General features: G+C 69.0%; 89 protein-coding genes, 1 tRNA gene and 1 other RNA gene (2 of these 91 cut by a window edge). 40 read left to right on the top strand and 51 right to left on the bottom strand.

Going from position 1 to position 115,343, the window contains the following annotated elements; translation table 11 throughout:
* Positions 1-108: the 5' end (the start) of a hypothetical protein gene (locus tag FHR66_RS13495; RefSeq protein ID WP_184645986.1), read on the bottom strand. 117 nt of this gene lie to the left of the window's left edge; only the first 108 of its 225 coding nucleotides appear in the window; it begins with the start codon at positions 106-108; its stop codon lies off the left edge, out of view.
* 404 nt (positions 109-512) lie between these two features.
* Between FHR66_RS13495 and glgA the strand changes: the two genes are divergently transcribed.
* The 7 genes from glgA (at position 513) to glgX (ending at position 13,300) form a co-directional block, all read left to right on the top strand.
* Positions 513-2,141 carry a glycogen synthase GlgA gene (gene glgA / locus FHR66_RS13490; RefSeq protein WP_160969717.1) on the top strand — a complete coding sequence of 543 codons (1,629 nt, stop codon included), beginning with the start codon at positions 513-515 and terminating at the stop codon, positions 2,139-2,141.
* The gene (locus FHR66_RS13485; protein WP_160969715.1) at positions 2,138-4,384 is read left to right on the top strand and encodes a 1,4-alpha-glucan branching enzyme; all 2,247 of its coding nucleotides are present in this window, start codon (positions 2,138-2,140) and stop codon (positions 4,382-4,384) included. The genes glgA and FHR66_RS13485 overlap by 4 nt, the downstream gene beginning before the upstream one ends.
* A 2-nt stretch (positions 4,385-4,386) precedes the next feature.
* Positions 4,387-6,174 carry a malto-oligosyltrehalose trehalohydrolase gene (gene treZ / locus FHR66_RS13480; protein WP_202394925.1) on the top strand — a complete coding sequence of 596 codons (1,788 nt, stop codon included), beginning with the start codon at positions 4,387-4,389 and terminating at the stop codon, positions 6,172-6,174.
* 150 nt (positions 6,175-6,324) lie between these two features.
* Complete coding sequence (locus FHR66_RS13475) at positions 6,325-8,292, top strand: 4-alpha-glucanotransferase (protein WP_167087873.1); 1,968 nt, start codon at positions 6,325-6,327, stop codon at positions 8,290-8,292.
* Positions 8,289-10,904: a malto-oligosyltrehalose synthase gene (gene treY / locus FHR66_RS13470; RefSeq protein ID WP_160969767.1), complete on the top strand. Its 2,616-nt coding sequence runs from the start codon at positions 8,289-8,291 to the stop codon at positions 10,902-10,904. Before FHR66_RS13475 ends, treY begins: the two co-directional genes overlap by 4 nt.
* Positions 10,905-10,918: 14 nt before the next feature.
* Positions 10,919-11,125 carry a DUF2934 domain-containing protein gene (locus tag FHR66_RS13465; RefSeq protein ID WP_160969709.1) on the top strand — a complete coding sequence of 69 codons (207 nt, stop codon included), beginning with the start codon at positions 10,919-10,921 and terminating at the stop codon, positions 11,123-11,125.
* A 9-nt stretch (positions 11,126-11,134) separates the two neighbouring features.
* A complete protein-coding gene (glgX, locus tag FHR66_RS13460; protein ID WP_160969707.1) occupies positions 11,135-13,300 on the top strand; it encodes a glycogen debranching protein GlgX in 2,166 nt (721 codons plus the stop codon).
* A 221-nt stretch (positions 13,301-13,521) separates the two neighbouring features.
* Here glgX and FHR66_RS13455 read toward each other — a convergent pair whose 3' ends face one another.
* Positions 13,522-15,504 (bottom strand): PEP/pyruvate-binding domain-containing protein, encoded by a 1,983-nt coding sequence (locus FHR66_RS13455; protein WP_202394924.1) that lies wholly within the window; start codon positions 15,502-15,504, stop codon positions 13,522-13,524.
* Positions 15,505-15,779: 275 nt separating this feature from the next.
* Between FHR66_RS13455 and FHR66_RS13450 the strand changes: the two genes are divergently transcribed.
* Positions 15,780-16,763, top strand: coding sequence for an NAD(P)-dependent oxidoreductase (locus FHR66_RS13450; protein ID WP_160969705.1), 984 nt, complete (start codon positions 15,780-15,782; stop codon positions 16,761-16,763).
* Positions 16,764-16,766: 3 nt separating this feature from the next.
* Here the strand turns inward: FHR66_RS13450 and FHR66_RS13445 are convergent, their stop codons facing one another.
* From FHR66_RS13445 to FHR66_RS13410, 8 genes are all read right to left on the bottom strand, one after another.
* Positions 16,767-18,026, bottom strand: coding sequence for an MFS transporter (locus FHR66_RS13445; protein WP_160969703.1), 1,260 nt, complete (start codon positions 18,024-18,026; stop codon positions 16,767-16,769).
* Positions 18,027-18,178: 152 nt separating this feature from the next.
* Positions 18,179-18,856, bottom strand: a complete 678-nt coding sequence (locus tag FHR66_RS13440; RefSeq protein WP_160969701.1) for a hypothetical protein — start codon at positions 18,854-18,856, stop codon at positions 18,179-18,181.
* Between the two features lie 96 nt (positions 18,857-18,952).
* Positions 18,953-19,750, bottom strand: coding sequence for a hypothetical protein (locus FHR66_RS13435; RefSeq protein WP_167087870.1), 798 nt, complete (start codon positions 19,748-19,750; stop codon positions 18,953-18,955).
* Between the two features lie 286 nt (positions 19,751-20,036).
* Entirely contained in the window at positions 20,037-21,377 is a 1,341-nt protein-coding gene (locus FHR66_RS13430; RefSeq protein WP_160966092.1) for a sigma-54-dependent transcriptional regulator, read from the bottom strand.
* Complete coding sequence (locus tag FHR66_RS13425) at positions 21,362-22,798, bottom strand: sensor histidine kinase (protein ID WP_160966090.1); 1,437 nt, start codon at positions 22,796-22,798, stop codon at positions 21,362-21,364. The genes FHR66_RS13430 and FHR66_RS13425 overlap by 16 nt, the downstream gene beginning before the upstream one ends.
* Positions 22,799-22,879: 81 nt before the next feature.
* Positions 22,880-22,954, bottom strand: a non-coding RNA gene (locus FHR66_RS13420) — sX9 sRNA.
* Between the two features lie 43 nt (positions 22,955-22,997).
* Positions 22,998-24,707, bottom strand: coding sequence for a ubiquinone-dependent pyruvate dehydrogenase (gene poxB / locus FHR66_RS13415; RefSeq protein ID WP_202394610.1), 1,710 nt, complete (start codon positions 24,705-24,707; stop codon positions 22,998-23,000).
* Between the two features lie 128 nt (positions 24,708-24,835).
* Positions 24,836-25,177 (bottom strand): hypothetical protein, encoded by a 342-nt coding sequence (locus FHR66_RS13410; protein ID WP_160966086.1) that lies wholly within the window; start codon positions 25,175-25,177, stop codon positions 24,836-24,838.
* Positions 25,178-25,248: 71 nt separating this feature from the next.
* On the opposite strand from FHR66_RS13410, the gene FHR66_RS21110 reads away from it, so the two are divergent.
* The gene (locus FHR66_RS21110; protein ID WP_237475271.1) at positions 25,249-25,602 is read left to right on the top strand and encodes a hypothetical protein; all 354 of its coding nucleotides are present in this window, start codon (positions 25,249-25,251) and stop codon (positions 25,600-25,602) included.
* An 80-nt stretch (positions 25,603-25,682) separates the two neighbouring features.
* Here FHR66_RS21110 and FHR66_RS13400 read toward each other — a convergent pair whose 3' ends face one another.
* From FHR66_RS13400 to FHR66_RS13390, 3 genes are all read right to left on the bottom strand, one after another.
* Positions 25,683-26,114 (bottom strand): low affinity iron permease family protein, encoded by a 432-nt coding sequence (locus FHR66_RS13400; protein ID WP_160966084.1) that lies wholly within the window; start codon positions 26,112-26,114, stop codon positions 25,683-25,685.
* A gap of 165 nt (positions 26,115-26,279) precedes the next feature.
* A complete protein-coding gene (locus FHR66_RS13395) occupies positions 26,280-27,404 on the bottom strand; it encodes a fatty acid desaturase family protein (protein WP_160966082.1) in 1,125 nt (374 codons plus the stop codon).
* Positions 27,405-27,414: 10 nt separating this feature from the next.
* Positions 27,415-28,491 (bottom strand): ferredoxin reductase, encoded by a 1,077-nt coding sequence (locus tag FHR66_RS13390; protein WP_160966080.1) that lies wholly within the window; start codon positions 28,489-28,491, stop codon positions 27,415-27,417.
* Between the two features lie 93 nt (positions 28,492-28,584).
* Here FHR66_RS13390 and fabR point away from each other — a divergent pair, with 93 nt between their 5' ends.
* The 5 genes from fabR (at position 28,585) to FHR66_RS13365 (ending at position 32,795) form a co-directional block, all read left to right on the top strand.
* Entirely contained in the window at positions 28,585-29,229 is a 645-nt protein-coding gene (gene fabR / locus FHR66_RS13385; protein WP_160966078.1) for an HTH-type transcriptional repressor FabR, read from the top strand.
* Between the two features lie 147 nt (positions 29,230-29,376).
* The gene (locus tag FHR66_RS13380; RefSeq protein WP_160966076.1) at positions 29,377-30,243 is read left to right on the top strand and encodes an SDR family oxidoreductase; all 867 of its coding nucleotides are present in this window, start codon (positions 29,377-29,379) and stop codon (positions 30,241-30,243) included.
* 434 nt (positions 30,244-30,677) lie between these two features.
* Positions 30,678-31,190, top strand: coding sequence for a ferritin-like domain-containing protein (locus tag FHR66_RS13375; protein ID WP_160966074.1), 513 nt, complete (start codon positions 30,678-30,680; stop codon positions 31,188-31,190).
* Positions 31,191-31,263: 73 nt separating this feature from the next.
* Positions 31,264-31,770: a YciE/YciF ferroxidase family protein gene (locus FHR66_RS13370; RefSeq protein ID WP_160966072.1), complete on the top strand. Its 507-nt coding sequence runs from the start codon at positions 31,264-31,266 to the stop codon at positions 31,768-31,770.
* Between the two features lie 122 nt (positions 31,771-31,892).
* A complete protein-coding gene (locus FHR66_RS13365; protein WP_160966070.1) occupies positions 31,893-32,795 on the top strand; it encodes a manganese catalase family protein in 903 nt (300 codons plus the stop codon).
* Positions 32,796-32,905: 110 nt separating this feature from the next.
* Here FHR66_RS13365 and FHR66_RS13360 read toward each other — a convergent pair whose 3' ends face one another.
* The 3 genes from FHR66_RS13360 to FHR66_RS13350 form a co-directional block, all read right to left on the bottom strand.
* Positions 32,906-33,547: a DUF6766 family protein gene (locus tag FHR66_RS13360; RefSeq protein ID WP_160966068.1), complete on the bottom strand. Its 642-nt coding sequence runs from the start codon at positions 33,545-33,547 to the stop codon at positions 32,906-32,908.
* Positions 33,548-34,067: 520 nt separating this feature from the next.
* Positions 34,068-36,332, bottom strand: coding sequence for a methyl-accepting chemotaxis protein (locus FHR66_RS13355; RefSeq protein WP_237475277.1), 2,265 nt, complete (start codon positions 36,330-36,332; stop codon positions 34,068-34,070).
* Between the two features lie 134 nt (positions 36,333-36,466).
* The gene (locus FHR66_RS13350) at positions 36,467-37,270 is read right to left on the bottom strand and encodes a YiiX/YebB-like N1pC/P60 family cysteine hydrolase (RefSeq protein WP_160966064.1); all 804 of its coding nucleotides are present in this window, start codon (positions 37,268-37,270) and stop codon (positions 36,467-36,469) included.
* 210 nt (positions 37,271-37,480) lie between these two features.
* Between FHR66_RS13350 and FHR66_RS13345 the strand changes: the two genes are divergently transcribed.
* Positions 37,481-37,756 carry a hypothetical protein gene (locus FHR66_RS13345; protein ID WP_167087868.1) on the top strand — a complete coding sequence of 92 codons (276 nt, stop codon included), beginning with the start codon at positions 37,481-37,483 and terminating at the stop codon, positions 37,754-37,756.
* A gap of 67 nt (positions 37,757-37,823) precedes the next feature.
* On the opposite strand, the gene FHR66_RS13340 is transcribed toward FHR66_RS13345, so the two are convergent.
* Positions 37,824-38,294, bottom strand: coding sequence for a hypothetical protein (locus FHR66_RS13340; protein WP_160966060.1), 471 nt, complete (start codon positions 38,292-38,294; stop codon positions 37,824-37,826).
* A 399-nt stretch (positions 38,295-38,693) separates the two neighbouring features.
* Here FHR66_RS13340 and FHR66_RS13335 point away from each other — a divergent pair, with 399 nt between their 5' ends.
* From FHR66_RS13335 to FHR66_RS13300, 8 genes are all read left to right on the top strand, one after another.
* Complete coding sequence (locus FHR66_RS13335; RefSeq protein WP_160966058.1) at positions 38,694-39,545, top strand: IclR family transcriptional regulator; 852 nt, start codon at positions 38,694-38,696, stop codon at positions 39,543-39,545.
* Positions 39,546-39,646: 101 nt separating this feature from the next.
* On the top strand, positions 39,647-41,053 hold the full coding sequence (locus FHR66_RS13330) for an MFS transporter (RefSeq protein WP_167087866.1): 1,407 nt from the start codon (positions 39,647-39,649) through the stop codon (positions 41,051-41,053).
* A gap of 109 nt (positions 41,054-41,162) precedes the next feature.
* Positions 41,163-42,092, top strand: coding sequence for a dihydrodipicolinate synthase family protein (locus FHR66_RS13325; protein ID WP_184646043.1), 930 nt, complete (start codon positions 41,163-41,165; stop codon positions 42,090-42,092).
* A 283-nt stretch (positions 42,093-42,375) separates the two neighbouring features.
* Positions 42,376-43,674 (top strand): carbohydrate porin, encoded by a 1,299-nt coding sequence (locus FHR66_RS13320; RefSeq protein ID WP_160966052.1) that lies wholly within the window; start codon positions 42,376-42,378, stop codon positions 43,672-43,674.
* A gap of 207 nt (positions 43,675-43,881) precedes the next feature.
* Entirely contained in the window at positions 43,882-44,598 is a 717-nt protein-coding gene (locus tag FHR66_RS13315; protein WP_160966050.1) for a TetR/AcrR family transcriptional regulator, read from the top strand.
* A complete protein-coding gene (locus tag FHR66_RS13310) occupies positions 44,595-47,768 on the top strand; it encodes a bifunctional cytochrome P450/NADPH--P450 reductase (RefSeq protein ID WP_160966048.1) in 3,174 nt (1,057 codons plus the stop codon). Before FHR66_RS13315 ends, FHR66_RS13310 begins: the two co-directional genes overlap by 4 nt.
* A gap of 296 nt (positions 47,769-48,064) precedes the next feature.
* Positions 48,065-49,054: an MBL fold metallo-hydrolase gene (locus FHR66_RS13305; RefSeq protein ID WP_160966046.1), complete on the top strand. Its 990-nt coding sequence runs from the start codon at positions 48,065-48,067 to the stop codon at positions 49,052-49,054.
* A gap of 112 nt (positions 49,055-49,166) precedes the next feature.
* The gene (locus FHR66_RS13300) at positions 49,167-49,406 is read left to right on the top strand and encodes a DUF1653 domain-containing protein (protein WP_160966044.1); all 240 of its coding nucleotides are present in this window, start codon (positions 49,167-49,169) and stop codon (positions 49,404-49,406) included.
* Positions 49,407-49,436: 30 nt separating this feature from the next.
* Here FHR66_RS13300 and FHR66_RS13295 read toward each other — a convergent pair whose 3' ends face one another.
* Positions 49,437-49,592 carry a hypothetical protein gene (locus FHR66_RS13295; protein WP_019796750.1) on the bottom strand — a complete coding sequence of 52 codons (156 nt, stop codon included), beginning with the start codon at positions 49,590-49,592 and terminating at the stop codon, positions 49,437-49,439.
* Between the two features lie 424 nt (positions 49,593-50,016).
* Here FHR66_RS13295 and FHR66_RS13290 point away from each other — a divergent pair, with 424 nt between their 5' ends.
* A complete protein-coding gene (locus tag FHR66_RS13290; RefSeq protein WP_160966042.1) occupies positions 50,017-50,610 on the top strand; it encodes a TetR/AcrR family transcriptional regulator in 594 nt (197 codons plus the stop codon).
* 43 nt (positions 50,611-50,653) lie between these two features.
* Complete coding sequence (locus tag FHR66_RS13285; RefSeq protein WP_160966040.1) at positions 50,654-51,265, top strand: cytochrome b; 612 nt, start codon at positions 50,654-50,656, stop codon at positions 51,263-51,265.
* Positions 51,266-51,277: 12 nt separating this feature from the next.
* Here FHR66_RS13285 and FHR66_RS13280 read toward each other — a convergent pair whose 3' ends face one another.
* Both FHR66_RS13280 and FHR66_RS13275 read right to left on the bottom strand, forming a co-directional pair.
* The gene (locus FHR66_RS13280; RefSeq protein WP_160966038.1) at positions 51,278-52,381 is read right to left on the bottom strand and encodes an ATP-binding protein; all 1,104 of its coding nucleotides are present in this window, start codon (positions 52,379-52,381) and stop codon (positions 51,278-51,280) included.
* Positions 52,378-53,109 carry a response regulator gene (locus tag FHR66_RS13275; protein ID WP_160966036.1) on the bottom strand — a complete coding sequence of 244 codons (732 nt, stop codon included), beginning with the start codon at positions 53,107-53,109 and terminating at the stop codon, positions 52,378-52,380. The genes FHR66_RS13280 and FHR66_RS13275 overlap by 4 nt, the downstream gene beginning before the upstream one ends.
* A gap of 154 nt (positions 53,110-53,263) precedes the next feature.
* Here FHR66_RS13275 and FHR66_RS13270 point away from each other — a divergent pair, with 154 nt between their 5' ends.
* A complete protein-coding gene (locus FHR66_RS13270) occupies positions 53,264-54,397 on the top strand; it encodes an efflux RND transporter periplasmic adaptor subunit (RefSeq protein ID WP_237475270.1) in 1,134 nt (377 codons plus the stop codon).
* Between the two features lie 15 nt (positions 54,398-54,412).
* A complete protein-coding gene (locus tag FHR66_RS13265) occupies positions 54,413-57,544 on the top strand; it encodes a multidrug efflux RND transporter permease subunit (protein WP_160966032.1) in 3,132 nt (1,043 codons plus the stop codon).
* Positions 57,545-57,789: 245 nt separating this feature from the next.
* Here FHR66_RS13265 and map read toward each other — a convergent pair whose 3' ends face one another.
* Both map and FHR66_RS13255 read right to left on the bottom strand, forming a co-directional pair.
* The gene (gene map / locus FHR66_RS13260) at positions 57,790-58,566 is read right to left on the bottom strand and encodes a type I methionyl aminopeptidase (protein WP_160966030.1); all 777 of its coding nucleotides are present in this window, start codon (positions 58,564-58,566) and stop codon (positions 57,790-57,792) included.
* Complete coding sequence (locus FHR66_RS13255) at positions 58,563-58,775, bottom strand: ParD-like family protein (protein WP_010340731.1); 213 nt, start codon at positions 58,773-58,775, stop codon at positions 58,563-58,565. The genes map and FHR66_RS13255 overlap by 4 nt, the downstream gene beginning before the upstream one ends.
* Positions 58,776-59,309: 534 nt before the next feature.
* On the opposite strand from FHR66_RS13255, the gene FHR66_RS13250 reads away from it, so the two are divergent.
* Positions 59,310-60,392: a macro domain-containing protein gene (locus FHR66_RS13250; RefSeq protein ID WP_237475269.1), complete on the top strand. Its 1,083-nt coding sequence runs from the start codon at positions 59,310-59,312 to the stop codon at positions 60,390-60,392.
* 206 nt (positions 60,393-60,598) lie between these two features.
* Here FHR66_RS13250 and FHR66_RS13245 read toward each other — a convergent pair whose 3' ends face one another.
* From FHR66_RS13245 to FHR66_RS13220, 6 genes are all read right to left on the bottom strand, one after another.
* Positions 60,599-61,903: a PQQ-dependent sugar dehydrogenase gene (locus FHR66_RS13245; RefSeq protein ID WP_202394602.1), complete on the bottom strand. Its 1,305-nt coding sequence runs from the start codon at positions 61,901-61,903 to the stop codon at positions 60,599-60,601.
* The gene (locus FHR66_RS13240; protein ID WP_160966026.1) at positions 61,896-62,345 is read right to left on the bottom strand and encodes a DUF2231 domain-containing protein; all 450 of its coding nucleotides are present in this window, start codon (positions 62,343-62,345) and stop codon (positions 61,896-61,898) included. Before FHR66_RS13240 ends, FHR66_RS13245 begins: the two co-directional genes overlap by 8 nt.
* Before the next feature lie 125 nt (positions 62,346-62,470).
* A complete protein-coding gene (locus tag FHR66_RS13235) occupies positions 62,471-63,646 on the bottom strand; it encodes a LacI family DNA-binding transcriptional regulator (RefSeq protein ID WP_202394601.1) in 1,176 nt (391 codons plus the stop codon).
* Between the two features lie 75 nt (positions 63,647-63,721).
* Complete coding sequence (locus FHR66_RS13230; protein ID WP_160966024.1) at positions 63,722-66,166, bottom strand: GH92 family glycosyl hydrolase; 2,445 nt, start codon at positions 66,164-66,166, stop codon at positions 63,722-63,724.
* A gap of 139 nt (positions 66,167-66,305) precedes the next feature.
* Positions 66,306-69,407 carry a TonB-dependent receptor gene (locus tag FHR66_RS13225; RefSeq protein WP_160966022.1) on the bottom strand — a complete coding sequence of 1,034 codons (3,102 nt, stop codon included), beginning with the start codon at positions 69,405-69,407 and terminating at the stop codon, positions 66,306-66,308.
* Positions 69,408-69,704: 297 nt separating this feature from the next.
* Positions 69,705-73,097 (bottom strand): GH92 family glycosyl hydrolase, encoded by a 3,393-nt coding sequence (locus FHR66_RS13220; protein ID WP_237475268.1) that lies wholly within the window; start codon positions 73,095-73,097, stop codon positions 69,705-69,707.
* A 491-nt stretch (positions 73,098-73,588) separates the two neighbouring features.
* Between FHR66_RS13220 and FHR66_RS13215 the strand changes: the two genes are divergently transcribed.
* On the top strand, positions 73,589-74,005 hold the full coding sequence (locus FHR66_RS13215) for a hypothetical protein (protein WP_160966020.1): 417 nt from the start codon (positions 73,589-73,591) through the stop codon (positions 74,003-74,005).
* A gap of 85 nt (positions 74,006-74,090) precedes the next feature.
* Here FHR66_RS13215 and FHR66_RS13210 read toward each other — a convergent pair whose 3' ends face one another.
* Entirely contained in the window at positions 74,091-75,125 is a 1,035-nt protein-coding gene (locus FHR66_RS13210) for an NADP-dependent oxidoreductase (RefSeq protein WP_160966018.1), read from the bottom strand.
* A gap of 64 nt (positions 75,126-75,189) precedes the next feature.
* On the opposite strand from FHR66_RS13210, the gene FHR66_RS13205 reads away from it, so the two are divergent.
* Positions 75,190-75,774 (top strand): TetR/AcrR family transcriptional regulator, encoded by a 585-nt coding sequence (locus FHR66_RS13205; protein WP_160966016.1) that lies wholly within the window; start codon positions 75,190-75,192, stop codon positions 75,772-75,774.
* 83 nt (positions 75,775-75,857) lie between these two features.
* On the opposite strand, the gene FHR66_RS13200 is transcribed toward FHR66_RS13205, so the two are convergent.
* The 4 genes from FHR66_RS13200 to FHR66_RS13185 form a co-directional block, all read right to left on the bottom strand.
* The gene (locus tag FHR66_RS13200) at positions 75,858-76,307 is read right to left on the bottom strand and encodes a VOC family protein (protein WP_160966014.1); all 450 of its coding nucleotides are present in this window, start codon (positions 76,305-76,307) and stop codon (positions 75,858-75,860) included.
* An 82-nt stretch (positions 76,308-76,389) separates the two neighbouring features.
* The gene (locus tag FHR66_RS13195) at positions 76,390-77,220 is read right to left on the bottom strand and encodes a helix-turn-helix domain-containing protein (RefSeq protein ID WP_160966012.1); all 831 of its coding nucleotides are present in this window, start codon (positions 77,218-77,220) and stop codon (positions 76,390-76,392) included.
* Positions 77,221-77,981: 761 nt separating this feature from the next.
* On the bottom strand, positions 77,982-78,683 hold the full coding sequence (locus FHR66_RS13190) for a glutathione S-transferase family protein (protein WP_237475267.1): 702 nt from the start codon (positions 78,681-78,683) through the stop codon (positions 77,982-77,984).
* Between the two features lie 70 nt (positions 78,684-78,753).
* Positions 78,754-79,500 (bottom strand): SDR family oxidoreductase, encoded by a 747-nt coding sequence (locus FHR66_RS13185; protein WP_160966010.1) that lies wholly within the window; start codon positions 79,498-79,500, stop codon positions 78,754-78,756.
* A gap of 127 nt (positions 79,501-79,627) precedes the next feature.
* Here FHR66_RS13185 and FHR66_RS13180 point away from each other — a divergent pair, with 127 nt between their 5' ends.
* On the top strand, positions 79,628-80,527 hold the full coding sequence (locus FHR66_RS13180) for a LysR family transcriptional regulator (protein WP_456361760.1): 900 nt from the start codon (positions 79,628-79,630) through the stop codon (positions 80,525-80,527).
* 212 nt (positions 80,528-80,739) lie between these two features.
* Here FHR66_RS13180 and FHR66_RS13175 read toward each other — a convergent pair whose 3' ends face one another.
* On the bottom strand, positions 80,740-81,690 hold the full coding sequence (locus FHR66_RS13175) for an AraC family transcriptional regulator (protein ID WP_160966006.1): 951 nt from the start codon (positions 81,688-81,690) through the stop codon (positions 80,740-80,742).
* A gap of 97 nt (positions 81,691-81,787) precedes the next feature.
* Here FHR66_RS13175 and FHR66_RS13170 point away from each other — a divergent pair, with 97 nt between their 5' ends.
* Complete coding sequence (locus FHR66_RS13170) at positions 81,788-82,537, top strand: SDR family oxidoreductase (RefSeq protein ID WP_160966004.1); 750 nt, start codon at positions 81,788-81,790, stop codon at positions 82,535-82,537.
* A gap of 345 nt (positions 82,538-82,882) precedes the next feature.
* Here FHR66_RS13170 and FHR66_RS13165 read toward each other — a convergent pair whose 3' ends face one another.
* Together FHR66_RS13165 and FHR66_RS13160 are read right to left on the bottom strand one after the other, a co-directional pair.
* Positions 82,883-83,317 carry a SymE family type I addiction module toxin gene (locus FHR66_RS13165; RefSeq protein ID WP_160966002.1) on the bottom strand — a complete coding sequence of 145 codons (435 nt, stop codon included), beginning with the start codon at positions 83,315-83,317 and terminating at the stop codon, positions 82,883-82,885.
* Positions 83,307-84,380 (bottom strand): hypothetical protein, encoded by a 1,074-nt coding sequence (locus tag FHR66_RS13160; protein WP_160966000.1) that lies wholly within the window; start codon positions 84,378-84,380, stop codon positions 83,307-83,309. Before FHR66_RS13160 ends, FHR66_RS13165 begins: the two co-directional genes overlap by 11 nt.
* A 190-nt stretch (positions 84,381-84,570) precedes the next feature.
* Here FHR66_RS13160 and FHR66_RS13155 point away from each other — a divergent pair, with 190 nt between their 5' ends.
* Positions 84,571-85,314, top strand: a complete 744-nt coding sequence (locus FHR66_RS13155; protein WP_160965998.1) for a DUF5677 domain-containing protein — start codon at positions 84,571-84,573, stop codon at positions 85,312-85,314.
* A gap of 173 nt (positions 85,315-85,487) precedes the next feature.
* Here the strand turns inward: FHR66_RS13155 and FHR66_RS13150 are convergent, their stop codons facing one another.
* The 8 genes from FHR66_RS13150 to FHR66_RS13115 all read right to left on the bottom strand — a co-directional run bounded on the left by FHR66_RS13150 (position 85,488) and on the right by FHR66_RS13115 (position 99,613).
* Positions 85,488-85,742, bottom strand: a complete 255-nt coding sequence (locus FHR66_RS13150; protein ID WP_160965996.1) for a type II toxin-antitoxin system Phd/YefM family antitoxin — start codon at positions 85,740-85,742, stop codon at positions 85,488-85,490.
* Between the two features lie 400 nt (positions 85,743-86,142).
* Positions 86,143-86,634 carry a PIN domain-containing protein gene (locus FHR66_RS13145; RefSeq protein ID WP_160965994.1) on the bottom strand — a complete coding sequence of 164 codons (492 nt, stop codon included), beginning with the start codon at positions 86,632-86,634 and terminating at the stop codon, positions 86,143-86,145.
* On the bottom strand, positions 86,631-87,401 hold the full coding sequence (locus tag FHR66_RS13140) for a hypothetical protein (RefSeq protein ID WP_160965992.1): 771 nt from the start codon (positions 87,399-87,401) through the stop codon (positions 86,631-86,633). The genes FHR66_RS13145 and FHR66_RS13140 overlap by 4 nt, the downstream gene beginning before the upstream one ends.
* 168 nt (positions 87,402-87,569) lie before the next feature.
* Positions 87,570-87,645, bottom strand: a tRNA-Ile gene (locus tag FHR66_RS13135).
* Between the two features lie 351 nt (positions 87,646-87,996).
* On the bottom strand, positions 87,997-90,180 hold the full coding sequence (gene glgB, locus FHR66_RS13130) for a 1,4-alpha-glucan branching protein GlgB (protein WP_160965990.1): 2,184 nt from the start codon (positions 90,178-90,180) through the stop codon (positions 87,997-87,999).
* The gene (gene treS / locus FHR66_RS13125) at positions 90,177-93,530 is read right to left on the bottom strand and encodes a maltose alpha-D-glucosyltransferase (protein WP_167087864.1); all 3,354 of its coding nucleotides are present in this window, start codon (positions 93,528-93,530) and stop codon (positions 90,177-90,179) included. Before treS ends, glgB begins: the two co-directional genes overlap by 4 nt.
* Positions 93,527-96,688, bottom strand: coding sequence for a maltotransferase domain-containing protein (locus FHR66_RS13120; protein WP_160965986.1), 3,162 nt, complete (start codon positions 96,686-96,688; stop codon positions 93,527-93,529). The genes treS and FHR66_RS13120 overlap by 4 nt, the downstream gene beginning before the upstream one ends.
* A 573-nt stretch (positions 96,689-97,261) precedes the next feature.
* The gene (locus FHR66_RS13115; protein ID WP_160965984.1) at positions 97,262-99,613 is read right to left on the bottom strand and encodes a GH92 family glycosyl hydrolase; all 2,352 of its coding nucleotides are present in this window, start codon (positions 99,611-99,613) and stop codon (positions 97,262-97,264) included.
* Positions 99,614-99,744: 131 nt separating this feature from the next.
* Between FHR66_RS13115 and FHR66_RS13110 the strand changes: the two genes are divergently transcribed.
* The 3 genes from FHR66_RS13110 (at position 99,745) to FHR66_RS13100 (ending at position 103,473) form a co-directional block, all read left to right on the top strand.
* Entirely contained in the window at positions 99,745-100,794 is a 1,050-nt protein-coding gene (locus tag FHR66_RS13110; RefSeq protein WP_167087862.1) for a LacI family DNA-binding transcriptional regulator, read from the top strand.
* Positions 100,791-102,095, top strand: coding sequence for a sugar MFS transporter (locus tag FHR66_RS13105; protein WP_160965980.1), 1,305 nt, complete (start codon positions 100,791-100,793; stop codon positions 102,093-102,095). Before FHR66_RS13110 ends, FHR66_RS13105 begins: the two co-directional genes overlap by 4 nt.
* A 91-nt stretch (positions 102,096-102,186) precedes the next feature.
* Entirely contained in the window at positions 102,187-103,473 is a 1,287-nt protein-coding gene (locus FHR66_RS13100; RefSeq protein WP_167087860.1) for an AGE family epimerase/isomerase, read from the top strand.
* A 173-nt stretch (positions 103,474-103,646) separates the two neighbouring features.
* Here FHR66_RS13100 and rpoD read toward each other — a convergent pair whose 3' ends face one another.
* Both rpoD and dtd read right to left on the bottom strand, forming a co-directional pair.
* Positions 103,647-105,509 (bottom strand): RNA polymerase sigma factor RpoD, encoded by a 1,863-nt coding sequence (gene rpoD / locus FHR66_RS13095; protein WP_160965976.1) that lies wholly within the window; start codon positions 105,507-105,509, stop codon positions 103,647-103,649.
* A 114-nt stretch (positions 105,510-105,623) separates the two neighbouring features.
* A complete protein-coding gene (dtd, locus tag FHR66_RS13090; RefSeq protein WP_160966102.1) occupies positions 105,624-106,064 on the bottom strand; it encodes a D-aminoacyl-tRNA deacylase in 441 nt (146 codons plus the stop codon).
* A gap of 178 nt (positions 106,065-106,242) precedes the next feature.
* Here dtd and FHR66_RS13085 point away from each other — a divergent pair, with 178 nt between their 5' ends.
* The gene (locus tag FHR66_RS13085; protein WP_160965974.1) at positions 106,243-107,157 is read left to right on the top strand and encodes a lauroyl acyltransferase; all 915 of its coding nucleotides are present in this window, start codon (positions 106,243-106,245) and stop codon (positions 107,155-107,157) included.
* 36 nt (positions 107,158-107,193) lie between these two features.
* Here the strand turns inward: FHR66_RS13085 and FHR66_RS13080 are convergent, their stop codons facing one another.
* On the bottom strand, positions 107,194-107,715 hold the full coding sequence (locus tag FHR66_RS13080; protein ID WP_160965972.1) for a GNAT family N-acetyltransferase: 522 nt from the start codon (positions 107,713-107,715) through the stop codon (positions 107,194-107,196).
* A gap of 283 nt (positions 107,716-107,998) precedes the next feature.
* On the opposite strand from FHR66_RS13080, the gene ribA reads away from it, so the two are divergent.
* The 3 genes from ribA (at position 107,999) to FHR66_RS13065 (ending at position 111,352) form a co-directional block, all read left to right on the top strand.
* On the top strand, positions 107,999-109,123 hold the full coding sequence (gene ribA, locus FHR66_RS13075) for a GTP cyclohydrolase II RibA (RefSeq protein WP_160965970.1): 1,125 nt from the start codon (positions 107,999-108,001) through the stop codon (positions 109,121-109,123).
* Positions 109,124-109,283: 160 nt separating this feature from the next.
* Complete coding sequence (locus FHR66_RS13070) at positions 109,284-109,823, top strand: PH domain-containing protein (protein WP_167087858.1); 540 nt, start codon at positions 109,284-109,286, stop codon at positions 109,821-109,823.
* Entirely contained in the window at positions 109,820-111,352 is a 1,533-nt protein-coding gene (locus tag FHR66_RS13065; protein WP_160965966.1) for a PH domain-containing protein, read from the top strand. The genes FHR66_RS13070 and FHR66_RS13065 overlap by 4 nt, the downstream gene beginning before the upstream one ends.
* A gap of 22 nt (positions 111,353-111,374) precedes the next feature.
* Here the strand turns inward: FHR66_RS13065 and FHR66_RS13060 are convergent, their stop codons facing one another.
* From FHR66_RS13060 to FHR66_RS13045, 4 genes are all read right to left on the bottom strand, one after another.
* Entirely contained in the window at positions 111,375-112,409 is a 1,035-nt protein-coding gene (locus tag FHR66_RS13060; protein WP_160965964.1) for a CDP-glycerol glycerophosphotransferase family protein, read from the bottom strand.
* Positions 112,409-113,242 (bottom strand): glycosyltransferase family 2 protein, encoded by an 834-nt coding sequence (locus tag FHR66_RS13055; protein WP_160965962.1) that lies wholly within the window; start codon positions 113,240-113,242, stop codon positions 112,409-112,411. The genes FHR66_RS13060 and FHR66_RS13055 overlap by 1 nt, the downstream gene beginning before the upstream one ends.
* An 82-nt stretch (positions 113,243-113,324) precedes the next feature.
* Entirely contained in the window at positions 113,325-114,599 is a 1,275-nt protein-coding gene (locus FHR66_RS13050) for an O-antigen ligase family protein (protein ID WP_160965960.1), read from the bottom strand.
* Positions 114,600-114,653: 54 nt separating this feature from the next.
* Positions 114,654-115,343 carry the 3' portion of a glycosyltransferase gene (locus FHR66_RS13045; RefSeq protein ID WP_160965958.1) on the bottom strand. The gene runs 345 nt beyond the window's last position, so 690 of the gene's 1,035 nt are visible here — the last part of the coding sequence; its start codon lies off the right edge, out of view; its stop codon occupies positions 114,654-114,656.

The following is a 115,343-nucleotide window of genomic DNA, read 5'->3' as shown; positions in this document are numbered from 1 at the left end:
GAGCACCGCGCCATCATTGCCGCTGATGCGGATCTGCGGCTCCAGGACGCCATCGGGGAGTGGGCGCAGCAGCGCGTCGAGGACGAAACCGTCCAGCTCGCGGCGCATCTGCGGTTTCGAGACTGTCATGAGCACACTGCACCATAGACCGCATGAAGCTCGCACAACGGAGGTGGCCGCCACGGTCGCACGGGAAGCGCGACATGCCTGCGGCAACGGAAGCTAAACGATTCATTGGCGCATGCAGGAAGGTCCAGGCCTGCGGCGCTTGACGTTCGGCGAATCCACTATGCGCTGTACTCACGATTTCGCCGTAGACAAGCGCGCGCTTCACGCCTCTTTTATCGCGCAATCCGTACTTTGCTCCTGCATTATCGCACTGCAACAATGCCGTCCCCTTTCGGCGCTGCTGTGCCTCTTCTCTGGTTTTACGTCGCGCGTCCGCCAGGACACGTGGCGGCAGTCGCTTTCCGTGTGTTCCCCGTCCTCCCCCCTTTCCAGACGGAACCGCCATGTCGCCCCCCACACCCGCCGACCTGACCGACAGACAACGCGATACCCATCCGGTGCTGCACGCGCCGCGCCGTCGCTACCGCGATGCACGCGGGCGCTTCGTGCGCAACGCCGAGGTGACTGTCAAGCTGCACCCGGCGCCGCGCCGGACCAGCCTGTTCGTCACCTCGGAGATGGCCGACTTCATCAAGGCCGGCGGCCTGGGCGACGTCGCCGCGGCCTTGCCGCGCGCGCTGCGCGGCAGCTGCGACATCCGCGTGCTGATCCCGGGTTACCCCGCCGTGCTGCGCAAGACCGGGCCGCTGGAGATCGTCGGCCGCATCGCCGCCCACGCCGGGCTGCCGGATTGCGCGCTGGGCCGGGCCGAGCGCCCCGACGGCCTGTGCATCTATGTGCTGCTGTGCCCGCAACTGTTCGAGCGCCAGGGTTCGCCCTACGTGTGCAGCGAAGGCCGCGACTGGGAAGACAACGCGCTGCGCTTCGCCACCCTGTCCCACGCCGCGGCGCAGATCGCCGGCGGCCAGGCCGGGCTGGACTGGACCCCGGAGTTGCTGCACCTCAACGACTGGCCGTGCGCCCTGGCCGCCGCCTACGTGCGCTGGTCCGGCGGCCACACGCCGTGCCTGCTGACCATCCACAACCTCGCCTACCAGGGCCTGTTCCCGTATGCGATGGCCGGTGCCCTGGGCATCCCCGCCGACGGCCTGCAGGACCTGGAGTTCTACGGGCAGATGTCGTTCCTGCGCGCGGGCATCGTCCACGCCGACCACGTCAACACGGTCAGCGTCAGCTACGCCGCGCAGATCACCGGCCCGGCGCAGGGCTGCGGCCTGGACGCGCTGCTGGCGCGGCGCGCCGCCAACGGCCGCCTCAGCGGCATCGTCAACGGCATTGACGCCAGCTGGGATCCGCGCACCGACGCGCATCTGCCGGCCCACTTCGGTGTCGGCCAGATCCAGGGCAAGCACGAGAACGCGGCGCAGGTGCGCCAGGCGTTCGGCTTGCTCGACAGCGACGGCCCGCTGTTCGCGGTGGTCTCGCGGCTGGTGCACCAGAAGGGGCTCGACCTGATCTGCGAGGTGGCGCCGCAGATCGTCGCCGCCGGCGGCCAGATCGTGATCATTGGCGGCGGCGAGCCGCAGATCGAGCAGGCGGTGGCGGCGCTGGCGCGGCGCTACCCCGGCCATGTCGGCGCGCACATCGGCTTCGAAGAGCCGCTGGCGCGGCGCATGTTCGCCGGCTCCGACTTCCTGCTGATGCCCTCGCGCTTCGAACCCTGCGGGCTGAGCCAGATGTACGCGCAGCGCTTCGGCAGCCTGCCGATCGCCCATGCCACCGGCGGCCTGATCGACACGGTGGACGACGGCGTCACCGGCTTCCTGTTCGAGGAAGCCTCGGCCGACGGCCTGCGCCGCTGCCTGCAGCGGGTGTTCCGCACCTTCCGCCTGCCGGGCCTGCTGCAGGCGATGCGCCGCGCGGCGATGCTGCGGCCCAGCGGCTGGGAGCTGGCCGGGCGCAAGTACATGGCGCTGTACGAGCGCGCCACCTCCACGACGGCGGCCGGCAACGTCGCGACTGTGGCCAGCGCCACGGTGCCGACCACTGCGAGTGCCATGGCCGCCGCATGAGCGATCAGGAACACGCCGTGGACCCGGCCGCCGGCCGGGACCCGGCGGCGGACGCGGAGGACGACGGCGACGGCCTTGCGCTGCAGGCGCTGGCGCGTGGCGAGGCGATCGATGCCTTCGCTTGGCTTGGTCCGCATCCACAGGCCGACGGCACGCTTCGGGTACGCGTGCTGGCGCCCGGCGCCGAGGCGCTGGGCCTGCTCGACGCGCAGGGCAAGCTGATCGCGCGGATGCGCACCCACCCGCAGGCCGACGGCCTGTTCGAGGGCGAGCTGAAGCAGCCCATGCACTACCGCCTGCGCATCGTGTGGCCGGACGCGGTGCAGGAATGCGACGACCCGTATGCCTTCGGGCCGACACTCGATCCGGCCTGGCTGCAGGACCTGGCCGCCGGCGACGGCGCTGCCCTGCGCATTGCGCTGGGCGCGCACCATGCCCGGGTGGGCGAAGTGGAGGGCGTGCGCTTCGCGGTGTGGGCGCCGCAGGCCAGGCGCGTGGCGCTGGTCGGCGACTTCAACAGCTGGGACGCGCGCCGGCATCCGCTGCGCCTGCATGCGGAATCCGGGGTCTGGGAGTTGTTCGTGCCGGGTCTGCATGGCGGCGAGCACTACCAGTACGAACTGCAGGCCGCCGACGGCAGCGTGCTGCCGCGCAAGGCCGATCCGGTGGCGCGCTGCAGCGCCCTGGCGCCGTCCACCGCCTCGGTGGTGCCCTACGCCGACAGCCATGCCTGGGGCGATGCGGCCTGGCTGGCGCAGCGCGAGGCCCAGGCCGGCAGCGCGCAACCGCTGAGCATCTACGAACTGCATGCCGGCTCCTGGCGCCACGACGGCAACGGCCAGCCGCTGCACTGGGATGCGCTGGCCGCCGAGCTGATTCCGTACGTGCGCGGACTCGGCTTCACCCACATCGAGCTGCTACCGATCGCCGAATATCCGTTCGGCGGCTCCTGGGGCTACCAGCCGCTGGGCCTGTACGCGCCCACTGCGCGCCACGGCGACGCCGACGGCTTCGCACGCTTCGTCGATGCCTGCCACCAGGCCGGCATCGGCGTGCTGCTGGACTGGGTCGGCGCGCACTTCCCCGACGACCCGCACGGCCTGCAGCGCTTCGACGGCAGCGCCCTGTACGAACACGCCGATCCGCGCGAAGGCGTGCATCGCGAGTGGAATACGCTGGTCTACAACTACGGCCGCCCGGAAGTGGTGGCCTACCTGATCGGCAGCGCGCTGGAGTGGATCGAGCGCTTCCATGTCGATGGCCTGCGCGTGGATGCGGTGGCGGCGATGCTGTATCGCGACTATGGCCGCAACGCCGGCGAGTGGATTCCCAACGCCCACGGCGGCCGCGAGAACCTGGAGGCGATCGCCTTCCTGCGCCGGCTCAACGACGAGATCGCGCAGCGCTTCCCCGGCGTGCGCACCATCGCCGAGGAATCCACCGCGTGGCCGGGCGCCACCGCGCCCACGCAGCAGGGCGGGCTGGGCTTCAGCCACAAATGGAACATGGGCTGGGCGCACGACACCCTGCGCTACCTGCAGCGCGATCCGCTGTACCGGCAGCACCACCACAGCGAGATGACCTTCGGCCTGGTGTACGCGTTCTCCGAGCATTTCGTGCTGCCGCTGTCGCACGACGAGGTGGCGCGCGGCAAGGGCTCGCTGCTGGCGCGCATGCCCGGCGACGCCTGGCAGCGCTTCGCCAACCTGCGCGCCTACCTGGCCTTCATGTGGGCGCATCCCGGGCGCAAGTTGCTGTTCATGGGCTGCGAGTTCGGACAGTGGCAGGACTGGGACCACGACCGGCCGCTGGACTGGGCGCAGGCGCAGCAGCCCGAACACCGCGGCGTTGCCCGGCTGGTCGCCGACCTCAATCGTCAGTTGCGCGCGTTGCCGGCGCTGTACCGCAGCGACCGCAGCAGTGAAGGCTTCGAATGGAGCATCGCCGACGACCACCACAACAGCGTGTTCGCCTTCGTCCGCCACGACCGCGACGGCGGCGCGCCGCCGCTGCTGGCGGTGAGCAATTTCACGCCGAACGTACACCACGACTACCGCGTGGGGGTGCCGCGTAGCGGACGCTGGCGCGAGATTCTCAACAGCGACAGCGGCTATTACGGCGGTTCCAACCAAGGCAACGGCGGCGTGCTGTCGACCCTGCCGCAACCGATGCACGGGCATGCGCAATCGCTGGCGCTGACCCTGCCGCCGCTGTCCACCCTTTGGCTGCAACCGGACTTTTGAACATGGCCACGAGCGCTGCATCGATCGACTCCCCTGCCGCACCACGCGCGGCGCTGCGCCCCGGCGCCTGGCCGAGCGCCAACGGCGAGGTCGCCTTCGCGCTGTGGGCGCCGGATGCCGAGCGCGTGGAGCTGGTGTTCGACGACGATCGGCGGCAGCCGCTGGAGGCGATCGGCGACGGCTACTTCGCCGCCACCCTGGCGTGCGCGCCGGGGACCCGCTACCGCTACGCCATCGACGGCGGCACGCCGGTGCCGGACCCGGCCTCGCGCTGGCAGCCGGACGGCGTGCACGGCGCCAGCGCGGTACTGGCCACCGACGGCTACGCCTGGCGCCACGGCGACTGGCGCGGCCGCCCCTGGGCCGAGACCGTGTTCTACGAACTGCACGTGGGCACCTGCGGCGGCTACGCCGGGTTGCGCGCGCAGTTGCCGACGCTGGCCGCGCTCGGCGTCACCGCGATCGAACTGATGCCGCTGGCCGAATTCCCGGGCCGCCACAACTGGGGCTACGACGGCGTGCTGCCGTACGCGCCGGCCTCGGCCTACGGCCATCCCGACGAGCTCAAGGCGCTGATCGACGAGGCCCACGGTCTGGGCCTGAGCGTGTTCCTGGACGTGGTCTACAACCACTTCGGCCCGGACGGCAACTATCTGGGCCAGTACGCCTCGACCTTCTTCCGCGAGGACGCGCCGACGCCCTGGGGCGCGGCGATCGACTTCCGCCTGGCGCCGGTGCAGCGCTACTTCATCGACAACGCGCTGATGTGGCTGCACGAGTACCGCTTCGACGGCCTGCGCCTGGATGCGGTGCACGCGATCGTGCCCAATGCCTTCCTCGACACCCTGCGCGAGGCGATCCTGGCCAGCGTCGCCGACGGGCGCCATGTGCACCTGGTGCTGGAGAACGAGGCCAACCAGGCCGATGTGCTGGAACGCGGCTACAGCGCGCAGTGGGACGACGACTTCCACAACAGCCTGCACGTGCTGCTGACCGACGAACACGAGGGCTACTACGCCGGCTTCGCCGATGCGCCGGCGCAGCACCTGGCGCGGGTGCTCGGCGAAGGCTTCGCCTTCCAGGGCCAGGCCGACCATCGCGGGCACGCACGCGGCGAGCCCAGCGGCCACCTGCCGCCGCACAAGTTCGTGATCTTCGCGCAGAACCACGACCAGATCGGCAACCGCGCCCGCGGCGACCGGCTGATCACCCAGGTGAGCGAACCGGCGCTGCGCGCGGCGCTGGCGCTGACCGCGCTGACCCCGATGATCCCGCTGTTCTTCATGGGCGAGCCGTGGGGCAGCCGCGCCCCGTTCCAGTTCTTCACCGATTTCGCGCCGCCGCTGGACGAGGCGGTGCGCGAGGGCCGACGCCGCGAGTTCGCGCACTTCGCCGCCTTCGCCGATCCGGAGCAGCGCGCCACCATCCCCGATCCCAACGCGCCGAGCACCTTCCAGGCCTCCATCGCCGACATCAGCGACGCCACCCACGGCGACGGCGCGCGCTGGCGCGACTGGTTCGCGGCGCTGCTGGCGCTGCGCCGCCAGCACCTGGTGCCGGCGCTGACCCAGGCCAGTGCGCTGGGTGCGCGGGTCCTCGGTTCGAAGGCGGTGGCCGCGGGCTGGCGCCTGGGCGACGGCGAATGGCACGTGGCCGCCAACTTCGGCGACGCACCGGTGGCGCTGGACCTGCCCGGCAGCACCGTGCACGCGGAGAACGCCGGCGACGACGCCGCGCAGTTGCCGCCCAACGCCTTCGTCGCGCGCTACCGATCCGGCAGCGCCGCATGAGCCCGCGCTGTCGCGACGCCATCGCGACAGCGCACCCCGCACGCTGGCCGCCTCGTTCGCTGCGCATCGCCGCGTACGCGCCGCCGGCGCGTGCGGGCGGGACCGCGGCGGATCTCCCTTCTTCCGCCCTGCTGCCCGGTTTGCCCTCCCATGACCGACGCCTCCCTGCATACCCTGGCCGACGCCGCCGGCCTGCTGGTCGACTGGATCGATGCCAGCGACACGCCGCGCACGGTCGGCGACGACACCCTGCGCCACGTGCTCGGCGCGCTGGGCCTGGACGCGCACGACGCCGCGGCCTGCCGCGACAGCCTGCGCCGGCTGCAGGCCGATACCGCGCTGCCCCCCCTGCTGACCGCCGACGCCGGCGCACCGGTCGAAGTCGGCGCCGCCCCCGGCGCGGCATACCGACTCGACAATGAAGACGGGCAGGCGCTGCACGGCCACTGCGACGCGCAGGGCCGCCTCGTCGCGCCGGATGCGGCCGGCTACTGGACCCTGCAGCATGGCGACCGCAGCACCACCCTGGCGGTGGCGCCGCCACGCTGCTTCGGCGTCGCCGATGCGGTGGGCGCGGCGCAGCCGCGGCGCTGGGGCCTGTCGCTGCAGGTGTATTCGGCGCCGGGCGCCTACGATGCCGGCATCGGCGACGCCGACGGCACCGCCGCCTGGGCCACGCGCATCGCCGCGGCCGGCGGCGATGCCATCGCCTTGAGCCCGGTGCACGCGGCGCGGCCGATCGGCGCGCACTACAGCCCGTATTCGCCCAGCGACCGGCGCTTCCTGGATCCGCTGCAGGCGGCGCCGGCGCGCGTGCTCGGTGCCGCTGCCGCACAGCGCGCGCTGGATGCGGCCGGGCTGGCGCAGGCGTTCGCCGAGGCGCAGGCCCGCCCGCTGATCGACTGGCCGGCCTCCGCTGCCTTGAAGTGGCAGTGGCTGCGGCAGCTGCACGCCGACTTCGGCCACGCCGATGCCGCGCTGCACGCCGACCTGGCCGCGTTCGAACGCGATGGCGGCAGCGCCCTGCACGCGCACGCCGCGTTTGCCGCGCGCGACTTCGGCGATGCCGATCCGGGCCTGCACCGGTTCGCGCAGTGGCTGGCCGCGCGCAGTTGGGCCGACGTGCAGCGGCAGGCGCGCGCCGACGGCATGGACATCGGCCTGATCGCCGACCTGGCGGTAGGCTTCGACGCGCACGGCGCCGAAGCCGCGGCCTGGCCGCAGGCGGTGCTACAGGGCCTGGAACTGGGCGCACCGCCGGACGCCTTCAACGGCGACGGCCAGGCCTGGGGCATCTGCGGCTATGCACCGACCGCGCTGCGCGCCAGCGGCTTCGCACCGTTCATCGATCTGCTGCGCGCGGTGATGCGCGATCGCGGCGGCGTGCGTATCGACCACATCCTCGGCCTGCTGCGGCTGTGGGTGATCCCGCGCGGGGCGTCTTCGTCCACCGGCGTGTACCTGCGTTATCCGCTGCACGACCTGCTGCGCTTGCTGGCGCTGGAATCCTGGCGGCACCGCGCGATCGTGATCGGCGAGGACCTGGGCGTGGTGCCGGACGGCATCCGCGCGGAGCTGTCGCGGCGCGGGGTGATGGGCATCGACGTGCTGCTGTTCACCCGCGAACGCGATGGCGCGTTCCTGCCGCCGGCGCAGTGGCGCAGCGACGCCCTCGCCACCACCACCACCCACGATCTGCCGACCCTGCGCGGCTGGCGCCGCGGCGAGGACATCGACTGGCGCCGGCGCCTGCAACTGAGCGACGCCGCGCAGCAACACGCCGACCACCAGGCGCGCAGCGACGACGTCGCGCACATGGACGACGCGTTCGCCGCGGCGCTGCCGCCGGACCAGGCCGCCGACCCGGAACTGGGCGCGCTGCGCTTCGTCGCCGCCACGCCCTCGCCGCTGGCGCTGCTGCCGGCCGAGGACGCGCTGGGCCTGGACCAGCAACCGAACCTGCCCGGCACCGTCGACGGCCATCCGAACTGGCGCCGGCGCCTGCCGGCACCCGACGCGGCCGCAGCCGCTGCCACCCTCACCACACGCCTGGATGCCTTCGCGCAGACCCGCCAGACCACCGCCACCGCTGCGCAAGGAGCCGACGCATGCGCATGATTCCCCTGCGGGCCACCGCCCGCCTGCAACTGCATGCCGATTTCACCCTGCTCGATGCTGCCGCGCAGGTGCCGTATTACGCCGGGCTTGGCATCAGCCATCTGTACCTGTCGCCGATCGGCACCGCCGTGCCCGGCTCCACCCACGGCTACGACGTCACCGACCCGCGCCAGGTCAATCCCGAACTCGGCGGCGAGCCGGCGCTGCTGCACCTGTCCGAGCGTGCGCGCAGCCACGGCATGGGCCTGATCCTGGACATCGTGCCCAACCACATGGCCACCCACCCGAGCAATCCGTGGTGGTGGGACGTGCTCACCCATGGCCGGCGCAGCCGCCATGCCGGCTGGTTCGACATCGACTGGCGCGCGCCCGGGCGCGAGGGCAAGCTGTGGCTGCCGGTGCTGGACCGGCCTTATGCGCAGGCGCTGAGCGAAGGCGCGCTGCAATTGCAGGTGGCCGAGGACGGCAGCGTCGTCCTGCAGCACCACGACCAGCGTTTCCCGATCCGCCTGGACGGCGCCATCGCCCAGGAACCGGCCAGCGCGCGCCCGGCCTGGGCGGCGCGGCTCAACGACGCCGCGCGGCTGGGCGACGACGCCCTGCACCGGCTGATCGAACGCCAGTGCTATCGCCTGGCCTGGTGGCGGGTCGGCAACGACATGCTCAACTACCGCCGCTTCTTCGACATCACCTCGCTGGCGGCGCTACGCGTGGAGCAGAACGACGTGTTCGCCGCGGTCCACGAGCTACCGCTGCGGCTGGTCGCCGAGGGCCATCTCGATGGCGTGCGGGTCGACCACGTCGATGGCCTGGCCGACCCCACCGGCTACGTGCAGCGGCTGCGCACGCAACTGGATCGCGCCGGCCGCCGCCGCGGCATCGCCCCGGGCGGCATCGCCCTGTACCTGGAAAAGATCCTGGCGCCGCACGAGCAACTGCGCACCGATTGGCCCTGCGACGGCACCACCGGCTACGACTTCATGGACCAGGTCGCCGCGGTGCTGCACGACCCGGCCGGCGCCGCGCCGCTGACCGCGCTGTGGCGACGCTGGAGCGGACGCAGCGGCGACTTCGGCCAGGAGCAGCGCGCCGCGCGCGACGAAATCCTGCAGGGCTCGCTGCAGGCCGAGTTCGTGCGCACCGTGCAGGCGCTGGGCGCCGCCGCGCATCTGGATCCGCTGACCCGCGAGTTCAGCCCGCAGATGCTGGCGCGTGGGCTGATGGCCTTGCTGCGGCACTTCGAGGTGTATCGCACCTATGCCGGACCGGACGGCCTGGACGACGACGATGCGGCGCGCCTGGCCAAGGCCGCGCAGCGCGCGCGTGCCGGCGCCGAACCGCGGGTGTGCGCGGCGATCGACGCGATCGAACGCTGGAGTCGCGACGGCCGCGGCACCGGCAAGGCACAGGTGGCGCTGCGGCGGATCGTGCGCCGGCGGCTGGAACAGCTGTCGGCGCCGCTCAACGCCAAGTCGGTGGAGGACACCTCCTTCTACCGCCACGGCGTGCTGCTCTCGCGCAACGAGGTGGGCAGCGAGCCGGACGTGTTCGCGCTGACGCCGGCCGAATTCCACGCGGCCAACGCGGTGCGCGCGGAGCGCTATCCGCGCGCGCTGCTGGCCACCGCCACCCACGACCACAAGCGCGGCGAAGACGTGCGCATGCGCCTGGCCGCACTGAGCACGCAGGCGCCGTGGTGGGACGCGCAGGTGGCGCGGTTCCAGGCGCTGTCGGCCGACCTGCTACCGGCCGGCAGCGCCGCGCCGCTGCCCGGCGACCTGCTGATGCTGTGGCAGATGCTGGTGGCGGCGTGGCCGCTGGAACTGGCGGTGGACGACGCCGACGGCCTGCGCGACTACGCCGAGCGCATCGGCGCCTGGCAGCTCAAGGCCGCCCGCGAAGCCAAGCTGCGCACCCACTGGACCTGGCCGGACGAGGACTACGAGCGCAGTGCGCGCGCCCTGCTCGATGCCGCACTGCTGCAGCCGGCCGGCGCCGCGCTGCGCGAGGCGCTGGCGCAGGCCGCCGCGGCGCTGGCCCCGGCCGGCGCGCTCAACAGTCTGGTGCAGACCACCCTGCGCCTGACCCTGCCCGGCGTGCCCGACCTGTATCAGGGCAGCGAGGGCTGGGACCTGTCGCTGGTGGATCCGGACAACCGCCGCCCGGTGGACTACGCGCTGCGTCAGGCCTGGCTGGGCGACGCCACCGCCCCAGGCGCGCTGCTGCAGGACTGGCACAGCGGCCACGTCAAGGCCTGGCTGACCGCACAGCTGCTGCAACTGCGGCGCGCGCATCCGGCCCTGTTCGCGCACGGCAGCTACACGCCGCTGCAGGCGCAGGGCCCGCAGGCGCAGCACGTGCTCGGCTTCGTGCGCGAACACGAGGGCGCCTCGCTGGTGGTGGTGGTACCGCGGCTGAGCGCCGCCGCGCAGGCGTTGCGGACGGACGCGCCGCTACGGGCGCAGCTGGACTGGCGTAACACGGTTCTGACACTGCCCCAGGCAGAGTATCGTCCGGTACTGGCCGATGCTGCCGTCGCGACAACCTCGGCCATTCCGATATCGGCGCTGTTCGCCGAGTTCCCGGTGGCCGTACTGGTCGCCTCCCCCTGATTCCGCAAGAAGCCATGGACGCAGAAACACGCCAACGCCGCATCCGCCAACTCGCACACGAAATCTGGGAAGCCGAAGGGCGACCCGACGGCCGCGCCGCCCGCCACTGGGCCATGGCCGAACGCCTGGTGGACGCGGAGGCGGCCGCCGAAGCCGAGGCCGAGGCGCTGCCGCCGCAGCAACCGCGACGCAGCGCCGGCAACGGCAGCACCTCTTCGTAAGGATCCTTCATGCCCGTGCGCAAGCTCACCCGCCGTTCGCGTATCCGCGAGGGCCTGCCGTACCCCCTGGGCGCCACCTGGGATGGCCTGGGGGTGAACTTCGCCCTGTACTCGGCGCACGCCACCAAGGTGGAGCTGTGCCTGTTCGACGACCGCGGCCGCGAGATCGAACGCATCGCCCTGCCCGAGTACACCGACGAGATCTGGCACGGCTACCTGCCCGACGCGCGCCCGGGCCAGCTCTACGGCTACCGCGTGTACGGCCCGTACGCGCCCGACGCCGGCCACCGCTTCAATCCCAACAAGCTGCTGCTCGATCCCTACGCCAAGCAACTGGTCGGCGAACTGAAATGGGCGCCGGCGCTGTTCGGCTACACCATCGGCCACAGGGATGCCGACCTCAGCTTCGATCGCCGCGACAGCGCCGCCTACATGCCCAAGTGCGCGGTGATCGATCCGGCCTTCACCTGGGGCAAGGACCAGCGCCCGCAGACGCCGTGGGACAGCACGGTGATCTACGAGACCCATCTGCGCGGCACCACCATGCGCCACCCCTCGGTGCCCGAAGCCTGGCGCGGCACCTTCTCCGGGCTGAAGGTCGACGAGGTGGTCGAGCACATCAAGCGCCTGGGCATGACCGCGGTGGAGCTGCTGCCGGTGCACGCCTTCGTCGACGACGAATACCTGCTCAAGCAGGGACTGCGCAACTACTGGGGCTACAACACCATCGGCTTCTTCGCCCCGCACCCGCGCTATATGGCCACGCGCACCGTGTCCGAGTTCAAGCAGATGGTGGCGCGCCTGCACAGTGCCGGGCTGGAAGTGATCCTGGACGTGGTCTACAACCACACCGCCGAAGGCAACGAGCTGGGGCCGACGCTGTCGTTCAAGGGCATCGACAACGCCAGCTACTACCGCCTGGCCGAGGACCGCCGCTTCTACATCAACGACACCGGCACCGGCAACACCTTCGACCTGACCAATGCCGGCGCGCTGCGCATGGTCAACGACTCGCTGCGCTACTGGGTGGCGGAGATGCACGTGGACGGGTTCCGCTTCGACCTGGCCACCATCCTCGGCCGCGAACACCACGGGTTCGATCCCAAGGGCGGTTTCCTCGACGCCTGCCGCCAGGACCCGCTGCTGAGCCAGGTCAAGCTGATCGCCGAGCCATGGGACGTCGGTCCCGGCGGCTATCAGGTCGGCGCATTCCCGCCGGGCTGGTCGGAGTGGAACGACAAGTTCCGCGACAACGTGCGCGCGTTCTGGCGTGGCGACGAAGGCCAGCTGGCCGAACTGGCCACGCGCCTGACCGGCTCGGCCGACCTGTTCCACCACCGCGGCCGACGCCCCACCGCCTCGGTCAACTTCGTCACCGCCCACGACGGCTTCACCCTGCACGACCTGGTCAGCTACGCGCACAAGCACAACGAGGCCAACGGCGAGCACAACCGCGACGGCTCGGACAACAACATCTCCGCCAACTACGGCGTGGAAGGCGAGACCGACGACGAAGACATCAATGCCCTGCGCCTGCGGCAGATGCGCAACATGCTGGCCACCCTGCTGCTGTCGCAGGGCACGCCGATGCTGCTGGCCGGCGACGAGTTCGGCCGCAGCAAGGGCGGCAACAACAACACCTACTGCCAGGACAACGAACTGACCTGGTTGAACTGGGAAGCCGGCCCGCGCGCGCACCAACTCAGCGCCTTCGTCTCGCGCCTGACCCACCTGCGCGCGCACTACCCGCTGCTGCACCGCGCGCGTTTCTTCGACGGCGTCTACGACGAGGAACTGGGCATCAAGGACGTGACCTGGCTGGCCCCGGACGGCGAGGAAATGACCGAAGCCTCCTGGCACGACCCGCACGCACGCGCGCTGATGATGCGCCTGGATGGCCGTGCCCCGTCCAGCGGCCTGCGCCAGGCCGCGTCCAACGTCACCCTGCTGATGATCGTCAACGGCGCGGTCGAGGACGTGCAATTCACCCTGCCGCTGGTGGAAGGCGAACACTGGCGCGTGCTGATCGACACCGCCGAGCGCGACCACGAGCATGGCCTGCCCGGCGGCGCGCAGTGGCACGGCATCGGTCGCTCGCTGACCCTGCTGGCGGCCGAACGCGACAACAAGTCGACTGCCGCGCATCACCGCAATGCGGATGCGCCGGCGGCGTAATCTGATGGCAGCGCCCGGCGATCTGCCGGGCGCTGCGCGTCGCGGCTGAAGCCGCTTTTACAGAAGCTCGGCAAACGGCGAACGTCGCGAGCTGTCGTCCGCAGGAGCAGCTTCAGCGCCGCGACCCGACATCGATGGAACCCCGGCACCGCTTCGTCGCCCCTGCGGCCCACCGCAATCGCCCGCGCGGATAGCATCGCCGACAACAGCTTGACGGCGGCTCATTGGTGCCCGCCCCGCTCCACATACGGCCGCGCCTGCAGGATCACCACCTCGTCGCCGACCACGGCCCACTCGATGTCCTGGTCGGCGCCGCCCAGGGCCTGCTTGGTCATCGCGCCAACCTTCGCCAGCCGCGCGATGAGGGCGTCGGTCAGCACCTGGCGGGTACCGGTGATCGGCACCTCGCGGACGCCGCCGGCGGCATTGGCGACGAGTTGGGTGTCCTCGGCCGAGCGGCTCAGCACCTGCACCGCCTTGGACCAGCTCGAATACATCACCTGTTCGGCCTGGCGCTTGCCCTCGACCACACGGATGCCCAGACCGCGCTTGGCCGAGATGTAGGTGACGTGGCGGCGCGCGGCATCGAACGGGTCGCGGGTGATCATCACGCCGGAGCTGTCCGAGGGCGCGGCCAACTGCACCAGCACCGCCATGGCCACCGCGTCCTGCGGCAGGCCGGCGGCGGCGCGCGCTTCGTAGGCCTCGAAGTTGTACACCGACGCCCACACCGTCTGCACGGCCCTGGCCAAGGCGTCGGCGCGGGTGACGTTGGGCACGGTGGTGTACAGGCCGGCGCCGCTGAAGCCGGGCAGATCCTCGGAGTTGGACGAACTGCGCACGAATACGCCGGCGCCATGCAGTTGTTCGCGCCACTGCGCCTCCAGCGCGCGCACGAAGGCGGGATCGGGCACGGCGTCGGCGATCTCGCCGCGCAGCGTCGCCAGCGCGGCGCGGCGCACCTCCGCGTCGGTGGCGAAGCCGGGGCGACGCTGCAGGTCGTGCAGGCGCTGGTCGACCTGCAGGCGCTGCAGCGTCGCCTGGTAGAACGCGAACGGAATGCAGAAGCCGTCCGGCACGCGCGCGGCCGGCGGCAGTACCGCCTTCAGCTTGCCGAGATTGGCCGCCTTGGTCCCGCATGCCCTGCTGTCGCTGGCGCGCAGCGCCGCCAGCGGCTTGAGCGCGGCCACGCGCAGGTCCGGACGCGGCAGCGTGCGTGCCGCGCTGCGTGGGGCGGCAGCGGGTGCGGCCGCCGGCGGACCGGCCAGCGGTGTCACCCGGTAATCGTTGTGGGTGACATCCAGTTGCACCCAGCGGCCGTCGTACTGGCGCAACGCCGCCTGTGCATCGCGCACGTACACATTGGGAATGCCCCAGCCCTTGGCCAGCAGGTTGACGTGCGACAACAGCGTGGACGGGCGCTGCGTGACCAGGCCGGCGACCGGCGCCAACGCGATCGGCACCTCGTCCAGCACCGGGATGTCACGCGGCGACAGCGTGCGGAACTGCGCCTCCGAGCGCACGATGCGCAGCCGCCCCTCGGCGTGGCCGGTATTCAACGGCAGGAAGCGCTGCTCGCGCAGCAGCGCCTCCTGGGTGACGAACGCCAGCCCGGCGCTGCGGGCCAGTTGCTCGTGCAGCGTGGAGTTGGTCTTGAACCGCAGCGTGTCGAAGAACGACGCGCGCAAGGCGGCATCGGTCTGCTGCAGCAGCGGTGCAGTAAGCAGGTCGCCCTCCCAGAACTCGTAGGTGTAGCCCGGCAGGTCCTGCTGCCAGCTCAGGGTGCCGAACAGGAAGCGCCGCTGCGGATCGCGGTATTGCGCCTTCAGCGCCGCCTTGCCCATGCGCGGCGCCAGGCGCTGGCGCACGAACGGTTCGTGCAGCGCGAACCGCGGCGTGTTGAGGTAATAGACGCGACCGCCCTGCTGCCGGTCGATCACGAACAGCAGATGCGGCAGCTCCAGCGCGGTGCCGGCGTTGTAGACCCGCGCCAGTTGCAGGAACTGCAAGCGGCTGTCGAGGCGCGGCAGGAAATCGGGTCCGGTCGCCGGCTGCGCGGCGGCGTCGCGGCCTGGGCGCTGCTCGTAGGCAGATGGCTTGCGCGCGGTCTGCGCCAGCGTAGGCGCCACGTGCCACAGCAGCGCAAAAAGGAAACACCACGCCGACACGCGTGGCCAGGCAAGCGGCGGACGGGCTCGATCCATGATGCCGGTTCGGGAGGACGAAGAGCGCGGATCATACGCCAGCGCCTGCGCGTTGGCTGCGCGGCGAGGCGCTCCCGGCGGGGCCGGGCATTCGCTGTCGCCGCGGACCGTTGATCGGACGGCCCGATGGCAAGAACGCGATGGTGCCCATGCCGAACAGCTCCATCGGATCGTCCTTTCGGTATCGTTGGCGGACAGAACGCTGCGCAGCCGCGTGCGGCCTCGCCGCCTGCCTGCCCGCGACCTGACGCATCTCGCCCCAGCAAGGAGTCCGCATGCCGCTGTATCCCCTGTTCGCCGACCTGGCTGGACGCCGCGTGCTGGTCGTCGGCGGCGGCGAGGTGGCGATGCGCAAGATCGAGGCGCTGCTGCACGCCGGCGCCGACCTGTTGGTGTACGCGCATGCGCTCAACCCCACGGTGGCGCAATGGCTGGCGCAGGGCCGGCTGCAGCGCGCCGATGGAGCCTTCGATCCGCAGTGGCTGGACGCTGCCTGGCTGGTGGTGGCGGCCACCGACGACGAGGCATTCAATCGGCAGCTGGCCGAACGGGCCGGAGCGCGACGCAAGTGGGTCAACGTGGTCGACGACGCCGCGCTGTCGACGTTCCAGGTGCCGGCGATCATCGACCGCGATCCGCTGCTGATCGCGATCTCCTCCAGCGGCGCGGCGCCGATGCTGGCGCGGCGCCTGCGCGAGCGCTGGGAAACCGAACTGGACCATTCCTACGCCGAACTGGCGCAACTGTTCGCACGCCACCGCGCCGCGATCCGTGCACGCCTGCCGGAGTTGGCGCAGCGCCGACGCTGGTTCGAGCAGGTGCTGGAGGGGCCGGTGCAGACGCTGCTGCAGAGCGGCCAGCGCGACGCCGCCGAGCAGGCCTTTACCGACAGCCTGCAACGCAGCGACGAGGTACCGCGGCAGGGCAGCGTGTGGCTGGTCGGCACCGGCACCGGCGACCCCGGCGCGCTGACGCTGAAGGCGCTGCGTGCGCTCAACCAGGCCGACCTATTGCTGTGCGGTGCACAGGTGAGCGCGGCGGTACTGGGCATGGCACGCCGCGATGCCAGCCGTCAGCCGCTGCCGGACGATCCGGCCGCGCACCTGGCGTTGCTGGTCGAACAGGCGCAGGCCGGGCAACGCGTGGTCAGCCTGCTGCCGGGCGATACGTTCCGGCAGGCGCCGCATGACGCGCTGGCGGCGCAGTTGACCGCGGCCGGCATCGCCTGCGAGGTGGTGCCCGGCGTCGCGCCGGGCTGAATCCTAAGCCGGCAGCGGCGGCACCGGTTCGTCGGCTGCGCGGTCGCGCTTCGCCATCACCAGGTGCTTGCGCATGCCCACCCACAAGGCCAGCGACAGCAGCGACACGCCGCCCAGCAGCAGGAACGCGGCGCGATAGCCGAACGCCTGGGCGATCCAGCCGCCCAGCGCCGGACTCAGCGCCGCGCCGACGCCCTGCATCGTCATCAACGCGCCCTGCCCCACGTTGACCCGGCCGGTGCCCTGCAGCAGGTGCGCCACCAGCGCCGGCACCGCCACGCTCTGCAGGCCGGCGCCGACGCCATCGAGGATCTGCACCGGGAACACGCCCCAGGTATGGATGACGCTGGCGGCGATCAGCCCGCGCAGCGGCAGCGCCAGGAAGGTCAGCAGCAGCACCCACCAGTGCCCGCGCACACGGATCAGGCGCATCGCCAGCAGCGAGACCAGCACCATGGTGGCCTGGGCGACGATGATCGTGGTGGCGGTCAGCGCGTTCGGGTCGCCCTGGTGCGCGGCCACCACCGCCATGCCGTACAGCGGCAGCATCGCCGCATTGCCCAGGTGGAACAGCGCCAGGGCAGCGGCCAGCACCAGCAACGGCTTGCAGGTCAGCAGCACCGACCAGCCACTGACGTGGGCGCCATTGTCGTCGTCGGCCTCGGCCATGCCGCGCGCGGCGCGGTGATCGATCGCATCGCGCGGAATCAGCAACACCGAGACGATCGCCAGCACGCCGAAGCAGCCAGTCAGCACGAACACCGCGCCGAAGCCGAATTTCCAGCCGAGCACACCGGCCAGCGCCGCGGCCACCACGTTGCCGGCGTGGCTGCCGACCTGATTACGCGCGATCTGGTGATCGAAACCGGCCTGGCGCACCAGGCCCAGCGTGATGCCGGACAGGGCCGGCCCCAGCGCGGCGGCGGCGAGTGCAGTCATCACCTGCGCGGCGATGACGCCCGGCAAGGTCGGCGACCACCACAGCAGCGCCGAGGCCAGCAGGATCATGCTGCAGCCGACCACCACGATGCTGCGCTTGCGCTTGGTCGCATCGACCAGCGCGCCGCCTGGCGTGGTGGCGAGCATGCCGACGATGCCGCCGGCGGTCATCACCGAGCCGATCGCGCCCAGCGACCAGCCCTTGGATTGCAGGAACACGCTCAGGAACGGGCCGAGCCCGTCCTGCACGTCGGCCATGGTGAAATTGAGCGCTTCCAGCGCGCGCGTACCGCGCGGGCGCTGACGCTGATCGGCGCCGCTCATGCGCGCACCGGCGAGAGCGAAGGACGCAAGGAAGGAGGCAGGAAAGCGTGGTGCAGCGCAGGCGGGACGGGCGGCATGACGGAGTCCTGGATGAGCGAAGGCAACACAGGCGCGGCGGTGGCCAGGGGCACACCGCCGCGACGGCTCGGTACTTAGTGGGGCTTGGGCTTGGGCTTGGGTTTCGGCTTCGGCCCGTCCTTCGGCGCAGCATCATGCGCATGCCCGTGCAACGGCTTGTGATGAGGCTTGGGCGGCTTCGGTTTCGGCGCCAATGGCTGCACCGTCGCCTCGCTCGCACCCAGCGCCTGCGCATGCAGCACCTGGCCGTGCGCGGACTCCAGCAGTTCGCCCTGCGCCGCCAGCGGCTTGCCGGCGGCCAACCAACGCGCCGATTCCGGCACCGCGTTCGGCGGGAAGCGCACGATCAGCCCATCGTCCAACAGCGCACCATGCACCTGCCCGTGCGGACCGTGCAGCAGCCGCGCGATGGTGCCGGCGTGGCGTACCGCGTCCTGCGCGGGCTTGGGCTTGGCCGGCGGCTTGGGCTTGGGGGGTGCCGCATGCGGACCTTCGTCGACGATGCGCTCGGCCCCGTCCGGATCGATCGCCAGCGCCACCAGCACATCGGCGCCGCGCGGCTTGAGCCCGCGCACGCCGAGGCTGGCACCGGGACGCAGCGCCTTCAGCAGTTGCGCCGACAGGTGCGGCGGGGTGTGCACTTCGGTGCCATCGTCGAACAGCAGGCCGTCGACGTCGGCCTTGGGGTTGAGCAGGAAACGGGCGAGCGTGCCGCGGGTTTCCGGCAGGGAATCGGGATCGACCCAATGCATTTTGTTCTCCAGGAGAAAGGGGGAGCCGGCGGGGGCCGGCAGCGCCCGCCGCGAACGGCGGGCGCAGGGGTCAGGCGCGATGCGGCAGCGCCTGGATCAACGCGGTGCCGGCGGCGGCGGTGCAGCCGGCGCACCCGGTGCGCCCGGCTGGGCGGGCGGCGGCGGGGCAGCCGGCGGCGCGGGCGGGGCCGGCGGCGCGAACACGGCCTGCAGCGAGTTGCGGTCGCGGCCGACCTGGGTGGCTTCCACCGAACGGCCGACCTGGGTCAGCACGCCGAAGCCGTTGACGCTCAGGCGCGCGCCGGGCCGCAGCAGTTCGCTGTACTGCAGGGCGGCGTGCGGCGGCATGCGCACCACGGTGCCGTCGCTGAGCAGCACGCCGGCGGTGTCGCCGCGCGGGCCGTAGACCAGCCGCTCGATGCGGCCATCGGCCTGCAGTGGGGTCAGGGCCGGCGGTGCCGGGGGAGCCGGCGGCGGCGTCGCCGGGTTCGGCGGGCGGTCAACCACCTGCTTGCCGCTGCGACGCGCGGTGATGGTGCTGGCCTGCAGCAGCGGCAGGCTGCCCAGGCGATAGCCCTGCACCGACACCGCGTCGCCACGGCGCACCGCCGCCTGCAGATCGGCCGACAGGTGCGGCGGGAAGCTCACCTGGGTGCCGTCCATCAGCCACAGGCCATCGACGTCGCCGTTGGGGTTGAGCATGAAGCGCTCGACGGTGCCGTCCACGCGCACCGGGGCGGCGGCGACGGGGGCCGCGGGCGGCGGCGGCGGTGCCGGGACGCTGCCGGGCGCCGGCGGGGCGGGAGGTGCGGGCGGCGCCGGCACCTGCGCGGTGGCGGCAGCGGCGGCGGTGGCCAGCACCAGGGACAGAGCGAGTGCGCTACGACGGATCATGGATGTTCCTCCTGAGCGGCAAGGGGGCGCCGCTCGCAGGAGAGATAATGCAGAGGCCGTGCCAAATTTTAAGTCATTGATCCTGAAGGTAATCGAGTACAACCTCAGCTTCCACGGCGTCTCCATTCCATCCACACCTGTCCGCTTTGCGGACAGGTGTGGATGGAATGGGATTGGGGAGTCGGGATCGGGGATTCGTAAAAAGCGGGTGTCGCCGCCTGATGTCAGGCGCTTCTACGAATCCCCAATCCCGACTCCCCAATCCCGGCAGCGCGCCAGCGCGCCGCTAAAGCCCATACTCGTCCAGCTTGCGATACAGCAGCTGACGATGGATGCCGAGGCGGCGCGCGGCCTCGGCGCGGTTGCCGTGGGCCTGGGTCAGTGCCGCCTGGATCATCTGCCGTTCCAGTTGCACGATCGCCTGCGGGAGGGTCAGTGCATCGGTGTCCAGCGCCGTGGGCATCTCGGCCGGTGGCGACGCCAGCAACTCATCCAGGTCGTGCGCCTCGATCACCGGCGCGCGCACCAACACCTGACAGCGTTGCATGGCATTGCGCAGCTCGCGCACATTGCCCGGCCAGGGATAGGCACGCAGGCGCGCCTGCGCGTCGGCCGACAGGGTCTGCGGCGCGCTGGCACCGGCGGCGAGGAAGTGCTGGGCGAGCAGCAGGATGTCGTCGCCGCGCTCGCGCAGCGGCGGCAGTTCGATCGGCACCACGTTGAGCCGGTAGCGCAGGTCGCTGCGGAAGCGCCCGGCCTCCACCGCCTGCACCAGGTCGCGGTGGGTGGCGGCGATCACCCGCACGTCCACCTTCTGCGCGCCGCGCCCGCCCAGCGGCGACACCTCGCCTTCCTGCAGGAAGCGCAGCAGCTTGGCCTGCATCGGCAAGGGCATGTCGCCGATCTCGTCCAGGAACAGGGTGCCGCCGTCGGCGTCGCGGATCAGGCCGTTGCGGTCGCTCACCGCGCCGGAGAACGCGCCCTTGCGGTAGCCGAACAGTTCGCTCTCCATCAGCTCGGCGGGGATCGCGGCGCAATTGATCGCCACGAACGGCTGCGCGGCGCGGGCGCTGGCACGGTGCAGCGCGCGCGCCGCCAGTTCCTTGCCGGTGCCGGTTTCGCCGCTGATCAGCACAGGCAGGTCGGAGGCGGCGGCCAAGCCGATGCGCTTGTGCACGGTGCGCATCGCCGCGCTGTGGCCGAGCAGCGCGTCTGCCTCCTCGGCGGGCATCGCCGGCGCGGCGTCCGGCGTGTCGTCGCCGCGGCTGCGCAGCGCGCGCTCGACCACCTCGGCGATGTCGGCGCGGCCCACCGGCTTGACCAGGTGATCGAAGGCGCCGAGCGTCATCGCCTCGATGGTGTTGCCGCTGGAGGCATGCGCAGTGAGCATCACCAGCGGCACGCGCATGGCCTGCGCGTCGTCCTGGCGCGCGCGCATCAGCGCGATGCCGTCCATGCCGGGCATGCGGAAATCGACGAAGGCCAGATCGATGCCGCCCTCGCGCAGGCGTGCCAGGCCCTCGCGCGGGTCGGCCACGGCGATCGCCTCGTGGCCGAACGAGCGCAGCGTCGCCTGCAGGGTGCTGAGAAACGCCAGGTCGTCGTCGATGATCAGGATGCGCGCCATGGCAGCTCCAGGCTGAACTCGGTGATGCCGTCGCGATGCGCGTAGTGCGCTTCGCCGCCATGGGCGCGAGCGATCTCGCGCACCAGCGCCAGGCCCAGGCCGTTACCGTCGCTGCGGCCGCTGGCGAACGGCTCGAACAGATGCGCGGCCACCGGGGCCGGCACCGGGTCGCCGTGGTTGCGCACGCGCAGTTGCAGCACGTCGTCTTCGGTCTGCGCTTCCAGGGTCACCTCGGTGCCGGTCGCGGCGTGCTGCAGGGCATTGCGCAGCAGATTGAGCAATGCGCGCGCGGCCTGTTGCGGATCGAGCATCCACTGCGCCGGCGCCGCCTGCAGGCGCAGCGCGATCGGCGGCGCCTGCCCGTCCCAGTCGGCCGGTTCCAGCAGCGCCTGCAGCCACGGCTGCAGGACCACCGGCTGCCGGTGCAGGCGAATCGGCTGGACCATGCCGAGCAGGCTTTCCACCACCCCGTCCAGGCGCTGGATCTGCGCCAGCATCAGCTGCGCCTGGGCGTCGTCGGTGCCGTCGGCGTGCGCGGCGATCTGGTTTTCCAGCGCCAGCCGCAAGGTCGCGATCGGGTTGCGGATCTCGTGCGCCACGGTCGCAGTCATGCGTCCGAGCGCAGCCAGGCGTTCGTGTCGCGACAGTTCCTCGCCGAGCCGGCGGGTCTCGGCCAGCGCCTGCGCGCTGCGCTGCGCGTAGTCGGTGACCGCGGCGCCGAGCCGGTCCAGTTCCGGCGCACCGGTGCGCGGGATCTGCGGTACCTCGGCCGGCGTCGCCAGCGCCTGCTGGATGCCCTGCAGGCGCTGGCTCCAGCGCCGCACCACCCAGCCCAGCGCCAACGCCGAGACCACCACCAGCGCCAGGATCAGGCCCAGGCCCAACGCCAGCGGCAGGCTGGCGGCGGCATCGCTGGAGGCGACCCGGGTCATGGCCCAGGCCGCGGCCGTGCGGTCCAGCGGGCAGGCCGCGATCAGCAGGCTCTCGCGCTGCCCGTCGCGGCGGTAGTCCACCGTGTGCTGCGCCTCCACCCCGCGCTGCGCGGTGGAAATGATCACGTTGCGCTCGGCCGAGGGCACGTCGGTCTTGTGCTCGGTCCCGTCGTAGGTCGGATAGGCGTAGGCGAGAAAGCCGCGCTCGCGGTCCCAGAAGCCGCCTTCCACGCCGGCGGCATCGGCCAGCACCAGCTGCGACACCACCGCCGCCAGGCCGGTGCCGTCGCTGCCGTGGGCGGCGGCGCTGGCGCCGTTGTAACGCTGCACCATGCGCGTGCAGACCTCGCGCAGCCCGGTCTGCGCACGTTCGCTGCGCACGCCTTCGCTATGCCGATACAGCCCGACCAGCACCACCGCCATGCCCACGCAGGCGGCGACGATGACGATCCAGATCAGCAGCAGTTGCCGCAGCAGCGAACGGGGCATGGCCTACCTTGGGCGCGACGGAAGAGGCGGAGCGAACCGCGGCGATCGTACCCGGATCGCGATGCGGCCACGACTCACAGGGGCCAACACCACGTCGCGCGCGGTGTCAGGTGGGTACGGGCGGTGCGCAGGAACCGCAGCGGACACGTGGTGCATGCGGGGTTCGGGCACCGTCCGCGCCGCGTGCGGCTGGCCGCGCTCAGCGCAGGTTGGTCTTGACCAGCTCCAGCACCTCGTCGCCGCGCCCACTCATCACCGCGCGCAGCAGGTACAGGCCCATGCCCTTGGCCTGTTCCAGCTTGACCGCCGGCGGAATCGCCAGTTCCTGGCTGGCCACGCGCACGTCCACCAGCGCCGGGCCGGGATGCGCGAACGCCTCGCGCAGCGCGGGCTCCAGTTGCGCCGACTCGTCCACGCGCAGGCCCAGGATGCCCATGGCGTTGCTCATCGCGGCGAAGTCCGGATTGCTCAGGTCGGTGCCGGTGTCCAGGTAGCCGGCCGACTTCATTTCCATCGCCACGAAGCCAAGCGAACCGTTGTTGTAGACCACCACCTTCACCGGCAGGCCGAGCTGGGCCAGGGTGATGAAGTCGCCCATCAGCATGGTGAAGCCGCCATCGCCGGACAGCGAGATCACCTGCCGGCGCGGGAACTGCGCCTGCGCGCCCAACGCCTGCGGCATCGCATTGGCCATCGAGCCGTGGTTGAACGAACCGAGCAGGCGGCGCTGGCCGTTCATGGTCAGGTAGCGCGCCGCCCATACCGTCGGCGTGCCGACGTCGCAGGTGAAGATCGCATCGGCATCGGCCAGCGCATCGACCATGCGGGTGACGAACTGCGGATGCAGCGGCTCGCCTGGCGCCGACGCGACGGCCAGGTCGTCCAGGCCTTCGCGCGCCTTGCGGTAATGGGCCAGCGACTTCTCCAGGAAGCCGCGGTCCTCGCGCCGCTGCAGTCGCGGCAGCAGCGCGGCGATGGTTTCGCGCACGTCGGCGGCGATGCCCAACTGCAACGGCGTGCGCCGCCCCAGCGCGGCCGGGTCGTTGTCCACCTGCACGATGGTGGCGTCCTTGGGATAGAACTGCCGGTACGGGAAGTCGGTGCCGAGCATCAGCAAGGTGTCGCAGTTGAGCATGGCCTGATAGCCGGAACTGAAGCCGATCAAGCCGGTCATGCCGACGTCGAACGGGTTGTCCCACTCCACGTGCTCCTTGCCGCGCAGCGCATGCACGATCGGCGCGCCGAGCGCGTCAGCCAGCGCCACCACCTCGTCGTGCGCACCGGCGCAGCCGCTGCCGCACAGCAAGGTAATGGCCTTGCTGGCCTGCAGCAGATCGGCCAGCTTGGCCACGTCGGCGTCGGCCGGCAGGATGCGCGGCGCGGCCAGCGCCGGCCACGCCGTCGGCGTGCCCTTAGGCATCTCCTGCAGGGCCACGTCGCCAGGGATCACCACCACCGCCACGCCGCGGCGCAGGATCGCGGTGCGCATCGCCCGCTGCAGCACCTCCGGCATCTGCGCCGGATTGGTCACCAGTTCGACGTAGTGGCTGCACTCGCGGAACAGTTCCTGCGGGTGTGTCTCCTGGAAATAGTTCAGGCCGATTTCCGAGGACGGGATGTGCGCGGCGATGGCCAGCACCGGCTGATGGCTGCGGTGGCAGTCGAACAGGCCGTTGATCAGGTGCAGGTTGCCCGGACCGCAACTGCCCGCGCACACCGCCAGCTTGCCGCTGACCGCGGCTTCGGCGCCTGCGGCGAAGGCGGCCACTTCTTCGTGGCGCACGTGCATCCACTCGATGCTGTCCATCTGCCGCAGCGCATCGGTCAACCCGTTGAGACTGTCGCCGGTGACGCCCCAGATGCGTTCGACGCCCGCGCTGTGCAGGGTTTCGGCGAGCAGGCGGGCCATGGTCTGCTTGGACATACGTGCTGAACTCCGGGTGGGGAGCCGCATGGTCGCACCGCGCGCGTTACCGACGCGTGGCGCAGACGAGATGCGTCTGCGCCTGCCGAACGCATGTTCAGCGCACGGTGCGGCTAGTCTTCGCCACGTGCAGCGGCAGCATCCTGCGCCGCATGGTCCGCATCGTCCTCGTGATAGCCACCGGGCGTGGCGCCCCTGCCATGAGCGCCGCCTGCATGCTCGCCGGTGGCGCCATAGGTGCCAGCCTGGCCCAGGTTGGGCTGGGTGCGTCCGCTGCGGTCCTCGCCGTGGTCCTGCGGCGCGTGTGTCTGCGGCGGAGGCATGGGCTGCGACGGCACGTCGCGGTCGCGGCCGCGCGCCACGCCGCTGTCGGCCGAGACATCGCCCTGCTCGCCGCGATACGCCGCCTGGCGTACGTCATGCGTGCCGGTGGGAGGTGAAGTGCGCTGGGCCATGACGATCTCCTGCAGAAGCGTGGGAATGCATCACGCTAGGGCGGCATGCGTTAGCCGACCCGCAAGGCATCATGAAGAGCACGCGAGCAAGCGCGCCGCTGTCGACCCACACCACCACACCATCCGCACGCGACATGCACGCCTGCGCCACCCGTGCTGGCCGACGCTGGCGGCTCCTTCCGCACTGGAGCCTTTCGATGCCCGGTCTATTCTGGAAACTGGCGCTGGCCGGCACGGCCTTCGCCGCGATCCGCGCCTATCGCCGTCAGACGCACTCCGCCTCGCCCGAAGCGGCGTCTCCCGCCCCGAGTGCGGTCGCCGACGACCTCCGCGTCACGCCGCCGCACGGCGATACCCTGCATGCCACCGAGCGCGCGTCGACGACCGTCGCGGCGGACGATCCGGATGGCGCCGTGCCGGCCTGATCCCCTGCGACGCGCAGCGGCGTGTCGCGCTCATCGCCGGCACGCCGCTTACGTCATCGGCAAGCCCATGAACGTCTGGGTCAGCCCTTGGGGCGATCGTGGGTCTCGCGACCATCGCCGTCGCGGGCATTGCGCGCGCGCAGCGCCTCGCCGGCCTTGCGCGCCAGTTCCTCGTATTGGCGACGGATCTCTTCCAGACGCTTCTCGTCGAGTTCTTCCAGATCCAGCAGCTCGTTGTTGGCCTTGGCGCTGACCCGGATCAGTTCGTCGAGCTTGATCTGCATCGCCGCGGTATCGGCGTTCTGGGTGTGCTGGATCAGGAACACCATCAGGAAGGTGATGATGGTGGTGCCGGTGTTGATGACCAATTGCCAGGTGTCGTTGAAGCCGAACACCGGCCCGCTCAGGCCCCACACCAGCACGATGCCCAGCGCGATGCAGAAGGTCCAAGGGGTGCCGGCGGCATACGACGCCTTCTTGGCGACGACATTGAACAGCTTGGCAGGTTTCATCGCAGGCCCTCGCGCAACGGAACACGCCTGCACCGCCGCCAGCGTCTGCAGGCGGCTAAGGATGATCGACCGCCTCCCGTGAGCGAGGCGTGCATGTGGCGCCAGCGCCGAGCCAATGAAAAAGGCGGGGTTGCCCCCGCCTTCTTGCTGTCTTGCGTGCGGTGCTCAGCCGGCCTGTTGCGTCGCCGGCTGCAGCGCGCGCACCGGGCGCGGCCGGCTCGGGAAGGCGTGACGCACGATCCGCCACACCACCTGACCGAACTGCCGCGGCAGCGAACCGGTGTTGTAGTGCTGGCCGTAGCGCGCGCAGATCTCGCGCACCTGCACCGCCAGCGCCGCGTAGCGGTTGGCCGGCACGTCCGGGAAGAAATGGTGCTCGATCTGGTGGCTGAGGTTGCCCGACAGCACGTTCAGCAGCTTGCCGCCGGCCAGGTTGGACGAGCCGCGCAGCTGCCGCAGGTACCAGTGCCCGCGCGACTCGTTCTTGATCGAGTCCTTGGGGAAGGTCTCGGCATCGGCGGTGAAGTGGCCGCAGAAGATGATCACGAACGTCCAGATGCTGCGCAGCACGTTGGCGGTCAGGTTGCCCAGCAGCACCGGCAGGAAGAACGGGCCGGCCAGTGCCGGGAACAGGATGTAGTCCTTGAAGATCTGCCGGCCCATCTTGCGCCCGACCGGCAGGAACGTGCGCTTCAGTTCGCCGCGCTTCATCTTGCCGGCCAACCAGCGGCCCAGGCGCAGGTCCTGGATCGCCACGCCCCACTCGAACAGCAGCGCGAACACCACCGCGATGAACGGCTGCGCCAGGTAGAACGGGCGCCAGCGCTGCTCGGGGAAGATGCGCAGCAGGCCATAGCCGATGTCGTCGTCCATGCCGCGCACATTGGTGTAGGTGTGGTGCTTGAAGTTGTGCGTCTTGCGCCAGTTATCGCCGGTGGCGACGATGTCCCACTCGTAGGTGTTGCCGTTCAAGTGCGCATCGCCCATCCAGTCGTACTGGCCGTGCATCACGTTGTGGCCCAGCTCCATGTTCTCCAGGATCTTGGACAGGGTCAGCAGCACCACGCCGGCGATCCACGCCGGCACCAGCACGCTGTGCACGAACGCGCCGAGGAACAGCAGCGCGCGGCCGGCCACGCCGGTATAGCGCACCGCGGCGACGATGCGGCGGATGTAGCGCGCGTCGCGCGCGCCCAGGTCGGCCAGCGTGCGCGTGCGCAGCGCATCCAGTTCGTCGCCGAAGGCCTGCAGTTCGGCCGGAGTCAATGCACGGTTGCGGGGAGCCGCCATGGGGAAGTCCTCAGAGGTCCAGGGTCAGGTCGCTGCTGGCGCTGTTGACGCACAGCTTCAGCGAACCGGGTTCGGCGGCGTGCGCGCCGCTGAGCAGATCACGGGTGACGCCGGCCTGCTTGCCGCAGGCGCAGCTGTTGCAGATGCCCATGCGGCAGCCGTGCTTGGGCCGCAGGCCTTCGGCCTCCAGCGCGGTGAGCAGCGACTGGCCGCGCGGCAGTTGCAGCACGCGGCCACTGCGCGCCAGGGTCACCGCCACGGTGCCTTCTTCGACATCGGCCGGGGCCGGCGGGGCGCTGAACGCCTCGGCCTGGAAGCGTGCCACGCGGTGCTGCAGGCGTGCACGCGCGGACTGCACGAAACCGCCCGGGCCGCAGGCCAGCACCTGCACCTGTTCCAGGCTGCCCAGGGACTCCAGCGGCAGCGTGTCCACACGCGGCGCCGGCGTCTCGCCTTCGCCGGTGATGGCCAGATGCAGGCGGAAGCGCGGATGCGCCGCGGCCAGCGCCTGCAGTTCATCGCGGAAGCAGACCTGGTCGTGGCGCCGCGCCCAGTACAGCAAGTCGACGTCGGCCGGCATGCCGGCGTCGGCCAGTTGCCGCAGCAACGCGCGCATCGGGGTGATGCCGCTGCCGGCGGCCAGCAGCAGCCAGCGGCCGTGCGGCGCGGTCGGCAGCACCATCTCGCCGTAGGCCTGGCCGAGTTCGAACACCTCGCCGAGACGCGCCGCGCCGGCCAGATACTGGCTGACCCGACCGCCGTCGATGGTCTTGACGGTGATCGCCAGGCGCCCGCCCGGCAAGGGCGTGGGGCTGTAGCTGCGCAGCAGCCGGCGGCCGTCGATCTCCACGCCCAGCTCCACGTGCTGGCCGGCGCGCAGGCCGCGCCAGTGGCGGTTTGGCTGCAGCACCAGGGTCACCGCGTCGCTGCTGGCGGCCTCGCGCTGCACCAGGCGCGCGCGCGGGCGCTGCCACGTCCACAGCGGATGCAGGCGGGTGGACCAGAAATCGAACACGTCCGGCTTGACCCAGGCGCGCAGGGCGCGGGCGGCGGGGCGGGACTTGGCGGGACGGCGGGCAGCGTTCATGGGGTCCACTATACAGGCGAAGATACAGATGTCTATACACTTGTGCATTCAGCAATGGCGGTATCATCCCTCATTGCCTGGTCCGGTCTGCCCATGACGACGATCTCCCCTCCTCCGTCCGCGGACATGCCGACCGTCCGCAAAGGCGCGATCTCGCGCGAGGACCTTCTGGCGGCGGCCCTGAAGCTGATCGGGCCGCACCGCAGCGTGTCCACGCTGAGCCTGCGCGAGGTCACCCGCGAGGCCGGCATCGCCCCCAACAGCTTCTACCGTCAGTTCCGCGACATGGACGAGCTGGCGGTGGCGCTGATCGACCTGGCCGGCAGCTCGCTGCGCACCATCATCGGCCAGGCGCGCCAGCGCGCTGCCGGCACCCGCCGCAGCATCATCCTCAGTTCCGTGGAGACTTTCATGGAACAGTTGCGCGCCGACGACAAGCTGCTGCACGTCCTGTTACGCGAGGGCACGGTCGGCTCGGACGCGTTCAAGCACGCGGTGGACCGCGAGCTGAACTACTTCGAGGACGAACTGCGGGTGGACCTGATCCGCCTGGCCGCGCTGGAAGGCACGCCGTTGCACGAACCGGCGCTGGTGTCCAAGGCGATCACCCGGCTGGTGTTCGCGATGGGCGCCACCGCGATGGACCTGCCACCAGAAAAGGACCCGGAACTGATCCGGCAGATCACCGCGATGCTGCGCATGATCATCGTCGGCTCGCGCACGCTCGCCGCCGGCTGAGTTCGCGGCGCGGCGGCATCGGCTGCCGCAGACAGCCGCCAGCGTGGGCGCTCGCCCGCGTCGTGACATGCCGGCGACATGGCCTTGGCCCCGGCTTTACCTGCGCCTGCCCACCCTCGTTGGACACTCCCCCAACGAGACATGCCCATGGCCGTTCCCAACTATCCGTCGCCGCCGTTCAAGGCGCAGCAGCAATCCTTCCCCGGCAAGACCCAGGCCATGGATCCGAAACCGGATCATGGCGAAGACAGCTATGTCGGCCACGGACTGCTGCAGGGCAAGCGCACCCTGATCACCGGCGGCGACAGCGGCATCGGCGCGGCGGTGGCGATCGCCTATGCCCGCGAGGGCGCCGATGTCGCCATCGCCTACCTGCCCGACGAGCAGGATGACGCGGAGCGCATTGCCAAGCTGGTCGAAGACGCCGGCGTGCGTGTGCTGCTGCATCCGTGCGACATCAGCGACCGTGGGCAGGCGGAGACGTTGATCAAGACCGTGGCCGACGCCTTCGGCGGCCTCGACGTGCTGGTCAACAACGCCGCCTACCAGCGCTATTTCCACAGCTTCGACGAGATCACCCTCGACGAATGGGAAAAGACCTTCGCCACCAATGTGCACGCGCCCTTCCACCTGGTGCGGTTGGCGCTGCCGCACATGCCCGAGGGCGGTTCGATCATCAACACCGCCTCGGTGAACTCGAAGAAGCCCACGCCCAATATCCTCCCGTACTCGGCGACCAAGGGCGCGCTGGCCAACCTCACCATCGGCCTGGCCGGCCTGCTCGCCGAGAAGAAGATCCGGGTCAATGCGGTGTTGCCGGGCCCGATCTGGACCCCGTTCATTCCCACCGGCATGGACGAGGAATCGGTGCGGACCTTCGGCGAGCAGACACCATTTGGCCGCCCTGGCCAGCCGGCGGAACTGGCCTCGGCCTATGTGCTGCTGGCGGCCGATACCTCGAGCTATACCTCGGGCACGCTGCTGACGATTTCGGGTGGAGCGGTGACGCTGTAGAGCCGGGATTCGGGATTCGGGATTCGGAAATCGGGAATGGGAAGAGCACCGCGGGCTGGCGGTGCCGTACGAGCGGCTTTTGTCCCCTTTTCCGGATCGGCCGCAAGCGGCTTTCCCAACATGTTCTCGCGGTAGTTACCCACACGCACGCATCGCATACGCGATGCAATTCATCGCACTCGCGTAGGAGCGGCTTCAGCCGCGACGGGCGTCCCACTAACGCCTGTCGCGGCTGGATGGAACATGCGGCGCCCGCACATCGCACATCGCACCGCCACCTGTGCACATCTCCTCACGCCGCATCTCGCATGGCATTCACCCTGCGCTGCAACCGCTCTAACGGCGACGGGTCTAGCGTGGTTGCACAGGGGAAAAACACACGGACGCGCGATGCGATGCACGTTGCGTCGCGCACAACATCTGGAGCGATATCCATGACCCGAAGCAACACCGAACGCTTGTTGAAGTGGCTGCAGGACGCCTATGCGATGGAGCAGGAGGCCAACACCATGCTCACTGCCACCGCCGGCCGCCTGGAGCACTACCCGCAGCTGAAGGCGCGCATCGAGCAGCACGTGAACGAAACCCGCGATCAGTCCGAGCAGGTCAAGCGCTGCATCGAGATCCTCGACGGCTCGATCCCCACGATCAAGGGCACTGTGGCCAGCGTGATGGCGTCGGTGCATGCCGCCGGCAATTCGATGATGAGCGATGAAGTGGTCAAGAGCCTGGGCGTCAGCTATGCGTTCGAGCACGTGGAGATCGCCAGCTATCGCGCGCTGGTCATCGCCGCCAAGGAAGCCGGGCAGACCGAGATCGCTGACATCTGCGCCGCCATCCTCGACCAGGAAATCGCCATGGCTGAATGGCTGATCGAACACCAGGAAGCCACCGTCCTGGCTTTCCTGAAGCGCGAACGCACCGAAGGCGAGACCGCCAAGCACTGAGCAACGGCGTACGCGACACCACGCGCACGACATTCCCCCGCATCACCCATTACCTATCGACCGGAGACTCCCCATGGCTGTCAAGACCATCGACGAATTGTTCATCCACGAGCTGTCGGACATCTACAGCGCCGAGAAACAGCTGACCAAGGCATTGCCGCGCCTGGCGCGCGCCTCCACCAATCCGGCGCTACGCGCCGCGTTCGAAGCGCATCTGGAAGAAACCCAGGGCCAGATCGAACGCATCGACCAGATCGTCGAAAAAGGCAACCTGCGCCTGAAGCGGATCAAATGCGCCGCCATGGAAGGCCTGGTGGAAGAAGGCAAGGAAGTGATCGAGTCGATCGAAGCCGGCCCGGTGCGCGACGCTGCGCTGATCGGCGGCGCGCAGAAGGTCGAGCACTATGAGATCGCCTCCTACGGCACCCTCGCCGCCATGGCCAAGCAACTGGGCATGGACGACGCGCTGACCCTGCTGCTGGAAACGCTCAACGAAGAGAAGTCCACCGACGAGAAGCTGACCCTGCTCGCCGAACAGGGCGGCAACGAAGAAGCCTCGCGCAAGCGCAAGGCGGCCTGACCGCCCTGCCGCGGCCCGCTACGGCGGCGCCGCGGCGTCCCAGACGCCTATCCCCCACGCGCGGACGCCGGTCGCGTCATTGCGTCGTCGCGACGTTCGGGCGGCACTCCAGGAGATTTTCCATGTTCATGCACAACAAACGGCTGATGTACACGGTCCGCGTGGCGCAGCCCGACCCGGCACTGGCCTCGCTGATGCTGGAGCAGTTCGGCGGCCCACAGGGCGAGCTCGCCGCAGCCATGCGCTACTTCACCCAGGCCATCGGCGAGGTCGATCCCGGCCGTAAGGACCTGTTGTACGACATTGCGACCGAGGAACTCAGCCACCTGGAAATCATCGGCTCGATCATCGCGATGCTCAACCAGGGCCCGAAGGCGGTGCTGTCCGAAGGCATGGCCGAGGCGGAGGACATGCGCAACCTCACCCTCAACAACAACACCAGCCAGACGCAGCAAATCCTCTACGGCGGCGGTCCGGCCTTGGTCAATTCCAGCGGCGTGCCGTGGAGCGCGGCCTACGTCGACAGCATCGGCGAACCGACGGCCGACCTGCGCTCAAACATCGCGGCCGAAGCGCGCGCCAAGATCGTCTACGAGCGTCTGATCAACGTCACCGACGATCCCGGCATCGTCGATGCGCTGACCTTCCTGATGACCCGCGAAGTGGCGCACCAGAAGTCGTTCGAGAAGGCGCTGTACTCGATCGAGCCGAACTTCCCGCCGGGCAAGCTGCCGGGCGATCCGGCCTTTACCGACCGTTACTACGACATGTCGCAAGGCGAAGGCGACATGCACGGACCTTGGAATAGCGGTAGCCAGTGGGAAGTGATCGCCGATCGCAACCGCCAGGTGGCGGTGGACGGTGGCAGTGGCGTCCCCAGCGTCGGCCTGAGCGAATTGGAACAGAGCGCGGTGCAGGCGCTGGCCGCGCGTACGCTGTCGCAGCCGGACAGCGACCCGACCACCGGTGCCGACCTGGGCGCCGGACCGGGTGCCGGCTCGACCAAGGGCAGCGTGGCGCGCTAGCGCTCCACTACAGGCACTATCGCAAGCACGCCGCGATGCGCAAGCATCGCGGCGTTCGTGTGACCGGGCGATTGGCTGTGCGCTCGGCGCCGTCCACCGTGGCGTCGCGATCAATCGCCGGTCTGCCGGTGCGGCGCGTGCACCGGCTTGGATTGCGGGGAATCCTTCTGCCGCAGCCAGATGGTCAACACCACCAACGCGAACACGGCAAGGAACTCGCTTTGCCAGTTCTGCATCGATTCGAACCAGAACTGCGCGCCACTGACGTGTTCCCAGAACGACGGCGGCGGCTGGTGCTGCATCGCCTGCTCGGCCACTTCGTGACGCCAGCTGCCCAACGCATGCAGCACGAAGCTGAGCAAGAACAGGGTGCCGAAAGCCAGGGCCAGCGAACGCTCGTACAGCGCCAACCAGAGGCCGCCGGCGCGCACCGGCCAAGGCACCGGACCAGACGCGACGTTATCGTCTTCCTGCGCCGGCGACAGCGGTCGCGATTCGGCCGATCCCCACTGGCGCAGCTTCACCGTCAGTACCACGTACATGCCCATCTGCAGGAACTCGCTCTCCCAGTTCTCGAACAGTGCGCCGATGAAATGCCCGCTGTGCAGGTACTGCCACATCGGCAGCGCCGCCAGCCCCTGCTGCCGCAGTTCCTGGTTGTAGGCCTGGTGACCACTGAGTGCCTGGCCGACCATGAATAGCAGGCTCAGCGCCAACAACACGATCGACAGACTATTGCGTTTCCAGAACATGGAAGTGGCTCCTTCTACGCCCGCCGCAATGCCGGCGCGCGCCGTCGCTGCGACCATAGGCAGCGTTGGGCAAAGAGTGGATGAAGAAGCTCGAGGAACAGGCCCCGCTGCCAGGTGATACCGCCACTGTAGGAACGGCTTCAACCGCGACGGGCGTTGCGGACATGGGGGATCGCGGCTGAGGCCGCTCTTACAAAAGCGCATCCACTTACACATGCACATGCGGGTCGCGGCTGAAGCCACTCCTACAAAAAGACGCATCCACGAACACATGCACCGGCGACAGCACCAACGGTCCATGCAACACCGTGAATTGATTCGCAGCGATCCCTTTCCGAGTCGTTGCGAGCCCGCGCGAAACGCAGGATGTCTTGCACCTGCGACAGCACCCTGGAAAGCAAAGGTGGGAGCGACCTAAGTCGCGACGCGGCCCTCCCGGGAAAGCCCGTCGCGACGGAAGTCGCTCCCACCAAGGCCAAATGGCGCGGCGCGGCGGCACAGGCCACCACGCCGCATTGGCTCAAAACTCTTCCCACTCCGCGCTGTCCGCCGGCACGCCCTGGATCGGGCGCGGCTTGGCCGCCGGTTGTCGCACGGGGGCCGCGGGCTTGGGCTTGGTGGCGGCAACGACCGCACGCACCGCCGGCCTGGCCGGCTGCGGCCTTGCCGCGGGAGCCGGTGCCGCGCTGATGGCGGCGCCGCCGGCGAGGCGGAACACCGCGACCGCGCGTGCCAGTTCCGCCGCCTGGTCTTCCATGCTCTTGGCCGCCGCGCTGGCTTCTTCCACCAGCGCCGCGTTCTGCTGTGTGCCCTCGTCCAGCTGCATCACCGTCTTGCTGACCTGGTCGATGCCGGCGCTCTGTTCGGCGCTGGCCGCGGAGATCTCGGCCATGATGTCGGTGACCCGCTTCACCGAGGCGACCACCTCGGCCATGGTGGTGCCGGCGCGGTTGACCAGGGTCGAGCCCTGCTCCACTTCCTGCACGGAGTCGGAGATCAGGGTCTTGATCTCCTTGGCCGCGGCGGCCGAGCGCTGCGCCAGCGAGCGCACTTCCGAAGCCACCACGGCGAAGCCGCGGCCCTGTTCGCCGGCGCGCGCGGCTTCCACCGCCGCGTTCAAGGCAAGGATGTTGGTCTGGAAGGCAATGCCGTCGATCACGCCGATGATGTCGGCAATGCGCGCCGACGCGGCACTGATCGAGGCCATCGTCGTCACCACTTCCTCGACCGCGCGGCCGCCGTTCTCGGCCACTTCGCCGGTGCTCAGCACCAACTGATTGGCCTGGCGCGCGCTGTCGGCGTTCTGCTTGACCGTGGAGGTCAGCTCCTCCATCGAGGCGGCGGTTTCTTCCAGGCTGGCCGCCTGCTGCTCGGTCCGCACCGACAGGTCGCTGTTGCCGCTGGCGATCTCGCTGGCGGCGGTGTTGATCGAGCCGACCGCGCGCTGGATGCCCTGCACGATGCCGGTCAGTTGCTCGGCGGTGCGATTGGCCGCGTCGGCAAGCTTGCCGAACGCGCCTTCGTAGCGCACGTCCACGCGCTGCGACAGGTCGCCATCGGCGATCGCGCCCATGATCCGGCCGACGTCGGCCAGACCGCTGTCGGCCTGGCGCATCAGCCGGTTCAGCGCCTCGACCATTTCCTTGAACGCGAACTCATAGCGCGCCTCGTCGCCGCGCGCGGTGAAGTCGCCGCGGGCCGCCGCATCGGCCAGGCGCGCGATGTCGCCGTTGACCGCCGACAGGTTGGTCTTGACCACGTCCAGCGCCTCGTGCAGCGCGGCGCGCTGTCCCGGCAACCGGCGCATGTCGCGGCGCAGGTCGCCGCGGCCGTACTCGTCCATGATCGCCATCGCCTCGACGATCGCGTCGAGGTGCTCGAACAGCGCCGTGTTCATGCCGTGCGCCAGCGTGCCGTAATCGCCAGGGAAGTCCTCCGGCATGCGGTGGCTGATGTTCTCGCCCTGCTGCAGCCGCACCAGGGTCTGCATCTCGCCATTGAAGCGCTGCAACTGGGTCTGCATCTGCTGCATGCTGGCCATCAACTGCCCGGTCTCGTCGCGCGACTCCACCTTGATCGAATTGTCGAAGCGGCCGGAAGCGATCGCTTCGGCGGTCCGCGTGGCGCCGCGCAACGGCGCGACGATGGCGCCGGCGATCAACCAGCAAAGACCCACCACCAGCATCACCAGTGCTGCGCCGATCACGGTGAGGACCTTGGTGAAACCCAACGCCTCGGCCTGGATGTCTTCGGCGTACACGCCCATCGCCAGCACCCAGTTCCACTGCGGGTACAGCGCGGCATAGCTGATCTTCGGCAACTGCACCGACTTGCCGGGCTTGGGCGCCTTGTAGTAGGTGAATCCGTCGCCGCTGCGCACCGCGGTCTGGATGTCGCGGTAGACGTACTCGCCGGCATCGCTCTTGTAGCCGCTCATGTCGGTGCCGACCGCGCGCTTGGGATGCATGACGATGTGCATCTGCGGGTCGACGATGAAGAAGTAGTCCACGCCGCCGTTGGTCTTCATGTCGCCGAGCGCGCCCTTGGCGGCCGCCTGCGCCTGCGCCTCGGTCATCTCGCCGCGCTTGGCCAGGTCGGCATAGTGCTGCATCACGCTCAGGCCCATGTCGACCTGGGTCTTGACGGTCTGCTTGCGCGCGTCGATCAGGTTGAGATATTGCAGGCGCGCCGCAGCGACGGCCAGCAGGATCACGCCGAGCGCGATCAAAGCGCACAGCACGACGAACTTGCGGGCCATGGGCAGATTGGCGATACGGCGGCGCAGGAATTGGATCGGATTCATGGCGTCAAGAAAACAGAAACGGGATTTTGTATCGGCCAGCCTGCGGTCGAACTTGAACCGCGCGGCGTTCGTATAGATGAACGCGCACCACAGTTCCGGGCTGGAGACGGTTTCAGTCAGGCCAACGCGGCGTCCAGCGGCGCACTGGCAGGCAACGCGCTTGCGGCCGGCGGCTCCCACACCAGGCGATGGAAGTCGAAGCCGTGCTGCAGGCGCGGCTTGACCACGTTGAAGTACGGCGACACGTCGAAATCGCGCGGCAGTGTCAGGCTGTGATGGCGCGGATACAGGATTTCCGCGTCCTCCCCGGCATCGGCGCCCACCAGCGGCGTCTGGTCGATCTCCGGCAGGATCGGGTAGCGGATCGCGCCGAAGGCCTGCGCCAGCAGGGTCGAACAGATCGCCCGGGTCGGCTCGCCGCTGCCCAGCTCGAGGAAGCGCCGCTTCACCGACGACGGCAACGGCGGCGTACGCACCAGGTAGCGCGCCAGATCGAAGATGTTCTTCAGGTCGTAGCTATTGCCAACCCGCGAGACCATGTACTCCACCACGGTCTCGATCTCCTGCGCGCTCAACCCGACCGGGCGGCAGATGCGCGTGTGCAGGCCGGCGAACTCGCTCATCCCGACCAGGCGCACGCCGACATTGATGTCGACATCGCAGAACAGCGGCGCTTCCTCGCCGGGAAGCGCGGCCACGTGGTCGCCGATGTACAGCGCCGCGTGCGACCAGGTGGATTGGCTCAGGTACTTGATGGCGGTGGAGAAGCGGCTGTTGCCCTCGACCAGCAGCACGTCGCCCTTGCGCAGCGTGGCGCGCAGCAGGTGCGGCGGGCTGGTCGGCAGCTGCGAACCGTGGCGGCGCGGCTTGGACAAAAACTTGGCCAGGTGACGGCCCAGCAAACGTGGCAAGGACAGCATGCGCGTTCCCCCGAGGGACGGCCGCTTCGGCGAAACGGCTCCGCTAACGTCAATGGCGGCTCTACCTGGGAATTCTTGAGTCGGCCAGATCCACCGCAGCGCCGGCTTGCATGTGGATCACCGCTTCCCGCACACCATCGCGATGGCGCTGCGCTGCGTTAGGATGCCCGCTTGCCCGGCACCACGCCGAGCCCCGGATCAAGGACGGCGATGATCGCAATAGCGCTGACGACGATCGGCATCGGCTTCGTCATCGGGGTGCTTTTCGGCGCACGGCATCTGTTCTGGATCGTGCCGGCCGCCGTGGCGTGCCTGTTCGTCTGGGTAAAGCACGCCGGCGCCGAGGCGCGCAACCCCGAGATGGCGGGTTGGATATTTGGCCTGACCTTGATCGCGCTACCGGTGCTGGGGGTAGTGGCTTCCGTCGGGTGGCTCGGTGGCTACCTGCTGCGTCGGCAGATTCTGCGGCGAATCGAAAGCAGATGAGCAGCAGCACGCGCCGAACGACTGGCGCCGCGTTCTGGTTGCCGTGGTGGTCACCGGCGCCGCACGGTCAAGGCCGCCGCAGCACCGACAACTCCATCATCTCCGACGAGTTCCGATTCAGATAGATCACATACGTGCGGTTGCCGCCCGCGTGCACCTCAAGACTGTCGCCAGGCGTGAGCCCGGCTTTCTCGACCACCGCCCCGCCACGTGGCGTAGCACGCAGATGCGCCGTGGCGCCGTCGGTACTCCGCGTCAGATTGGACACGGTCAAGGCGCCGTTCCAGATCGCGCGGCTCTCGCCCGGCAGCAGCGTCATGATCGCCGATGACGCGGCCGCCTCCGACTTGCATGCCGCGGCCTGCGCCTCGGCCAGTTGCCGCTGTAGCGGCTTGACCTCCACGTACTGCACGAAGCCGTAGGTCGCGCCGATCACCACCAGCACCGCCGACACCTCCGCGGCGGTGCGCTTGAACGAGAGTCCTTGCCACCATTTCTGCACCGGCGGTGGCGGTGCCTGTCGGGTCGTTCGGGCCATGCATCACGGTATCGGCGCCGCCCCTGCGGTGTCTGCCAGCACGGCTGACAGCGTCGCGCACGGCGGCGTTCGTCTACCGGGCGATACAGCAGCGACGCCGCGTCACTCGCGACAGGCGCCACCTCGAGGTCCGGGCACGGCGCGACATGACGCCGCTGCGCTCACGCAACTCCAGCACGCGGCCTTGGCTTTCGGGGATCTTGGAATCAGGGAGCGGCGTCGGCAGCGCGTACAGCCCACGCAGCATGTTGCGCCGCAACTTGACGCTGTGCGCGTCCAGGCAGACTCTGGGCATGAAATTACGAAATAATTTTCGCAATCCGAAAATCACTTGTCAAGCGACAGGATCAGGTGGGTCGAGCAAGCTGGCGATTCCCCCGGGTCCTCCAGGAACTGCAGATGATCAAGACGATTTCCCAGCGCGCGGCCAGCGCCACGCCCGACGACGGCGACGAGGCCGGGGACAAGAAGCTGCGCAGTACCGTGCAGTCGCTGGCCAAGGGCTTCCGGGTGCTCGAGGCGTTCTCGTCCGAACACGAGGAACTGTCGCTGAGCCAGATCGCGGCGCTGGCCAGGCTCGATCCCGGCACCACCTTCCGCATGCTCAACACCCTGGTCGAGCTGGGCTACGTGCATCGCGTGCCGGAGAGCCGCCGCTTCCGCCTGACCCTGAAGGTGCTCGACCTCGGCTTCCACGCGATCGCCCGCCGCGATCTGCGCAGCGTGGTGCGTCCGTTGCTGCGCACGCTGGTCAGCGACGTCAACGAAGCGGCCAGCTTCGCGGTCCTGCAAGGCCCCGACGTGCTCTACATCGAACGCGTCCGCGCCGGCATCACCCGCCTGGGCGTGGACATCCGCATCGGCACCACGGTACCCAGCACCCGCACCGCGATCGGCCTGGCGATGCTGGCGCACCTGGCACCGGCGGAAGTGACGCGCGTGACCGGCGTGGACGTGCAGGTGCAGACGCCTGAAATCGAGGCGATGCGGTGCACCTTCGACTGCGTCCGCCGCGACCGCTACGTGATCCTGGAGTCGATGCTGACCGAAGGCTTGCGCGTGCTGGCGGTACCGGTGCTGGATGCGGACGACTATCCGCTCGGCGCGATCAGCGTCGCCGCGCCGTCGGTCCGCACCAGCCATGCCGAACTGCTCGAGACCGCCCTCCAGCCCACGCTGCTGGCCGCCAAGGACATCGCCTTCGCGATCCAGGCCAGCGGGAGTGTCGCCGTGACCGTGCCCAGCACCTGATCCGCCCGGGCAGCCGCCCGCCCCATGTCCGTCTCGCTGCGTGGACGCTTCGGCGCCCGCGCCGGGGTTCCCTTGTCCTGCGAAAGGCAGCAACGATGCTCATGCCCACCACAGCCCCTGCCACCACCGCCAACGCCACCGCCCGCGCGCCGTCCATCGCCGAGGCGCAGGCGGAGATCGGCGCACGCCTCGAACGCCTGCCGATCACCCGCAACGTGTGGTGGGCGCGCAACATCGTCGGCGCCGCCACGTTCTTCGACGGCTACACGGTGATCGCCATCGCCTATGCGATGCCGGTGCTGACCAAGGAATGGCAGCTGTCGCCGGCGCAGATCGGCATGATCCTGTCGGCCGGCTACCTGGGCCAACTGCTGGGCTCGGTGTTCTTCGGCTGGCTGGCCGAGCGCATCGGCCGCCTGCACGTGCTGCTGTTCACCATCCTGCTGTTCGTGTCGATGGACGTGGCCTGCCTGTTCGCCGGCAGCGCCGCGGCGATGATCGCGTTCCGCTTCATCCAGGGCATCGGCACCGGCGGCGAGGTGCCGGTGGCCAGCGCCTACATCAACGAACTGATCGGCTCGAAGAAGCGCGGGCGCTTCTTCCTGCTGTACGAAGTGATGTTCCTGCTCGGCCTGGTCGCGGCCGGCGGCATCGGCTACTTCCTGGTGCCGGCGTATGGCTGGAAGGCGATGTTCATGGTCGGGTTGATCCCGGCGGCGATCATGATTCCGTTGCGCTTCTTCATGTTCGAATCGCCGCGTTGGCTCGCCTCCAAGGGCCGCTACGACAAGGCCGACGCCATCGTGGCCGAGCTCGAGCGTAGCGCCGAGCGCCGCCATGGCCCGTTGCCGGCGCCGGTCTTCGACCGCACTGCGCTGCCCAAGGCGCAGCGCTCGGATTGGCGCGAGCTGTTCGGCAGCGTCTATCGCAAGCGCACCCTGGTGATCTGGAGCCTGTGGTTCTGCTCGTATCTGGTGGCCAACGGCATCATCACCTGGCTGCCGACGCTGTACCGCACGCACTTCGGGTTGTCGTTGCAGCAGAGCATCGCCTATGGCTTCTTCACCTCGCTGGCGGGTGTCGCCGCCGCGGTGGTGTGCGCGCTGTCGATCGACAAGGTCGGACGCAAGCGCTGGTACGGCCTGGCCTTCGTTGCCGGCGGGGTGCCGCTGCTGGCGCTGGCGGCGCTCGGCGGCACCTCGGCGCCGCAGGTGCTGGTGTTCGCGGCGCTGGGCTATGCCGCGGTGCAGACCATCACCTTCTCGCTGTACCTGTACTCGGCCGAGCTCTACCCCACGCGCATCCGCGCCATCGGCACCGGACTGGGCAGCGCCTGGCTGCGCCTGGGCTCGGCCTGCGGGCCGTTGCTGGTCGGCGCGGTGATCGCCGGGCTCGGCATCCGCTACGTGTTCGCGGCCTTCGCCGCCGTGCTGCTGGCCGGTGCCGCGGTGACCTGGCGTTTCGCCCTGGAAACCAAGGACCAATCGCTGGAACAGCTGTCTCCCTGAGCGCATCGCCCGCGCCGCAGCCGGCGCATCGCGCGTCGCTTCCATACCACCCCCGTCGGACCCCGCGTTCGATTCCATCCCCCGTTGATCCAAAGAAGAGGAAATGAGCATGAGTCACATCGACCTGAAAGGCCTGGTTCCCGCGCCGGTCACCCCGTTCACCCGCGACGGCGCCGTCGACTATCCCGCGATCAAGCGCATCGGCGCCTGGCTCGGCGGCATCGATGGGGTCAAGGGCCTGACCGTGCTCGGCCACGCCGGCGAAGGCACGTTCCTGGAGCGCGACGAACAGGCCAAGGTGATCACCGCGTTCCGCGACGCCGTCGACGGCCGCATCCCGATCATCGCCGGCATCACCCTGGAAGGCACCCGCGTGGCGGCCGACGAGGCCAAGCGCGCGGTCGCCGCCGGCGCGTCCGCGGGACTGATCTATCCGTCGCACGGCTGGCTGCGCTTCGGCTACCAGAAGGGCGCACCGCAGGATCGCTACAAGGCCATCCACGAGGCCAGCGGACTGCCGATGATCCTGTTCCAGTACCCCGACGTGACCAAGGCCACCTACGACCTGGAGACGTTGCTGGAGATCGCCGCGCTGCCGGGCGTGGTCGCGATGAAGAACGGCGTGCGCAACATGAAGCGCTGGGACACCGAGATCCCCGTGTTCCGCAAGGAGCGCCCGAACGTGCCGGTGTTGACCTGCCACGACGAGTATCTGCTGCACACCATGTTCGACGTGGATGGCGCACTGGTGGGCTATGGCTGCATCGCCCCGGAACCGCTGCTGGAGATGATCGCCGCCGGCAAGGCCAAGGATTACGCCAAGGCGCGCGAAGTGCACGATCGCCTGCTGCCGGTGACCAAGAGCGTCTATCACCGCGGCTCGCACATGGAAGGCTCGGTGGCGCTGAAGTGGGCGCTGGTCGCGCGCGGCCTGCTCGACCACGCCACGGTGCGTTCGCCTTTGCTGCCGCTGGCCGAGGGCGCCGACAAGGAGATCGCCGCGGCGATGGCCGCCGCCGGTCTCGGCAAGGTGGCCTGACCCGCTCGGGTCGAACAGAGGGCCGCGGACAAGCGCGGCCCTCGTCGCAGCGGCAGCCGGCGTGTCTGCACCGTGCCTGCCGCCTGCGTCGCATCGCGCTTGTCGTTGTTGCTCTCGCCGGCTCCCCCACAGGCGTTTCTGTCGACGGCACGGCGCACGCGCCGAGCGGTCTTCGCGTCGCTGCGTGACTGCAAGCTCCCGCCCTCTCACGCCTTACCCGGTCCGGACCCGCGCCCCACCTGCGCGGGTCAGGCGCCTCCCTTCGTCCGTGGAATCCGCTCCCATGTCGCGCACCCTGTCGCTGCTCGCGTCGGCCGCACTGACGGCCGCCCTCCCCGTATCCGCCGTCGCCGCCGAGACCGGGCAGTGGCTGGACGAGCACGGCATCGCGCCGCGCTTCGTCTGGTCCAACGATTATGCGCGTAACGTCGACGGTGGCCTGTCGCGCGGCGATCGCAATGCCGGCGGCGTGGTCGCCGGCGCGGATCTGGATCTGCAACGCCTGTTCGGCATTCCCGGCGCCACGCTGCACGCCACCGGCGCCTGGTACTACGGCGACAGCCTGTCGCAGCGGCAGATCGGCAACGGCGTCAAGGTGCAGGGCTACTGGTATCCGCAGCAACAGGCGCAACTGGCGCAGCTGACCTGGGAACAGGTGTTCGCCGACGGCCGCTGGCAACTCGTCGCCGGACGCATGAACACCACCTGGCAGTTCGCGCGCAGCCGCTATGGCTGCCGCTTCGTCGGCGCCTCGGACTGCCCGTTCCAACTGAGCCAGGCCGATGGCGGTTTCGTCGGCTTTCCCTACGTGAACTGGGGCGCGAAGCTGCGCTACAAGCCCGACGCCAGCTATGTCTCGGTGGGCGCGTTCGAACTGAATCCGCAGCGCAAGAACACCCATGGCCTGGACTGGAGCACCGCCGACAGCAACGGCGTGCTGGGCACGCTCGAGGTCGGCTACGAACCCGATCCCGCGCGCGGCCAGGGCGCGCCGCGTTACCTCGCCGGCCTCTGGTACAACTCGGCCGACTACAGCGATCTGCGCTACAACCAGGCCGGCGGCTTGCGCGGGCTGGTCGGCGGCCCGGCGCGCCTGTACGACGGCGGGCGCTGGGGCGCGTATGCGATGGGCGAACGCGCGCTCTACCGGCCGCAGGGCATGGCGAGCAAACGCATGCTGGTCGCCTTCGGCAACATCGCCGCACCGTTCGATGCGCACCAGGTCTACGACCTGCAGGTCACCGCCGGCTTGTACTACAGCGGCCCGTTCGCATCGCGGCCGGGCGACGGACTCGGCGTCATCGCGAATTACTACCGTTTCAGCGCCGATCAGCAGGGCTACATGAACGATCTGCTACGCAAGCGCGGCGCGGCGCCGGACATCGCGCGGAACGAGGTCATGGTCGAACTCAACTACAGTTATCGCATCGCCCAGTCGCCGCTGTTCCTGGTGCCTAACGTGCAGTACATCGTCAATCCCGACATCCTGGGCAATCCCGCCGCGCGCCGCGCGCCGGACGATGCACTGGTGATCGGTTTGCGGGTCATGCTCAACATCGGCGGCCTGGGCACGCCGAAGTGACGCCGCACGTGCGGCCCACCGACGCTGGCGCCCGCGACACCCGATCGCCGCGCGACCGAGGCACCGGCACGGCGCCTCGCATTCACCGCATCCGCATCTCCGCGTGATCCAGCCCCGCGCGCCAGGCGCAACTACGCGCTGAACGAGGGCACGAAGCTCGCGCGCAAGTTCATAAATGTACAGCTGGACATTTTTATCGTCGTCACCATGACGACGCCCAAGCCCCACCGCCCTCGTCCTCGTCCTCGCGGCCGCCCGACCAAGGACCAGCCCGATGGCCGCCAGGCCTTGCTGTCGGCCGCATCCGGCGCCTTTGCCCGGTATGGGTTCGACGGCGCCGACATCCGCAGCATCGCGGCCGCCGCGGGGGTGAGTCCGAACCTGGTGCGCGTGCATTTCGGCAGCAAGGCCGCGCTGTGGGACGCGTGCGTGGACCAGTTCGCGCAGGCCCTGCAGCCGCGGCTGGCGGCGATGGCGCAGCTGACCGCGGACGCCGCGCGCGCGCTGCCGGAGCGGCTGGCGGATGCGATCCTGCTCATGGCCACCTTCTACGACACCCATCCGGCGGTGCGCGACTTCGTGGCGCGGGTGGTCTCCGAACGCCCCGAGCGCGCTGCCGTGGTCACCGAGCGGTTGCTGCGCCCGGCCTATGCCGCCGGCCAGGCGTTGATCCTTGCCGGAATCCAGGCCGGCATCGTCAAGGCGACGCACCCGGCGCTGTTCTTCGTGCTGCTCAACAGCATGCTGAGCCAGCCGCCGGAGTTCCCGCAGCTGCTGGCACGGCTGGCGCCGGAAATCGGGCCCGGCGAGGCGCGGACGCGGCTGGTCGAGACCGTGCTCGCCACCCTGCTGCATGCCCCGCATCCCGGCGTCGATCCCGCACTGATCGCCCCATCGCACTCTCCCCAGGAAGGCACCCCATGACGCAGGCCATCCCACAACCGCGTTCGCTGCCGCTGCTCGGCAATTTCCACCATCTCGATGCGGATGCACCGGTGCAGAGCCTGATGCGGCTGGCCCAGGTGCATGGCCCGATCTTTCGCCTGCACAGCGGCCCGCTGTCGCTGACCGTGCTGAGCGGACAGGACCTGGTGGACGAGGTCTGCGACGAAACCCGCTTCGCGAAGAAGCTGCACCGTCCGCTGCAGGCCTTGCGCGACCTCGGCGGCGACGGCCTGTTCACCGCCTACAACGACGAGCCCAATTGGGCCAAGGCACACCGGCTGCTGATGCCCGCGTTCGGCCCGATCGGCGTGCGCGCGATGTTCGGGCGCATGGAGGACATCGCCGAACAGATGCTGCAACGCTGGGATCGGTTCGGCCCGGACGCGGTGATCGACGTGGCCGACAACATGACCCGGCTGACCCTCGACACGATCGCGTTGTGCGCGTTCGACTACCGCTTCAACAGCTTCTACCAGAACGAGATGCATCCCTTCGTCGCAGCGATGGTGGGCGCCCTGGCCGAAGCCGGTGTGCGTGCGCGTCGACCGGACCTGGCCAATCGCCTGCTGGCGCCGGGCCGGCGCCGCTACGAGGCCGACCTGGCGATGATCCGCGGCGTCGCCGACACCTTGATCGCCGAGCGCAGGGCCGACCCCGCCGCGGCCTCGCGCGACGACCTGCTGAACCTGATGCTGTACGGACGCGACCAGATCACCGGCGAACCGCTGTCGGACGAGAACATCCGCTATCAGCTGGTGACCTTCCTGATCGCCGGCCACGAAACGACCAGCGGTCTGCTGTCGTTCGCACTGTACCTGCTGCTGCGCCATCCGACGGCGCTGGCGCAGGCGCGCCAGGCGGTGGACGCCGCGCTGGGCACGCAGCCGCCGCAGGTCGAGGACCTGGCCAAGCTGCGCTACATCGAACAGATCCTGCAGGAAACCCTGCGGCTGTGGCCGACCGCACCGGCGTTCGCGGTCGCCGCGCGCGAAGCGACCACCTTGGCCGGCCGCTATGCGGTGACGCCGCAGGACACGCTGCTGGTGCTGATTCCCACCCTGCATCGGGATCCGAAGGTATGGGAGGAACCGGAAGCCTTCCGCCCGGAGCGCTTCGCGCCCGAGGCGGCCGAACGGCTCCCGCCCAATGCCTGGAAACCGTTCGGCAACGGCGTGCGCGCCTGCATCGGGCGCGGCTTCGCGATGCAGGAAGCGCAGCTGGTGCTGACGATGATCCTGCAACGTTTCGACCTGGACATGGTCGATCCGAACTACCAACTCAAGGTCGCCGAAACCCTGACCCTGAAGCCGGACGGCTTCCGCATCCGCGCGCGCCGCCGCGCCGATGTCGCGGTGCGCGCGCGCAGCGCGCTGCCGACGGCGCCGCAGAAACCGCTGGCGCCTGCTGCGACGTCGGTCCCCGCCGGCACCGCATCGGGCACGCCGCTGCTGGTGCTGTACGGTGGCAATTCCGGCTCGTGCGAAGCGTTCGCGCAGCGCATCGGCGGCGATGCGGCCGCGCAAGGGTACGCACCGGTGGTCGCGCCGCTGGACGAGCATGTCGGGCGCCTGCCGCGCGACGGCGCGGTGGTGGTGGTCACCTCCTCCTACGAAGGCCAGCCGCCGGACAACGCGCGCCGCTTCGTGGACTGGATCGACACCCTGGCGGCCGGCGATCTGGCCGGCGTGCGCTACGCCGTGTTCGGATCGGGCAACCGGCAATGGGCGCGCACCTACCAGGCGATTCCGAAACGCGTCGATGCCGCACTGGAGGCGGCGGGCGCCACGCGCTTCAGGCCGCGCGGCGAAACCGACGCCGGCGGCGATTTCTTCGGCGGCTTCGATGCCTGGTCCGCCGGGCTGTGGACGGATCTGGGGCAGGCACTGGGAAAGGCCGCGCTGGAGCAGACCGCGCACGCGCTGGAGGTGGACATCGTCCCCTCCGCCCGACTCGACGCATTGCGCCTGACCGAACTCGACCAGGGACGCATCGTCGACAATCGCGAACTAGTCGACATGTCCGCACCGTTCGCACGCTCCAAGCGTCACATCGAGATCGCGCTGCCCGACGGCATGCGCTACCGCACCGGCGACTATCTGGCGGTGCTGCCGCGCAACCCCGCCGCGCAGGTCGAGCGCGTGCTGCGTCGCTTCGGCCTCGCCAGCGATACGCAGGTCGTCATCGGCCAGCGTCCTGGCTCCGCCTCCAGCCTGCCCAGCGGCTATCCGGTCGCGCTGGCGCAGGTCCTCACCGACTACGTGGAACTGGCGCAACCGGCCACGCGCGCGCAGATCGTGCAGTTGGCGGCCGCCACGCGCTGCCCGCCCGATCGCGACGCGCTGGAAACGCTGGCCGTCGAGCCGGCCTACACCGACGAGGTGCTCGCCAAGAAGACCAGCCTGCTCGATCTGCTGGAGCGCTTCCCCGCCTGTGAGCTGGCGCTGGGCGCATTCCTCGGCGCGCTGCCGGCCATGCGCGCGCGGCAATACTCCATTTCCTCCTCGCCGCTGCGCGACCCGGCACAGTGCTCGCTGACCGTGGCCGTGCTCGACGCACCGGCGTTGTCGGGCATGGGGCGACGCCGCGGCGTGGCCTCCACCTACCTGGCCGGCCTGGATGCGGGCGCGCTGGTGTCGGTTGCGGTGCGGCCGTCGCAGGCGAGCTTCCACCCGCCGGAAGATCCGGCCACGCCGATCATCCTGGTCTGTGCCGGCAGCGGCATCGCGCCGTTCCATGGCTTCCTGCAGGAGCGCGCGATCCAGAAGGCCGGCGGCCGCGCCGTCGGCGAGGCGTTGCTGTTCTTCGGCATCGACCATCCCGACGTCGACTGGCTGTACAAGGACGAATTGCGACGCTGGCAGGACATGGGCGTGGTCGATGTGCGCCTGGCCTGCTCGCAAGCGCCGCAGGACGGCGTCGCCTATGTCCAGCACCGCATGTGGCAGGACCGCGAGCGCGTGTCGGCGTTGTTCCAGCAAGGCGCCACCGTGTTCGTCTGCGGCGACGGCGAGCACATGGCGCCGGCGGTGCGTGACACCTTCGTACGCATCTATCGCGACAGCATGGGCGTCGGCGCCGACGCGGCCAACGCCTGGGCCGATCGGATGGAACGCGAACACGGCCGCTACGTGGCGGATATCTTCTCGTGACGGTGCGGCGGTCTGAGGGACAGCAATGGCGGCGGCCGCCCGCGGCTGTGGTCGTCCCGGGCGGTCTGGCGTGCAGCCAGGCACTGGCGGCGTTCGTCCGTGCCATGCGCGCCCACGCAGGAGCGTCCAGATGATCAGCAAGACCATCGCGTGCCTCTGGTTCGACACCACTGCGCTGGAGACGGCCACGTTCCACCTCGAGACCTGCGGCGGCAACTGAGGCAGGCGCACACGCACGCCTGCGCCGCGGACGCGTAACCTTCCCCTCCCACATGCATCGCCTGGATCGCGCCTCAATGGCCAACCCCTACTACCGCGGCCCCGTCAGCGACCATTTCGACGGCGTGCGCTTCTTCAACCCGGGCCAGCCCACTATCGACAACGGGCTGGGCAAGGTCCTGCGCTGGAAAGCCGCCATGGGCGCCGTGCGCTGGCCCGCGCAGGTCCCGGTGACACCCGCGGTGCCGGCGCAGCGGCACGACGGCCTGCGCATCACCATGGTCGGCCACGCCACGCTGCTGATCCAGGCCGGTGGCCTCAACCTGCTCACCGACCCGGTGTGGTCGCAGCGTGCGAGCCCCTCGCAGATCGCCGGGCCCAAGCGGGTGACGGCACCAGGCATCCGCTTCGCAGACCTGCCCCCCATCGATGCGGTCCTGCTGAGCCACAACCACTACGACCACTTCGACCTGACGACCTTGCGCAAGCTGCACGACGCGCACCATCCCCTGTTCGTGATGCCGCTGGGCAACGACGTGCTGTTGCGCAAGCGCGTTCCCGATGCGCGCATCGCCACCGGCGACTGGCATGAGCGGCTGCCGATCGGCGACACCGCGACGGTGACGCTGACCCGCGCCAACCATTGGTCCAGCCGTGGCATCGCCGACCGCAGGATGGCGCTGTGGTCCGGCTTCTTCATCGAGACGTCGCGGGGGTCGGTGTGGTTCGCGGGGGACACCGGCTATGGCGATGGCGCCATCTTCCGCGAGATCCGCGATCGGCACGGCGCGCCCGACGTGGCGTTGATCCCGATCGGGGCCTACGCGCCGCGCTGGTTCATGGCGCCGCAGCACATCGACCCCACCGAAGCGGTGCGGATCTTCCAGGACACCGGCGCGCGGCACGCGCTCGGCATCCATTGGGGCACCTTCCAGCTCACCGACGAAGGCCGTGAGGCGCCGCGCGAGGCGCTGTCCGCGGCACTGCGCTTGGCGGGCATCGCCGCCGCCGGCTTCGTCGCCGCCGAGCCCGGGCAGGCGTTCGACTTCGCCGATTCCGCGCCATAGGGTTCGCGCACCGCCATCGCCCGGCGAGGCGCGACGTTCGCTCGCCGCGCTACGCCAGTAGTCGCGCGTGGAGCCCGGCTACACTCCACGCCCCACTCTTCCGGAGACCCGCATGCGCGACCTCAGCCCCCTGCCTACCATCGCCCTGGGCCGCTACCGCCACTTCAAGGGCGGCGAGTACGAGGTGCTGGGCGTGGTCCGCAGCAGCGAGACGCTGGAGCCGCTGGTGCTGTACCGCCCGCTGTACGGCGACGGCGCGATGTGGGTGCGGCCGTACCCGATGTTCGTCGAGCAGGTGGAGGTCGACGGCGTGCGCCGCCCGCGCTTCGCGCCGATCGACGCGGCGGCCTGAGCGCGCGGCCGCCACGTCTGACGCGACGCGCTAGCGCTTGGACGCGCTGTCCACGTCGCTCTTGGTCGCGGCGTGATCCTGCGCCGGGCGGTTGCGGTTCTTCTTGGCGCGCGTCACCAGATACAGCATCGCGGCGATAAGCAGGACGAACAGTCCGGCGACCCAGGGCATCAGCGTGGTGTCCATTCGACACTCCAATTCGGTTGCACAGCGGTCACCAGACCACACACGCAGTGAAGGCCTTGGCTAGCGCGCGAGCGGAGTCGGCACCACCCGCGCATCGCGAGCGCACGACGACCGGATTCATCGGTCGGTCCTGACCCGTTCGATCAGCGCCCCTGCGACGGCCTTCGCGCCAAGCGGCATTACTCCGGTCGCAGCCCATCGCACTCCACACGCCGCGATCGCCTCGCTGTCGAGGCCTGGAACCTGGAAGAGGCACTCGCGGCACACGGCGCACCACCCGAGCGGCACACGCCTTCGGGGCGCAATGGCGTGCCGGCTGGCGCGTCGCCATCCCTGTCGTGCGCGCATCGAACCCAACCGAGGCGCGTTGACATACGCCCTGTACGCAAATAACGTACACCGCGTATGTGAATGAGATATCCCCGTGCACCAGCGCCGCAGCCGCCGCGAGATGATCGAAACCACCCGCGCCAGCCTGCTGGCCGCGGCGCGGCAGGCGTTCGCCACGCACGGCTTCGCGCATACCTCGATGGACGTGTTGACCGCCGAGGCCGGCCTCACCCGCGGCGCGCTGTACCACCACTTCGGCAGCAAGGACGGCCTGCTCATCGCGGTCATCGAGCAGATCGAGGCCGAGGTGGGCCTGCGCCTGCAGGCGGTGTCCGACGCGGCGCCCACGCCGTGGGACGGCTTCCGCCGCCGTTGCCGCACCTACCTGGAACTGGCGCTGGAGCCGGAGATCCGCCGGATCATCCTGCAGGATGCGCGCGCCGCCTTCGGCGACGTGCCGCCGGCCGCGCAGTCGGTGGGGATCGCCGCGCTGCAGGCGGCGCTGGAAGCCTTGATCGCCGCCGGCACCGTGGCGCCGCTGCATGCCGGGGTGATGGCACGCATGCTCTACGGCGCGATCACCGAGGCGGCGTTCTGGATCGCCGAGCCGGATGCCGACCTGCATGCGCGGCTGGCCGATGCGCTGGACGCGCTGGACCGGCTGCTCGACAGCCTGCGCGCGCGCTGAGCGCGCCGCGTCTCTTCTTCGCCTCCCACCCAGGACCACGCACATGCACTGGCGCAACACGGCACAGCGCTTCGGCGCCCTCGCCAAGCTGTTCCACTGGACCACCGCCGCCGCCTTCATCGGTGCGTATGCGGTGGTGTACTACGTCATCTGGTTCATGGACGACACCTCGGACACGTCGTTGCCGGTGCTCAACCTGCACTGGGTGCTGGGCCTGCTGGTCGGGTTCCTGGTGCTGCCGCGGCTGCTATGGCGCTGGCTGGACGTGCAGCCGGACGATCCGCCGGGTTCGGCGCTGGAACAGCGGCTCGCGCACCTGGCGCACTGGGGCCTGTACGCGCTGCTGATCGTGATGCCGCTGACCGGCTACATCGGCACCGGCGCGCCGACCGACCTCGGCCTGTTCCGCATCCCCGGCTTCAACGAGACCGCGCTGTTCGCCTGGATCAGCCGCACCTGGCACCTCAGCTGGGAGGCGTTCGAAGCGCCGATCGACGTGGTGCACCACTTCATCGGCAAATGGATCGCCTGGGTGGTGGTGCTGCTGCACGTGGCTGCGGCGCTGTTCCATCACTGGGTACGGCGCGACGATGTACTGACCCGCATGCTGCCGTGGCGCGTGGCGCGTGTGCGCGGCAACGTGTCGCGCGCCTGAGGCAAAGCGCGCCTAGCGTCGCTCCGGCACCTGCGCCGCGCGGGCCACGGCCTCCCCCGACGCCAACGGCCAACGCACCTCGAACCGCGTCCCGCTGCCGGCGGGCAGGCACAGCGCATCGCCGCCGTGCGCTACCGCAATCGCCTTGACCACGGCCAGGCCCAGGCCGCTGCCGCCGCTCTTGCGCGAGCGCGACGGATCGCCGCGGCGGAACGCGTCGAACACGCGCGCGGCGATCTCCGGGGCGATGCCGGGGCCGGTGTCTTCCACGAACAGCACGCACTGGTCGGCCTGCACCTGCACGCCGACCCGCAGCGGACCCGGCTCGGCGTAGTGCTGCGCGTTCTCCAGCAGCGCCATCAGCGCCTGGCGGATGCGCACCGCATCGCACAGCACCGGCGTGCGCAGCGCCAGCGTGGGTTCCAACACTAGCCCGCGCGCGTCCAGGCTGGCGGCGAACGCATGCAGCACCGCCTCCACTTCCTGGACAAGATCGGCCGGTGCCGACTGCAATTCCAGATGCCCGCTGTCGGTGAGGCTGAGCACGCGCAGGTCCTCGATCAGCCGGTTCAGGCCTTCGACCTGCCGCAACAGGCTCTCGAACGCGGCCACGTCGGGCGCGAACACGCCCTCGGCCAGGCCTTGCAGGCGCCCGCGCAAAATCGTCACAGGCGTGCGCAGTTCGTGGGCGACGGCGGCATTCCAGAATGCACGCTCGCGGGTCATCGCCTGCAGGCGATCGGCCATGGCGTTGAAGTCGCGCACCAGTTGCGCGGTCTCGCCCAGCGCATGCGCGTCCATGCTCGCGCGCGCATGCAGATTGCCCTGGGCGACTTCGCGCAGGCTGTGCGCCACCGAATTCAACGGGGTCAGGATGCGCCGCGACAGCCGCACCGCCACCGCCACCGCGATCGCCACGGCCAGCGCCGCGGTGGCGCCCATCCACATCATCTCCACGCGCGACGGCACCCAGGTGTCGGAGATGCTGTCCGGCTGGTAGGCCACCGCCACCGCGTAGAACACGTAGGAGCCGACCACCGACAGCAGGATGATCCACAGCGCCAGCGCGCCCAGCGACAGGATGACCTGGCGGCGCAGCCCGGTGGCGCGACTCATGCGCCGGTTCCGAACCGATAGCCGACGCCGCGCACGCTGGCCGGCGTGCCCTGCACGCCCAGCGCCTCCAGCTTCTTGCGCAGCTTGCTGATATGGCTGTCGATGGTGCGCTCCTGGGTGTCGCCTTCCGGCAGGCAGGCGTCGAGCAGTTCGGCGCGGCTGAACACCCGCTTCGGTGCACGCATCAGCCGCACCAGCAGCTTGAACTCGGTGAGCGTGAGGTCCAGCGTGTGCCGGTCTTCGCCCACGCGCACGCTGGCCTCGTGCTGGTCCAGGTCAACATGGAAAGCGCCCACGCGCAGGCTACGCGCCTCCTCGGCGCCGTTGCCGCGGATGCGCCGCAGCACTGCCTGCACCCGCGCCACCACCTCGGCCGGATTGAACGGCTTGACCACGTAGTCGTCGGCGCCCAGGCGCAGGCCCATCAGCTTGTCGATGTCCTGGTCCAGTGCGGTGAGCATGATCACCGGCGTTTCGCCGCGGTGGCGCAGTTCGGCCAGCACCTTCCAGCCATCCACCGCCGGCAGTTGCACGTCCAGCAGGATCAGGTCCGGATCCAGCGCCAGGTGCAGTTCCAGCGCGGCGCGGCCGTCGGCGGCGTGGGCGGTGCGCAGCCCGCTGCGCGCCAGGTAGGCGATCAGGATCTCGGCGATCTCGCTCTCGTCTTCGGCGATCAGGACCAGCGGCGCGGACGCGGGCGCGGTGGCGCCCGGAGAGGAAACGGACATGGCGTGGCGGCGAAAGGCGCATCGGCCCGGACGGGCGCGGATCTCCATCATATCTCCACACAGCATCGAACGCCGCGCAACCCGCGGCCGCGACCATGCGCGGCTTTGGCGTCGCCGTATCCGCGGCGGCAGCGACGAGGCACGAGGCATGGGCATGCGGCAACAGGTACGGACTCTGGGAATCGGTGGCGCGCTGGCGTTGGCCCTGGCCGGCTGCGGCGGTGGCGCGCCGCCGCAGGCGGTGGCCGCGCCGGTGCAGGTCACTGCGATGACCCTGCGCCCTGCGCCGATGACGGTGAGCGTGGACCTGCCCGGGCGCGTGGCCGCGGTGCGCAGCGCGCAGATCCGTCCGCAGGTCGGCGGCATCGTGCAGCGCCGCTTCTTCGAGCAGGGCGCCGATGTGCGGCGCGGCGATGCGCTGTTCCAGATCAACCCGGCACCGTTCAAGGCCGAGATGGACACCGCCGCGGCCGCACTGCATCGCGCCCAGGCCGCGCAGGTGCTGGCCGACGTGCAGCATGCCCGGCTACAGCGGCTGGTCGAATCCAGCATGGTCAGCCGGCAGATGTACGACGATGCCGTCTCGCAGCGTACCCAGGCCGCCGCCGCGGTCGCCGAGGCCAAGGCGACGCTGTCACGGCGGCGCCTGGACCTGGCCTTCGCCACCGTCGATGCGCCCATCGACGGCCGCATCGACCAGGCGCTGCTCACCGAGGGCGCGCTGGTCTCGCCCAGCGACAGCGCACCGATGGCGGTGATCCAGCAGATCGACCAGGTCTACGTCGACGTGCGCCAGTCCGCCGCCGACCTGGACCCGCTGGACCCGGCCGCCGCCGGCGACGGCCTGCCGGCGCAGATCCTCGACCGTAGCGGCGTGCCCTCGGGGCTGAGCGGGCGTGTGCTGTTTTCCGGCATCAACGTCGATGCCGGCACCGGCGACGTACTGCTGCGCATCCTCGTCGACAATCCGCAGCGGCGCCTGCTGCCGGGCATGTACGTGCGGGCGCGGGTGCCGCGTGCCCACTACGCGCAAGCGCTGCGCGTACCGCAGCAGGCGGTCACCCATGTCGGCAAGCATGCGCAGGTGTGGGTGCTGGACGCCAACGCGCGCGTGCGCAACGCGACGGTGCAGCTGGGCGAACTGGTGCAGGGGCATTACCGCGTCGTCGCCGGCCTGCAGGCCGGGCAGCAGGTGGTGGTCGAAGGCATCGACCGGCTCAGCACCGGTACCAAGGTGAAGGCACGCGCGTGGCAGCCGCCGGCCGTCGCCACCGCGGCCGCGGACTGAGCAGGGGACGCCGCCATGCCGCAGTTCTTCATCGAGCGCCCGGTCTTCGCCTGGGTGATCGCGCTATTCATCGTGCTGCTCGGCACCCTGGCCATCGGCCAGTTGCCGGTGGCGCGCTATCCCTCGGTGGCGCCGCCGTCGGTGTCGCTGATCGCGTCCTACCCCGGCGCCACGCCGCAGACCCTCAACGACTCGGTGGTGAGCCTGGTCGAGCGCGAGCTGTCGGGGGTCAAGAACCTGCTGTATTTCGAGTCCACGGTGGACACCTCGGGCAGCGCGCAGATCACCGCCACCTTCAAGCCCGGCACCAATGCGGAGCTGGCGCAGGTGGACGTGCAGAACCGCATCAAGGCGGTGGAGCCGCGCCTGCCGCAGGCGGTGCGGCAGAACGGCCTGCAGGTGGAATCGGCCGCGTCCGGCTTCCTGATGCTGGTCGGCCTGACCTCGCCCGACGGCCGCTACGACGAAGTGGCGCTCAACGACTACCTGGCGCGCAACATCGTGCAGGAACTGCGGCGTATCGACGGCGTCGGTCGCGTGCAGCTGTTCGGCGCCGAGCAGGCCATGCGCGTGTGGGTGGACCCGGACAAGCTCGTCGCCTACGGCCTGACCATGACCGAGCTGGCGCAGGCAATCGAACAGCAGAACGCGCAGATCGCGCCCGGCCGCCTCGGCGACGAGCCGGCCGTGCGCGGGCAACGCCTGACCGTGCCGCTGACCGTGGCCGGGCAACTGACCACGCCCGCGCAGTTCGCTGCCATCGTGCTGCGTGCCGACAGCGGCGGCGCGCGGGTGACCCTGGGCGACGTGGCGCGGGTGGAACTGGGCGCGCAGTCCTATGGCTTCTCCAACCGCGAGAACGGCGCCGCCGCCACCAGCGCGGCGATCCAGCTCTCGCCCGGCGCCAATGCGGTGCGCACCGCGCAGGCGGTGAAGGAACGCCTGGCGGAACTGGCCGCGAGCATGCCGACGGGCATGACCTATTCGATCCCGTTCGACACTGCGCCGTTCGTGAAGCTCTCGATCAAGCAGGTGCTCAAGACCCTGCTCGAGGCGATGGTGCTGGTGTTCCTGGTGATGTACCTGTTCCTGCAGAACGTGCGCTACACACTGATCCCGGCCATCGTCGCGCCGATCGCGCTGCTGGGCACCTTCGCGGTGATGCTGCTGGCCGGCTTCTCCATCAACGTGCTGACCATGTTCGGCATGGTGCTGGCGATCGGCATCATCGTCGACGACGCCATCGTGGTGGTGGAGAACGTCGAACGGATCATGGCCAGCGAAGGCTTGCCGCCGCGGGAGGCGACGACCAAGGCGATGCGCGAGATCACCGGCGCGGTGGTCGGCATCACCCTGGTGCTGACCGCGGTGTTCATCCCCATGGCCTTCGCCAGCGGTTCGGTGGGCGTGATCTACCAGCAGTTCACCCTGGCGATGGCGGTGTCGATCCTGTTCTCGGCGTTCCTGGCGCTGACCCTGACCCCGGCGCTGTGCGCCACCCTGCTGCGTCCGGTCGCACCCGGCCATCACGCCAAGCGCGGCTTCTTCGGCGAGTTCAATCGTGGCTTCGAGCGCCTGGCGGGCGGTTATGCCACGCGCGTGACATGGTTGCTGCGACGCGGCGGGCGGGTGATGGCGGTGTTCGCGGCGCTGTGCGTGGCGCTGTTCTTGGCGATGCGCATGCTGCCCTCGGCGTTCCTGCCCGAAGAGGACCAGGGCTACTTCATGACCTCGATCCAATTGCCCACCGGCGCCACCAGCGAGCGCACCTTGGACGTGGTCAAGGCGTTCGAACGGCACGTCGCCACGCGCCCTGCGCTGGCCTCCAACCTGGTGATCCTCGGCTTCAGCTTCTCCGGCTCGGGCACCAACGCGGCCATGGCCTTCACCATGCTCAAGGATTGGGACCAGCGCGACGGCGCCAGCGCGCGCGACGAAGCCGAGCGCGCGCAGCAGGCGATGGCCGCCTTGCCCGAAGGCACGGTGATGAGCCTGCTGCCGCCGGCCATCGACGAACTCGGCACCTCCTCCGGCTTCACCGTGTACCTGCAGGACCGCGGCAACCGCGGCGAGGCGGCGTTGATGGCCGCGCAAGCACAACTGCTGGACCTGGCCGCGCACAGCGACGTGGTCAGCGATGTCTATGCCGACGGCCTGCCGCCGGGCAAGAGCATTCACCTGGAGATCGATCGCCAGCAGGCCGAGACCATGGGTCTGTCGTTCGCCACGGTGAGCAATACGTTGTCGGCAGCGATGGGCTCGCTGTACGTCAACGACTTCCCCAACGCCGGGCGCATGCAGCAGGTGATCCTGCAGGCCGACGCCGCGTCGCGCATGCAACTGGACGACGTGCTGGGCCTACGCGTGCGCAGCGACAGCGGCGGCATGGTGCCGCTGCGCGAAGTGGTGCGCGCCAGCTGGACCGACGCCCCGCAGCAGTTGATGCGCTTCCAGGGCTTCCCGGCCGTGCGCATCGCCGGCGGCGCCGCGTCCGGCGTGTCCAGCGGCGCGGCCATGGCCGAGATGGAACGGCTGGCTGCGCAACTGCCCCCCGGCTTCGCCGTGGCCTGGACCGGGCAATCACTGCAGGAGCGGCAGTCGGCCGCGCAGGCGCCGCTACTGATGCTGCTGTCGGCGCTGGTGGTGTTCCTGGTGCTGGCGGCGCTGTACGAGAGCTGGTCGATCCCGCTGTCGGTGCTGCTGGTGGTGCCGCTGGGCCTGCTCGGCGCGGTCGCCGCGGTGATGCTGCGCGGCCTGCCCAACGACGTGTTCTTCAAGGTCGGGCTGATCACCATCATCGGCCTGTCGGCGAAGAACGCCATCCTCATCGTCGAGTTCGCCCGGCAACTGCACCGCGACGGCCAGGGGCTGGTCGAGGCGGCGACCAATGCCGCACGGTTACGCCTGCGCCCGATCCTGATGACCTCGCTCGCCTTCGCCCTGGGCGTGGTGCCGCTGATGCTGGCCAGCGGCGCCAGCGCCGAGACCCAGCACGCCATCGGCACCGGCGTGTTCGGCGGCATGGTCAGCGGCACCGTGCTGGCGATCTTCTTCGTGCCGGCGTTCTTCGTCTGCGTGGTGGGGCTGCAGGAGCGGGTGGCACGCTGGCGTGCGCGACGCGGCGGCGATGCGTCAGCCGAGAATTAGACCGGCGCTGCCGCTGCCATTGCGGCAGTCAATTGTCGTGCAGCCGCGACAAGCGAAGCCGAAAGCCGACTGACACCCTCCGTCGTCGGGACTGAAGTCCCTCCCACAGTGCAGTCCTCCGACAAGGCGAGTGCCGCACCTGTGGGAGCGGCTTCGGCCACGACGCGACCAGGCATGACGAGAAGGTCGTCTCCCACCGGTGCGCAGCATCGTTCGCATCCACACCGCACCGTCGATCGCCGTCCTCACTCCATCCGGCACAACGGCACTTCGCCCGGCCGCAAGGTCAGCACCCGCACGCCGCTGGCGGTCACCGCCACGGTGTGCTCGAACTGCGCAGAGAGCTTGCCGTCGCGCGTATGCACCGGCCATTGCTCGGGCAATGCGCGGATCGCCGCGCGCCCCTGGTTGAGCATCGGCTCGATGGTGAACACCATGCCCTCGCGCAACTCCAGGCCGGTGCCGGCGTGCCCGTAGTGCAGGATCTGCGGTTCCTCGTGCATGGCGCGGCCGATGCCGTGGCCGCAGTATTCCTTGACCACGGTGTAGCCATGCGCGCGCGCATGCCGCGCGATGGCGTGACCGATGTCGCCCAGCCGCGCGCCCGGACGCACCGCGGCAATGCCCTTCCACATCGCCTGGTACGCGGCCTGCACCAGCCGCCGCGCCGGATAGCCCACCTCGCCCACCAGGTAGGTGGTGCTGGAGTCGGCGATGTAGCCGTGCTTCTCCAGGGTGATGTCCAGATTGACGATCTGCCCGTGGCGCAGCACATCGTCGGCCGACGGCACGCCATGGCAGACCACGTCGTCGATGGAGGCATTGAGCACGAACGGGAAACCGTACTGGCCCTTGCTCGCGGGCCGTGCGCCCAGTTCGTCCACGATCATCCGTTCGACGAGGTCGTTGAGCTCCAGCGTGCTGCGACTCAGCAAGGACATCCCGTCCAGCCGTGCGAACACCTGCGCCAGCAGCCGCCCGGACTCGGCCAGCAGCGCCAGCTCGTCCGGCCGCTTGATCACGTGCGCCCCGGTGTCACCGCCTGCGGCCGCACCCCCGCCGCACGCAGCTCGCGCGCCACGATGTCCTGGAACGACAACTCCGGGTTCATCTCGCACAGCATGCCGACCTTGATCCAGAAATTGGCCTGCGCGTTGATCGAACGGCTGGTCACGGTGCAGGCGCGACGCAGTTGGTCATGCAGGTCGTCGTCGATGTTGACGATGCCCATGGTGGCTCCCGATGCGATGAATATATGCATCGTATACGTTCCATATATTACCGACAAGCCAGCACTCCGCTAACGGCGCAATGCACCGCGTCACGACCCGAGCAGCGTTGGCCACCACGTAGGCCGCCTGCCAGATACCAGGGAACCTTCAAGCGGCAGAGGAAGCGCATCTATGGGCGCGGCTTCGTCCGCGACGAGGCATCCCCTGTAACGCCCGTCGCCGAAGCCGCTCCCATGGCAGCGGATCGTTGCCGTTGATCGGCGCCGCCGCATGTTTCCTGGCGTCGCCCGATCTCAGGAAGTGAGACGCCGCAGCCGCATGCTTGCGCGCTACCCGCTGCTGCCCTGGCCGCCCTGGCTGCAGGACAGCCAGAAGCGCACATGCGCTGACGTCAGCATCCGCCTCCTCGCCCGGCCTGCCTGGGCCAGGCCGTGAATGGCGCCATCCGCACACGCGGCGCGCCCTGCCCAGTGCGGACATGCGGTCGTCGCCCCCCCTCCCCTCGCGGGATTTCTCCATCGATGGATCGCACCATGCTCAAGGCACGTATCGGCGACCTGTTCGCCAGCCACGCCCACGTCTACGCGAATGCGGTCAATTGCGCCGGCATCATGGGCAAGGGCATCGCGCAGGCGTTCAAGCGGCGCTACCCGGCCATGTTCGAGGACTATGCCGTGCGCTGCCGCGAAGGCCGCGTGCGCATCGGCGAACCTTATCTCTATGCGGAAGCCAGCGGCACCCGCATTCTCAACTTCCCGACCAAGCGCCACTGGCGCTCGCCATCGCGGCTCGAGGACATCGCCGCAGGGCTGGACTATCTCGCCGCGCATCTGCGCGCATGGGACGTGCGCAGTCTTGCCCTGCCGCCGCTCGGCTGCGGCAATGGCGGACTGGCCTGGGACGATGTCGGCCCGCTGATCTACCGCACGCTGGCGCACCTGCCGGTCGACATCGAGGTCTACGCACCGTACGGCACGCCGCTGGCGCAGCTCGAGCCCGCCTTCCTGTCGCAGCCGGCAAACGCCTCGGCCGAGGGCACCGGCAAACGCACGGCGACCCAGCCGGGCTGGGTCGCGATCATGGAAGTGCTGCGGCGGCTGCAAACCCGGCCGGAGGCGCGGCCGGTCGGGCGCACCCTGTTCCAGAAGCTCTGCTGGGCCATGACCGAACTGGGCGTGCCGACCGGGCTGACGTTCGGCAATGCCGGCCGCGGACCGCGCCAGGGCGACGTCCGGCCGATCCTGACCGACCTGGCCAACCGCAACTGGCTGCACGAACAGCCGCAGGGACGGACGATGGCGCTGCACGCGTCGCCGCAGTACGACACCGAGCATGCCCGGTTCGCTGCAGCGTATGCGCCCTACGAGGCCGAGATCGCCAAGGCCGTGGACCTGTTCGCGCGCATCAGGAACACCGACCAGGCCGAGGACATGATGACGGTGTTCCAGGCCGCGCGCCGCCTGCAGGCGGCGCATCCCGGGCAGGCGCTCCATGCGCAACAACTGCATGCGCATTTGCTAGCTTCCAGAAACACGGCCGATTCCGAACAGACGCCACAGGCGCTGGCCGAAGCGATCCGCATGCTGGTGGCGCTGGACTGGATACGCTGGAACTGAAGGCGTGCCAGTCGGGTGGGATCAGCGCGGTTCCGAGCCGAAAGTCAGGCAGATCGCTTTTTCGTTCCACATGGCCTCTGCATTCCGGCCGCCCAGGGTGCCGCGCCTGCCGCCCCACTTCGGCAGCGGCCGGCGCCAGCGCTGGGTACCGCATCACGCAGAATCACTCCACCCACCTGCCAATGGTCGGCACAGCATGCGATCAGTCAGAAACTCACGCGCCACACACTGTTGCCGACATCGTCGGCGATCAGCAGCGCGCCATCCTTGTCCTGCGCCAGGCCGACCGGGGCACCGAACAACTGCGACTCGTCTTCCGAATGGAAGCCGCTGACCACGGTCTGCGGCGGACCGGCGGGACGGCCATGCTGGAACGGCACGTAGACCACCTGGTAGCCGCTGAGCGGCGAGCGGTTCCAACTGCCGTGCTCGGCGACGAACGCGCCTTCGCGGTACTTGGGTGGCAGCGTCTCGCCGCGGGTGAACCACAGGCCTAGCGCCGCCACATGCGAACCCAACGCATAGTCCGGCTTGATCGCCTTGGCGACCAGGTCGGGCCGCTGCTCTTTGACTCGCGTATCCACGTTCTGCCCGTAATAGCTGTATGGCCAGCCGTAGAAGCCACCTTCCTGGACCGAGGTCAGGTAATCGGGCACCAGGTCGGCGCCGATCTCGTCGCGCTCGTTGGCGATCGCCCACAACCTCCCGGTCCGCGGCTCCCACTGCAGCCCGGTGGGATTGCGGATGCCCGAGGCGAAGATGCGGCTGCTGGCCGAGGCGACATCCACCTCCAGCACGGCCGCGCGGCGGTACTCCACGTCCAGCCCGTTCTCGCCGATGTTGCTGTTGGATCCGACGCCCACGTACAGCTTGCGTCCGTCCTGGCTCGCCAACAGCGCCTTGGTCCAATGGTGCTCGATGGTGCCAGGAAGATCGGTGAACAATGTGCCGGCCGCGCTGATCTGCGTCTGGCCGGCGACATAGGGAAACTTCATGATGGCGTCGGTGTTGGCAACGTACAGGCTATCGCCGATCAACTGGACACCGAACGGCGAGTGCAGGCCCTGCAGGAACACATGCCGCTCCCATGTGCCGTCAGCGGCTCTGCGCAGCAGCGTGATGCGGTTGCCGCCCTTGGCGCTCTTGCCGGAGCGGCCCTGGATCAGGCCGGCGATCAGTTGCTTGGGCGTGGTGACCGGCTCCATGCCCGGCGAGTTGGATTCCACCACCAGCACATCGTCGTTGGGCAGCATGTACAGCTGGCGCGGATGCATCAGGCCGCCGGCGATCTTCTCGATCTTCAGCCCGGCCGCCACCTTGGGCGTTTGTCCCTCTTTCCAGCCCACGCCCTCGGGAACCTGCATCGGCGGCAACAGGAAATTCCTGGCTTCCGGCAGCGGTGGCGCGTTGCCCGACTGCTGCGTCGGTTCGAGCGCGGCCTTGCCACCGCAAGCGGCCAGGGCGATCGCGCAGGCCAGGGCCACGGCGGACATATATAGGCGCTTAGCCATGGACATACTCCTCATGCAAGGGACGGCGAATGGCGATGAGGACATGCCCGATGGCAAGCAGCACCACCGTGACGACCGAGAGCCAGAGCCCCGCAGGCACCACGGCATACGCATCGCGGCTATGCACGAAGGAATTGAAGATGGCGGCGACGATCGCCAGCAGGTTCAACCAGAAGTCGAGCCGCTCCACCGGCAGTGCAGAACGTCGCGCGGTGATCCAGACCTGCACCAGATTGATCAGCCGCGGCACGATGGCGATGACCAGACCGATCGCGATCAGCCAGGCGGCCGCCTTGGTCCACAGGATCACGCCAGTGCGGGCGTAGACGACGTCGAAGATCAGCGCGGCGACGAAGCAGCCGAATGGAATGGGATTGAGTAGGCCATAAAGGGCATTGGCCACGACGGAACGGCGTGGTGCGGGTGCGGTCTGCGGATGCATGAGACAGCTCTCGACGAAAGGAGGGAGGAGGCGAATCGCCCAGTCACCGTGGGACCGCGGAACACTCCGCTCCGGTGACGCGACTCACTATCTGCCCCTCCACGTCTAGAGGGTGTCGCGATCGGCTAGCGCCCCTTCGCCGCGATCCGCACGCCGCTGCTCTCGCGTACGCACAACGTCACTGGCGCGATGGTGCTGCGTGGTGCGACGCCTGCCTCCCGTTGTGCGAGCACCAGCTGCGCCGCCTGGCGGCCGCGGGCGCGTGGTTGCGCAGCGAGCGTGGTCAGCGCCGGCGTGCTCACCGCGGCCTCGGGGATGTCGTCGAAACCGGTGATCGCGAAGTCCAGGCCCGGACGGATGCCGCGCGCGAGCAGGCCCAGCATCAGGCCCAGCGCGACTGTGTCGTTGTAGCAGACCGCCGCGGTGGGCGGCGCGTCGTGGGCGAACAGTTCACCGTGGCGTGCGGCCGCTTCCAGGCGATTGGGTGCCGACTCGATCAGCCACGCCGGGTCGACCGGCAGCTTGGCCTGCCGCATCGCCTGCGCGTGACCGGCGCGACGCTGCCGGCAGGAACTGGAATCGGCATGGCCGCCGTAGAACGCGATACGACGGTGGCCGAGCGCGATCAGATGCTCGGTGGCCAGTTGTGCGCCGCGCTGGTTGTCCAGGCCGAGAAAGCCCCAGTCGTCGGCACCGGCCAGTTCGCGATTGAACAGCAGCACGTTCGCGCGCGCATCCAGCACCGTGTGCAGTTCGGCGGCGTCGCTGCCCTCGGCCGGCGACAGGATCACCCCGGCCGGGGTGTGTTCCATCAGCGAGCCCAGCACCGCCTGCTGCCGCGCGGGCGATTCGCCGGTGCTGCCGAGCAGGGTCACGTAGCCCTGCTCACCCAGCGCCTCGTCCACGCCGGCGGCGAATTCGGCGAAGAACGGGTTGGCCAGGTCGTTGATGACCAGGGCCACGCAGGTCGAGGTGCGCCGACGCAGGTTGGCGGCGCCGCGGTTGTAGACGTAGCGCTGCCGTTTCAGTTCCGCTTCCACCCGCGCGCGGGTGTCGGCATGCACCAGCGGGCTGCCGCGCAGCACCAGCGAGACGGTGGCGCGCGAGACGCCGACCGCCTCGGCGATGTCGGTGACGGTCACTACCCGCTGACGGTCGCGCGCGGCGGCGACCGGTGCGGTCTTTGCGGCCTTTTTCGCCTTGTCCGCATGCTCCGCCGCAACCGGCGCCGCCTTGCGCGCGGCGACCTTGGCAGCGTTGGAGCCTGCGGATCCGGTTCCGGGTGGACGCTTCTGGCGCATCGGATCGATTCCCTTCGGGCGAGGCGCCCAGCCTAAACCATCGGCTGCGCGCGCCTGCCGCGAGACGGCACGGACTCAGCGCCAGCCCAGGCTGGCGGCGGACGGCGGCGCCGCGCACGGCGACACCGGCAGATCCTGCGGCTGGGTCCCCCACCCCTGCGGCTGCGGCGCATCGCGCAGGTCGAAACGCAGGCGGCCGCCTTGATGCAACTGCGCCCAGTCCAGCCACACCGGCGCGTGCGCGCGGCCATCCAGCGACACGCCACCGACGTAGCGCAGCTTGCCGTCACCGGCCTGCGGCGCGTCGATACGCAGCGTGCGGCCCGGCCCCACGTCCAGTTCGACACGCGAGAAACGCGGCGCGTGCAGCAGGAACTGCCCGGTGCCCGGCACCGCCGGATACAGGCCCATGGCGCTGAACAGATACCACGCCGACATCGTGCCCAGGTCGTCGTTGCCGGTGACGCCGTTCGGCGCATTGGTGAACAACGTCTGCGCCGCATGCAGCACGGTGCTGGTCTTCCACGGCTGGCCGATCAGCGTGTACATCCACGGCGCGTGCAGATCGGGCTCGTTGTTGGGGTTGTAGCGGAACTGGCTGTAGTAGCTGTACGGCCCCACCACCCATTCCTTGCGCGCAGCGCCGGCCGGGTCGGCCAGCAGCGCGTCGTAGGCGAAGAACGCGTCCAGGCGGCGCGCGGCCTGCTCGGGCCCGTGCATCGCCTCCACCAGGCCCGGCACGTCCTGTTGCGCCAGCCACTGGTACTGCCAGGCCGTGCCTTCGTGGAAGCCGTGCTGCGAGCGCGGATCGTAATGCCCATCCGACGGCGTGTACCACGCGCCATCTTCGGTGCGCGGCCGCGGGAAGCCGGTGAAACCGGTGTCCGTGTCGCGCACGGACGGATCCCACACCGTCCGCCAGTTGCGCCCGCGGCGGTTCAGCACCGCCGCGTCCTCGGCGTGGCCCAGTGCGCCGGCCATCGTCGACAGCGCGCAGTCGGCCAGCGCGTACTCCAGCGTCGCCGAGCCGCCATGGTGCGGGTCGACGTCCATGCCCTTGGACGGGAACGCGCGGTCGTACTGCACGAAACCCTGCGCCAGGTAGTTGGCGTTGCCGGACCGCCCGGCGTGCCGCGAATTCAACGGCGGCATCTCGAAGGCGTTGCGGCGCAGCGCGGCGTAGGCCTCGGCCTCGCGGCCCTGCAGCGCGCCGAAGCGCCACAGGTCGACCAGGAACGGCGTGACCGGATCGCCGGTCATCACGTTGCTCTCGAAGTTGGCATAGCCCCAGCGCGGCAGCCAACCGCCTTGCGCGTTGATCGCCAGGATCGAACGGCCGATGTCCGCGGCGCGCTGCGGCTTGAGCAGGGCCAGCAACTGGTTCTGCGCGCGGTAGGTGTCCCACAGCGAGAAGAACTCGTGGTACGTCCAGCCGTCGGCGTGGTGGATGCCGTCGTCGTAGCCGCGGTAGCGGCCATCGGCGTCGCTGCCGGTCAGCGGCTGCAACAGGGAGTGGTACAGCGCGGTGTAGAACACCACGCGGTCGTCGCCGCTGCCGCCGCGCACGCGCACGCTGGCCAGTTCCTTGTCCCAGGCCTGCTGTGCACGGGCGCGCATGGCGTCGAAGCCGAGCAGGCGGCCATTGGCCATGCCCTCGCTGCGCAGGTTGTTGCGCGCGCCCTCGGCATCCACGTGCGAGATCGCCGAGATGGCGGTGACCGCACGGCCCTTGCTCAAGTCGAAGGTGAGCCACGCGCCGCTGGGCTTGCCCTCGCCCTCCATGCCATGGCGCGATCCCGGCACGCCACCGGCCTCGCCCCAGGTGCCGAAGGCCTTGAACGGGCGGTCGAACTCCAGGCGGAACCAGGTGGTGTACTGGTGGCCGCCGCAGAAGCTCTGGGTGACCAGCTTGCCTTCCACCACGCGGTCGCCGACCACGATTAGCGTGCTGCCGGTGACCGTGTGGCGGGCGTTGGCCTGGCCGATGTTGACCAGCACGTGGCCGTCGCCCGAGGTGGAAAAGGTATAGCGCTCGGCCGCGGCGCGGGTCAGCGCAGTGGCTTCGGCGTCGATGCCGCCGTAATCGGTCAGCCGCACCTTGTAGTAGCCGGCCTGGCCGCGCTCGCCGTCGTGCTGGTAACGCGCGCCGTAGCGGGTATGGTCGAACGCCTTCGGATCGGCCGTATCGAAATCGCCGCCGGGACCGATGCGCCCGGTCACCGGCAGCACCGAGACCTGCCCGCCCTGCTCCCAGCAGCCGGCGCCGGACAGGAAGGAATGGCCGAAGCCGCGGATCTGCGGGTCGTCGTAGCGCCAGCCGGCGTAGTGCGCACCGATCGGGCTGACCTGGATCATCCCGAACGGGGCGGACGCACCGGGAAAGGTGTTGCCGTCGTCCTTGCTGCCGATGAAGGTGTTGACCTCGGCACTGGGCCGCGGCGCGGCGGCAAGCGCGGGCGTGACCAGCAGCAAAGACAGGGCGAGCGTGCGCAGCACGCAAGGCAGCAGGGACGACGTCATGCGATGGGATCCTGTGGTGAACGGCTGCGTAAACGCGACGGCGCAGTCGTGGACGGCGAAAACGGTAGCCCGGCCGTCGCCGGACCGTCGCGCCCATGCCGTCCGCCGCGCGGCAGGCATGGGCACGACACACTGCAGCCTAGAACTTGTAGGTCAACCCAAGGTACGCCAACCGGCCTGCGTAGCCACCTGTGTAGAAGCGTGCCCGGGTATCGTCGCCCAGGTGCTGGCGCGACTCCTGCTTGGTCAGATTCAGCACCGACGCGGTGAGGCTGAGCGCTGGCGTGATGTTGTATGCCGCGTTCACATCGATCTGGTAGTACGGCTCCTCGTAGACGTTCAGCCCGTTGACCAGGCCCTGCACCAGCTCGCCGCGACGGTTGTACGAGGCGCGCAGCAGCAAGCGGTCGGTCTCGTAGAACACGGTGAGGTTGGTCTGGTTTTTGGCGCTGCCGGGCATGGCGGTCTTGCCGACCTCGGTGCCGTCCTCCAGCCGCACCGCCGCCTTGCTGGCATCGTTGTAGGTGTAGTTGAACTGCACGCCGAGCCCTGAAGGCAGCGTGTGCTGCGCGTACAGCTCCACGCCCTGCGACACCGCATCCTGGCCGCCGGCCTGGGTGCTGTAGTTCTGCACCGTGACCGCCTGCCCATTGATCATCATGTTCACGTCGCTGACCACGTCGACGGCGAAGTTCTCCACGTTCTTGCGGAACAGCCCCACGCCGGCGACCGAGCCCGGCTGGAAGTACCACTCCAGCCCCAGGTCGAACTGGGTGGCCTTGTACGGCTGCAGGTTCTTGTTGCTGCCCGAGCCGTACCAGCCCTGCTCGCTGGCGCCGCCGGTCAGGCGCCGGTCGGCCACGTACTCGGGGCTGTAGTACTCCAGGCTGCCCGGCGCGGCGATGTCGTTGTAGCTCGGCCGCGCGATCACCTTCGACGCAGCAGCGCGCAGCAGCAGGTTCTCGGTCAGGTCATAGGCCAGGTTGAAGCTCGGCAGCACGTCGGTGTAGTTGCGGTCCAGGCCGCTGACCACGAACGACTCGTTGCGCTGCTGCGTGTCCGACAAGCGCCAGTAGCCCTCGGTGCCGCAGTAGGTATCGGCCGGCGCGCCGGTGGGCATGGCAGCGCCCTGCTGGCAGGCCAGCGGGTTGCCGTCGGCGCCGTCGAAGAAGTAGTCGTTGTAGGCGGTCACCTTGTCGGTGGAATCGGCATGCTGGCCGGTGCGCGCCACGCGCACGCCGACGTTGCCGCGCAGGCGTTCGGTGTGGAAGTTGAGCTGCAGGTAGGTCGAATAGATCTTCTCGTCGACGTTGTAGACGAAGTTGTCTTCGCTACGGGTCTGCATCGCGCCGTAGGTGTTGTTCAAGTAGCCGATGTAGCCGGGGAAATTGATCGCCGGGAACGCGCTGGATCTCACCCCGCCGGCGAGGTTGTTCATGGAAAACAACAGATCCGGCGAGAACTGCGTGGCCAGCGCGTTGCAGCGCCCGTTCCAGTAACGGTTGTTGTAATCGCTGGGGTCGGTGCCCGGGCACACCCAATAATTGTTGCCGGTGTTGCGATGGACGCCGCCGTCGCGGCGCTTGAGGCCGAACTGTAGCGAGTCGAAGAAATCGCCGTCGATGTGCCAGGTGGTATCGATCTGCGCGTACTGCTGCTGGTTGGTGTTGCGGGTCCAGGACGAACTGGTCGAACCCAGGTCGACCTGCAGGAGGCCGTCGCGCAGGTTCTGCATCAGCTCCGGCGAAAAGGTCATGGACGGCGTACCGGTCAGGTCCCAGGCGCTGGCGAAGTTGCCGTTGCTCCAACTACCGTCGGCGTTCTGGCGGCGCGGCTTGATCGGCAGAGAGAACTGCAGCTCCGGCCCACCCTTGGCCCAGGTGCGGCCGGCCTTGAACGCCACGTCCACCTTCTCGCCACGCCATTCGCCGCCCAGGTCCACCGTCTGCGACAGCGATTTTTCGATGTTGTAGCTGCCGGTGATCTGCGGCGTCGGCACCGTGCAGTCGTCCGAGCCCCAGCCGCCGGGCGGCAGGCCAGCCGCAGCGGCCTGCGCCTCGCTGCAGTAATACGCCTTGCCCGGATGCAGGCTGTAGTCGGCACCGGTGACGATGGTGCCGCTGGGATCGAAGCGCAGCCCGTCGAGCAGGCGGCCGCCGCGCCAGTTGCCGTCACCGTAATAGCGCGCGATGTTCCACTCGGGAATCTTGATGGTGTTGGTCTGCGAGTTCTGCGACAGGTCGAAGCGGAAGTAGTTCGCGGTCAGGGTCAGGTCGTCGGTGGGCTTGAACTGGAAGGTCAGTTGGCCGCCCTTGCGCTCGCGCTCCTCCTGCTTGACGTCCAGGCTGACCGCCGTTGGCATCATGAAGCGCGTGTAGTACTTGCCGTTCTGATCCCAGAAGCCGGTGCCGCCCCACCAGTTCGAATTGAAGTCCGACGGATTGCCATTCACGTCGACCGCCGGGCCGCCTTCGTCGCGGCCGTACCACTGCCAACTCTCGGTGCTGGCATTCAGCGTGCGCGCAGTGCGCTTCTGCTGCGTGTAGCCGACGAACACGCCGAAGCGGTTGTCCTTGTCGTGCCATGAGTACGAGCCGGAGAACTGGCCGTCGGTCTTTTTGCTGGTATCCGACCACACGCCCTCGGCGGAGACGAAGCCGGAATTGGGCTCCAACTCCAAAGGACGCCGCGTCTGCAGGATCACCGTGCCACCGATGCCGCCCTCGTCGATACGCGCTTCCGGGGTCTTGTACAGTTCCGCACTGCCCAGCAGGTTCGACGGCAGCAGCGTGTAGTTGAACGAGCGCGTCGGGTCGCCGTTGGACTCGGCGGTGGCGATGTAGTTGCCGTTCAATTCGGTGAGCACCAGCTCCGAGGACAGGCCGCGCACGCTGACGTTCTTGCCCTCGCCGCCGTCGCGGCTGATGACCACGCCGGGCACGCGCTGCAGCGCGTCGGCCACGTTCTTGTCGGGGAACTTGCCCACGTCCTCCGCGGTGATCACGTCGACCACGGCGTTGGCGTTGCGCTTCTGCTCCAGGCTCTTCTCGATCGCATAGCGGTAGCCGGTCACCGTCACCGCGTCCAGGTTCTTGGCCTCCAGTTCGGCCTGACCCGAGGGCGCCGACGCGGTGTCGGCCTGCTGGGCGAACACGGTGGTGGAGGCAGCGGTCGCGCACAGCGCGATGGCGATACCGGCGGACAGCGTGCTGCGCTTGCGCGCGGATGGCATGCACTTCATTTCAATCATCCTCTCCCAAAGATTGATCGGCTGCGCGAGTACGGCCACCGCGCAATCCATGGATCGAGCAGCCTCCGCGTCGCTGTAGAAAGCATCCGGCGCCGTTGCGGCGAGCCGGCCTTGCGGTTGTTCCCCCTCTGTCCTGCAGCAACTGAATTGGATCGTTCTAATGCAGCGGAAAACTTAAGTACCACAGCGTTCCTCGCAACGCATGCTGCCGCGCAACAGGTCTCTAGGGCAGGACGTGTCCTCCGCAACGTGCGCGCGACAGCACGCGTACGCTGCGTCGCCGCTGCCTCACGGCGCGGCCTGCCGCGTCACCGGCTTCAACAGCTCGATCTCGGCGAGCGAAACGCCTTCGCCCGCATCCAGACGCAGGCGGTACGCGCTGTACGTACCAGGCTTGGCGATGCGGAACGGCCGCAGTTGCCGCGCCCAGGCAAAGGCCTGCGCGCGTCGATGATCCAGCGTGGTCCATGCGCCGTCGGCGCCGCGGCCCTCCAGCGTCCATGCCAGGCCGGACAGTGCGATGTCGCCGCTGGTCAGCGTGTAGTGCGTGGCGCGCTGCGCCGTCGCGAAGCGCAGGTCGACGCTGGCACCTGCCGGCAGCGGCAGCGCCGTCGTCGCATCGTCGTCGATCAAGACCGTGGCCTTGGGCTGTCCCTCCAGCGACACCGCAACGGCCTGCGACGCCACATCCTCCAGTCCCTGCGGCGCGCTGCCCGACGGGGTCAACGATGGCGGCAACGTGTCCGCGCCGCTGCCCCAGCGCGAGGGCGTCGCACCCATCACGAACTCCAACGTGGCGCCGTCGGCGATGTCCTGGTGGCGCAGCCAGGCCTTGTTCCATGGCTTGCCGTTGAGCGTGAGCGACTGCACGTACACATTGCGCGCACTGTTGTTGCGCGCGATCACCACCAGCTTGCGGCCCTTGCCGAGATCGACCTCGGCCCGCGGAAACGCCGGCGAGCCGATCACGTACTCCGGCGCACCCATGCGCAGCGGATACAGCCCGAGCATGGCGAACAAGTACCACGCCGACATCTCGCCATTGTCCTCGTCGCCCGGATAGCCCTGGCCGATCTCGCTGCCCAGGTACAACCGGCGCAGCACCTCGCGGGTGAGGCGCTGGGTCTTCCACGGCTGTCCCGCCGCCACGTACATCCACGGCAGATGGTGCGAGGGCTGATTGCTGTGCGCGTACATACCCATGCGCACGTCGCGTGCCTCGGTCATCTCGTGGATGACGCTGCGATAGCTGCCGGCGAAGCGCTTCTCCGCGGTCTCCGGCGTGGCGAACAGCTCGTCCAGCCGCGCGGCCATGGCGTCCTCGCCGCCCAACAGCGTGGCCAGGCCCGCAGCGTCGTGCGGCGTGGTGAAGGCGAAGGTCCAGGCATTGGCCTCGGTGTAGTCGCCGCCCCACACGCGCGGATCAAACTTCGACGCAGGCGTGCTCCACTGGCCAGCCGGCGTGCGCCCGCGGAAGAAGCGGGTGGCGGGGTCGAACAGGAACACATAATCGGTGGCCCGCGCCCGGAAGTACTCGGATTCCTCGCGGTAACGCTGCGCCTGCTGCGGATCATTTTCCTGTTGCGCCAGCGCCTGCCCCATCTGCGCCAGGCCGAAATCGTTGAGCGCGCCCTCCAGCGTCCACGACAGCCCTTCGTGCACGTCGTTGGCCGCGTAGCCGCGGTACATCGAGTGGGCCAGGCCCTTGCGGCCGACATTCGACACCGGCGGCACCACCGTGGCATTGCGCAGCGCCGCCGCATAGGCCTCGTGGGCGTCGAACCCGTGCACGCCCTTCAGCCAGGCATCGGCGAAGGCCACATCGGAACTGGTGCCGACCATCAGGTCCGCATAGCCGGGCGATGACCAGCGCGCCACCCAGCCGCCATCGCGATACTGCTGCAGGAAGCCATCGATCATCGCCCCGGCCTGCTCCGGCGCGAACAGCGCATACGCCGGCCAACTGGTGCGGAAGGTGTCCCAGAAGCCGTTGTTGACGTAGACCTTGCCCGGCAGGATCGGCGCCGAGGTGCGCTCGGCATCGCCGCCCATGTTGTCCTTGGACCAACTGTTCTGGTCGGCATGCCGCCAATCCGGATGCGCCGCATCGCCGACGTTCTCGTGGGCGATGTTGGGATACAGGAACAGCCGATACAGATTGGAGTACACCGTGACCCGCTGGTCGTGGCTGGCGCCTTGCACCTGCACCCGCCCCAGCACCGCATCCCACGCGTCCTGCGCACGCGACCGCACCAGCTCGAAGCCGGCGTCGCCGATCTCCTGCTGCAGATTGCGCTGCGCCTGTTCCACCGAGATCAGCGAGGTGGCGATACGCATCACCACGGTGCGATCGGCGCCCGGCGCGAACTTCACGTAGCCGGTCGGACGCCCCGTGGCGATCTTGCCACTGGCGGTCCAGGGACGGTCGAAGCGCGCATACACGAACAGCCGCGTGGCGCCGTTGGACAGCCCGCTGCGTGTATCCGAGTAACCACGCAGGGTCTGCGTCGCCGCATCCAGGGTCAGCCCACCGCGCGCGTCGACATTGTCGAACAGAAGATTGGCGTCGCCCCCCTCGGGAAAGCGGAAGCGGAAAATCGCCGCCCGCTCGGTCGGGGCCAGCTCCGCACGGATACCGTTGTCGAAGTCCACCCGGTAAAGATGCGGGCGCGCCTCCTCGTGGTCGTGACTGAAAGACAGCGCGCGCTTCGCGCGATCCGCCTCCGGCACGCCGCGCGTGGATGACGGCATCACCTGGAAGGTCTGGCGATCGCCCATCCATGGACTGGGCTCATGGCTGATCGACAGCGCCTGCAAACGCGGCCGGTTGTCGTCGCCATTCTGTTCGTTCCAACGGTACAGCCAACTCAGCGTCCCCGCATCGGTCGCCGGCACCCAGAAATTGAAGCCATGCGGCATCGCCGTGGCCGGGATGTTGTTGCCGCGCGAGAACGTGCCATTGGACTGCGTTCCGCGCGTAGTCACCACCTCGTCGCTGGGCCGCCGCGCCGCCTGCGGTGCTGCCTCGCGGCGCACCGCGACATCGTCGATCCAGCCCGACGCCACCTTGCCGGCCCCAGGCTGTACCTGCAGCTCGATCGCACGAACGCGCTTGCCGCGCAACGCCGCCACATCGCCCAGCCGCACCTGTTTGAACGCCCACTGCTGCGGATACAGCGTCTTCGACGCCGCCTGCCCCGCCCCACTGACCAGCGCACCGTGCTGATCCTCCACGCTCAACTCGGACAAGCGGCGGCCATCGTCGAACAGCAGATCCACCGCCACGCCGGTCGACGCCACCGTATCGCCATCGACGATCTCCGGCAGCACCATCCACGACAGCACCGTGTCCGGCTCCACCGACAGATCCACCGCAAACAGCTGCACGTGCCCGGCCGCAGTGGCGCGATAGTGCAGCGCATGCAGCCCGGTGTAGCCCATGCCGGCCTTGGCCGCGTAAGGCTGTTCGGGTCCGTTGCCGATCGCAACCTGCACGCTCGCTTTGTCTGAATGCGTGGCCGATGCAGGCGCAGGTTCGCCCTGCTCGAAGGAAGACGCGAAGCCAGCATCGGCCGCGCATGCCGCGCCGGTGCCGGCGCACAACAGCGCCGACGCCGCGACGGACGCCAACCACCGGCGCGAAGACTCGGGCAGGTGCGCAAAGCGCGGGCGGATTGACATGGCAGGCTCCCCAAACTCTCTCGGTCGGCTGTGCCGCGACGCGTGGCGTCACGCACCTCCGGTGGCAACGGCGCGCAGTGAAGGCACGCAGCGTGGACCGGATCGACCCGAGGGATCGCCGCTCGAGTCCGCTCCCGACGCAGCGTCACGACCGCATCGGCATGCGGATACGACGACGAGCGTCAGCAAACTCGTAGCACACGATTCCTACCCGCCGTTTTCCCCGGATGCGCTGCATCAACGGCTTTGGATCGATCCAACGCGGTTAGATGTAACACGCCTGTTGTGGGGTTGCATGCTGCTTCGCAACAGTTCGTACGCGTATCGATACGCGATCCAGCATCGATCGCGTTACGTCGAATACGAAGAGGGATGAGGCTGGACCGTCACGCGACCAGGAGCGATTGAAGGCGATGGAGCGCCCTGGCTAACCGACGATCAACGGCTAAACTGGCAAGCGCTGGATCGCTCCACAAACACAGGGGTTTCAAATGAAAATGGCCACACTCGCACTTTTGACTGGACTGCTGGCAACGTCGAGCGCACTTGCCGACACAACACGCTGCTCGACGGACTCGTACGGCAACACAACGTGCCGCGGCGACGACGGAAGCGTGACTCGCACCAGCAAAGACTCCTACGGCAATACCACAACCCGTGACGACCAGGGCAACGTGATTCGCTGCTCCTCGGACTCGTACGGCAACAAAACCTGCCGTGGTGACGACGGAAGCGTGACGCGCAGCAGCACGGACTCCTACGGCAATACCACGACCCGTGACGACCAGGGCAACACAGTTCGCTGCTCTTCAGACTCGTACGGCAATAAGACCTGCCGTGGCGACGACGGAAGCGTGACGCGCAGCAGCACAGACTCCTACGGCAATACCACGACCCGTAGCGATTAGGGCAACGTGGTTCGCGGCTCGGCAGTCGACGCGTCGCCGAGCCGCTGAGCCATTCGATGCCGGCGGCAACGCCGCGATCCAGGTCTCACTCAACCGTCATTACGATCTTGCCTTGGACGTGCCCACGCTCCGCACGCTCGTGCGCCTGCCGCGCCTGCGACAGGGCGAAGGTGCTGTCGATGGCCACGCGCACCGTGCCGGCGTCCAGCAGTGCCGCGAGTTCGCCAAGTTGCGCGCCGCTGGAACGCACCTGCGTGGTGGACACCGTCACGCCCAGTGCCGCCGCCGCATCGTGCCCATCGAAGCCGAGCGGGAAAATAGGGAACAGTGCACCGCCACGCTTGAGCGTGGGCAGGAACTTTCCGGCGCCGGCGCCGCCGACCGCGTCCACCACCAGGTCCACGTCGTGCAGCACGTCCTCCGGCGCCGTCTTGGTGTAGTCGATGAAGGTCTCCGCGCCCAACACGCGCACGAACGCCTCGTGCTTGCCGGAAGCGACCGCGATCACGCGCGCACCTTGCCACCTGGCCAGTTGCAGCGCGAAGTGGCCGACGCCGCCGGCCGCCCCGTTGACCACCACGGTCTTGCCCTGCAATGGCACCGGCGCATGCGGCATGGGCTGCAGCGGATTGGCCACGTCGTGGCCCTGCGCGATCAGGAACTGCCACGCCGTCAGCAACGACATCGGCGCGCCCGCGGCGTGCACGTGGTCGATCCCCGTTGGCTTCAGCGCGACTTCGGACGCAGGAGCGGCGACGTATTGCGCATACGCCTGGCTGCCACCGGCCAAGCCGCTAGGAAAACGCACCATCGCGTACACGGCGTCGCCTGGCGAAAACCCGTCAACATCCTCCGCCACCGCCGCGATCACGCCCGAGACATCCGTGCCCAGGACCAACGGGAACGCCACCGGCGGGCGCCATTCCGGCGGCAGGCGGCTGTAGCCCTCGCGCAGATACAGGTCGGGCGGGTTCAGCCCGGCCGCATGCACCCGGATCAGCACCTCGCCCGGCTGCAGCACGGGCGTGGGCGCGTCCTCGTAATGGAGCACCTTGGGGCCGCCGAACGCCCGCTGGCGGACCGCTTTCATGGTGCGCGGCGTTTCTTCGGAACTGTGCATGGCGTATCCTGATCGGAACAGTGCTCCGAATATACGGAGCACCGCTCCACTTGTAAAGGACAGCATGCGCGCTGACGCCCAGAAAAACTACCAACGCCTGCTGGACGTGGCCCGCGAAGCCCTGGCCGAGACCGGCGCGGACGCTTCGCTACGCGACATCGCGCGCCGCGCCGAAGTCGGCCTGGGTACCCTGTACCGCCACTTCCCCACCCGCGAAGCCCTGCTCGAGGCGCTGCTGCGCACCGACTTCGAGGACCTGGCGGCGAAGGCCGACACCCTGCGCACGGCAGCAGCCTCGGACCAGGCCCTGCTGGCCTGGCTGGAGGAAATCATCGCCTTCACCCATCGCCAGCGCGGCATCCTCGCCCCGATGATGTCCGCCATCGAAGACGAGTCCTCCGCGCTGCACGCCTCCTGCGTGCAGCTGCGCGCCGCGGGTGCCGCGCTGCTGGCGCGGGCACAGGCGGATGGCAAGGCCCGCGCCGACATGGACGGCGATGAACTGTTCGACCTCATCGCGGCGCTGGCTTGGCTGAGGGAACAGCCGTCGCATGCTCGGCGGTCCGAGCGGCTGTTCGAACTTGTGGCTGGGGCGATCCTTGCGCAACGCGCAACACCTCCGACGACGTCACCGGCTCGGAAGCGGTAAGCAACGCCGAGCGCCGACTCCACGCGCTCGACTTCTTCGCATTTATCGCCGTAGCGAGAACCGATGCCGCGCGGCAGAGACGATCAGGCTTTAGGCGCGGGGAACAGCGCGGTGTAGCGCCGCTGCATTTCCTCTGGCGTCACCGTCTCGATCGCATGGCCGATCAGCCAGCGGTGGCCGAACGGATCACGCACCGTCCCCGAGCGCTCGCCGTAGAAGTGGTCCTGCATGCCGCGCTCGAGCGTGGCGCCCGCGGCCACCGCGTGCGCCACCAGCGCGTCGGCATCGTCTACATGCAGGTGCAGCGTGACCGGGGTGGCGCCCAGGTGTTCCGGGCTGCGCACCCCCATCCCTGGATACTCTTCCGACAGCATCAGCGTGTGCCCGTCGAGATCCACCTCGGCATGGCCGATGCGGCCATCGGGCTCGGTGAGGCGGAACCGTTCGCGCGCGCCGAACGCGCGGGCGTAGAACGCCATCGCGGCGGCGGCATCGCGGACGCACAGATAGGCATAGAGCTCGTGGATGGCCATGGCGACTCCTGAGGTGGACGATGCGCTCCATTCTGGGTGCCGGCGCGCGCGGCGTCTTGTAGCCATTTGACCTGCGCCGCGATCAGCGCGGCACGTGGCGCGGCGCGGCGGGGTCAGCCCGCAGTCGCCAGGCGGACGGCGTCACCCCGGCCACGGCGCGAAAGGTGTTCGCCAGGTGCGCCTGGTCCGCGAAATCACTGGCGGCCGCGATCTCGGCCCAGCCCAGCACCCCGTCGCAGGCCAGTGCGAGCGCATGCGAGAAGCGCTGCAGCCGCAACCACTCGTTCGGCGCCAGCCCCGTTGCCTGGCGAAATAACGCAATGCAATGCCGATGGCTCAACCCGCTGGCGCGCACCATCGCGTCCACGCGCATGCCTGGATGCCAGGGACGCAGCACAACGCCCGCCAGCGCCGGGTGCAGCGCCGCAGGCCGGTCACCGGCACGCCCGGCCAGCCAGCGCTCGAAGACCGCGAGCCGCGCCGGGCCGTCATGGCAGGCATGCAGCGTCGCCAGCAGCGCATCGACCTCGCCGGCAGGCACCAGACATTCCAGCGGCGTGTGGTGCCCCGCCAGCGCGGATTCGGGTACGCCGAGCAGAACCGCGGCCGCCCCGGGCCGCAGCATGGCGCCGACCGAGACCGACGGTTGCGAGACATCGCGCACGTGGTACTCCGTGCGCACGCCACCGGCCACCGCATGGCCCAGGCGATGGCCGCACAGGTCGGCCGCATGGTCGAAGACCTGCAGCGGCGCGCCGCCAACGCGCACCGCGATATGCGTGGCCCCGGTCGGCAGCACGTGCTCGCGCGCAAGCGCCCGCACCACCGACGGGCCGGTCGCAGGGTCGTGCGCCCAGACCGAGGCGACTAGGCCGCGCAACGCCGGAATGGGAAGCCGATGAACCGAAGCCATGCGGTGATGCTACGCCTGGTTCGGCGTGGGTCGATAGCCCCTGCCGAACCGCACACCGCTGGTTGCGAATGCGCCGCGACACAACCCATCCGTTCGCGCGCATTGCATCGGCGAACCGATCTCTCACCGGGTCTCGTACAGCATCGCCATTGCAGGCGGCGCCCGCACCACTGGCCAGAAATGAATGCGGGCGCTGACGGCCCGACGCGCCTCTCTATTCGGCCGTCATCACGATCTGCCCTGGATATGTCCTTGCTCCGCGCGGTCGTACGCCTGTGCGCCTGCGGCAACGCGAAGGTGCTGTCGATGACCACGCGCACCGTGCTCGCATCCAGCAGTGCCGCGAGTGCGCCGAGTTGCGCGCCGCAGGAGCGCACGTGGAGGTGGCACCGTCACGCCCGGCGCGCCGCCGCAGGGTCGTCCATCGAAGCCGAGCGGAAAGATGGGTAACGGCGCGCCGCCGCATGTATGCGTACGCAGGAACCTGCCGGCGCCAGAGCCGCCGATTGCATCCAGCGGCGCATCGACCTCGCCGGCAGCGTGTCGTACCCTGCCAGCGCACCGTCACCGCCCGGTGGCGACCGGCCTTCGTCCGCCGCTGTCGTGACTTAGTGGGCGGCTCTGCTTGCCTGGTTGCGCAGCGATCACGGCGTGATAGCACTGATTGCTGCGCCGCTGATCGGCAGCCAGCGGCCGATCCGACAGCCCGGTGCCGACAACGGGGGTAAAGACGCGCCTACAGCGCCGCGCGCAAGACATCCTCAGCGCAGCGCGCCCGCGAGCAAGGCGTGCTGGGCCACGAGATGCCGCTGGAATCGGTCGGCGTAATCGTCCGGCACCGCGGAGACGACGCTCGGCCTGTCCGCGAGCGCTGCCCGCCAGGAGGAGACCCGCGGCAGGCCTTCGAAGACCGACCGCGAAACCGGCGCGCGCAGCACGTCGAAATAGCGGAAGACTGGCGCGAACGCCGCATCGACCATGCAAAACGCCGGTCCCATAGAATACGGCCCGTCGTGCAGTTGGCGTTCCAGCCGCAGCAACTTGTCGCGGAACGCGGCGCGCGCGGCGTCGGCGGTCGCGGCATCCTTGGCGTTGAGGAACTGCCACGCGTCGCCGAGCGCTGCCGTCCCGAACTCCACCCAGGCGCGCTGCTGGGCGCGCGCCAGCGGGTCTCCCGAGAACATCGGAGCACCCGGCTGCGTCTCTTCCAGGTATTCGCAGATCGCCATGCTTTCGAACAAGACCACGTCCGGGCCGCCCGGCAGCCGGACCTGCAGCAGCGGCACCTTGCCGGTCGGCGACAGCGCCAGGAACCACTCCGGCTTGGCGGCCAGATCCACCTGCACGCGCTCGAACGCCACGCCCTTTTCGAGCAGAACGATCGCCGCGCGCTGCACGAACGGACACAGCGGATGACTGACGAGTTTCAAGGAAGGAAGCGACATAACGATCTCTGCAGGCAACGCGAAGAGGGCGACCCGGCCGGGCGCAGCGCGCCCGGCCAGGCCTGCCGGCGATCGGTGACCGCCGCGATCACAGCGTGCGGCCGCCGTCGACGATGAGTTCCGTCCCCACCGTCCAGCGCGACTCGTCGGAGGCCAGGTACACCACCGCCTTGGCGATTTCCTCCGGCGTCCCGAAGCGGCCCATCGGGATGCTCGCGGCAATGTCCTTGTTGACCTGCTCGCGGTACGCCTCGGGAATGCCCAACTTGTCGTACAGCGGCGTCTCGACCGGGCCGGGACTGACCGCATTGAAGCGGATGCCGCGTCCGAGCAACTCGCTCGAGAGGGTCTTCGTCATGTTCAACAACGCCGCCTTGGTCGCGCCGTACACCGACGAGTTCGGCATGCCCACGTGGACGTTGACCGAGGCGTTGAACACCACCGATGCCGGCGCGGCGAACACCGGCAGCAGCGCCTGGACGAGGAAGTACGGGCCCTTGACGTTGACGGCGAAGGACGCATCGAACGCCTCCTCGGTCCAGCTTTCGGCCGGCGCCCAGACCGACACGCCCGCGTTGAGGAACGCGATGTCGAGCTGTCCGAAGTGCGCGCCGATCGTCTGCGCCAGCTCCTTCTGCGCCGCGACGCTGGCCGAGTCGGCGCGCAGCACCAACACCTCGTCGCCGAGCGTGGCCTTGGCCCTGGCGATGGAGTCGGGGTTCACCCCGGTGACGATGACGCGCGCGCCCTCGGCGAGAAACTGCCGGGCCGTTTCCAGGCCGATGCCGCTGGTGCCGCCGGTGATGAGAGTGCGCTTGCCTGCTAGACGGGACATGGTGTGTTCCTGTGGTTGCGGTGGGCCGGCCACGCTGGCCGGCCCTCGATGGAGACGCAGCATGCGCCTATGCCGTCGTTGCCATAAGCCGACGCATGCGCATAGCATTCATGCCGATTGCGCATGATTGAGGCAGACCGTGGACCGCTTCCTGCTGATGACCTGCTTTGCCCGCGCCGTGGAGACCGGGAGCTTTTCCGCCGCCGGCCGCGACCTGGGCATCGGCCAACCCAATGTCAGCCGCCACGTCGCCGCGCTGGAGGACCACCTGCGCACGCGCCTGTTGCACCGCTCCACACGCAAGCTCGCCCTGACGCCGGAGGGCGAGCGCTACTATGCCGAGGTCCGCCGCATCCTGGACGCGGTGGACGAGTCCGAGACCTCCCTGCGCGCGGACGTCAAGCCGACCGGGCTGCTGCGCGTGGCATGCCCCACGGCGTTGTCGCACACCTACGTCATGCCCCTCGTTCCCGGCTTCCTGCAGCGCTTTCCGGACATGCAACTGGACCTGCAGATCAACGACCGCTTCGTCAACCTGCTCGACGAAGGCGCCGAGCTGGCCATCCGCATCGGCCACCTGGAGAGCAGCGCGCTGCGCGCACGGCGCATCGGCGCATTCAAGCGCGTATGCGTCGCCAGCACCGACTATCTGGCCAGGCACGGCGTCCCCCAGGTACCGCAGGACCTGGTCCATCACGAGTGCGTGCTCTACACGCTGCTCGCCTCCGGCGCCACCTGGCGCTTCAGGGACGTGGAGATTCCCGTCAGCGGCCGCATCCGCGTCAATTCCCCCGAGGCCTCGCGCGCGTCCGTCAGCGCCGGCCTCGGCATCGGCATCGGCCCGGAGTGGCTGTTCGAGGACGGCCTGAAGTCCGGACGTCTCCAGACCGTGCTCGGCGCCTACGCCGCCCCCTCCGTGCCCATGCACATCGTCTACGCGGCCAATCGCCTGCTCCCGAAGCGCGCCGCCGTTTTCATGGACTTCATCGCCGCGGCGTTCTCGGAGATTCCGCAGCTCAACACATAGCGCGATTCTGCGGGCGCGGTTCTAGCTTCAACGCCTCGCGATGGATGGCCCAGGGAGCCACGCTAACGGCACGCCCCCATCCCTCACTCGCCCGTCGTCTGCTGGACGTGGTCAGCGAGGTCCAGGCCGAAACCGGCCACCGGGGCGATCCTTGCGCAGCCCGCACCGTCTCCGACGAGAACGTCGGCGCGGAAACGGTAAGCGCCGAGTGCTTACTCCCTGCCCTCGACTTGTTCGGAGACCAACGGCTCGCCGCGCGCAGCACCGCGGTCGCCTGCGCGCGCGTACTGCGTCGGTGGCTGTCCGACGTGGCGGGCGAACGCGACGCTGAAGGTGCTCGCGGAGCTGTAGCCGACGCGCTCGGCGATCGCGGCGATACCGAACTCGTTGCGGCGCAGCAGGTCCTTGGCCAAGGCCATGCGCCAGGCGAGCAGGTATTCCATCGGCGCTACGCCCACGGTGCGGCCGAAGCGCTCGAAGAACGCCGAGCGCGACAACGCAGCTTCCTTCGCCAAGGCCGCCACCGTCCACGCGCGCGTGGGCTGCGCGTGCATCGCGCGGATCGCCGCGGCCAGGCGCGCATCGACCAGCCCGCGCGCCAGGCCCGGCGACGCCGCCGTGCCCGCGGCCGAACGCAGTGCTTCGATCAGCAGCACTTCCAACAGGCGCGCGAGCACGACCTCGCGCGCGGGCCGCGCCTCGCGCGACTCCTCGCTCACCAACTGCACCAGCGTGGCGAGCCGTTGCTCGCCGTGCACATAGACCATCTGCGGCAGCAGCGAGACCAGCAGCGCCGCATCCGGCGAACCGAAACTGCAGTGGCCAGCCAGCATGCGCAAGTCGGTGGGGCCTTCCTGCATGCCGATCCGGAACACGCCGTTGCCCAGTGCAGTCGGAATCGTCTCGGCCACGTCCGCGTGCGGCGCCAAGCTGGACATCGTGATGCGGTAAGCCGCGGGCACCAGGACGAAATCGCCCGGCTGCAGCAGGATCGGCGCGCCGTCATCGAGCGCCATGTGGCAGCCGCCCTCCAGCACCGCGCAGTAGAAAGGCTGCCCGGCATCGGAACGCCGGATGCGCCAGGCACCGGCACCGACCACGTACTTGGAGAATCGGGCCGCCGGCTGCAGCAGCGTGACCACCTCGGCCAGGGGATCCACCATCGCTGGACGCTCGCAAACGAATCAAGGACGCTGGATCGTAGCGAGTACGGGGACCGCAATCTATCGTGACTCCTCGTCCACGAGCAAAGGCATTCCCTTGAAGACCGTCCTGATCACTGGCTGCTCCTCCGGCTTCGGCCTGGAAACCGCACGCTATTTCCTTGCCCGCGACTGGCGGGTGCTCGCCACCATGCGCACCCCGCGCGAGGACCTGTTGCCGCCATCGGCACAGTTGCGCGTGCTGCCGTTGGACGTCACCGACGCGCAGAGCATCCGCGTGGCCGTCGAAGCGGCCGACCCGATCGACGTGCTGGTCAACAACGCCGGCTTCGGCGCGCCCGCCCCGTTCGAGTTGATGGACATGGACACCGTGCGCGCCCTGTTCGACACCAACACCTTCGGCACGATGGCGCTCACCCAGGCCGTGTTGCCGCAGATGCGCGCACGCGGCGCCGGCGTCGTGGTGCACGTCACCTCCAGCGTGACCTACAAGCCGCTGCCGCTGGTCGGCGTCTACCGCGCGGCCAAGGCCGCGGTGAATGCCTTCACCGAATCGCTGGCGAGCGAAGTCGAACCGTTCGGCGTGCGCGTGCGTCTCGTACTGCCGGGGTCCTCGGGCGAGACGCGCTTCCGCGACACCGCGCGCACCCGCCTACGCGGCATGGACCATGCGGTCTATGGCGAGTTCATGCGCCGCACTCTCGCACGGATGGCCGAATCCACCGGCCCGGGGACGCGCATGCAGGACGTCGCCGAAGCCGTGTGGCGCGCGGCGACCGATGCGTCGGCGCCGTTGTATCTGCCGGCTGGGGCGGATGCGGTGCAGTGGGCGGCGGAGGCGGGGTGAGTTGGCGACTGCCTCAGGCGCGTCCGCATGACGCGCCTGGCGATTGTGGGATTTGCTGGAAACCCATAAGCGATGTCCTCGGCCTACTGCATCGGTACCGATGCCTTCGGGCCTTGGCCTCCTTGGCACAATCACCGCACTTTCCGCGGTGATTGGGGCGGCGAATCGCCGCAGATCGTCCGCATTGCCTACCGGGACGGCCGACGCCCCCACCGTATGAAGAGGCGACCTCCGTCCAAGGGGCTGGCATGTAGCGACGACGCGACCGGCACCACGCCGTCTCCATCGTCAAGCGCTTCGGCTCACGCCGGCCGCCCCGGCAAAGCCACCTCCAAAACCAGGCGGCTACGGCGCCGCCTTGCACCTGCGTCGCTTCTTCGCCGCAGGCGGCGGCACCGCCGGCGCAGCCGTGATCAGCAGGGCGCCATTGGCCATCGTGACGCGTACCTTGTCACCCACCGCGAAGCCGAGGCCTTCCAGCCACAGGCCATGCAAGCGCAGGCTGGGCACCTGCCGCCCGACCCGCATGCCATTGCGTTCCACATCGTAGTAGCGATAGCCGATGGTGCATTGCGTGGGCCGGCGCGGGACCGAGCGCCTGGGCGCGGCGACCTCGTCGGCATCGGGGCACACAGGCGGTGCCGACGCTGCACCAGGCATCGGTTCGGCGGCAATCGCGTCCAAGGGGTCGGGAGATTCGAGCTTGAGCCAGCAGGGGTTTGCCTTGACGGCGCGGCGAGGGGATTTGGTCTTTGAACGAGCGGCAGCACTACCGGACATGACGTCCTCCATTTAAGTGGGAGTCGCCAAGTGATTTCGGGAGACCAAACCCGGCCGCGGAATTTGCCGTAGCGAATAGATAGTTGCTCGATCCAAAGAAGCTGTCAACGCTTAAAACAGAACGTCTGTAGCTGCAGGAAATCGCGCCTTGCGGACTAAAGTCAACCTGACCCCAATATCGGCGGGATGGGTACCACTTATGCGCCTTAGCGTCGAACTCGTATACTAGCTTCGACGCAGGTGTTCCCCGCTGCGCAAAAATCGAGATGATCCTAGCGGCTTGCGCGGCGCCCTGAGATAGCCCTTCATGCGCCGCGTAGTTCAACGCAACATCACTCCCTCGAATCAGGAAACTAACTTGGCAGCCGTTTTGCCGGCTCTCTATGCAGATGCACGGGGCTTTGCGTTCGCTTGCGCTTGCGACCACTCGCTTCAGCCAAGCGTGCAATCCGGAATACAGCGCCTTGCCTGCCTCAGTTGCGAACCCCTTGACGAGCGGATTCCATACGAGGATGGCGAACGGAAGCCCAATTCGAACGAGTTCAATCAGCGTCTCACCAGCGTTGTGAGATAGCGGAGTCCTGGCCACAGGAACCGGTGCGGTTGAGGCAATTTGGTCGATCCATGACTCAGGCACATCTCGCGGATCGCTCGCGACTTGAATGTACAGGTCATTGTCTAGCTCCGGCAGTGTGCTGGCATCAGGCGCTGATATTTCACCAAGCCCGACGTCAGCGAACGTCTGAACCAGGTCACGGTTGTAATACCCTAGAAGCGCAACCACGAACCGCTCACCCTGAGGACCGACGAAACTAGCGGCCTCAAGCACATCACCAACGGGCCGCCCCGGGTCGTGATCGCGCAGTAGCGGTATTGGATCGCGCGTTAGGGCGTTGAGCAAAGACGCAGGGTGCGCCTCGACCAAGAGCGACCCGTCTGCGGCGCGGGCGTCCGTCCAGATGACACCCGGCACCAACTGCCCATAGATGCCTCCCCCATGCCTGGTTATTGCGCTTTGCACCCAAACTTGCGCCTCAACGGTGCCGGCTAGGAGATTCGACATGCTGTCCGCCTCAAGATTGTTAGGAGTTTCCTCGGCGTGACTCCGCCGACAAAGCGGGACTTTACAGCCTCCACCCACTCAGTATTCGCACAACCCGATGAGTGTGGTGCCAGATCCGGCAAACGGATGCGGCCGCCCTCTTCGCATCGGCTTGAGGCACACTGCTCTGCACACCCGATGAACCGCCGTCATGACCCCCCTAACCCAGCAAACGATTGCGTTGGTTACTCAGCAGCTAAGGGAGGTGGGCGAGCTAATTGGCGCGATGCGACCGCCCCTCAAACCACCCGGTCGGCCACAGTGCGCGTTGTTCCTGACGATCGCGGAGCAGTTCGAGGCGACGGTGCGCCTAGCGCAGGCCGGTCTACTCACGCACAGTGCGGTCCATGTCCGCTCGATGTTGGAAGCGCTGGCCGACCTGTACCTCTTAGCACGGGACGTTGAACACGTCGACAGGATGAAGCACAAGCAGCTACACGGGGAGAAAAGCTTTTACGACAGCATCCGTGAGGCTTTACAGGACGATGTTCGAAACATGATCGATACCCGGCTCGTGGAGGTGGAAAAGAGGTACGCCCCCCTACATGCCAGGTTCAAGAGAAAGCGTAGTCAAGCAGATACCTTTGCTGCCGCCGACTTGAGGGTCTTAATCGGACCGTACACGCTCCTGTGCAGCTATGCGCACAGCGATCTGACAGCACTGGCGCAAAGGCATCAAGGCCAACATGGAATGGCCCACAGGGCAGAAGTGCCTAACGAAATTGCTTTTCTAATACTCTCGTTGGCAAGCATGGCACTCATGCAGGCCACGCTGCCAATCAAGGAAATTGCCAAATTTCCAGATGGGAAATTCGACACTCACTTCCAATGCATGGACCGGCTCTATGGAAAACTCATGGAGCTGCGCCCAGCGAAGGGCATCAAAGCAGACTGATAGAAAGCCGCTCATGGGCGGCTTTGGTTGATTGGCCGGATGCTTTTGTGAGCAACCGTGTATTGTACGTCGGCAAACCTCAGGGTCAGGTTCACTTCCACTTCTTTTCAAGAGCAGACCTACCAAACCGTACCTTACGCAACTCGGACAGCACGTTGGTATCGAGCATGTAATCACGAGAGATCAGCCGGCCGGACTCCAATCGTCACGCGCGTCAGCTCAACCTCAATCTCCGCGACGCCCGGCATCGCCAGTGCATCGGCAATGTTGCGCCGCTGCTTGGTCAGTCGTTGATAGTCTTCGAAGCTCAACAGCACGTAGGCAGGCTTGCCGCGATCCATGATGAACACCGGGCCGCCCTTGGCAGCCTTCTTCGCTCGCTTCACGTCCTGGCTAAGCTCCGAACTGGATAAGGTTTTGATGGTCATAAGGCACCTCCCATATCAGCTGAGTGTAGTTGCGTCACTACAACCCTGATTAATGAGCTTCGCCGTTACAGAACGCTGTCATCGACACTACGCGGACCGTCGCAACGCGCTTAGCTAGCGAGCTTGAGGCAGTGCTGGGATGACCCTGAGCACGATAGCGATGATAGCTAATTGCTCCACGTGTCCTGCATCGTAGAGCCCATGATGGAGTACGGATGGGTGGACTACTACGTCTACGGACAGGCATTTATGGGTGACGTTTCGGAAGCGAAGCTACTCGTGGAAGCCGGCGTGCACCAATGGGGCACGGCAAAGAAGCCTGCTCGCCATCTGGCAGTAATTCGCAGCTAACCTTTAAAGCAAACCCCATCGGAGCAGACTCAAGTCTCTCCACAACGTCTTAGTCAGGCAAGTTCAATTCGCGCTGATCGCCCTCAGTGATAGCCCCTGAATCGAACCCATCCACAAGTTTGACAGCACGCGTCCGGATGTGACCACCCTGCCTCAATCGCTCGCAATACTTATAAAGAGTATTGCCATCCTCAGTGAGTATGAAGCCGATGTCCTCATGACTGGCTTGCGCGATCAGCTTGACATCATCCCGCACCACTGGACGCGAGTCTCCAACATCGCGCGGCGCAAGTTGGTTCCAGATATTCGCAGCTTTTTGTCCATGAGGAATGTTGAAGTTCAAAGGGCGGAAATTTCCCAGTGGCAAGTCAGTGATGGCTTGCTTAATGCCGAACTCCGAAGCGACGATAGCCGAAAAATACATCGGCACGTTACTCTGAAGCATATGGCGATAATACTGCACTGCCACCAGATGATTCGGTCGCCGGGAGTCGACTAAGGTAATCAAAAAACTGGTGTCCAAAATGGCCGATGCACTCATCCGTGACCGCCCCGCAATTCTTCTAACCAGTTGTCGGGAACGTCAGCCCACACCTCTGTTCCCTTCTTCACCAAACTGGCGAACGCGGCTTCATCCCAGCGTGGCTGATTGGCATCGAAAGCCAGCAACGTCAAGTTACGCAACTCGCCAGTTCGCAAGTTTTCCTCAGCAGCTACACGAAGCAAAGCAGGCTTGTAAACCCGGTTCCTTTCTTCACCGGATATCAATTCCTGGGTAGCGGCGATGGTAAAAGTTTGGCCTGTATCCACCTTCAGGTGGATGTTCGGCCTGATCGTCCCGCCCATGTCCATCACCGTGCCGCTTAGGAACTTCTCCGTAGGCATCCAGACAGATTCCACCTGATTGCGAAAGTCGCTAGCAGAATCCACCCGAATTGTCACGGCCTTATTTTTGTCAGCCACTACATAACTGCGATGCGGGTTCTTGCGTGCGGAAGCCTGCCAACGCTCCACTACGGCGGCGCGCTTGGGGTCGAGCGAGCCAAGTTCAGAGGGGTTTTGCAAGCGTACCAAGTCGGCCCACAAGCTAGTAGCGGCGAGCAATCCACTGGCTACGATAGCGAGTGATCCATCCTCAATGGAGACAATAACTTGTCCTGGATCAACATCTTTCTTAGAACCCTTTAGGAAATCCTCAACCTCGCCTCGGAACTGCCCCAAGAGGGAGAGCGGAACATACGACGGCCCGACCTCAGCATCATTGATGCGATCGTTCAGGGCAAAGCGAAGGGAATCCAAAGGCTCCATAGCTTGGGATTGTAGCTCTCCACGTTCTCAACACGAGCGATTGCCATGCGTAGCAATCATTAGCCCCAAAACATAGCAAAGGCCTGGGCGCGACGCGCAGACAGAACCCGCCGTCGAGCTAGCTTGAACAACCGGACACCGCGATTGGCTGCAAGCCATTGAATTTCCTGGTGGGCCCACCAGGATTCGAACCTGGAACCAAAGGATTATGAGTCCTCTGCTCTAACCGTTGAGCTATAGGCCCGGATGCGTCCGGAGCGGGCGGGCGATGCGTCGGCCGCCGGCTTGGCGCCTCTGGCGTGCATGCAGAGGAAGGCGCCGAGGCGGGCGTGAGTTTACCGGTCGGGGTGGTGGGCTGTCTGCCCGGGGTGGTAGACGGGGGCGAGAATTTCTCTCGGCCTTGTGGGCGCAGCGAACTGAGCGCCAGGGACTGCACCTGATCGGTGCTGATCCCTGGCATCTCGTGTGGTTGCAGCTCAGGTGCTGACAGTGGGTCGGGAAAGCGTCGGGACTGAAGTCCCTCCCACAACAGCCGGCTTCTCTCCGAACAGCCGGCTCTTTTCGCGCTAGCCGCGGCCCCTTCTGCTTTCTCGCCCTACTCCTCCACCCCAATCACCAGCACCGCCAGCGGCGGCACGGTCAGCACCAGCGACGCCGGATGCCCATGCGCACCGACGTTCTCGGCGCGTACGCTGCCGCCGTTGCCGGTGTTGCTGCCACCGTAGATCTCGCTGTCGGAGTTCAGCAGTTCGCGCCAGCGGCCGCCGCGGGGCACGCCGATGCGGTAGCCGTGGTGCACCTGCGGGGTGAGGTTGGCCACCACCAACAGTGGGGTGTCGCCGCTGCGGGCCTTGCGCAGGTAGGCGAACAGGCTGTTGCCGGCGTCGTCGCCGATGACCCAGGCGAAGCCTTCGGGTTCGTCGTCGCGGGCGTGCAGCGCGGGGTGCTCGGCGTAGAGGCGGTTGAGGTCGCGGACCAGGCGCTGGATGCCGCGGTGGTTCGGTTGGTCGAGCAGGTGCCAGGGCAGCGCGGCGTCATGGTTCCACTCGGTGGGCTGGGCGATTTCGCAGCCCATGAACAAAAGTTTGCGCCCGGGGTGGGTGTACATGTAGCCGAGGTAGGCGCGCAGGTTGGCGAAGCGCTGCCAGTCGTCGCCGGGCATGCGCCCGAGCAGGGAGCGCTTGCCGTGCACCACTTCGTCGTGGGAGATGGGCAGCATGAAGCGCTCGGAATACGCGTAGACCATGCTGAAGGTCATCTCGCCGTGGTGGTAGCGGCGGTAGATCGGGTCCAGTTCGATGTAGTGCAGGCTGTCGTGCATCCAGCCCATGTTCCACTTGTAATTGAAACCCAGGCCGCCATGGGCGAGGTCGGCGGTGACGCCGGGCCAGGCGGTGGATTCTTCGGCGATGGTCATGGCGCCGGGGGCCTGGTCGGCCACCACCTGGTTGAGCCGGCGCAGGAAGGCGATGGTCTCGTAGTTCTCGCGGCCGCCGTGGATGTTGGGCACCCACTCGCCGGCGTTGCGGCTGTAGTCGCGGTAGAGCATGGAGGCGACGGCGTCCACGCGCAGGCCGTCGACGTGGTAGCGCTGCAGGAATTCCAGCGCGCTGGCGATCAGGAAGCCGGACACTTCGCGACGGCCGTGGTTGTAGATGAGGGTGTTCCAGTCGCGGTGGAAGCCTTCGCGCGGGTCGGCGTGTTCGTACAACGCGGTGCCGTCGAAATGGGCCAGGCCATGCGCATCGGTGGGGAAATGCGCCGGCACCCAGTCGACGATGACGCCGATGTCCTCGCGGTGGCAGCGATCGACGAAGCGGGCGAAGCCTTCCGGGCTGCCGAAGCGCGCGGTGGGCGCGAACAGGCCCAGCGGCTGGTAGCCCCAGGAGCCGCCGAATGGGTGCTCGGTGACCGGCAGCAGTTCGATGTGGGTGAAGCCCATGTCGGCCACGTAGGGAATCAGCCGTTCGGCCAGCGCGTCCCAGTCGAGCAGGCTGCCATCTTCGGCGTGCATCCACGAGCCGGCATGCACTTCGTACACGCTGATCGGGGCCTGCGGGGCGTGGCGGCGCGCGCGCGTGGCCATCCAGGCGTCGTCGCGCCACTGGAACGGCGCCGGGTCGGCGACGATGGAGGCGGTGCCGGGCGCCAGTTCGGCCTGGCGCGCGACCGGGTCGGCCTTGGGCGGCAGCTCTTCGCCGCGCGGGCCGCGCAGGGCGAACTTGTAGCGCGCGCCGGGACCGACGCCAGGCACGAACAGTTCCCACACGCCGGCCTGGTGACGCAGGCGCATCGGGTGGCGGCGCGCGTCCCAGCTGTTGAAGTCGCCGATCACCGCCACGCGCGAGGCATTGGGTGCCCACACCGCGAAGCGGGTGCCCTGCTCGCCGTCGACCTCGACCACATTGGCGCCCAGCGCATCGGCCAGGCGCAGGTGATGGCCTTCGCCGATCAGGTGCAGGTCGAAATCGCTGAGCTGCGGGCCGAACGCATACGCGTCGGCGGTGTCCTGCTCGCCGCCGGGCCAACGGATGCGCAGGCGGTAGCGGCCCTCGTGCGGCAGCTCGGCATGGAAGAAGCCCTCCGGTCCTTGCTGCAGCGGCACTTCGCTGCCGTCCTCCAGCACCGCGACCACCGCATCGGCACCCGGCTGGTAACTGCGCAGCACCCGCGCATTGCCGAGGCGATGCACGCCCAGCACGGCGAACGGGTCGCCGTGACGGGCAGTGGCGAAGGCGCGTTGCGTCGCGTCGTCCCAGACGTGGACGGCATCACTCATCGAATCGACTCCTGGGGCGCGGGAAAGCGGTCGAGTATGCGCAACAATCCCTGTATGGGCACCATGATCCATGCCGGGCGGTTGGCGGCCTCGTAGCGAATTTCATAGCAGGCCTTCTCGATCAGGAAGAGCAAGGTGGTGGCCTCGAACGCGGCCGGCGCCACCCACGGGTGCGGGCTGGCGTCGAGCACGCCGCGGTAGGCGGCGAGGAACGCAGCGCTGGCGCGACTGCGGAAGGCGGCCAGGAATGCTTCCTGCGCGGTGTCCAGGCCGGCACCCACGCGTGCGGCGGTGCCTTCCTCGCCGCGGGCGGAGACTTCGCTGGCGTAGTCGAGCGAGCGCAGGAAACCGGCGACGTCGTGCAGCGGGCTGGCCTTGGCGCGGCGTTCGTCCAGCGACTTGGCCGGCTCGCCTTCGAAGTCGATCAGTACCACGTCGTCGAAGGCGACCAGGATCTGGCCGAGATGGAAATCGCCGTGCACGCGGGTCAGCAGCGCGCCGGACAACAGCGACGGCGCCTGCTGCAGCCAGGCGTCCAGGCGCGCGCGCTCGGCCAGCAGGCTGTCGACTGCGGCGTGTTCGGCCGGATCGTCGTTGGCCTCGCGATGCGCCAGCAGCGTGTCCCACATTGCCTGCACCTCATGCACCACGCCGTCCACCACCTGCTGCGCGGCGGCCGCGTCCACCGGTTGCGGCACGAACGCGGGCGCGTCGGTGGGCTGCGCCAGCAAGGCATGCAGTTCCGCCAGGCGCCGCCCGACGATCGCCGCAAAGGCGTCGTAGCTCGCCACGATTTCCAGCCGCGCGGCATCGTCCTGCGCGGCGTCGTATTCCTCGGCGCTGCGCGACAGGTGATCCAGGGTCCAGCGCCAGGCATCGCCCTGGTTGCGCACGAATCCCTGCAGCAGCGCGAGCGTGGTCTCGCTGCCGTCGGCCTCGACACGGGCCACATGGCCCAGCAGCGGCGCGGCGTTGGCGTAGCCGAGCGCGGTGAGGCGTTCGCCGATCTCGATCTCCGGGTTGATACCGGCCGACACGCGCCGCAGGAGCTTAAACACCGCCGCGTCGCCGACGATCAGCGAGCTGTTGCTCTGCTCGGCCGATAGCCAGCGGATCTCCGGATCGTTCGGAATGTCCACGCGCTGCAGCGCGGGCGTCGGACAGAAGCGGATGCGCTCGGCGTCCGAGGCATCGCCGGCCTCGCCGTCCACGCGCAGTTCCGCGCGGTCGCGCAGCGCGGCCAGCATGCTCAGGGTGAAGGGTTTCAGCGCGAAGGCGTCGGTGAGGTAGCCGACCTCACGGCCATGGCGCACGCGCGCCAGCGCCAGCTGCTCGGCCAGCACGCTCGGCTGCTCGCGCTCCCACACGATGCCCAGCGGCAGGATGTAGCGCTCGTACGCGCCGTCGTCCAGTTCCGCCTCGATTTCCAGCAGGGTCAGGCCGTCGCCGCCGGACAGGGGCGTGCGCCGCGCGATACGTACGCTGCGCAGCGCGCGATCCTTGGCCGCGAACCAGCGCCGGGTAGACAGCCACGCCGGCAGGATGTCGCGCTCCAGCGTCGGCAGATGCGGCTGCAGGCCGGCACTGTCGACCGTGCTGCGCAGCACCAGGGTCTGGTAGTCGGGCAGCGGCACCGGCGCCGGCACGTGCCAGTCCGGCAGGGTGGCATTGCCGACCAGTTGGAAAGCGTAGAAGCCGAACGCCGGCACAGTGAGCAGATAGGTCAGGCGCCCGATCGGCGGGAAGCTGCCGCCGCCGAGGATGTCCACCGGCACCCGACCCTCGAATTCGGACAGATCCAGCTCCACCGCCTGCAGCGTGTGCGAGAGGTTGGCCACGCACAGCACGGTCTCGTCCTCGTGGCAGCGCAGGTAAGCGAGCATGCGGCGGTTGCCGGGATACAGGAAGCGCAGCGCGCCGCGGCCGAAGGCGCGGTAGCGCTTGCGCACCGACAGGATGCGCCGGGTCCAGGTCAGCAGCGAGTACTGGTCGCGTTGCTGCGCCTCCACGTTCACCGCCTGGAAGCCGTACAGCGGGTCCATGATCGGCGGCAGTACCAGCGCGGCGGGATCGGCGCGCGAGAAACCGCCATTGCGGTCGATCGACCATTGCATCGGCGTACGCACGCCGTCGCGGTCGCCGAGATGGATGTTGTCGCCCATGCCGATCTCGTCGCCGTAGTACAGCACCGGCGTGCCGGGCATGGTCAGCAGCAGCGAGGTCATCAGTTCGATGCGGCGGCGGTCGCGCTCCAGCAGCGGCGCCAGGCGCCGGCGGATGCCGAGGTTGATGCGCGCGCGGCGGTCGGCGGCGTAGGTCTGCCACAGGTAGTCGCGCTCGGAGTCGGTGACCATCTCCAGGGTCAACTCGTCGTGGTTGCGCAGGAAGATCGCCCACTGGCAGCTCTCCGGGATCTCCGGGGTCTGGCGCATGATGTCGGTGATCGGAAAGCGGTCCTCGCGCGCGATCGCCATGTACATGCGCGGCATCAGCGGAAAGTGGAACGCCATATGGCATTCATCGGCGTTCTCGCCGAAGTACTGCTGGGTGTCCTCCGGCCACATGTTGGCCTCGGCCAGCAGCATGCGGTCCGGGTATTCGGCATCGAGCGTGGCGCGGATGCGGCGCAGGATGGCGTGGGTCTCGGGCAGGTTCTCGTTGGAGGTGCCGTCGCGCTCGATCAGGTACGGCACCGCATCCAGGCGCAACCCGTCCACACCCAGGTCCAGCCAGAAGCGCATCACTTCCAGCACCGCCTCCAGCACCGCCGGGTTGTCGAAGTTCAGGTCCGGCTGATGCGAGTAGAAGCGGTGCCAGAAGTATTGGCCGGCCTCCGGATCCCAGGTCCAGTTGGACTTTTCGGTATCGCAGAAGATGATGCGGGTGCCGGCGTAGTCCTGGTCGCTGTCGGACCACACGTAGAACGCGCGCTCCGGCGAGCCGGCCGGTGCCATGCGCGCACGCTGGAACCAGGGATGCTGGTCGGAGGTGTGGTTGATCACCAGTTCGGTGACGATGCGGATGCCGCGCGCGTGCGCCTGCTCCACGAAGCGCTGGAAGTCGGCGATGCTGCCGTAGTCCGGATGCACCGCCATGTACTCGGCGATGTCGTAGCCATCGTCGCGGCGCGGGCTGGGATAGAACGGCAGCAGCCAGATCGTGTCCACGCCCAGGTCGGCGATGTAGTCGAGCTTGGAGATCAGCCCGGGGAAGTCGCCGATGCCGTCGTCGTTGGAGTCGAAGAACGACTTGACGTGCACCTGGTAGATGATCGCGTCCTTGTACCAGCGCGCATCGCCGGCGGGTGCGCGCGGCTCGAGTTGGGGGGACGACGGCGCGGCGACATTCATGCAGTGGCTCCGGCGCGGATGCGCCACAAGGCGAACGGCCGCGACGGATCGAGGCGGATGTGTTGGGTCTTGCCGTGCCAGGCGAAGTCGTGGCCGTCCCACAGGTCGCGCACGGCGACGCTGGCGTGATCGGGCAGGCCCAGTTCCCACAGCGGCACTTCGATCTGCGCGTTCTGCGGCGCGTACGGGTCCAGGCTCACCGCCACCAGCACCAGGCTGCGGCCACGGGCCAGGTGTGCGGCGTCGAGGAACTTGCCGAAGTACAGCACCTGGTCGTTGTGGGCGGTGTAGAAACGCGTGCCCAGGTGCGACTGCAGTTCCGGATGCTGGCGGCGCAGCAGGTTGAGGCGGGTGATCTCGTCGACGATGTCGCCCGGCGCGCGCTCGGGCCACACGCGCAACTGGTACTTCTCCGAGTCGAGGTATTCCTCCTTGCCCGGCAGCGGCGTGGCCTCGCACAGCTCGAAGCCTTGGTACATGCCCCACAGCCCGGACAGCGTGGTCGCCAGCGCGGCGCGGATCAGATGCCCGCTGCGCCCGCTATGCTGCAGGAACAACGGATTGATGTCCGGGGTGTTGACGAAGAAGTGCGGGCGGAAGCATTCGCTGGGCACGCCGCTGTTGAGTTCCTCGATGTAGGCCTGCAGCTCGGCCTTGTGCTGACGCCAGGTGAAGTAGGTGTAGGACTGCGAGAAGCCGACCTTGGCCAGCCGGTACATCGGCTTGGGCCGGGTAAAGGCCTCGGACAGGAACACCACCTCCGGATGACGCCCACGCACCTCGGCGATCAGCCATTCCCAGAACGGGAACGGCTTGGTGTGCGGGTTGTCGACGCGGAACAAGGTGACGCCCTCGTTGACCCAGAACAGCACCGCATCGCGCAGCGCGTTCCACAGCGCGGGGACCGCGCCGCTGGCGTAGAAGTCGACGTTGACGATGTCCTGGTACTTCTTCGGCGGGTTTTCCGCGTACGGGATGGAGCCATCCGCGCGCCAGGTGAACCAGTCTGGGTGGTCGCGCAACCAGGGATGGTCCGGCGCGCACTGGATGGCGAAGTCCAGCGCCAGTTCCAGGCCGTGCTCGGCCGCGGCCGCGCGCAGGCGGCGAAACCCTTCCAGCCCGCCCAGCTCGGGATGCACCTCGGTATGCCCGCCCTCGGCCGAGCCGATCGCGTACGGGCTGCCAGGCTCGCCCGGCTCGGCGCTCACCGCGTTGTTGCGGCCCTTGCGGTTCTTCTCGCCGATGGGATGGATCGGCGGCATGTACAGCACGTCGAAACCCATCGCCTGGATGTGCGGCAGCCGCGCGATCACGTCGTCGAAAGTGCCGTGACGCTGCGGATCGCCGCTCTGCGAGCGCGGAAACAGTTCGTACCAGCTGGCGAAATGCGCGGCGCGGCGTTCGGCCTCGACCCGGAAGGTCATCGGGTACTCGGTGCGGAACGGCTTGGCATCGGCGCGCGCCATCGCCTCGGCGGTGTCGGGTTCGAGCAGCAGTTGCGCTTTCTCGGCCAGGTCGCTGGTGCGGGCGATACGCGTGGTGATGGCCTTCAGCCGGGTGGCCAGCGCGCCGCGGCTGCGGCCGCGCGCGGCCTCGACCTGGGCCAGCGCTTCCTGCACGTCCACCGGCAGCAGCGTACCGGCGGCGCGCTTCTTTTCCAGGTCGGCATGGGTGGTGGCGTAGACGTCGCGCCAGGCCTCGATGCGGAACTCGTAGCGGCCCAAGCGCTGCAGCGGGAACTCGCCACGCCAGCGGTCGTTGCCGAGCGCGCGCATCGGCGTGCTGGACCAAGTGCGTGCATCGGCGGCGCGCCACAGCAGCGCCACGGCGATGCGATCGTGGCCGTCGCAGAACGCATCGGCCTCCACACAGATCCGGTCGCCGACCGTGCGCTTGACCGGGAACCGGCCGTCGTCCACCGAGGGCGTCACCGACTCGATGCACACCCGCGCCTCGCCGGCGGCAACCTCGGCCGGGGTGCGGGCGCGCGCCGCGGTCAGCACCGGGCGCGCCGGCAGGCTGCGATAGATGCGGACTTCGCCCGCTTCCAGGGTGCCCCCCTGCTCGCCCTGGATCGGTTCGCCGTGGTCGCTGAGCAGGCCCTCGCTGTCGCCGAGCAGGCGCAGCAGCGCCGGGCCCGGCACCGGCAACAGGTGGTCGCGATCGCTGTTGAGCAGCACCAGCCACGGCGCGGCATCCAGCGGCTCCACCGCCACCGCGGTCAGGGCGCCGTCGCGCAGCAGCGGACGCAAGCGCAGCGCCGCGTTGGCATCAGGCAGCGGCGCTGCCGGCGTGGACGCGTCGCTCTCGGACAGCGTGTGCTGCGCGTGCCCGGGCTGCGCGTGCTCCGTCAGGATGTCCTGCGCAGCGATCGCCCAGGCGTCGCCGAACGCGGCCGCCAGACGCTGCCGCTGCGCGCGCGACAAGGGCAGCGCGGAGGCGACAGGCGCATCGGCATCGACGGTGGCGACCACGCGGCGCGCCAGCGCGCGCAGCGCGCTGTCCTCGTCGAAGAACCAATCGCCGCGGCCGTCCCACCAGGCCAGCGAGGAAAACGCGGCATCGAAGCCGGCACCGGCCAGGCCGCGCAAGGCGTCCAGGCCCAGCCCGGGCGTCCACGCCAGCAGCCGCGCGTGCGGCGCCTGCGCATGGACCTCGCCGATCAGCGTGCGCCACAGCGCAGCCGGTACGCGCTGCGGCTGCAGTACACGGAAACCGGCCACGCCGCTATGCAGCCAGTCGAGCAGGCGCGTACTCCACCACGCTGCCAAGCCCGCCCCCTCCTCGGCGGAGGCGAAGCGGCCCTGGGCGATGTCCGGCGCCGCGCGTTCGGCGCGTGGGTCCGGCAGGGCCGAGCTCCGCGCGCGGAACCAGTGCGGATGTTCCTGCAGCAGACCGCTGCCGCCGCCGATCTCGTCGATGCGCAGATCCAGCAGCACGCGCAGCCCATGCTGTTCTGCACGTTGCAGCCATTGCCGCAGCTGTGCCAGCCCGGCCGCGTCGTCGGCGGCGGGGTCGTGCAGACGCCCCTGCGCATCCTGCGCGAACGGACTGGGAAGGACGATGTGATCGCAGCCCTGCGCCTGCGCCGCCGCCATGGCCGCGTCCAGCGCGGCCGCTTCGTGAGAGGGAAAGGGGGACAGCAGGCAGACATGCATTCGGAAGATCCCGTTCGACGAATGAGAAAGGACACGTCGCCTCTGCGCGCCGTTGCCGGCAACGCGGATCGCGCCGTCGCATGGCAACGGCGCCGGAACGGGATGGGCCTGCACGCTGTCGCGCTCCAGAGATCGCAACGGTGCCGGCGCACCCGGTCCGCGCGATGCGATGCAGCTGCGTCACAAGACCACGAACGCCGCAAATGGAATGTGTGGATGACATTAAATGCGCGTGCATGTGATGCGACACGCTGTGCCGGGATGTGGCGGCGCACGCTCCGCGCCGCCACGCACCCCGCTAGATGCAGCAAAAAATTCACGCGAGGCTGACGCTCCCGCGTGAGTCGCGCACCGAATCTGCAGCAACGGACGCAGAGGGCTGGGCCATCATCCAAACGCAGATGCGCGCCGGCGCAGCTTCGAAGCAACTTTGAACCTGCTTCCACCACACTCAAGCCGGGTGCCGCTGGCCCTGTAGGAGCGGCTTCAGCCGCGACCGAGCTTGACCGGGAACGCCTCGTCGCGGCTGAAGCCGCTCCTACAGGACATCTCCCGGAATAGGTGGAGTGCCCTTCATTCGCTCATCGAATAGGCGCGCTCGGCGCCAGCCGCGGCCCAGGCGGTGTTCGGCGTGGCCTGCAGGGTGAAGCGCAGTTCGCCACCGGCCATGAGTTCCTCGTGGCGCAGGAACGCGCGATTCAGCGGGCGCCCGTTGAGGGTGACGCCGCCCACATAGGGATGCGCATCGTCCAGGCCGTCGGCGATCACCGTGAAGCGCTTGCCGTTGGGCAGCGCCAGCGTGGCGCGCGGCAGGAACGGGCGGCCGAGGATGTACTGGTTGCTGGCCGGCGCCACCGGGTAGAAGCCCAGCGCGGTGAACACGTACCAGGCCGACATCTGCCCCATGTCGTCGTTGCCGGCCAGGCCGTCCGGACGCGCCGCGTACTGGCTGCGCATGATCTGCTGCAGGCGCGCCTGGGTACGCCACGGCTGCCCGGCGTAGGCATACAGATAGGCGACGTGGTGGCTGGGTTCGTTGCCGTGCGCATACCAGCCGATCAGCCCGGTGATGTCCTCCATGTGCGCGAACACCTTGGGATCGACCTTGGCGTCGAACACCTGGTCCAGCCGCGCCAGCAACTTGTCGTCGCCGCCATGCGCACGCGCCAGGCCGGCCACGTCCTGCGGCACGTACCAGGAGTACTGCCAGGCGTTGCCTTCGGTGTAGTCGGTGCCGTAGCCGCTGGCGTCCGGATCGAACGGGGTGCGGAAGCTGCCGTCGCGCTTGCGCGCGCGCATGAAGCCGGTGTCCGGATCGAAAGCGTTGCGCCAGTTGCCGGCGCGCTTGGCGAAGGTGGCGGCGACCTCGGTGCGGCCCATGTCCTGCGCCATCTGCGCGATGGTCCAGTCGTCGAAGGCGTACTCGAGGGTCTTGGAGGCGGCCTCGCCTTCCTCGTCGATCGGTACGTAGCCCAGTTCGCGGTACTGGGCGATGCCGTCGTAGGGCCCGTAGTCGGCGCTGGCCACCATGGCCTTGAGCGCGGCATCGGTGTCGTAGCCGCGGATGCCCTTCATGTACGCGTCGGCGATCACCGGCACCGCGTGGTAGCCGATCATGCACCAGGTCTCCAGGCCGTGGAACGCCCACACCGGCAGCACGCCGTAAGGGCTTTCGCGCTGGTGCGCGAGCAGCGAGTTGACGATGTCGTTGGTGCGTTGCGGCGGCTGCACGATGGTCAGCAGCGGGTGCAGCGCACGATAGGTGTCCCACAGCGAGAACGTCGAATAGTGGGTGTAGCCCTGCGCCTGGTGCACGGCGTTGTCCGGCCCGCGGTAGCGGCCGTCGCTGTCCATGAACAGGGTCGGGCCGAGCAGGCTGTGGTACAGCGCGGTGTAGAACTGGGTGCGCTGGGTGGGCGGCGCGTCGACGTCCACCGCGCCCAGCGCCTGCGCCCATTGCGCACGCGCGGCGCGACGCACGCCGTCGAAATCCCAGCCCGGCACTTCGGCGTCGAGGTTGGCGATGGCGCTGTCCTCGCTGACCGGCGAGATCGCCACCTTGACCAGCAGCGGCCCGCGCAATGCGTTGCCGAAGTCGAACGCCCCCACCAGCTGCCGGCCTTCGATCTGCGCGCGCTGGGTGGGGTCGTTGTCGCCCGGCGGCGGGAAGCCCTTGTAGGGAATGTCTTGCTCGGTGTTGTGGAAGGCGTGGCCGCGCAGCGGCTGCGAGAAGCGCAGGGCGAAGTACAGCTGCCGCCCCGGCGCCCAGCCGCGGGTCTCGCGGAAGCCGGTGACGGTGCCGTCGGCGCGCAGGCGCAGCCGCGACCAGCTGATCTTGCCCGGGTAGTCGTACAGGCTGGTGCGCAGGTCCAGCAGCACGTGCGCCGGCTGGCCGGCCGGATAGGTGTAGCGATGCACGCCGACGCGGGCGCTGGCGGTGAGTTCGGCGCGGACCTTGTAGTCGTCCAGGGTCACCGCGTAGTAGCCCGGCTCGGCGCGCTCGTCGTCGTGGCGGAAGCGCGCGCTGTAGCCGCTGCCGGGCGTGTCCGGGTCGCCGCGCTCCAGCCGCACCGTGCCGCTGATCGGCATCAGCAGCACGTCGCCCAGGTCGGAGTGGCCGGTGCCGGAGAAATGCGTATGCGAGAAGCCGACCAGGCTGCGGTCGTCGTAGCGGTAGCCTGCCGCCCAGCCGTAGGCGTCCTTGCGCGGCTGGATGCGCGTGTCCGGGCTCAGCTGGACCATGCCGAACGGCACCGTGGCGCCGGGATAGGTGTGGCCCTCGCCGCCGGTGCCGATGAAGGGATCCACCGCCGCCACCGCACGCTCGCCCACCTTGGCGTCAGGTGCCGCGACGGCGGGCGCGGTCGGCCACAGCGCGGCCAGCAGCAGTGCGGCGGCGCCGCTCAGCATCCTCGAGCTGCGCATGGCAGGCTCCCCAGATCGAATCGATCCAAACCGATAGCACAAACCCGCTGCGATGCCTTGCTGCACTGCAAAATGCGGATCGAATCACGACGGCGCAGGATGAGCGACCTTTTGAACCGGTCTAATGCGCCGTGGCGCCGTCTCCTGCCGACAAACGCGTCACCGTGTCCGACATCGCCGCCGCCTGTGGCGTGTCGCGGGCGACCGTGTCGCTGGTGTTGCGCAACAGCCCGCTGGTGCACGCGGACACGCGCGCCCGGGTGGCGGCGGAGATCGCCCGCCAGGGCTACGTCTACCACCGCGGCGCGGCCAGCCTGCGCGGCCGTGCGTCCAATGCGGTGGCGCTGGTGGTCAACGACCTGGCCAATCCGTTCTTCGCCGAGTTCGCCGGCGGCGTGGATGCGGCGCTGGCCGAGGCCGGCTACGTGATGCTGATGGGCAGCACCGGCGAGTCGCCGGAGCGCCAGCAGACCGTGCTGGCCTCGCTGATCGAGCACCACCCGGCGGCGATGATCCTCTCGCCCACCGAGAACACCGACGCGGCGCGGCTGCGCCAGTTGCTGGGGCCGCGCCTGCCGGTATTGCTGTTCAACCGCGCGCTGGATGGCGACTGGCCGCTGCTGGCGCTGGACAACCGCCGCGGCGCGCGCCTGGCCACCGAACACCTGCTGGCGCAAGGGCACCGCGCCATCGCCTTCTTCGGCGGCCACCGCCAGTCCAGTTCCTGCGCCGAGCGCCGCGCCGGCTACCGCGAGGCGCTGGCCGCCGCCGGCATCGCGGTCGACCCGGCGTGGCTGATCGAATGCGCGCCGACCCGGCTGGAAGCCGCGCGCCAGGCCGGCGCGCTGTGCGCGCGCGACCCGCTGCCGACCGCGCTGGTCTGCTACAACGACGTCGTCGCGCTGGGCCTGGCCAGCGGCCTGGCCGAACGCGGCCGCGTGGCCGGCCGCGACTACGCGCTGATCGGCTTCGACGACATTCCCGAAGCCGCCGTCGCCACCCCGCCGCTGTCCACCGTCGCCGTCGCCCCGCGCGAACGCGGCATGCAGGCCGCGCGCCTGGTGCTGGACGCGCTGCGCCACCGGCAGGCGTTGCCTGCGCTTACCATCGCCCCCGCCCGGCTGTGCCTGCGCGCCAGCAGCCGGGTCGCCCTCTCGCCCGTTCCCGGAGTCGCTGCATGAGCCGTCGCCCGCTGTCCAACACCGCCGCCATCGCGGTGGTCAGCATGATCTTTTTCACCTGGGGCGGCCTGACCAGCCTCAACGACGTGTTGATCCCGCATCTGAAAGCCGTGTTCCAGATGAACTACGCGCAGTCGATGCTGATCCAGTTCACCTTCTTCGGCGCGTACTTCCTGATGTCGGTGCCGGCCGGTGCGGTGGTGTCGCGGGTCGGCTACAAGGCCAGCATCGTCATCGGCCTGGTGGTGGCGGCGATCGGCGCGGCGATGTTCTACCCGGCCGCGCGCCTGCCCTCCTACCCACTGTTCCTGACCGCGCTGTTCGTGCTGGCCAGCGGCATCACCTTGCTGCAGGTCGCGGCCAACCCGTACATCAGCCTGATCGGCGCGCCGGAGAAGGCGCCGAGCCGGCTCAACTTCGCGCAGGCGCTGAACTCGCTCGGCACCACCGTGTTCCCGTGGCTGATCGGTCCGCTGATCCTGGCCGGCGCGGTGCTCGGCGCCGACCAGCTGGCGGCGATGAATCCCGCGCAGTTGTCCGCCTACCGCGTCGAGCAGGCGCGCTCGGTGGAAATCCCCTACCTGATGCTGGCCGGCGGCCTGCTGTTGCTGGCGGTGTTCGTGCTGGTGATGCGGGTGCCGTCGCTGCGCGAGGACAGCGATTCCAGTGCCGAGTCGCATCACAGCTTCGCCGACGCGCTGCGCCACCCGCACCTGCTGTGGGGCGTGGTGGCGATCTTCATGTACGTGGGCGCGGAAGTGTCGATCGGCAGCTTCCTGATCAACTACATCTCCGGTCCCACCACCGGCGGTCTGACCGAGGCCGACGCCAGCGGCTACCTGCCGTTCTACTGGGGCGGCGCGATGGTCGGCCGCTTCGCCGGCGCGGCGCTGCTGCAGTTCGTCCCGGCGCGCAAGCTGCTGGCGACCTTCGCCGGCATCGCCTCGCTGCTGCTGATCGCCACCATGCTCAGCACCGGCCATGTGGCGATGTGGAGCGTGATTGCCATCGGCCTGTTCAACTCGATCATGTTCCCGACCATCTTCACCGTGGCCATCGAGCGCCTGGGCGTGCTCACCAGCAAGGCCTCCAGCCTGCTGATCATGGGCATCGTCGGCGGCGCCATCGTGCCGCTGGCGCAGGGCGCGCTGGCCGACGCCATCGGCATCCAGCATGCCTTCGTGATCCCGCTGCTGTGCTACGCCTACATCGTCTGGTACGGCCTGCGCGGCTCGCGCCTGTCGCCCGAGCTGGCGGCGGCCGCGCCCACCACCGCGCCGACCGCGCGCGTGATGCATTGATCCGCCGATCCGTTCCCGGCACGGCTGCGGCCCACGCCGCCGCCGCGCGCCGCCGTCTTCTCCTCCCTCACACAGTTCGCCAGCCGACCGCATGAACCTGCCCGCCACGCCCCTGCCCGACTTCGCCGACGCCGCCGTCCTGCGCGCGCACATCGCCGACACCATGGCCTTCTACCATCCGCGCGCGATCGACCCGGCGGGCGGCTTCTTCCACTACTTCCGCGACGACGGCAGCGTGTACGACGCCGGCCATCGCCACCTGGTCAGCAGCACCCGCTTCGTCTTCAACTACGCGATGGCGGCGATCGAGTTCGCCGATTCGGCGCTGGCCGCCGAGTACCTGGACGCCGCGCGCCACGGCCTGCGCTACCTGCGCGAGGTGCACCGCGATACCGCCAGCGGCGGCTACGTGTGGACCCTGCGCGACGGCGTGGCCGAGGACCGCACCCAGCACGCCTACGGCGCCGCCTTCGTGCTGCTGGCCTACGCCACCGCGAAGAAGGCCGGCCTGGACACCGATGCGTGGATGGACGAGACCTGGCAACTGCTGGAAACCCGCTACTGGGATGCCGCCGCCGGCCTGTACCGCGACGAGGCCACCCCGGAGTGGACGTTCTCCAGCTACCGCGGCCAGAACGCCAACATGCACCTGTGCGAAGCGCTGATCGCCGCCTACGAGGCCAGCGCCGAGCCGCGCTACCTGCAGCGCGCGCTGCTGCTGGGCGACCACATCACCCGCCGCCAGGCGGCGCTGGCCGGCGGCCTGGTGTGGGAGCATTACGACGCGAACTGGCAGGTGGACTGGGACTACAACCGCGACAACCCCAAGCATCTGTTCCGGCCGTGGGGCTTCCAGCCCGGCCACCAGGTCGAGTGGTCCAAGCTGCTAGTGCTGCTGCACGGGCATCTGCAGGCGGCCACCGGCACCGCGCCGGCGTGGCTGCTGCCGACCGCGCGCCGCCTGTTCGATACCGCGCTGGCGCACGGCTGGGACGCGCAGCATGGCGGCATCGTCTACGGCTTCGCCTCCGGTACCGAGGAAGCGCCGGTGGTCGGCGTACCCGATGTGTCCGCAGCGCCGACCTACTTCTGCGACGACGACAAGTACTTCTGGGTGCAGGCCGAAGCCATCGCCGCCGCGTCGCGACTGCTGGCCGCCACGGGCGACGCCACGTATCGCGACGCCTACGACAAGCTGTGGGCGTATTCCTGGGAGCACCTGGTCGACCACCGCTACGGCGCCTGGTTCCGCATCCTCAGCCGCGACAACCGCAGCTACAGCGACGAGAAGAGCCCGGCCGGCAAGACCGACTACCACACCATGGGCGCTTGCCACGACGTGCTGGCGGTGATGCGCGGTAGCAAGGCGTTCGCCTAAGCGGATGCCGTTGTAGGAGCGGCTTCAGCCGCGACTCGGCGTTCCCGGTAAAGCCCGGTCGCGGCTGAAGCCGCTCCTACAAGGGATGCAGCGCTCCGTTCGATCCGGCATCTGCGCCCACAAAAAAGCCCCGCACATGGCGGGGCTTTTTCGTTGTCGCGAACCGCGCTCGATCAGTCGATGTCGAGGAAGCTGCGCAGCTGCTCGGAGCGGCTCGGGTGACGCAGCTTGCGCAGCGCCTTGGCCTCTATCTGGCGGATGCGCTCGCGGGTCACGTCGAACTGCTTGCCGACTTCCTCGAGGGTGTGGTCGGTGTTCATGTCGATGCCGAAGCGCATGCGCAGCACCTTGGCTTCCCGCGGGGTCAACCCGGCCAGCACGTCGCGCACGGTCTCGGACAGGTTGATGTTGGTGGTGTTCTCGATCGGGGACTCCACGTTGGTGTCCTCGATGAAGTCGCCCAGATGCGAATCCTCGTCGTCGCCGATCGGGGTTTCCATCGAGATCGGCTCCTTGGCGATCTTCATCACCTTGCGGATCTTGTCCTCGGGCATGTCCATTTCCTTGGCCAGCTCCTCCGGCGTGGCCTCGCGGCCGTACTGCTGGAGCATCTGCCGGGAAATGCGGTTCAACTTGTTGATCGTCTCGATCATGTGCACCGGGATGCGGATGGTGCGCGCCTGGTCGGCGATCGAGCGGGTGATCGCCTGGCGGATCCACCAGGTGGCATAGGTCGAGAACTTGTAGCCGCGGCGGTACTCGAACTTGTCCACCGCCTTCATCAGGCCGATGTTGCCTTCCTGGATCAGGTCGAGGAACTGCAGGCCGCGGTTGGTGTACTTCTTGGCGATGGAGATCACCAGGCGCAGGTTGGCCTCGACCATTTCCTTCTTGGCCTTGCGCGCCTTGGCTTCGCCATAGGCCATGGCGCGGCTGATTTCCTTCAGCTCGGCCAGGCTCAGATAGGTGGCCTGCTCCACCGCGACAGTGGCTTCCTGCTCGGCGATGATCTGGTCCTTGACGTCGCGCAGCGCCGACGACCACTTCTGCTTGCGCTTGAGCGCATCGTCGACCCAGGCCACGTTGGTCTGGTTGCCTTCCCAGGAACGGATGAAGTCCTTGCGCGGCATGCGTGCCACATGGGTGGCCAGATGCAGCACGCGGCGCTCGTGATCCTTGACCTGGGCCATGGTGTCGCGCAGCTTGCGCACCAGCACGTCGGTCAGCGGCAGCGGCAGCTTCAGGGTGACGAACACCTCGGCGATGTCATTGCGCAGCTTGGTGACGACCTTGTGCTCGGCGCCGTTCTTGGCGTGGGCCTTCTTGAACTTGGCGTATTCGGTGGCCAGCACCTCCATGCGCCGCGCGACTTCGGCCGGGTCCGGGCCGGTCGGGCCGGCATCCTCTTCGGCGGTATCGACGTCGTCGTCGTCGTCATCGTCGGCATCGGCATCGGCGGCGCTGTCGTCGTCGGACACCGCAACCGGCGGCGCCGGCTCTTCCTCGACCAGGTCGTTGAAGCCGACCACGATCTCGGCCAGGCGCTTCTTGCCTTCCTTGTGCTGTTCGTAGTCCTCGAGCAGGGTCTCCACCGCCAGCGGGAACGCGCCCAGCGCGGCCTGCACCTGGCCGAGGCCTTCCTCGATGCGCTTGGCGATGGCGATCTCGCCTTCACGGGTCAGCAGTTCTACTGTGCCCATCTCGCGCATGTACATGCGCACCGGATCGGTGGTACGGCCACCCTCGGTGTCGAGCGCGGTCAGCGCCGCGGCGGCTTCTTCGGCCGCGGTGTCGTCGACTTCGCGGTTGCCGGTGTTGCCGTCGTTGAGCAACAGGGTTTCGGCATCGGGCGCAACTTCATGGACATCGATGCCCATGCCGTTGATCATGCCGATGATGTCTTCGATCTGTTCGGGATCGACCAGATCGTCGGGAAGGTGGTCGTTGACTTCCGCGTAGGTCAGATAGCCCTGTTCCAGGCCCTTGCTGATCAGTTGCTTGATGTCGGATTGCTGGGCAGGACGTTCGTTGGCCATGAGTGCTCGCGCCACCGGCAGGTAGGTGAATGAGTGAACCTAGCATTATAACAGCCCGGACCGCCGCTTGCCGGACGAGGAGCCTGAATGGCTCCGCCAGGAACGCGCCGGCGTCTACGGCCGGAGCAGGAAAGTGACCGGGCCGTCGTTGACTAGGCTGACGATCATATGGGCACCGAAGCGGCCGCTTTCCACCCCTGGCGGGTGTTGCGCGCGGCACAGCTCCAGCAATCGGTTGAAGCCGCGTTCAGCCTCGGCCGGCGGCGCCGCCGTGGTGAAACTGGGCCGCATCCCCGAGCGCGTATCGGCGGCCAGGGTGAACTGACTGACCAGCAGCAAGCCGCCACCGGTGTCGCGCAACGACTGGTTCATGCGCCCACTCGCATCTGAAAACACCCGGTAGCCGAGCAGGCGCTCGGCCATGCGCCGCAGCTTGGCCTCGTCGTCGCCCGGCTCCACCGCCACCAGCGCCAACAGGCCGGGCCCGATCTGGCCCACGACCTCGCCATCGACGCTGACCGAGGCCTGGGTGACGCGCTGGATCAGCGAGAGCATGGCGGTGGGGCCGGGATTGGGGATTGGGGATTTCGCATTGGTCGCGCCCGACGAACGGTTGCGATCGTGCGGCATCATCGCCGAACCGACGGGATTGAGAAAGCGACGAAGCCGCAGCCGGCGCGATCCTCGATGCCGTTCGGGCGGGTCCGACGCGCCGAGCGGATAAACTGGGTCGATGAAACCTGCGACGCTCGCTTCCCTGCTGTACCGCTGCGCCGCCGCCGTGGCGCGCCTGCCGTGGCCGTGGCTGCGCCGCCTGGCCGATGGCCTGGCCGGGCTGTGGCTGCGCCTGGACGCACGCGAGAGCCGGGTGGTCCGGCGCAACCTGGAACTGGCCTATCCGGACCTGCTGCCCAGCGAGCGCGTCGCCCTGCAGCGCGACGTGCTGCGCTCGACCGCGCGGCAGGCGGTCGAGACCCTGCTGCTGTGGACCCGGCCGCCGGAACAGAATCTGGCGCGGCTGCGCCTGCGCCATGGCCAGGAGCTGTACGACGCGGCACTGGCCGCTGGCCGCGGGGTGATCGTGGCCGCGCCGCATTTCGGCAACTGGGAGCTGCTCAACCAGTGGCTGGCCTCGCGCGGCGACATCGCCATCGTCTACCGCGCGCCGGAGTCGGCGGTCGGCGACGCCTTCCTGCAGTTGGTGCGCAGCGGCGAGCGGGTGCGCCAGGTGCGCGCCGAGGGCCCGGCGGTGCGGCAGCTGTTCAAGACGCTGAAGGACGGCGGCGCGGTCGGCATCCTGCCCGACCAGCAGCCCAAGGCCGGCGACGGCGTGTTCGCCCCGTTCTTCGGCGTGCCGGCGCTGACCATGACCCTGGTCAACCGCCTGGCCGAGCGCACCGGCGCGACCGTGCTGTTCGCCTGGTGCGAGCGGGTCGGCAACGACCTGGAGTTCGCCCTGCACGTGCAGCCCGCGCCAGCGGACATCGCCGATGCCGACCCGCTGCGCGCGGCCACCGCGCTCAACGAGGGCGTGGAGCGGGTGGCGCGGCGCGATCCGGCGCAGTACCAGTGGACCTACAAGCGCTACACGCTGCGCCCGGACCCGGCCGAGCCCAATCCCTACGCCACCGAGCGCCATCCGCACTAGAGCGGCGAAGGCGCTCGCCCCCGGGCGAAGCCGGCGCTAATCGTCGTGCGGCTGCGCCGGGCCGGCGAGGATGCGCTGGTAGAACGCCAGGTCCAACCAGCGCCCGAACTTGAAGCCGGCCTCGCGCACGGTGCCGGCATGCACGAAGCCCAGTTGCTCGTGCAGGGCGATGCTGCCGGCATTGCTGGCGTCGATGCCGCCGACCAGCACGTGCACGCCGCGCGCCTGCGCGGTGTCGACCAGCGCCTGCAACAGCTGCCGGCCCGCGCCGCGGCCACGATGGTCGCGGTGCACGTAGACCGAATGCTCGACGCTGTACTTGAACGCCGGCCAGGCGCGGAAGGTGCCGTAGCTGGCGAAGCCGAGCAAGGTGCCGTCGGCGTCCTCCAGGCCCAGCACCGGGAAGTTGCCGGCGCGCTTGGTCGCGAACCAGGCCGCCATGCTTTCCGGCGGACGCGGCCGGTAGTCGTACAGGGCGGTGGAGTGGACGATGGCGTCGTTGAAGATCTCCAGGATCGCCATGGCGTGGCGCGGTTCGGTGCAATCGACGAGCTGCATGCGGGGGCCGGAGCGGACGCGATGGCGCACAGTAGCAAGCAACCGGCGGCGCGTGCACACCCCACCCGCACCGGCGTGTTGCCGCAGACGGCGCATTCGGTTGCATCGGCGGCGCGCACACGCGGGCACAGTGCGTTCCATCGCCTGCGGGCTGGCGCGTCAGGCAAAGCGCGCGACAATGGCGCCCGGGCGCCATCAGCGCCCACCGGCACCGCGCCGGCGCCGCCGCGACCGGACGCGGCAGCCTTGAAGCGGCGCCGCCGATCCCCATCTGGAGTCGTGCATGACCAGCCCCACCGCCCCTTCCGCGCACGCCTTCGGCGATCCTGCCGCGATCCGCAGCGAACGCGCGGCATCGGAGTTGCGCGCCGGGCGCCCGGTGCTGCTCGAGGACCGTGCCGGCCACGTCCGTGCGGTCATGGCGCTGGACAGCAGCACCGAACCCTCCTATCGCAGCTTCGCCCAGGCCACCGGGCAGCGGCACTACCTGTTCGTGACCCCGGCGCGCGCGCAGGTGCTGGGCCTGGACGCGCCGCAGGGCGCGCGCATCGCCCTGGCCGGACAGTCCTACGACGCGCTGGCGGCGCTGGCCTACCTGCGCGACGGCCCGCTGCCGGCGCACTGGCTGCCCGGCGACGCGCTCGATGCCGGCGCCGCCGAGATCGCGCGCCTGGGCCTGCTGCTGCCGGCGATGGTCGCCGCGGAACTGGGGGCCGACAGCAGCGCCTTCCAGGGCTGCCAGGCGCTGCAACTGGACGATTTGGAACACGGCTGCGCCCTCGCCGCCTCCGACAGCTACACCCTGGTCACCCGCACCCAGGTGCCGCTGCGCGACCTGGGGCCCGGCGAATTCGTGGTGTTCCGCGGCGGCGTGGCGCAGCGCGACCAGGTCGCGATCGTGATCGGCCAGCCCGATCTCGGCGCGCCGGTGCCGGTGCGCGTGCATTCCTCCTGCCTCACCGGCGACCTGTTCGGCTCGCTCAAGTGCGACTGCGGCGACCAGTTGCGGCATGGCCTGGCCAAGCTCAAGGCGCTGGGCGGCGGCGTGCTGCTGTACCTGGACCAGGAAGGCCGCGGCACCGGCATCGCCACCAAGATGCGCGCCTACGGCTACCAGCACGACGGCCTAGACACCATCGACGCCGATGCGCAACTGGGCTTCGGCGCCGACGAACGCCGCTACGGCAGCGCCGTGGCGATGCTGCGCGGGCTCGGCATCGGCCGCGTGCGCCTGCTCACCAACAACCCGTCCAAGGCCGAGCGCCTGCGCGCGGCCGGTATCGAGGTGACCGAGCGCATCCCGGTCACCGGCACGATCACCGCCGAGAACGAAGGCTACCTGCGCACCAAGGCGGCCCGCGCCGGCCACGCGCTGGACGTGGACGCGCTGCTGCGCGCGGCGCGCTGAGCCCACGGCGCGGAACGGCGCGCCACACCACACCCCTGGATCGCGCCAGGAACCGCGCGGCGGGCAGCGCACGCCCGCCAGCGGCGCGTTAGGATCGCAGGCCACGCCGCGCGCCCGCGCCCGCTCGCCCCGAGACCCCGACGTGACTGCACCGCCACCCATGGACGACTCCCCCACCGTGCCTGCGCCCAGCGCGCCCGCCACCACGCCGGCGCCCGCGGAGTGGCCGCCGGCGGACTGGCAGCCATTGCCGTTGCGCGGCGCTTGGCTGGCCGCGCTCGGCGGTGGCTGCATGCTCGGGCTCAGCCTGGTGGTCGCAGCCGCCATCGTCGGCCTCAGCCTGCATAGCCTTCATGCACTGGCCCTGGGCGCCGTGGCGGCGGCAGTGGGCAGCCTGTGCGGTGCCTGGATCGGCTTCGTCCGCCACCGGCGCATCCGCTGGCGGCTGACTGTCCAGGGCCTGGACGTGTTCCGCGGGCGCCTGTGGCAGAGCGAGACGCACGTGCCGATCTCGCGCGTGCAGCACCTGGACCTGCGCCGCGGCCCGCTGGAACGCGCCCTGCGCCTGGCCACCCTGGTCGTGCACACCGCCGGCACCCGCCATACCGCGGTCGCCGTGCCCGGCCTGGACCAGGCCGACGCCGAACGCCTGCGCGAGCGCCTGGCGCACCAGCTCGACCACGACGACGACGCGCTGTGAGCGGCGGCGCCGACTCCGAACACACGGCACCGGTGCGGCGCCTGCATCCGTGGTCGTGGCTGTTCGTGTTGCTGCAGCACCTCAGGCATTTCCTGCTGCCGTTGCTGGCGCTGCTGGTGTTCGGCAGCCGCGACGGCCACCGCGATCACGCCGATCACTTGGTGATGCTGGCGGTGTGCAGCGGGCTGGTGGCGGTGTCGCTGCTGCGCTATCTCACCTACCAGTACCGCATCGGCCGCGACAGCCTGAGCATCCGCAGCGGCTGGCTGGAACGCAGCCTGCGCGAGATCCCGTTCGCGCGCATCCACAACGTGGTGGTGCACCAGTCGTTGCTGCACCGCCTGTTCGGCGTGGCCGAGGTGCGCCTGGAGTCGGCCGGCGGCACCAAGCCCGAGGCGCAGATGCGGGTGCTGCGGCTGGACCAGGCACTGGCGCTGGAACAGCAGATCCGCCACCGCGCGCCCGCCGCCGACACGACCGCCGCCACCGATACCGACGCTGCGCCCGCCGCCGCGCCGGACAGCGAACTGCTGCTGGCGCTGCCCACCGCCGAGGTGCTGCGCCAGGGGCTGATCTCCAACCGCGGCATGGTGGTGCTGCTCACCGCGTTCGGCGCTACCTACCACCTGTTCCCCGAGCGCATGATCTCCAACGCGATCGAGCACTACGGGCGGCAACTGTTCGGCTACGCCACGCACCTGCAACTGGGCTGGATGGCCGGCACGGTCACCTTCGCGCTGATGCTGGCGACGCTGTTGCTGCTGATGCGCGCGTTGTCGATGGGACTGGCGCTGGTGCAGTACCACGGCTTCCGGCTGAGCGAGAGCGAGCGCCGGCTGACCGTGGAACGCGGCCTGCTGACGCGGCTGCGCAGCAGCGTGGCGCGGCGCCGGATCCAGGCCTGGACCCTGCACGAGAGCGTGCTGCAACGGCTGCTGCGGCGGCGCAGCCTGCATATCGAGACGGCGGTGATCCAGGCGCACCACGGGCACGACCACGCCCTGACGGAACTGGCGCCCCTGGCCACCCCGGCCGCCTGCGATGCGCTGCTGCAGCGGCTGCTGCCGCAGATCGCCTGGCCGCCGGCGCACTGGCACGGCATCGCCACGCGCTGCTGGTGGCGGCTGTCGCTGCCGGCGCTGCTGCTGGTGCCGCTGCTGTGCGCGGGGCTGTGGCCCACGCTCGGCGCGTGGGCCGCGCTGGGCCTGCTATGGCTGCCGTGGTCGGCGTTCAAGTCCTGGCGCCAGGCGCAGCGCATGGGTTACGCGCTGGATGCGCGCTACGTGGCGGTGCGTGGCGGCTGGTGGCGGCGCTGGTGGCGGCTGGCCGAACTGGACAAGTTGCAGGCGCTGCACCTGAGCCGTTCGCCGCTGGACCGCTGGTGCGGCACCGCGACGCTATGGCTGGACACCGCCGGCGCCCGCCACGGCGAACCGCCACTGCGTATGCGGCTGCTGCCGGACGCGCAGGCACGGGCGCTGTACCGGCAACTGGGCGACGCGCTGGCGCAGCGGCGGCCGCGCTGGTGAACGCGCGCGGCGCTGCGGCGCGTCAGCGCGCGCCGCGGCCCCAGTAGCCGATGCGGCGACGGATCTTCAGCTTGCGCCACAGGTTCAACGGTTTGCGCCGCGGGTTGCGCGCGCCCTCGGCGACGAACTCGTCGATCGCACGCAGCACGCGCTCGCTGGACTGGCCGTCGCGGTAGGGATGCAGGCCATCGGCGAACTCGCGGATCGCCGCCATCAGTTCCGGCGGCCGTTGCAGCGCGCGGCGGATCGCAGGCTCGAACTGCGCCGGATCGTCGATGTCGATCAGCTGCGGCCCCGGGCGACGATTCTTGAACGTCACCACCGGCTTGTAGGTGAGCAGGAACTCGTTGAGCGCGGACGAGGTGTCCGAGCACATCATGTCCACCTGCGGGAACAGCTCCAGGATGTTGTCGTTGTCGGCGAAGTGCAGGTACTCGCTCTCCAGCGCGCGGTAGCGGGCGACCATCGCCGGGTCCATCTTCGGATGGAAGGTTACGATCCAGCGCCATTCGCCGCTGCGCGAGAGCCGCGCGACTTCGTCGTAGAGGATGCCGGCCGCGCTCCACGACGGCGAGAACGTGGAGTGGTACAGGATCACCGGCGGCTGCCGCACCGGCGCCAGCTCCGCGCCGATCTCGCGCATGAACGGATCGATCTTGGGGAAGCCGGTCTCCTTGACCGCGAAGTGGCCGAGCTTGCGCGCCAGCGCACCGAACGCCGCGGTGTCGCGCGGGCCGGTGGTGCAGTACAGGTCGAAGAAACCGCGCACGTAGATGTGCCGCGGCTTGCCGGCGTCGAAGCCGTGGAAGGTCTCGACCTTCACGCCCGGGAAGAAATGCGGCACCGCGTTGCTGGAGGTGATCACCGCATACGGATTCCACGCCAGCACCTCTTCCACCGTCGCCAGGTGGCGCTCGTCGGCGCTCAGATCCTCGGCGCCGGGGCCGTCGAAGAACCACGCCGCCTCGTCGCCGCGCGCGCGGATCGCCGCCTGCAGCGGGCGCAGGATCGCCAGCGCGTAGCGCTCGGATCCGTACAGCAGATAGTGCTTGCTCATCAGTGCTCCAGATCGTGCCGTTGCAGTTGCGCCCGCGCCTGTTCCACCGAGGCCGGGTTGATCTGCATTTCGTAGTAGCGCATGCGCTTGTACAGCGCGTAGCTGGCCGCGGTCTGCGCCACCACGAAGCCGCGCCAGCCGTCGAGGAAGGCCAGCCGCAGCAGATAGTCCTTGAGGAAGGCGCCGGCGAACACGAACGGGCTCTGCCACATTCTCACCGGCTTGCGCTTGTCGCGCCAGCCGAGCGCCTTGAGTTCGGCGTAGCGCAGCACCTTCAGTTGCTTGTGCACCAGGGTCGGGTTGTGCAGATGGTTGAACGGCGGCGCGAACTCGGCGCTGGCGCCGTCGAAGCGCAGCGATTCGTGCACCCGCGCATCGCTCCAGCGCGCGCGGCCGCGGTGGTACAGCCGTGCCAGGCGCTCGCCGACCATGGGTTTGTACCAGCGCATCGGCGCGCCCATGTACCAGGTGCTGCGGCGCAGCCACACCGCATCCACGCGGTCCTCGGCGAGCAGCTGCGGCAGCCGCGCCAGGCACTCGGCACGCAGCGCGTCGGACAGGAACTCGTCCGCGTCCAGCACCAGGATCCAGTCGTGCGCGGCCTGGGTGGAGGCGAAGTTGCGCTGCGGGCCGAACCCCAACCAGGCCTGCTCGACCACGCGCGCGCCGTGCGCGCGGGCGATCGCCACGGTGTCGTCGGTGCTGCCGCAGTCCACCACCAGCTTGTCGGCGGCGAACGGCACGCTGTCCAGACAGCGCGCGATGTTGGCGGCCTCGTTGTAGGTCATCACCACCAGGCTCAGCGGCAGGGTGGTCGCGGCGGCGTCGGCCATGGCGCGCGGTATCCGGAAGTCAGGCGCGGTGCCGGCGGCCGGCGCCAGGCGCCGCGCCGCCCGGCGATGCGGGACCGGCAGTCTACCGGCTTCGCGCGGCGCCTTCAGCGCCCTGGGCCGGCTCCGCCTCGCGCGCGGCCAGCCCGATCAGCACGCCGACCAGCGACACATAGAAACCGGTACTCACCTGGTGCGCGAACATCGACTGGGTCATGCCGCACAGGACGTAGGCCGCCACCACCATGATCCCGGCCGCCGCGGCGCCATGGAAATGCGGCTGCGGCCGGCGCCGGTACAGGCGCAGCAGCAGCCACAGCGGCACGCCGTACACCAGCAGGATCAGCACGGTGCCGGGCAGGCCCTGGGTCGCGCTCCACTCGGCCAGATCGTTGTGCGCATGGCCGAGGTGGCAGCGCTCGACGAACGCCTTCCGGCAGTCAGGCAGGCGCAGCATGGCGTTGTCGAAACGGCCCACGCCGACCCCGACCACGGGGTGCTCGACGAAGGTCGCCGCCGCCACCTGCAAGCGTTCGATGCGCGCGCCGGCCGAGGAATCGCTGTCGCCGCGCTCGTAGCGCTGCACGTCGTGATGCAGCTCGGCCAGGCGGGTCTGCTTGGTCAGCGCCGGCACGCTCAGCACCAGCACCGCCGCCAGCGCGGTGCACGCGCCCAGGATCATCAGCCGCGTCGCGCTGTCGCGCCAGCGCAGGCACAGGGCACTGGCCACCAGCAGCAGCAGCACGCCCAGCCACACGCCGCGGCTGCCGCTGAGCAGGATGACGATGCCGCCCGCCACCACCGCGGCCACGGCCCACGGCCACTGTCCACGCGGCCGGCAGAACACCGCCAGCACCATCAGCATCAGCACCACGTCGGCCAGCACGATGGCGTTGGTCCAGCCCTCGGCGCGCGGTTGGCCCTGCAACACCTGCACGCTGGCCAGCACCAGGGCAGCGAGGATGCCGAACAGCGCGCCCCACCACAGCAGGCGCTGCGGCGGCCGCAGCGCATAGGTCCACAGCGCCGCCCACGGCAGCACCAGGAAGCGGGTGCGGTTGTCGATGTCCTTCAGCGGCTGGCCGAAGTACAGCACCGAGCACAGCGACAGCCCGATCACCAGCAGCGCCAGGATCCACAACCAGCGCACCGACGGCTGCATCGGCGCCACCGCCTGGCGCAGTTGCGGCAGTGCCAGCAGGCTGGTCACCAGCAGCAGCAGGCCGAACGGCAACAACCCGCTGGGCATGCTGATCACCAGCGCCGGCAGGCACAGCAGCGCAAGCGCCGCGCCACGCTCGGCCAGGGCCTGGCGGGAGGACGCGGAAACGGCGTGGCGTGGCGCGATGGGCTGGGACATCAAGGAGGGAAGGCCGTGGGGATGGGGTGGTCGGCGATGATCCGGGGCGCTTCCCTAACCCGGCCTGACCTGTTCGCGATCGGCGCCGCGGCTGGCTGGCAAGGCCGGCGGCGGGGTCTCCCCGAGCAAGTCGGCCACGGCCGCGCGCAGGCGCTCGCCGAACTCGCGTCGGCGCGCCTCGAAGAAGCCGCGCGCGGCGGTGCCCAGCGCATCGCACTGCATCGGCGACAGCGCCAGCGCCTGCGCCATTGCCCGCTCGAGGCCGGCGGCCTCGATCCGGTAGCGCACGCCGAAATTGTCCGGGCCCTCGCCGACCGGATCGATCAGCACGCCGCGCTCGGCGCTCACCAGCTCGTTCATCGGCGCGCCGTTGGTGGTCACCACCACCGCGCCGACGCTCAGCGCTTCCATGATGTAGTGGCCGAAGCCCTCCACCTCGGACGGGCACAGGTGGAAGCGGTGCGCGTTCTGCAGCCGCCGCAGTTCCTGCTGGTCCAGGTAACCGGTCAGGTAGTCGATGTTCTCGGCCTCGATCGGGTGGGACTTCTTTGCGCTCTGCACCACGGTCAGCCGCGGCCACTCGGGGTGCCGCGCCCAGGTCTGCAGCAGCAGCGCGGTGCCCTTGGCCGAACTGCGCCCGGCCACGTGCAGGCAGGCGCGTTCGCGCGGTACCTCAGGACGGTAGCAATCGTCGCTGCAAAAGCCGATGAAGGCGCTCGGCGCCATCGTGGAAAAACGCTGCTC

This window comes from Xanthomonas sp. F4, assembly GCF_011761895.1.
This window is presented reverse-complemented; position numbering and strand designations above follow the sequence as displayed.

Excerpts from the sequence above, each read along its gene's own strand:
- glgA (WP_160969717.1), top strand. The coding sequence starts at position 513 with ATGTCGCCCCCCACACCCGCCGACCTGACCGACAGACAACGCGATACC.
- FHR66_RS13485 (WP_160969715.1), top strand. The coding sequence starts at position 2,138 with ATGAGCGATCAGGAACACGCCGTGGACCCGGCCGCCGGCCGGGACCCG.
- treZ (WP_202394925.1), top strand. The coding sequence starts at position 4,387 with ATGGCCACGAGCGCTGCATCGATCGACTCCCCTGCCGCACCACGCGCG.
- FHR66_RS13475 (WP_167087873.1), top strand. The coding sequence starts at position 6,325 with ATGACCGACGCCTCCCTGCATACCCTGGCCGACGCCGCCGGCCTGCTG.
- treY (WP_160969767.1), top strand. The coding sequence starts at position 8,289 with ATGATTCCCCTGCGGGCCACCGCCCGCCTGCAACTGCATGCCGATTTC.
- FHR66_RS13465 (WP_160969709.1), top strand. The coding sequence starts at position 10,919 with ATGGACGCAGAAACACGCCAACGCCGCATCCGCCAACTCGCACACGAA.
- glgX (WP_160969707.1), top strand. The coding sequence starts at position 11,135 with ATGCCCGTGCGCAAGCTCACCCGCCGTTCGCGTATCCGCGAGGGCCTG.
- FHR66_RS13455 (WP_202394924.1), bottom strand. The coding sequence starts at position 15,504 with ATGGATCGAGCCCGTCCGCCGCTTGCCTGGCCACGCGTGTCGGCGTGG.
- FHR66_RS13450 (WP_160969705.1), top strand. The coding sequence starts at position 15,780 with ATGCCGCTGTATCCCCTGTTCGCCGACCTGGCTGGACGCCGCGTGCTG.
- FHR66_RS13445 (WP_160969703.1), bottom strand. The coding sequence starts at position 18,026 with ATGAGCGGCGCCGATCAGCGTCAGCGCCCGCGCGGTACGCGCGCGCTG.
- FHR66_RS13440 (WP_160969701.1), bottom strand. The coding sequence starts at position 18,856 with ATGCATTGGGTCGATCCCGATTCCCTGCCGGAAACCCGCGGCACGCTC.
- FHR66_RS13435 (WP_167087870.1), bottom strand. The coding sequence starts at position 19,750 with ATGATCCGTCGTAGCGCACTCGCTCTGTCCCTGGTGCTGGCCACCGCC.
- FHR66_RS13430 (WP_160966092.1), bottom strand. The coding sequence starts at position 21,377 with ATGGCGCGCATCCTGATCATCGACGACGACCTGGCGTTTCTCAGCACC.
- FHR66_RS13425 (WP_160966090.1), bottom strand. The coding sequence starts at position 22,798 with ATGCCCCGTTCGCTGCTGCGGCAACTGCTGCTGATCTGGATCGTCATC.
- poxB (WP_202394610.1), bottom strand. The coding sequence starts at position 24,707 with ATGGCCCGCCTGCTCGCCGAAACCCTGCACAGCGCGGGCGTCGAACGC.
- FHR66_RS13410 (WP_160966086.1), bottom strand. The coding sequence starts at position 25,177 with ATGGCCCAGCGCACTTCACCTCCCACCGGCACGCATGACGTACGCCAG.
- FHR66_RS21110 (WP_237475271.1), top strand. The coding sequence starts at position 25,249 with ATGAAGAGCACGCGAGCAAGCGCGCCGCTGTCGACCCACACCACCACA.
- FHR66_RS13400 (WP_160966084.1), bottom strand. The coding sequence starts at position 26,114 with ATGAAACCTGCCAAGCTGTTCAATGTCGTCGCCAAGAAGGCGTCGTAT.
- FHR66_RS13395 (WP_160966082.1), bottom strand. The coding sequence starts at position 27,404 with ATGGCGGCTCCCCGCAACCGTGCATTGACTCCGGCCGAACTGCAGGCC.
- FHR66_RS13390 (WP_160966080.1), bottom strand. The coding sequence starts at position 28,491 with ATGAACGCTGCCCGCCGTCCCGCCAAGTCCCGCCCCGCCGCCCGCGCC.
- fabR (WP_160966078.1), top strand. The coding sequence starts at position 28,585 with ATGACGACGATCTCCCCTCCTCCGTCCGCGGACATGCCGACCGTCCGC.
- FHR66_RS13380 (WP_160966076.1), top strand. The coding sequence starts at position 29,377 with ATGGCCGTTCCCAACTATCCGTCGCCGCCGTTCAAGGCGCAGCAGCAA.
- FHR66_RS13375 (WP_160966074.1), top strand. The coding sequence starts at position 30,678 with ATGACCCGAAGCAACACCGAACGCTTGTTGAAGTGGCTGCAGGACGCC.
- FHR66_RS13370 (WP_160966072.1), top strand. The coding sequence starts at position 31,264 with ATGGCTGTCAAGACCATCGACGAATTGTTCATCCACGAGCTGTCGGAC.
- FHR66_RS13365 (WP_160966070.1), top strand. The coding sequence starts at position 31,893 with ATGTTCATGCACAACAAACGGCTGATGTACACGGTCCGCGTGGCGCAG.
- FHR66_RS13360 (WP_160966068.1), bottom strand. The coding sequence starts at position 33,547 with ATGTTCTGGAAACGCAATAGTCTGTCGATCGTGTTGTTGGCGCTGAGC.
- FHR66_RS13350 (WP_160966064.1), bottom strand. The coding sequence starts at position 37,270 with ATGCTGTCCTTGCCACGTTTGCTGGGCCGTCACCTGGCCAAGTTTTTG.
- FHR66_RS13345 (WP_167087868.1), top strand. The coding sequence starts at position 37,481 with ATGATCGCAATAGCGCTGACGACGATCGGCATCGGCTTCGTCATCGGG.
- FHR66_RS13340 (WP_160966060.1), bottom strand. The coding sequence starts at position 38,294 with ATGGCCCGAACGACCCGACAGGCACCGCCACCGCCGGTGCAGAAATGG.
- FHR66_RS13335 (WP_160966058.1), top strand. The coding sequence starts at position 38,694 with ATGATCAAGACGATTTCCCAGCGCGCGGCCAGCGCCACGCCCGACGAC.
- FHR66_RS13330 (WP_167087866.1), top strand. The coding sequence starts at position 39,647 with ATGCCCACCACAGCCCCTGCCACCACCGCCAACGCCACCGCCCGCGCG.
- FHR66_RS13325 (WP_184646043.1), top strand. The coding sequence starts at position 41,163 with ATGAGTCACATCGACCTGAAAGGCCTGGTTCCCGCGCCGGTCACCCCG.
- FHR66_RS13320 (WP_160966052.1), top strand. The coding sequence starts at position 42,376 with ATGTCGCGCACCCTGTCGCTGCTCGCGTCGGCCGCACTGACGGCCGCC.
- FHR66_RS13315 (WP_160966050.1), top strand. The coding sequence starts at position 43,882 with ATGACGACGCCCAAGCCCCACCGCCCTCGTCCTCGTCCTCGCGGCCGC.
- FHR66_RS13310 (WP_160966048.1), top strand. The coding sequence starts at position 44,595 with ATGACGCAGGCCATCCCACAACCGCGTTCGCTGCCGCTGCTCGGCAAT.
- FHR66_RS13305 (WP_160966046.1), top strand. The coding sequence starts at position 48,065 with ATGGCCAACCCCTACTACCGCGGCCCCGTCAGCGACCATTTCGACGGC.
- FHR66_RS13300 (WP_160966044.1), top strand. The coding sequence starts at position 49,167 with ATGCGCGACCTCAGCCCCCTGCCTACCATCGCCCTGGGCCGCTACCGC.
- FHR66_RS13295 (WP_019796750.1), bottom strand. The coding sequence starts at position 49,592 with ATGGACACCACGCTGATGCCCTGGGTCGCCGGACTGTTCGTCCTGCTT.
- FHR66_RS13285 (WP_160966040.1), top strand. The coding sequence starts at position 50,654 with ATGCACTGGCGCAACACGGCACAGCGCTTCGGCGCCCTCGCCAAGCTG.
- FHR66_RS13280 (WP_160966038.1), bottom strand. The coding sequence starts at position 52,381 with ATGAGTCGCGCCACCGGGCTGCGCCGCCAGGTCATCCTGTCGCTGGGC.
- FHR66_RS13275 (WP_160966036.1), bottom strand. The coding sequence starts at position 53,109 with ATGTCCGTTTCCTCTCCGGGCGCCACCGCGCCCGCGTCCGCGCCGCTG.
- FHR66_RS13270 (WP_237475270.1), top strand. The coding sequence starts at position 53,264 with ATGCGGCAACAGGTACGGACTCTGGGAATCGGTGGCGCGCTGGCGTTG.
- FHR66_RS13265 (WP_160966032.1), top strand. The coding sequence starts at position 54,413 with ATGCCGCAGTTCTTCATCGAGCGCCCGGTCTTCGCCTGGGTGATCGCG.
- FHR66_RS13255 (WP_010340731.1), bottom strand. The coding sequence starts at position 58,775 with ATGGGCATCGTCAACATCGACGACGACCTGCATGACCAACTGCGTCGC.
- FHR66_RS13250 (WP_237475269.1), top strand. The coding sequence starts at position 59,310 with ATGCTCAAGGCACGTATCGGCGACCTGTTCGCCAGCCACGCCCACGTC.
- FHR66_RS13245 (WP_202394602.1), bottom strand. The coding sequence starts at position 61,903 with ATGGCTAAGCGCCTATATATGTCCGCCGTGGCCCTGGCCTGCGCGATC.
- FHR66_RS13240 (WP_160966026.1), bottom strand. The coding sequence starts at position 62,345 with ATGCATCCGCAGACCGCACCCGCACCACGCCGTTCCGTCGTGGCCAAT.
- FHR66_RS13235 (WP_202394601.1), bottom strand. The coding sequence starts at position 63,646 with ATGCGCCAGAAGCGTCCACCCGGAACCGGATCCGCAGGCTCCAACGCT.
- FHR66_RS13230 (WP_160966024.1), bottom strand. The coding sequence starts at position 66,166 with ATGACGTCGTCCCTGCTGCCTTGCGTGCTGCGCACGCTCGCCCTGTCT.
- FHR66_RS13225 (WP_160966022.1), bottom strand. The coding sequence starts at position 69,407 with ATGAAGTGCATGCCATCCGCGCGCAAGCGCAGCACGCTGTCCGCCGGT.
- FHR66_RS13220 (WP_237475268.1), bottom strand. The coding sequence starts at position 73,097 with ATGTCAATCCGCCCGCGCTTTGCGCACCTGCCCGAGTCTTCGCGCCGG.
- FHR66_RS13215 (WP_160966020.1), top strand. The coding sequence starts at position 73,589 with ATGAAAATGGCCACACTCGCACTTTTGACTGGACTGCTGGCAACGTCG.
- FHR66_RS13210 (WP_160966018.1), bottom strand. The coding sequence starts at position 75,125 with ATGCACAGTTCCGAAGAAACGCCGCGCACCATGAAAGCGGTCCGCCAG.
- FHR66_RS13205 (WP_160966016.1), top strand. The coding sequence starts at position 75,190 with ATGCGCGCTGACGCCCAGAAAAACTACCAACGCCTGCTGGACGTGGCC.
- FHR66_RS13200 (WP_160966014.1), bottom strand. The coding sequence starts at position 76,307 with ATGGCCATCCACGAGCTCTATGCCTATCTGTGCGTCCGCGATGCCGCC.
- FHR66_RS13195 (WP_160966012.1), bottom strand. The coding sequence starts at position 77,220 with ATGGCTTCGGTTCATCGGCTTCCCATTCCGGCGTTGCGCGGCCTAGTC.
- FHR66_RS13185 (WP_160966010.1), bottom strand. The coding sequence starts at position 79,500 with ATGTCCCGTCTAGCAGGCAAGCGCACTCTCATCACCGGCGGCACCAGC.
- FHR66_RS13175 (WP_160966006.1), bottom strand. The coding sequence starts at position 81,690 with ATGGTGGATCCCCTGGCCGAGGTGGTCACGCTGCTGCAGCCGGCGGCC.
- FHR66_RS13165 (WP_160966002.1), bottom strand. The coding sequence starts at position 83,317 with ATGTCCGGTAGTGCTGCCGCTCGTTCAAAGACCAAATCCCCTCGCCGC.
- FHR66_RS13160 (WP_160966000.1), bottom strand. The coding sequence starts at position 84,380 with ATGTCGAATCTCCTAGCCGGCACCGTTGAGGCGCAAGTTTGGGTGCAA.
- FHR66_RS13155 (WP_160965998.1), top strand. The coding sequence starts at position 84,571 with ATGACCCCCCTAACCCAGCAAACGATTGCGTTGGTTACTCAGCAGCTA.
- FHR66_RS13150 (WP_160965996.1), bottom strand. The coding sequence starts at position 85,742 with ATGACCATCAAAACCTTATCCAGTTCGGAGCTTAGCCAGGACGTGAAG.
- FHR66_RS13145 (WP_160965994.1), bottom strand. The coding sequence starts at position 86,634 with ATGAGTGCATCGGCCATTTTGGACACCAGTTTTTTGATTACCTTAGTC.
- FHR66_RS13140 (WP_160965992.1), bottom strand. The coding sequence starts at position 87,401 with ATGGAGCCTTTGGATTCCCTTCGCTTTGCCCTGAACGATCGCATCAAT.
- glgB (WP_160965990.1), bottom strand. The coding sequence starts at position 90,180 with ATGAGTGATGCCGTCCACGTCTGGGACGACGCGACGCAACGCGCCTTC.
- treS (WP_167087864.1), bottom strand. The coding sequence starts at position 93,530 with ATGAATGTCGCCGCGCCGTCGTCCCCCCAACTCGAGCCGCGCGCACCC.
- FHR66_RS13120 (WP_160965986.1), bottom strand. The coding sequence starts at position 96,688 with ATGCATGTCTGCCTGCTGTCCCCCTTTCCCTCTCACGAAGCGGCCGCG.
- FHR66_RS13115 (WP_160965984.1), bottom strand. The coding sequence starts at position 99,613 with ATGCGCAGCTCGAGGATGCTGAGCGGCGCCGCCGCACTGCTGCTGGCC.
- FHR66_RS13105 (WP_160965980.1), top strand. The coding sequence starts at position 100,791 with ATGAGCCGTCGCCCGCTGTCCAACACCGCCGCCATCGCGGTGGTCAGC.
- FHR66_RS13100 (WP_167087860.1), top strand. The coding sequence starts at position 102,187 with ATGAACCTGCCCGCCACGCCCCTGCCCGACTTCGCCGACGCCGCCGTC.
- rpoD (WP_160965976.1), bottom strand. The coding sequence starts at position 105,509 with ATGGCCAACGAACGTCCTGCCCAGCAATCCGACATCAAGCAACTGATC.
- dtd (WP_160966102.1), bottom strand. The coding sequence starts at position 106,064 with ATGCTCTCGCTGATCCAGCGCGTCACCCAGGCCTCGGTCAGCGTCGAT.
- FHR66_RS13085 (WP_160965974.1), top strand. The coding sequence starts at position 106,243 with ATGAAACCTGCGACGCTCGCTTCCCTGCTGTACCGCTGCGCCGCCGCC.
- FHR66_RS13080 (WP_160965972.1), bottom strand. The coding sequence starts at position 107,715 with ATGCAGCTCGTCGATTGCACCGAACCGCGCCACGCCATGGCGATCCTG.
- ribA (WP_160965970.1), top strand. The coding sequence starts at position 107,999 with ATGACCAGCCCCACCGCCCCTTCCGCGCACGCCTTCGGCGATCCTGCC.
- FHR66_RS13070 (WP_167087858.1), top strand. The coding sequence starts at position 109,284 with ATGGACGACTCCCCCACCGTGCCTGCGCCCAGCGCGCCCGCCACCACG.
- FHR66_RS13060 (WP_160965964.1), bottom strand. The coding sequence starts at position 112,409 with ATGAGCAAGCACTATCTGCTGTACGGATCCGAGCGCTACGCGCTGGCG.
- FHR66_RS13055 (WP_160965962.1), bottom strand. The coding sequence starts at position 113,242 with ATGGCCGACGCCGCCGCGACCACCCTGCCGCTGAGCCTGGTGGTGATG.
- FHR66_RS13050 (WP_160965960.1), bottom strand. The coding sequence starts at position 114,599 with ATGTCCCAGCCCATCGCGCCACGCCACGCCGTTTCCGCGTCCTCCCGC.